The sequence below is a fragment of the Chryseomicrobium excrementi genome, assembly GCF_002798305.1.
Lineage (GTDB): Bacteria > Bacillota > Bacilli > Bacillales_A > Planococcaceae > Chryseomicrobium > Chryseomicrobium excrementi.
Genome location: NZ_PCGR01000001.1, coordinates 749731 through 865073 on the forward strand (window position 1 = coordinate 749731; position 115343 = coordinate 865073).

Genomic DNA, 115343 nt, shown 5'->3' on the forward strand with positions numbered 1-115343 from the left:
CAAGCCACTTTCGCTCTCTACATGAACTACAAGTTTGATTTCACTCCTGAACAAATTGCCATCGTGTTGACAGCTGGAGGTTTTGTTGGAGTGGTCATTCAAATGTTTTTGATCGAAAAACTGTTCAAACGGTTTGGCGAAATGGCGATTATATTGAGCAGCTTAGCATTCGCTGCAATTACGCTGTTCGGAATGTTATTTGTCAATCAGTTCTTTTCCATTTTACTTGTAGCGACTCTGTTCTCCATCGCTGTCACTTTGATTCGTCCTGCAGTAAATACAGTGGTATCGAAGCTAGCAGGTGCAGAACAAGGCTTTGCAGCAGGTATGAACAATGCTTATATGAGTTTAGGAAACATGGTTGGTCCGGCTCTCGCTGGTCTCCTATTTGATGTGGACTACAACCTTCCTTTCACGGTCGGGTCTGTAGTATTGTTAGGTACCTTCTTTTTAACGTATGCTTGGATGAAGAAAAAACAAATCAATCTGCAACAAACGCAAACAGAGCAGGGTACTCCTTAACGGAGTTCCTGCTCTGTCTCTGTTGTAGCCATTTTTACAAAACTTTGAACTTGTGGTAGTTCAAATGCAGCATCATAACCAATCAACCATGTATCTCGTGTCAACTCAAAAGCCGGATCTTCGTGATTGAGAGGTATTTTATTGATATGATCATAGTCCGATAATGTAATGGATGGCAAAATTGCATAGCCAAGACCATTCAATGCCATCTGTTTACACGTCTCAATCTGATCAACTACTATTTGCTGCTTCGGTGTCATGGAGAAATTCTTTTGCCACCACTGTTGAATTTCTTGGTAGTAACTCGAATCGCTTTTGAATTGAATAAATGGTTTGTTTGACTTTTGAATATCCTCGAGAGTCGTCATTTCCTGATCAACAAGATACAGAGTATCTTTGAACAAGTGGATTTTTTTTCCCTTCCACTCGGTCTGTCCCCTCACAATCCCAATCTGCGCCTCCCCTTCCACCAAAGAACGAACGATTTCAGAACTCCAGCCTGTATGAAGAGAAATCTTGGCTTCCGGATAGTGACTGACATATTTTTTCAATACAGTCGGCAGCCAATTTTGGCCTACAATGGATGCGCAGGCAATTTTGAGAGTCCCGTGTACTTTTGAAGATAGTACCTGCACTTTCTCTCGTGCCTGTTCTTGCTTCAAGAGCACCTCTTCACTAAAATCAATCACAATTTCTCCTGATGGAGTTGGCATCAGACCTTTTTGGGAACGTATAAACAGTTGTGTTCCCCAGTCCTTCTCAATATTTTGCAAACGTAGAGATAGCGCAGGCTGCGTCAAAAACAACTTTTCTGCTGCTCTCCGCATATTTTGTTCTTTTGACAAGATGGAGATGATCTCATAATCCGAATACATGATGTCGTTCCTCCTCTAGAAAAAAAACCCTTTTCACAAGGGTTTTTATGATTCAAGAGATAAATATAATTGTTTTTTCAGTTGTTTCATAACTACGCGTCTTGTAAGAATCCCCAAAAACATGTCATCGTAATCTACGACACAAATATAGGGATGATTGATGAGAAGGTCTAACGCTCGCTGGAATGTATCATTCTCATGAATCTTAACGAAATCTCGAGTCATTACATCATCCACTTTGATGGAATCTAGTCGTTCATATTCTATACGATCGAGTCCTAAGATCTCATCAGTAATTTGTTGTACACTAACCATTCCATGCATACGGAATTTCATATCAAGAACAGGTATTGATGAATAACCTGTCTTAGTTAAAACAAGAAGTGCATGCTCTGTATTATTACCAATTTGAACATGAGCTACTTTTTCAGAGGGTATAATGAAGTCTTTGATCGGCAGCTTCAAAAAATCTCTTGAGCTTACTGAAAGCATGTCTATCTACTCCTTTTTTCTGCTCTTCCATCATAGCACAGAAAAAATTGGAATACGAAAGATTCATCAGAAAGGGTGACTATTTAACCACTGACCCCCATCTAAAGTAACGATTTCTCCATTCATATAGGCTGCTTTATCAGATAGTATGAATGCAGCCAACTCTGCGATTTCCTCTGGTTTTCCTAAGCGGCCAAGTGGGACGGATTTCAGAGTGCGTTCAGCTGCTTGCTCCGACTCCCATAGCTTATCAGCACCACCGGTACGTTCAATAGGACCAGGAGCTATCCCATTAACACGAATCCCATATTTGGATCCCCATTCTACTGCCAGCGTTCGCGTTAGTGACATAACCCCTGCTTTGGCTGCCGCTGAGTGAACCACGCCCGCTCCAGCTCCCCAAGCATAAGTCGCGAGCATGTTTAAAATAGCACCTTGTTTTTTGTTTTCAATCCAGTAGTTCCCCGCAGCATGAGAGCAATAGAATGAGCCATTTAAAACAATATCAATCACTGCTTTCCAACCATTAGGGCTAAGTTTCTCAGAAGCAACTAAAAAGTTGCCCGCCGCATTGTTTACTAGCACATCAACTGAGCCAAATCGTTCAACTGTGAAAGCGACCATTGCTTTCGCATGTTCTGGCTCTCTGACATCCATTTGAAAAATATCGATGGAACCCATGGAACTAAATTCGTCTTTGACCGATTGCAATCGCTCTAAATCTCGGCCCGTGATCACTACTTGATCGCCGTCTTGCAAAAACTTTTTCGCCATGTACTTGCCCATTCCTGATGACCCGCCTGTAATGATGACTGTTTTCCCCATTTGAACCCCTCCAAATTGAATGAATATTCACTCATAATAGTACAGGAATAGAAGCTGCTTGACTAGTAGTTTCTGGTATACTACAAAGAGAGGTGAATTTATGAAATTGACAATGCACCAACAACAAAAGTTGGCCACCGCCCTTTACACTGTGAATCGGCATGTGAAAACAGCTTCTGACAAGAAGCCCTTATACGAGCTAAAGAGAGAAGCACTTGATCAGCTTATCCGATTTGGGTATGCCTCTAAAAAAGGCCTTCACTTCTCGGAAAATCCGAAACAAAGCAAACAACATTCTACAACCTTAGTGGAATTTGGGGAATATTTGTTTCATCTTCCTGTTGCACCTGAAGATAAAACGCTCCCTCATCTTGGAAAACTGGATTACACCTATGCGAATCCGCAAGCAAAAATGAGTTTACAAACTGCCAAAACAGAATTAGAAAATTTCTTACAGCGAAAAAAACCGATAGAACGTCCTAAACAATCGATCTCGAAATACAAACCACTCGCCTCCACACCTTCTCCTTCTGAGTACAGACGCTCTCAAAAAAATCCCTATAAATAAGAAAAACCGGCTTTATGCCGGTTTTTACCACTGTTTTTTGTAATGACGAATCAAAGCTTGAGTACCTTCCTCTTCGAACCCTTCTTCAATAAGCTCATCATATAATTTTTTCGCACGAGCAAGACCTGGAAGTTCAATAGACATCCGCTCTGCTTCATTTAATGCAATTCCCATATCTTTGACGAAATGTTTGATATAAAATCCTGGAGCATAGTCCCCATCTATCATCTTCGGACCTAGATTCGTTAATGACCATGAACCTGCCGCCCCTTGAGTGATGGACTCTAATACTTTGTTCAAATCCAGTCCTGCTTTTTTTCCATAAGTAAGAGCCTCGCAGACAGCAACCATTGTCGAAGCAATAGCGATTTGGTTACACATTTTCGTGTGCTGCCCAGCACCTGCCGGCCCCTGATAAACGATATTTTTCCCAAATACGTGGAAAAGAGGTAGCAACTCCGCAACTGTTCGTTCATCTCCACCAATCATAATGGAAAGAACACCTTGTTGTGCACCAATATCGCCTCCAGATACTGGGGCATCTACTACTCGCAAACCTTTTGAAAGACCGACCTCTGCTAAACGAGAAGCAAGCTCTGGAGTCGAAGTAGTAAGATCGACGAATGTTTTCGCACCTTGAGTGTCAAAAAGGCCATTACTCCCCAAATACACTTCTTCTACATCGTGAGGATAGCCTACCATAGTAAAGACAACCTCAGATTGATTAGCCACCTCTACTGGTGTTGCGTGCCAAGTTGCTCCACTTTCCACAAGACTCATTGCTTTTTCTTTTGTGCGAGTATAGATATGTAGTGTGTGACCTGCGGCTTGTAGATGTTTACAAATACTAAGTCCCATAACACCTGTTCCAATGAAACCAATATGCATCGTGTCATCTCCTTCGATAATCTAAATACAGTATATCATGGCAAAAAAAAGAGAACCATTCAACGAATTGAATGATTCTTAAAAAGGGGGAAATGAGAATGTTGCTGTGTTCTTTCTTAGTATTTCCAATCTGTCTACTAGTTAAACCTATTTTTATTTATTTTTTTTAAATTCTTTATAGTATTGGTTAATCAATTGATCCAACTCTTCGCTCAGACGAATGGTTGACTCATCGGTCAGGCCTTTCTCAGATGCACATTGAATCATATCTTGCCTTACTTGTTCTAATTGGTTTAGCAATGTATTTGTCATTGTGCACCTCCATCCACTTTTTAACAGTGTACACTAGAATTACCTAAAAATACAATTATGTTCTCGGATCTTCACTCCACCGATACGTGACCTTTCCACCTGGATGGGCCTTACCAATAAAATGCTTAAAGTCAGCTCGTTTCACGAGCTGTTCTCTTGCTTCTAAAAATTGTTCTTTCGTCAAAACCAATTCCTTCAATTCTCCTGATTTTAGTTGTTCAAATTGTTCCATTCTATACCTCTTGTCTTATTTTTATAGTTTTCCCTTTACGAAGTCTGCGGTTTAAGGCAAACTGTGAATATAGAGAAGGGGGAAATCTAGTTGAAAATTGCTGAAGTTGGAAATATTATCGAATTCAAAGATGGTCTACAAGGTATTGTTGAAAAAGTTAATGAGAACTCTGTCATTGTTGATCTGACGTTCATGGAAAACTTTGATGAGCTTGAAATGGAAGAAAAAACAGTGATCAACCACAAACGTTATAAAATCATCCATGGCTCTGAAGAACAATAACCGCTTGACCTTCATTGGTTTTGCGGTTTTCTTTCTATTAAGTTTCAGAAAGGAGATTGTTAGTGCAGTCACTACAATTTTATAAGGTTTCTACTATTCTTGCTATAGCTTATGCTTTATTTTTTTTCACCTTTCAAGATTCTGACACATTTTGGTACTTTTATTCCTTCACCATTCTCTTTTTAATGGGTGTGTCCTTACTATATGCGAAAGTAGAAGATGAAGTCCAAACTCTAGAATATTTACTATTGGGTGTAGGATACGGAACACTTACGTATTTTTTATTTGCAGCCAGTTATTGGCTGATAGATGTGATTCCATTTCTTTCCGTTGCACCGATCCACCGATTTTTAGAAACATTCGGTCCTACGACCATTTGGCATTTTATTTTGTTGTTCTTTATCATCGCCCCTGCTGAAGAATTTTTTTGGAGAGGATTTGTTCAACAGTACTTCAAAAAGTATCTTCCTACATTTTACGCAGTGCTCGCTGCATCTGTTCTCTTTTCCATATCTCTACTTGTTGGAGGATTTGTTTATGGAGCGTTAGCTGGCCTCTTTTCAGGTTTATTATGGGGTCTTTTATACGAATGGAAGAAGAGCATGCCTCTCCTAATTGTCACACACAGTACTGCGCTGATTTTATTGTTCTTAGTTTTACCAATTGAGTGAAACATTTAATGTACAGGACCGTCTACTAAACAAAAGGAGTGGTCACTATGAAAATTTGGAAAGTAGCATTCACATCAACTGCACTTATTTTGTTGTTATCCGCTTGTGGTACATCCGATGAGACAGACTCTGCAACACCAGAAGAAACAGAAGAAGTTGCAGGAGATCAAGAAGCGAGCGAAGACACCACAGATGAACAAACAGAGACTGGAGAAGATACTGGTGAAGCGGCTGAAGAACCAGAAGCAGCTGAACCTATTGGTGAACGGGTAGAAAGTGACAATCAACCTTTCTCATTAGAACTAGTCGAAGGGTATTCGTTGACTGCAGAAGAACCAAATCGGGATGTGGTCTATTTTAATGAGAACGATGCAACCTTCATGAGAATCGAAACGATTTCAAAAGAAGAAGGAGATCGCACACAACTTATTGACACGTTAAAGCAGACGATTCAAGCTTCTGATAGTGCTGGCTCTCTCATGGAAATTTCTTCTCCAACAAAGTTACCTATCGTTGATATGCCTGTTGGCTATGAAATGGACGTGGAAGGCGGCCAAGTCAGCGGATACGTATTTGAGACAGAACTGCACTATGTGCGTGCTACGATTTATGACGTGTCCGATGCAATGAAGACTGGTGAGTTCATTCAAATGCTTTCTACTCTGCAAACGAAGTAAAAAAACAGGGACTGCATCTAGCAGTTCCTGTTTTCTTATATAGATAAGTTTTTAATAGACAACCCTAGTTTTTTTAAGAGCTCCGTTAACGTCTGCTTCTCCGCTTCAGTTAAAACACTCATAAGTTCTACAAGTTGAAGTTCATGTTTCGGAAATAGCTCTTCCATAAAAGCCTTTCCTTCAGCTGTAATCTCTGCATAGGTGACCCGACGATCTTCATCGCTTGCAATCCGATTGATAAAACCGCGTCTTTCCAACTTATCTACCACATAAGTTATTGAGCCACTGGCTAGCAGTATCTTGCTTCCAATCTTTTGTAAGGCCTGTCTTCCTTTATGATATAAAAGCTCCAATACAGCAAATTCTGTTGGATTGAGTCCGTGGTCTTGAAAAAATTGATTTGTTGATTCATGTAGTACTTTATGAGAACGAGACAATACAATAAATAATTTGAGTGCCTCTAGTCGTTCTTGCTCGGTTGCCATTTGCAGTCCCACCCATCTCCATTGCGCTGACTACATTATAGTAGGAAAAATATAGTGTGTCAAAATTACACATAGATGGCAGTAGTGAAAAAGTAATAAAACCTTGCTCCACCTGCTAGGTTATTAGCAACTTCAATTCTTCCACGTAAATCCTCCATAACACGAGAGGCATGGGCTAAACCGAGTCCTGTTCCTGATTCTTTAGTAGTATAAAATGCCTCAAAATAGCGATTTAAATGGTTCAAATCGAGTCCAGTGCCTTCGTCATGAATACTGATTTCAATTTCCCCATCATGAGAATCAACTACAATGAGAATCGTCCCTCCATCTTGCATGGCCTCGATTGCATTTTTAATTGAATTAATTAAAATTTGTTTAATTACAATCGAATCGACATAAAGAAAATGAACTTTGGCGATCCATTTCTTGTTCAATCACTTGCAGATATTTACCCCCACGTTCAGATGCTTCTGTTTGCATCAGTTGTGTAAATCCCTTCAAAGAAGTCATCGGATTACGGATTTCATGGGCGATACTTGCTGCCAATTCCCCTAAATAGGTAAGCGATTCTGCTTGAGCTAGTTGCTTTTGCATATACACTGTCTCTGTACAATCCCCGAGCTGTACGAAAAACTTTTCTTCATCTTTCATGTAGTCAATCGTCACTTGTAGGTACACATTCTTCTCAAGGCTGGTGACTAAAGCTAAGTTTGGTTAGTGTTTATCTGTTGAACAACTGTAACTATATCGAAAATAACTCTTCTTTTAAATAATCAATCAAGAGTCTCCGCCCCCATAAGTTTTCAACTAATTCTGATTATTTCTTATTTCACTTTTAAAGTGCATAGGATTTTCAGCCTATATTGTCGACACATTTGGACTGTTAAAATAGAAAAGATGAAAGGAAGATAGCATGAAAACTTTACTTACAACATTAAACGCTAAATACATCCATACTAACCTTGCCATTCGGCATCTTCAGGCTTATAGTGCTGATGAATTCGATATCGCTATCAAAGAGTTTACAATCAAAGATCCCGTACTATCTATTGTCAGTGAAATCTATCAATCGAACCCCGCGATTCTCGGATTTAGCTGTTATATTTGGAATATCGAAGAAACTTTAAAAGTTGTCGAAATGTATAAGACGATTTCTCCAGAAACAATTATCGTATTAGGTGGGCCTGAAGTTTCTTACGATACCGATTATTGGCTCAAAACGCATTCGTCGATAGATTACATCATTATCGGTGAAGGAGAAGAGTCATTTCGGCAGTTCTTACAGTTCCAATCCGGTTTCCGAGAGAAATCTGATGTAGCCGGAATTGCTTATATGGAAAATGGCAACTATAAGATGACGATGCTTCCCCCAAAATTAGATTTGCGAAACTCTCCTTCTCCTTATAGAAATCCAGATGATATTTCATTTCTAGGAAAAAGAGTCACCTATGTAGAGACCAGTCGAGGCTGTCCCTTCTCTTGTCAATTTTGTTTATCTTCAATAGAAGTAGGAGTTCGCTATTTTGCAAGAGAAGCTGTGAAAGACGATATTCGTTATCTTATGGATAATGGAGCTAAGGTCATCAAATTTGTAGATCGTACCTTTAATATTTCACGCAGCTATGCGATGGAAATGTTTGAATTCTTGATATCGGAGCATCGCCCAGGTGTGGTATTCCAATTTGAGATTACAGCTGACATCATGAGACCTGAAGTGATTCAGTATTTAAATGACAATGCCCCTAAAGGATTATTTCGGTTTGAGATTGGCGTTCAATCTACGAACGATCATACAAACGACCTCGTGAAGAGAAGACAAAACTTTGAGAAGCTTACAAGGACTGTCACGATGGTGCGCGATGGTGGGAAAATCGATCAGCATCTCGACTTGATTGCGGGCCTTCCTGAAGAGGACTATCAATCCTTCCGTCAGACGTTTAATGATGTATTTGCTCTCCGTCCTGAAGAATTACAGCTTGGGTTTTTAAAGCTGTTACGTGGAACAGGGTTACGAATTGACGCAGCTAAATATGGCTACCAATTCGTTGATCAGGCTCCTTATGAGATTGTTGGAAATTCTGTTCTTTCATTCAGTGAGATTATCCGAATTAAAAATGTGGAAGACATTTTAGAAAAGTATTGGAACAGTCAAAAATTCCAGCGCACAATCGAATACTTAGTTACCCATGTATTCGACACACCGTTTGACTTCTTCCAACAATTCGGAGATTATTGGGCGAATCATAATTGGTCACGGATAGGTCACCAGTTTGAAGACTTATTTAAACGTCTTCACTCATTCCTAATTTCTAGTGATCGGATGACTCCTACTGTGCTCTCTGAAATGAAGCTTGATTATCTAGCTCATCAAAAATTCATTCCCCGTCATGTATGGTGGGAAGAAGCCATTCAATCGGAGCAGCGTTCCGCGATCCTCCATAAAGTACTCTCAGCTAGAGAAGACTATCCTTACCTTGTTGAACAGGCCATCTATGAGCGGGAGTTATTCAAACGAGCCTTTGTAACAGAAGTTGTCACTTCAAACGGCCTAACACCTATTCTTTATTTCTTTGATGCACCCCATGTCTGGTTTAAAGTTCAGACAGCAAAAGAAGAAGCATTTTCCTAATACAGGAAAATGCTTCTTTTTATTAGCCGATGATAACGCGCTCTTTTGGATAATGGAATTTGGTAGAGTTAGATTTACCACCTAATGTGAACAGGAATGAAATGAGTCCTACACGTCCAATGAACATCAAGAACATGATAGTCACTTTCCCTATATTGGAGAGATCATCCGTAACACCTAGTGACATTCCACAAGTTCCAAACGCGCTAGTAATTTCAAAAATTAGCGCTGTAATAGGAATTGTTGGATCCGTGACAGATAACAGAATAGCAGAGAATATTACAATTAGTGCAGCCAGTAAAATAACTGCATAGGATCGGAATACATCAATCAAATGTATTTCCCTACCAAATATTTGAATTTCATTCTTCCCTCTTGAGAAATTGATCAAAAATAGTAGGGCAATCGCAAATGTAGTGGTTCGAATCCCTCCACCTACTGAACTAGGTGAAGCACCAATAAACATCAAAAAAGACATAAAAAAGTTGGTGCCTTGATCGAAAAGTTCAATATTCATCGTCGTCAATCCCCCTGAACGAGAGGATACTGAATGGAACAAGGCTCCGAACAGAGCATCATGCCAACTTAAGAACCGAAACGTATTAAAATATTCTAGCACATAAATCCCGATTGCTCCGATCACTAGTAACGCTCCGTAAGTTACTGTAGTTATTTTAGTAAATAATGAAAATCGGAACGTCTTGTCTTTATTTGATAAAAATTCTTTTACTTCGATAAGCACCGGGAATCCAATAGCTCCCAATACAATAAGCAGCATATGGACGGATTGCACAAAATAATCACCACGGAATGAAAGGAGCGAGTCTCCGTTTATGTCGAATCCACCATTAGTAGTAGCTGAAATAGTTGAGAAAATCCCATTTAAAATAGCGAATTTAGGGTCCTCAAAAAATTGCATAAAATAAAGAGAGAGAATGATGGCACCTACTAATTGTATAAGTAAAAGGATTTTTACAATTTCACGAATCAACTTTACTACACCTGAAAGCGTGGGTTGGTTGTGGTCAATCATGATCAATTGTCTTTCTCGAAGACCGATTTTTTTACCGGCAATCAGCCAAACAAAAGTCCCGATTGACATGATTCCAATCCCTCCGAGCTGAAGGATCATCATAATAATGGCGTACCCAAAAACGGTAAATGTATCCGCAATATTAACCGGTGAAAGACCGGTGACACTGACGGCACTAACAGCAACAAATACCGTATCTATAAAGCTGAGTTCTGCATCTGCTTCAGTTACCCCAGGCAAGTAAAGAAGGGCTACAGAAATGGCAATCGCTATAAAATAATAGGAAACGATGATTTGAGCGGGTGTTAAACTTTTAGTAGAAGGTAGTGGAACTTGCTTCATAAGATGATGTCTCCTTCTTTGTAATACCCTTTAGTATAGAAAACTATATAAAAAAAAGATAGGATTTCTCCTATCTTTTTTTACATTTTTTCACCTGGTATTTCACGATTGCGTTTGACTCCAAGTAAATAACCACCAACAGCAATAACTAATAAGACAATCCAGAAAATCAGTTTCCATTCTGTTGAATGTGGGAAATGCTCGTCTAAAATTTGAATCTGTGGGTGAGACAACGTCAGAACAAGAAGTTTGACTCCTACCCATCCAACGATTAAGAATGCCGCTGTTTCCAAAGTTGGATACTTTGCAAGAAGTTGGACAAACTTGTGCGCCGCAAATCGCATAATGATCAGACCGACAACTCCACCAAAGAACATAACAGCAAACTGACCACCATTAATTCCTCCGATTTCAATATTTCCGACTTCTGGTAACGTTACAGCGATTGCCACAGCTGCCAGCATGGAGTCGATAGCAAAAGCGATATCAGCCAGTTCTACTTTCAATACTGTCATCCAGAAACCAGAACCTTTTGTCTCAGGGGAATGTGTTTCTGCAAGCTCTTCCCCCTTATGCTTTCTCTGATCCCATATATGTTTGGCCGAGATAAACAATAGATAGGCAGCTCCTAATGCTTGAACTTGCCAAATGTTCACTAAAAATGTAATCAAGAACAACGCTGCAAATCGGAAAACAAACGCTCCCATTAATCCATAGAATAAAGCCTTTTTCTGTTGTTCACGTGGTAAATGCTTCACCATTACTGCCATTACTACGGCATTGTCGGCTGCAAGTAAACCTTCTAATACAATCAGGACTAAAAGGACCCAACCGTATTCTAAAAGTATTGCTTCCATTTCTTCACTCCTCAAACCTAATTTGAAAACAAAAAAGACCTATGCCTAATAAAAGGCAAAGGTCTTGCTAAGTAGATTGTGTCTACCAATCATAACCGATGGCAAAGCCATGTAATGACGACTATGAAATAGGGAAATTCCCTAAAGCTACTCCCCTTTGACAACTGTCAAGGTCTTATTTTGTTATGAAAATAGTATACCACAATCTAGTTGGGTGTAAACGTCTTTTCATTAGCTCGTTTGCGTGTCTCTTTGTCTAACAGACTATAAATAATTGGAATGATGTATAAAGTGAAGAATGTACTTGAAGTCAATCCTCCTATTACAACAATCGCCATCGGCTGATTGATCTCTGTCCCTTCACCAATACCAAGAGCAAGAGGTACCAAACCTAAAATGGTGGTAAGAGCTGTCATCAAAATAGGACGAATCCGATCTTTTGATGAAGATACAATAGCATCAAAAGAAGGCATCCCTTCTTCTTTTCGAGAATTGATTGTATCTACTAATACAATTCCATTGTTTACCACTATTCCCACAAGGATCAATATTCCAATTACACCTGGGATACTTACTGGCGTTGCGGTCACAAACAGCCCGATCCCTACACCAATAATCAATAATGGGACGGTAAATAGGATGACAAATGGATATTTAAATGACTCAAATTGAGCTGCCATGACAAGATAGACAAGGACCACAGCTAAAATGACTGCTAATATCATATCAGCTGCAGCGTCTTCTAACAATTCACGGTCTCCCCCAAATGTCACTTCTACACTCTCAGGGACCTCCGCTTGCTCGATGAGCGCATCGATTCGCTCTGACATCTCTCCAAGTGTTTGACTAGATTCGTAAGTCAGATCTACGGTAACAGCCTGTTCTTGATCCACTTGGCGTATAGAAACAGGTGATGCCACTGTAGAAATAGCTGCTACTTCATCTAATGCTACAAAACTGCCCGAAGGAGCTCGTAAGTTGAAGTTCGATAAATCACCTGCAGATGCATACGTATCCTCTGGGTACTGAACAAACACGCTATAGACCTCGTCATCGTCTGTCACGACCTGTGTGGAAAAAACTCCCCTCGTAGCATCTGTTACAGTCTGTGCAATTTGTGCAGGTACAAATCCTAATTCTCGTGCCTTTTCCCGGTCAATGGTAATGACCACTTCTTCCACAGTATTGGACAGATCACTACTCACCTCTGTAACATATTGTTCGTCACGAATGAGTTCTTCCACTTTCGAAACCGATTGTTCGAGCGCTTGTCGATCTGACGAAGTCATGGTAAACGTAAGAGAATTTGGAGTTGAGCCTGCAGCTGTTTGAAGAGCGAACTCTACTTCTGCGCGGTCACCTAGCAACTCTTCCACTTCTGGTTTTACGTCATCAACAAACTGGAATACTGAGCGTTCACGAGAATCTAGATCCACCATCTTCACATAAATCTCTGCTTCATTCTGAGACCCTGACCCTTGAGACTGTTGTTCTTGATTGCTTCCAATTAACGAAGTATAGACTTCTACATCCTCTTGCTCTTTGAATACGGCTTCTATCTCTGACACGATTTCTTCTGTAGCATCGAGAGAAGCTCCGTTTGGCAGTTCTACTTGTACAGTTACAAACCCTTCATCAGTAGGAGGCAAGAATTCTGTCCCAACTCGGTAAAGACCAAATACGGAGACGGCAATTAATACGGTCGTCACCAGAAGCAACAATGCCCGATGACCAAGTGCCCATTTGATAGAGCGTTCATAATTATTGTATGCTTTGGATCGGCGTCGCTTGGCCTCGATATCTCCTTTTTGCTTTTTCAAGAATAGACTCGCAGCCATTGGAATAATAGTCAATGCAACAACTAATGAGGCAAAAAGACTGAACGAAATCGTCAGTGCGAATTCTTTAAATAATTGCCCGATTAAACCCGATAAAAAGATAACTGGGACGAATACGGCAATAGTGGTTAATGTTGAAGCCGTTATCGCTCCAGCCATCTCTTTTGTACCTACAAGAGCCGCTTCTTTTCGATCCTTGCCTAAGCCCATATGTCGCTCGATGTTTTCAATCACGACAATCGAGTTATCCACTAGCATCCCGATTCCAAGTGCCAAGGCACCAAGTGTCATGATGTTTAGCGAAAATCCTGTAAAATACATCAAGACAAACGTCACGACTACTGAATACGGAATGGCTGCTCCAACGATAATAGGACTGCGTATTCCTCGTAGAAAGACGAATAACACAAGCATCGCAAATATGGCTCCAAACAAGAGCGATTGACCGATATTGTTGATGGCTAATTTAACGTAATCTCCTTGATCAAATAGAATGGAAGCTTCCACTCGTTCATAAGCAGGCTGTGCAAGAAGTTCATCCACTGTCTCTTGAAAGTTCGTTGAAACACTGGCTGTATTGGCACTCGATTCTTGGAATACGGACACTAATATAGCAGGTTCATCATTCGCGCGAGTAATAGTACTTTGATTTCGTTCGCCAACACGAACATCTGCAACATCATCTATTGTCACGGACTCACCAGAAAGAGGGTTTACTGTGATGGCTAAGCCTGCTACATCTTCTGCTGACGTGACACTCGAAAGAACACGTGTCGTTAATTTTTGATTGTCTTCGGTTTCAATCGGATTTCCCGGTAACGAGACATTTGAGGACTGGATGGCTTGAACAACATCTGTCAATGTTAACCCCTGTTCTTTTAATAGAGAAGGGTCTGTGTCCACCAAGATATCTTCAACCATGGTTCCTGAGATACTGACACTTGCGACTCCTTCTGTGCGCAGGAGCTGCTGTTCAATGTCATCCGCTAATTCTGTAATATCTTGATCTCCTGTAGCATTAATCGCCATCTGGATGATCGGAAACTGAGCGGGATCAAATTTTAAGAAACGAGGTTGTTGCGCTCCTTCAGGCAGCGGTACTAGATCTATACGTTGAAGGATGTCTAGCTGAACATCATCAATGGAAGTCGACCAGTCAAATTGGAGCAAAATGAAGTTAGCCCCTTCTTGTGACGTACTGCTGACCGTCTCAATTCCAGGCAATGTACTGAACTGGGCCTCAAGTGGTTTGGTAAGTTTTTCATTTACCTCTACGGGTGAAGCCCCAGAATAATTGGTGACGACTACGCCAATAGGCGGATTTAAGTTTGGAATCAGTGTCACTGGAATTTTGGTGAGTGATACTCCACCAAGAATCAATATCACCAACATGGTAACAATTGTAAATACAGGTCTTTTTATAGAAAACCTACTTAAATTCATACTGTATTCTCCCTCCACGTGCATTACTTTAATCATAGGTGGACTCGCGCCTGATTACAAACTCCAGTGCTTCAGAATAGAAAAAAAACGAACAACCTTGTCAAAAGTTGTTCGCAATCGTTTTTATAAAAGATTATACAGACGAATATGTTCATATTTGTCTTGGAACCAGCGCATTGCAAAATCATTTTCAAACAAAAAGACATATCTGTCGAATCGGTCTCGGACCAACATACTACGAGGTCCAGTCATTGATTCTTTTACATCTTCTTCATTTTCAATCCATCGCGCAACTTTCGAGCCAATTGGTTCCATACGCACTTCTACATTGTATTCATTTTTCATGCGGTGCTCGAACACTTCAAACTGAAGCTGTCCGACTGCTCCAAGAATGACATCTTCTGTATGAAGGGTCTTATAATATTGAATGGCCCCTTCTTGGACAAGTTGCAAAATCCCTTTGTGGAAATGCTTCGATTTCATGACGTTTTTTGCAGTCACTTTCATGAACAATTCCGGAGTGAACTGAGGCAGCTTTTCAAACTCAAAGCCTTTCTTCCCGCCAACAACGGTATCTCCGATCTGATAATTCCCTACGTCATACAACCCGATGATGTCTCCAGCAACAGCAGTATCTACTGTTTCACGATCATCTGCAAGGAACTGAGTAGACGAGGATACTTTAAAAGACTTACCTGTTCGTGCCAAGGTGATGTTCATCCCACGAGTAAATTCACCAGAGACAATACGGACAAAAGCGATACGGTCGCGGTGAGCTGGGTTCATGTTTGCTTGAATTTTGAAAATGAACCCAGAGAACTCGTCATTTGTTGGATCCACAATAGTTCCTTCATTTGTTAAGCGTGGCTGTGGCTTCGGTGCAAAGTCTAAATAGGTCTCTAAAAATGTTTGCACACCAAAGTTCGTTAAAGCACTTCCGAAAAATACAGGTGTTAGTTCCCCTTTACGGACGCGTTCTTCATCAAAATCATTTCCTGCTTCTGCTAGGAGTTGAATATCTTCCATAGCTTGCTTGTAGTAAGAAGTTTCTTTCATAGAATGATCAGCTACTAGCTCGCCGTCTTCATCCACTTCTAAGAAGCGCTCGTCTTCATTTGTGCGGAACTGCTCGATACGGTTATTGTAGCGGTCATAGATTCCTAAGAATTCTTTACCCATCCCGATTGGCCAGTTCATTGCGTACGAATCAATTTCTAGAACTTCTTCAATTTCTTCCATCAGTTCCAGAGGCTCTTTCCCTTGTCGGTCTAATTTGTTGATAAATGTAAAAATTGGAATACCACGCATGCGACAGACTTTAAAAAGTTTCAGAGTTTGCGCTTCAATCCCTTTTGCCGCATCGACGATCATCACAGCACTATCTACTGCCATTAACGTCCGGTACGTATCTTCACTGAAGTCTTGGTGACCTGGTGTATCCAAGATGTTAATTCGATTCCCACGGTAGTCAAATTGCATAACGGAGGATGTTACAGAAATTCCCCGTTGTTTTTCAATTTCCATCCAGTCAGAAGTCGCAAATTTCCCTGTCTTCTTCCCTTTGACTGTTCCTGCATCGCGAATGGCTCCACCAAAATATAGTAACTTCTCCGTCATCGTCGTCTTTCCGGCATCCGGGTGAGAGATGATGGCAAAAGTTCGTCTTCTTTGAATTTCTTCTTTAGTATTCATTGTGTTCTTCTCCTTCATTTTTGCCTATCTAATCATACGTATTTTTGGCAGCGAAGGCAAGTTAAAGCAAGTCACTAGTTGCATAGGCTTCGAGTAACCGGTACGTTGCATCCAATGATTTCTCATGTGTCCGTTCATAAGCGTGAGAGGATTCGATGCCGGCACCACAAAGGGCATGCTTGACATCCGCACCAGCAGATACTGCTGCAGAAGCATCCGATGAATAAAATGGATAAATATCTACCTGATAAGGAATCTGTTGCTGTTTTGCAAGAGATATCAAGTGAGACGTCAATTCATAGTGATAAGGACCTGAACTGTCTTTGGCACAGATAGATACCGTGTATTCATCGGAAGCCTGACCATCACCAAGTGCTCCCATATCGACTGCGAGATACTCCACCACGTTCTCTGGAATAGAAGAGTTTCCTCCGTAACCGATTTCTTCATTATTAGAAATATAAAAATACGTATCTACTGGGAACTCCAAATTGTTGTGTTTCACATTTTGAAGCAAGGCTAGCAGTAATGCTACACTAGCTTTATCATCTAGATGACGAGAGCGAATGAACCCACTTGCCGTATGCTCAAAACGAGGATCGAAACTGACAAAGTCTCCCACTTCAATCCCTAACTTTAGGGTTTCTTCTTTATTTGTAACGACTTCATCAATCCGAACCTCGATTGTCTCATCAGACCTTTCAACTTGACCGGATTTAGCATAAACATGAACCGATGCCTGATGTATTAAAATCGTCCCTCTGTATGTAGCCCCACCTCTTGTATGAATCGTGCACGTCTCGTTTTCGACCGCATTCCAAGAGAAGCCTCCTACTTTTGTTAATTTTAATCGCCCATCGGACTTAATTTCACGAACCATTGCTCCTAAAGTGTCTACGTGTGCTGTTAACAAGCGTGCGTTATCTGAAGACTTCCCTGGGATTTTGACAATGATGGCCCCTTTATTTGTAACTTTAGGTGAAAAACCTAATTCTTCTATGTATGACTTCATCCACGTGTTGATTTCTTTTGTAAATCCCGTTGGACTTGGTATAGAGACAAGCTCTTTGAGTAGTTCTACTTTTGTTTTCATAATCTCCCATCCTTCCACGTTTCATGATACCAGAATCTATAGTCAACATGAATGTTTCCTGCTACACTTCTACTATAACAAATTACGGCAATCACTATTCGTTTGGCCGAAGGAGGTACAAATGGATAAAAAAGATCAATTAGCTATTCGAATCCGGTATTTCTCATTATTAATCGGACTCTATGTCATCATTCATATTTTATTTGCGATTACTCACCCGGAGATTCATGACGGATTCTTTTACATCTATTCTTCTATTTATCTCATCTTACTCAGTTACTTATTTTTTACAAAACGGCATCCAACATATACGTTGTATTTGTTTGTCCTTTCATTGAACGGGTACATCATGTTGGAATTTACAACGGAAATGACCTATTCTTATGTCATTTTCTTAGCTTACCCAATATTTTTAGCAGCATATTTTCAAAATTTTAGAGCGGTCTTTACGGTTATAGGTATTACATATGTAGAGTTATTCTTTATATTTTCTCGTCTTTCCGATACTTTTTCCAACCAAATCGCCCAACATGATATTGAGCTAGTTTTATTCTTTTTCTTTATGCTTCTTAGCACGACTATTTTATTCATGTGGGTAGAGAAAAAAATCATAGCTTCAATCAACTCCCAAAACACGTTAATGAAAAGTCAGTTGCTCAGTAAAGAAGGCTACTTAAGATTATTTTTCGAGACCGCTAAAGATGGAATTGCTGTATTCGATTTAAACAATCGATTAATTGACTTAAATCCAGCGTTTGAAGAGCTCTATGGCTATTCTCGAGAGGAATTAGTTGGAAAAGAGATTTATTTCGTTAGACCTGAGGATGAAGAGAATGCTCGAGATAGGACTAATAAAATCAGAGAAGGAAATGTGTTTCATTTTGAATCACAGGACATACGTAAAGACGGGTCACTGATTGACGTCCTTCTTACCCTGTCTCCTATTCATGATAAGCGTGGTAAGATCGTTGCGATGTCAGTCATCTCAAGGGATATTAGCTACCAAAAAGAAGCAGAGACGTTGAAGTTACAGACGGAACGATTGCAATTAGCTGGTGAGATCGCTGCAGGTGTCGCTCATGAAATCCGCAATCCTATGACCGTCATCTCTGGATTTATTCAAATGATGAATAAAAATTTAGACTCGCCCTCCTACCGCTATACGAAGTTGATTGAGAGCGAAATTAAGCGAATTGAATACATCGTCAGTGAGTTTCTTCAACTATCAAAACCGTCTCCTTCTATCAACGAAAAGTTCCATTTACGTGCTGTTTTGAATGATGTGATCAGTTTGTTTGAACCTCAATTGCAGCAATCCAAAATCAAAATTCATCATAAATGGAATGCCCACAATATGTGGCTTCAAGGAGCGGATTCCCATGTGAAACAAGTGTTTATCAATGTTTTGAAAAATGCAGTGGAGGCCATTACGGACTCAGGAGAAATCCATATATACAGTTATTCTAAAAATCATGAAGAGTATATCGTAGTGATTCGAGATACAGGAGCCGGTATGTCCCAAGGCATTCTCGATAATTTGTTTACCCCCTTCTTTACGACGAAGGCAGAAGGAACGGGACTTGGTATGTTGATTTCACAAAAAATCATGGCGGACGTCGGTGGAAAGATTCAAGTAGATTCTATCGAGGGTACTGGAACGACGTTCTACCTTCATTTTAAAAAAGTTCTTTTCCCTGAAGAAAGTTAAAAAATCCAGCCGTCGGCTGGATTTTTACTATTTCAAGACGCTGCGAACCAATTTTACTTTTGATTTGTATGGAGGGTATAAAAGATTTACTGGAAGCTTCGTACTCTTCTTGAAAATCGACTTCTGATGAGTGAATTGATCGAAGCTAGCTCGTCCATGATAGGATCCCATCCCTGATGATCCCACTCCACCAAATGGCAAGCTGACACTTCCTACATGGGAGATTGTATCATTGATACATCCACCACCAAATGGGAATGCTTCTACAAAGTACTCTTGTGCGCGTTCGTGTTCACTGAAGAAATATGCAGCAAGAGGTTTTGGCAACTTGCGGATGTCATAAAGAGCACGACTTAAGTCGCCGTAAGTCAAAATCGGAAGCAATGGTCCGAAGAGCTCGTCTTGCATGAGTGGATGGTCAAAACTAGCTACATCAAACAAAGTCGGCTCTATATACAAATCATCACGGTCTGTGTTTCCTCCAAAGATTAAATCTGCTCTAGATTTCTCAAGTAGATCTTGTAATCGATCATACTGTCTCTCATTTACAATACGACTGAAATCAGCACTTTTTTGAATTTCTTCACCATAAAAGTCTTGAATCGTCGATTTCAACTTTTCGATAAAGACCTCTTTAATACTTTCATGCACCATCAAATAATCAGGTGCCACACAAGTCTGGCCTGAGTTCATAAATTTTCCCCACACGATTCGTTTTGCAGCAACATCCAAGTTCGCCGTGTGATCAACTACTGCTGGGGATTTCCCACCGAGCTCTAATGTAACTGGTGTCAATCGTTCAGCAGCTGCTTTCATTACAATCTTTCCAACTGGAACACTTCCTGTAAAGAAGATGAAATCAAATGGCGCATGAATGAGTGCAGACGTCTCTTCTTTTTCTCCCTCTACAACACGAATATAATCTGGGCTGAACGATTCCTCTAAAATGTGACGCACGATGGCTGCCACATGCGGTGTAGACTCTGAAGGTTTTACGATAGCCGCGTTTCCTCCCACGATTGCTCCAAGGAGTGGTTCCATGACCAATTGGAATGGATAATTGAAAGGTGCGATAATCAAACAGCTTCCGTAAGGTTCTCTTACTATAAAGCTTTTTGCTGGTTGAAGAACTGCAGGTGTCTTGGCTGCCTCTGGTTCCATCCAGCCACTTAAGTTCTTTTTCATATAAGAAATAGATTCGTAGATGATTCCAATTTCCGTAGTGAACGCTTCGAACTCTCCTTTACGGAGATCCTGGTATAAGGCATCCAGTACTTGCGCTTCGTATTTTTTAATTCCTGCCTTTAATTTGTCTAATTGCTCTAAGCGAAATTCGAGTGAACGAGTCTCACCGGAATAAACGAAACGTTGCTGATTTTGGATCCAGCTTTCTACATCTTGTGCTGTAAAATTCATCGTATTCCTCCTCATCGTATCTATTAAATTTAGTATACGGGGAAATACACTTGCAAACAATGAATCAGCATTCACTATAAGCCTTTCGTCTTATTTTTAACTTTCGTGTGTTTATGGTGAAACTTTTAGGGGTAATTTTCAGACAACTACATATACCAATAAAAAGACTACTAAAAAGAGCGGAGGAAGCAGAATGAATCAAACAACTAACTGGTGGGAAGATCTATTTCAAGGACCAATATCTCTTGGATTGAACAAAGAGCGTCTTACAGAACTCGAAGAAGAACAATTTATCTATTTTGCTTCAACAGAAGAAGTGGAACCTATGAACTGACACTCGTAAGGGTGTCTTTTTTTTATCTAGATATGTTATTCTAAATCAGGTGATAGTATGAAGAAATTATGGATAAGCCTTTTGACTGTGACTGTTTTTCTAGTAGCAGGGTGTACAAATCAACAGTCCACTGCAAAAGAGGAAGTGGAACTTTTAGAAGTAATCGATGGAGATACAATTCGTATTGAATGGAACGGAGAAGAAGCAACCGTTCGCTATTTGTTAGTAGATACTCCTGAGACCAATCATCCTAGGCTTGGAAAACAGCCTTACGGGGAAGAAGCAAAAGAGCTGAACAAAGAATTACTTGAAGGAAAAACGATATCTATCGAACTGGATATCGGCGAACGTTATGATGATTACGGTCGTTTGTTAGCTTATGTATATGCGGATGGCGAACGTGTACAAGATCAACTAATCGCTGCTGGTGTTGCCCGTGTGGCGTATGCGTACCCACCGAACATTAAGTACTTAAATGAATTTGAACGGATTCAAGAAACTGCTAGAAACCAAGAAGTGGGCATCTGGCAATACGATTATTACGTGACTGATTACGGTTTTGATGCTTCTTCATTTGATCAACAAGACTCAGAATGTCTAATCAAAGGAAATATCAACCGTGAAGGGGACAAGATTTATCATGTACCAAGCGGGCGCTACTATTCTCAAACGAATCCTGAAGAATGGTTTTGTTCTGAGAAAGAAGCAAAGCAAGCAGGCTTTAGGAAGTCCATGGAATAGATAGACGTCTGATATAACAAAAAGAAGCATTTCTCGGAAAGGAGAGATGCTTCTTTTAGTGTCTTGTTACGTAGTGCCACCTTCCACTTTCGTTTCTGGTGCTGTTTCTTCAGGTGAGATATCGCGGAATGTTTCATTGTGCTCTTCTAAGTCGCGTGTTCTGTGCGCAATACGAGAAGCCGCACTAGCTGCAACACTTGCTGCCAAATCGTCTAAGAATGTATGCACCTGTTCTCCCGCTTTAGTATCTAATTGAGAGATGATACCGATCTTATTTTTATCTAAGTGACCAAATGTTGTCACCGCAATACTGCCATATGTGAATACAGAGCCGAGCGCAATCGTCTCATCTACGCCGAAAAGGCCCTCGTCACTTTCTACGATTTGTTGGAGCGGTTCGGACAACATACGCTTTTCAGCTAGTTCATCGAGCTCAATACCGACTAAGATAGCGTGTTGCATTTCACGTTTTTTGAGTACCGATTTCACCGACTCTTCACAGTGCTCAAGTGTCAGCCCGTCATTATAAGGTAGTTGCATTTCATAGACGATGCTTGCAATATCTTCGATTGTAACTCCGCGGCGAAGCAGTGCCGCTTTTGTCGCTTGATACACGGTATCAGAATGTACGCGTGTTCTAGATGTATTTGAATCCATAGCGTTACCTCCTATTTGTTCCTACATTATACTATTTGTTTAGGATTTGATACAATTTGATTACAATGCTTGATTGGAGTGACACGATGGATAAAGGAAAAATTGAAGAACGCACACTCTATAGTGAGGCTTTACAAGAAGACGTGAAGCTACTCATCTATCTCCCAGCCACCTATTCTCCACTTTATAAATATTCTTTATTAATTGCCTCTGACGGGAAAGATTACTTTCAATTAGGTCGCATTTCTCGTGTAGCAGACGACTTACTGACATCCGAACAAATCGAAAACTTGATTATAGTGGGTGTCCCTTATGAGAATGTAAAGGCCCGACGTTCCAAGTACCATCCAAATGGTGACAAAAACGCGGCTTACATGCGCTTCTTAGCTCAAGAACTTGTTCCTTATTTAGATGCACAGTTTCCAACGTATCAAATTGGAATGGGCCGTGGTTTGATTGGAGATTCACTTGCTGCCACTGTATCGTTGATGACAGCTTGTGCTTACCCGCACACTTTCGGCAAAGTGATGCTCCACTCACCCTATGTGAATGATGACGTATTAACTGCTGTTAAGAACGTATCGAACACTCAGTTCACAGTGGACCATATCATTGGACTTGACGAGACAGCTGTTCCGACAGGTGATGGAATCGAAAAAAATTTCCTCGAAGAAAACCGTCAACTGTCTGAGATTTTCAAAGAACGCGGTTTCGATTACAGATATGAAGAAGTCGAAGGCGGTCATACTTGGAAGACATGGCAAAAAGATATGTCACGAACTTTGCAGATGAATTATACGAAATGAACGAATTTTTGGTATACTAGAAAAAGAACATAGAAGACATGGAGGGATCGCTTATGAAATTTGGTATTGTCGCATTTCCATCTAAAGCTGTTCAAGATTTTGCAAACTCGTACCGGAAACGGTATGACCCACATTATGCATTGATTACACCACATATGACTTTAAAAGGTGTTTTTGAAGCAGATGACCAAGAAATCAAAACGATTGCCTCAAAAGTTGCAGATGTTGCAGCAAAACAAAAACCTTTTCATCTAAAAACAACAGGAATCAGTTCATTCGCTCCTGTTACAAATGCTATTTATTTTAAAGTAGAACCAACGGATGAATTAGTATCGTTGCATAAGAATTTAGCTGATGTCGATTATCAAGATTCTGAACAATATGCGTTTGTTCCTCATATTACAATCGCTCAAAAGATGACTTCAAGTGAACATGATGACATTTATCCACAATTAAAAATGATTGGTGCATCGTTTGAAGAAACGATTGACCGTATCCACCTTCTCTATCAATTAGAAGATGGTTCTTGGACAGTTCACGAAACGTTCCGTTTGTCAGGAGAATAAGTCATGATTCGTGCACACCAAGTACAGGATGACCAGCAGTATCAAGATGCTTTGGCTATTCGCCGCAAAGTATTCATCGAAGAGCAAGGAGTTCCGCTCCACTTGGAGATAGATGAGTTTGAACAAGAAGCCGTTCATTTTGTAGTATACGATCAGGAGCAACCAATTGGAGCAGGACGTTTCCGTCGCTTTGATGAAACCACTGCTAAAGTGGAACGCATCTGTATTCTTCCTGAGTATCGCGGAAAACATATAGGAAATACTCTAATGGATGAGATTGAAAAAGTGGCTGACTCTATGGGATTCCATAAACTGAAGCTGAATTCTCAAAGTACGGCTATTCCGTTCTACGAAAAACGTGGATACGAGATCAACTCACCTGAATTCATGGATGCTGGGATTCCACACCGTGCGATGATCAAACACGAAGTAAAATAAAAAAGGCACTTCACATCATGTGAAGTGTCCTTTTTATAGTCCTGATATAAAAGTTGTGGCAAGACCTAAATAGATCAAGATACTAATAATGTCATTGATAGTTGTGATAAACGGTCCAGAAGCAACCGCAGGGTCAATCTTCATCCGGTGAATCAAAAGTGGAATAAAGGAACCTGCGATGGTAGCCACTAGAATAGAAGACGAGATAGCTGCTCCAACAAGCAAGCCTATTAAAATATCGCCCTTCCAGAAGTACACGAGGAACACGACAACGACGCCACTGATGATTCCCGTGATCAGTCCAGTACCTGCCTCTCGAATCAACAACTTCATCTTGGACTGCTCCTCAATATCTCCTGTAGCAATACCACGAACCGCAACAGCTAGAGCTTGTGTTCCACTATTCCCTGCCATTCCGGCAATTAATGGGATAAATACGGCAAGCAACGCCACTTGATCCAGTGTTTCCTCGAAAACTCCGATAATATTGGCGGTAATCATTCCGAGGAATAACAGAATCAATAACCACGGCAGACGTTTCTTTGCAGCTTGTAATGGATTGCGGTCAAATGTATCCATATCCGATACGGCCGCAAGTTTAGAGTAATCATCCGACGCTTCTTCATCTAGAACATCGATGATATCATCGACTGTGATAATCCCAAGTAGATACCCGCGGTGATCGATAACCGGTAACGCTAGAAAGTCATAATCTTTCATCATTCTCGCGACTTCTTCCTGATCTTCTGAAACAGGGACGCTCACGACACGTTCATTCATGATGTCTCGAATCAGTGTATCTTCATCCGCAATTATCAAATCACGTAGTGAAATAACCCCTGTTAGGAAATGATCATCATTCACAACAAAAAGGTAGTAAATCGTTTCCGCACCCGGTGCTTCTTTGCGAAGAATGTTCATCGCAGAGCGCACGGTAGAAGATTCGGGAATAGCTACATACTCCGTCGTCATGATAGAACCTGCAGTGTATTCTTCGTAATGCAGTAGGTCTTTAATCTCTTGAGCGGACTCTGCATCCATCATGCTCAAATAACTGACGACTTGATCTTTGTCGAGCTCATTTAAAACATCCACCGCATTATCCGCGTACATATGAGAAAGCATGTCAGCTGCATAGGATGGTTCCATTTCTTCAAGTAATTCTTGGTATTCTTCATCATCGAAATTGTTGGCTTCAAAAATTTCGGCTACTTCTTCCGGTGACAAATAATGAAAGATGCGTTTTCTCGTATCTGTATCTACCTTATCAAAGAAAACAGATTGATCGTAAGGGTGTAACTCCATAAATTCGTCGCGGAACAGATCAATCTGATCTTCCTCAAGATACGAGAGCAATCGGATTTCTTGTTGAAGCAATTCATTTTTTTCTTCACTCATGGAGGTTACCTCCTTTCAAGTAACAAAAGAAAATCGTCAGGAAGACGACTCTCAAAAGTGAGGGGATGCTTTCCAAATGGATGTGTCAATTCAAGACGAGCCGCATGCAAAGCTTGTCTTCCCATATATTCCATGTGCCCGCCGTATAGATCATCTCCAGCGAGAGGACATCCTATTGACGCCATATGGACACGTATCTGATGTGTACGTCCTGTGTAGAGCGTCACATTTACTAAATGATGCACTCGCCCTTGAACCGCCCACTGTTCAATAGAACGATACCCTGTTTTAGCATATTTGCCGGAAGGATCAATACAACGCTCGATAATAGACGTATTTACCCGTCCAATTGGTGCTTCAATAATGCCTTCTATTGCAGGTAATTCTCCTTCTACAATTGCTCGATACGATTTTGTAATCTGGCCTTCCCTCATCTGCTCACTTAATAAATGATGCGCATGACGATGCTTTGCAAGTAGCACGAGTCCAGAAGTTTCCCTATCTAACCTCGTCACCATATGAACTGTCGTTTCTATGTTTTCTGCTTCAAAGTAGCCCGCTACACGATTGGCTAAAGAATCTAAAGGATGATCTCGAGATGGAATAGATGGCAAATCACTGGGTTTATTGATCACGAGTAGATGCTCATCTTCATAAACAATGTCTAGTTGTTTGTGGACAGGTATCAGACCTTCACTACGCACTTCAGCTGGGAAAATAATCTCCACAACATCTCCTCGTGTAAGCACTTTGCGAACGGTCTCCTCCTCACCATTTACAAGTAGCTGTCCGCCTTTAAATTTGATGTCAGTCAGTGCGCGTTTAGAGATGCCTTGCTCTTTGATTGCTTCGCGTAAAACGCCTTGTGCTTCTGAAAACACAAAACTGTGCTTAAATCTAGTCTTCACTGCCAGCATCAATAAACGAGTCATGGACTCGTTTCCAGAATGGGAATGGGCGGAATCTAGCAAAACGGACTTTTTCTTCAGCTACACGGTAACTGATTGAAGAAACATCTTTATGTAGCAGCTGAAGGTGATCGACAGTTACCATGAAGTCTACTGCTTTGACAGGTTTTAATGTACATGTGTGATGTTTCGGTAACACAAGAGGTGACCCAACTGTTCGGAAGACACGGTTATTGATAGAGGCAATCTCTGAGAGTTGGATGGCTTCAAGCGAAGGATGCACAATAGCGCCTCCTAGTGCCTTGTTGTATGCCGTGGAACCTGACGGTGTAGACATACAAAGACCATCCCCTCTAAACGTCTCAAAGTGCATCTCGTTTAAGAACACGTCCATCACTAATGTTACGTCGGGTGATTTCACAGTAGATTCATTCAATGCTAAATAAGTGGCAGGGTCTTCACTAGATTGGTAGTCCACAGTCACTTCTAGAAGAGGGTACTCTATAAATTTGAACTCTTCTTTTGCAATACTGATCACTAATTTTTCAATCTCATTAGGTTTCCAATCTGCATAGAACCCTAAGTGTCCCGTATGAAGACCGACAAACGCTACTTTGGAAGAACTCGAACGGTATTTGTGAAAGGCATGGAGAAGCGTTCCGTCTCCACCAATAGACAACACAATGTCCGGGTGCTGCTCATCGTATTCTAAATCAAAGCTTCGAAGATATCGCATGGCTGTATCTTTGAGTTCATTTGACACGGTATCGCCTCGTGATTGGATAGCAAATTTCATTCTGTCTCCTCCTTTTGGCGATCCTTCCAGCCGGGTGTGGATTGCTCTTTATACTCTGTAAAATACACTTGTGCTTCTTGAATTTCATTGCGAATTAAGGACATCTCTTCATCAAGTCGAAATGCCGCTTCTGCTGCAGACTGCAGACGCGTTTTGATATTTTCAGGGAAGTCGCCCTTGTATTTGTAATTTAATGAATGTTCTATAGAAGCCCAAAAGTTCATAGCTAGCGTGCGAATTTGAATTTCTGCTAAAATCTTTTGTTCGCCGTGTATAGTCTGCACAGGATACTCTACAATCAAATGATACGACCGGTAACCACTTTGCTTTTTATTCGAAATGTAATCACGCTCTTCTACAACTCGCATGTCGTGTCGTTTGCGAATCAACTCGACAACCGATTCAATATCATCTACAAACTGGCACATCAAGCGGACACCGGCAATATCCGGAATTTCCGCTGCTAGCTGTTCAGATGGTACGAAGGGGATGCGCTTTTCAAGTGTTTTATCATAAATACTCGCTAAGGGTTTTAATCTTCCTGTCACAAACTCAATTGGAGACGTCGCATTATGAACAGAATAGTGTGTACGAACACCCTTCAACTTCACCTTAAGTTCATTAACAGCTTGCTTGTAAGGATCTAAAAATTGCTCCCACTGTCCCATCACCGTCACCTACTTTCGTTACGTCAGAGTTTCGTAAAACTCTTTAAAAATCGTTTCTGTTTCTTCTACAAACCGATTCCCGTAATTGTCATTCCCTTCAATTGAATGAAGCAAAGAATGTAATTCTTCTGTAAAATTCACTAATTCTATTGTTAACTTACCGTCTGTCAAAAAAACCTGTGCGGGTTTCAAAGATATAGAGCTAAGTGCCTTCCAATCTTTATGATCAAAATGTAAATAGGTATAGTGATCCCCTGCTTCTATTAAATATACAAAACTCATTCGATCTGTATCGGTTATCATACGGCCTGAAGCTGTCATAGAAGGTTCTAATCCAGCTGTTGTCACCGTCCATTTAGACTCCTCATGAATAAAAGCTAATACATCTAGTGTTTGCAAAATCAACACCCTTTCTACTGACTATAGGCTTATTTTAGCACACTCTTTGAAACAAGCGGTATAATGGGAATAAGAGGTGATTGAATGGACATTCATACCGAAATTGAATTTAAATCCATGCTTACTAAAGAAGAATACGAGCGTATAGTCGCGACCTTTCCCTTTACCACATACCATCAAAAAAACGAATATTTGGATACGCTAGATAACCAATTTAGTAAACAAAAGAAAGGCTGTCGAATCCGGACAAAAGACGGCACCTTTGAACTGACTATCAAAACTCCACTTACACAAGACGAAACAGAAGAACAAAATTGGAGTTTAACGGAAGAACAGTATCAACAGTTCCAAAAGACCCGTGACTTGTCCTACATAGACTCTCTTTTCTCTCAGCCTTTATTTACGATTGGAACTGTAGAGACGACTCGGAGTGAAACAAGTTACAAGAGCGGGGTCCTCATGGTAGACCATTCAATTTATGAGTATCATGAGGATTATGAAGTAGAATTTGAAGTGACGGATTCGAAGCATGGGAAGGCAGACTTCGAACACTTTTTAAATGAATTTGAGCTACCTTATCGTCCCGCTGAGAAGAAATTGTTACGCATGAAGACATCCGGCAAGGGATAGGAAACAAGTCTCAGTTGTGTCTATCATTTGAGAAAAAACTAGTAGGTTGGTAGAATAGACAGACAGTATTAAAAAAGGAGTTTCAACTATGACGCACAAACCGATACTTCCCTATGACCAAATTGGGGCTGAAAAATTGTCTCAACTTATTGATGTTTTCTATGGATATGTCGGTCAACATCCGTTACTGAAACCCATATTCCCGGACGATTTAACTGAGACCGCCCGCAAACAAAAACAATTTATGACCCAGTATCTTGGCGGACCTGATCTTTATACTGAAGAACATGGACACCCTATGATGCGTATGCGTCATAATCCTTTCCCTATTACTCCAGAACGAGCCGAAGCTTGGCTTGCTTGTATGCACCAAGCTATGGATGATGTGGGCTTAGAGGGTCCGTTTCGTGACCAGTATTATAAACGTCTTGTGTTAACCGCACATCATATGGTCAATACACCAAGCGATAAGGAGGATGTGCTGTGACAAAATCTCAGCCAGATTTCGAGCAAGTGTCTACAAATTGTACGGCACGACCGCTTGAAATTTATGCATTTCTCGATCCTTTGTGCCCGGATTCTTGGCGTTTTCAAATGACATTAAAGCGTCTACAACTTGATTATGGACATTATTTTACTTTACGTGTCATTTTGAGCACAAATGTCTCCCAATTAAACAATGGCTCTGTCAGTCAGTGCTCCGCACCGGTCCAATCTGATCAACCTATTATGGAAATTGAACATCCAGTATTACCAAGCATTGCGGTGAAAGCAGCTGAATTTCAAGGAAAGCGAGTGGCCAATCGCTTCTTATCTAATCTGCAAGAAGCCTATTTCGTCTATCGGCAAAATGTCAATTCCTTAACTACTTTAAAAGGCATCGCTCAAGAGTCAGCAATTGATGTGAAAGAATTTCTTCAAGACATACGGTCAAAGGAATGTGCAAAGTCGTTCCAAAGTGACCTTTCTATCTCTTGTGAGATGGAAATTGATCAGTTCCCTTCTATCGTGTTTTTTAGCGGCAATATCGAAGACGAAGGTATTAAAATCTCCGGCACTTATTCTTATGAAATTTATGAGCATGTTCTATCTGAAATGCTGGGCGAGTCGCTAGAAAAACAAGCACCGCCAGATGTCGAGTACTTATTAGACCATTTTACATCCCTTTCTTCCAAAGAAATTGCGATGTATTACAATATGCATGAGAAACAAGTGGAATATGAGATGAAAAAGAAGTATTTGCAGCGAGAAGTAGACCGTGTGGTCGTTGGTGGTATTACAAAGTGGAAATCATTAAAGTGATTAAAAAAGAAAAAGACCTTGTTCAACCTACCGTTGACAAGGTCTTTTTCACTTACAAAGGGGATGGGAGAAATGTTCACGTTAAACAAAGGGGTGTATGTTTTATGTGAATTATTTCACATCCTTAATTTATCATGGTTGTCTGTACATTTCAATCGATGTGAATCTCTTTTCACAATATCGTCAAAATGAAAACCCTTTCTTTAAGAAAGGGTCTCCTTTTTACTGTTGTGCAAGTAAATTCTCTAATTCGGTTAGCTTTTCTTCAAATACTTGGCAAGCTTCTTCTATTGCTTTTGCACTTGTCATATCGACACCTGCAGCTTTTAAAACTTCAATCGGATAATCAGATGAACCTGCTTTTAAGAAGTTATTGATATACCGATCAACAGCAGGCTGCCCCTCTTCTAAAATCTGTTTGCTGAGTGCTGTTGCTGCACTTAATCCAGTAGCGTACTGGTACACGTAATAGTTGTAGTAGAAGTGTGGAATACGTGCCCATTCAAGGCCGATTTCTTCGTCCACTACCATATCCTCACCAAAATACTTTTTGTTAAGTGCAAAGTACTCTTCTGTTAATTTTTCAGCAGTCAATGGCACGCCTTGTTGATCAAGTTCATGAATCAGATGCTCAAACTCGGCAAACATGGTTTGACGGAAGATTGTTCCTCGGAATCCTTCTAGCCAGTGGTTTAATAGATAAATCTTTTTCTTCGGATCATCGATTGTTTTTAATAAGTAATCGTTTAACAGCGCTTCATTTGTTGTAGATGCTACTTCTGCAACAAAGATGGAGTAATCCCCGTATACAAACGGTTGCGTTGTACGTGAATAGTAACTGTGCATACTATGACCAAATTCATGAGCTAAAGTGAACAAATTATTGACGTTGTTCTGCCAGTTCATCAAAATATATGGGTTTGTTCCATAAGAGCCTGAAGAATAAGCACCTGAACGCTTCCCTTTAGTTTCTTCTACATCCACCCAGCGATCTTCCAAGCCCTTTTTCACTGTGTTCACGTAATCTTCCCCAAGAGGAGCGAAACTGTCTACCATCGTTTGGGCTGCTTCTTCATACCTATATTCCATATCCACTTCTTTTACTAACGGAGCAAACAAGTCATACATATGGAGTTCATCAAGACCCATCACTTGTTTGCGTAGTTTTACATAGCGATGCAATAAATGGACATTGTTGTTGATAGTAGATACTAAATTGTCATAGACTTCTTCAGGAATGTGATTGCTCGCCATGGCGGCAGCACGTGCATTTGGATAGTTACGGATAGCCGCTTGAACATTGTCGCCTTTAACATTTCCAGATAAGATGGCTGCAAATGTGTTTTTGAATTGCCCAAATGTACTATACATCGCTTTAAACGCATCTTCTCGTACACGGCGGTCTTTACTCTCTAAGAAGCGAATATAGCGACCGTGAGTCAGTTGAACTTCTTCCCCATTCTCATCTTTAATTTTTGGGAATTCCAGATCTGCATTATTCAAATTACCAAAAATAGTCGCTGGAGCACTTGATACTTCGGCGAATTTCGAGACAAGCTCTTCTTGCTCTTTAGAAAGGACGTGTGGACGTTGTTTAGCAATTTCATCTAATAATTGACGATACAGTTGTAATTCTTTATTTTCTTGTAAATAGCTCTCTACTTGCTCATCAGATAGCTCGAGTAGCTCTGGAATGAAGTAGGAAGATGCAGTGGAGGCTTTTACATAGAGTGTCTTAATACGACTTTCCATCGCTTGATACGTATTGTTAGCTGTGTCTTCATCGTGACGCATATGTGCATACGTATACAGAATCTGAAGACGTTTAGATAATTCATCACGGAACGAGAGCGCTTCAAACAAGTGATCGGCTCCTTGATTCAACGTACCTTGATAGTCTCCTGCACGCTCAGTTAAAGCAGTTACTTCAGCAAACTCCGCTTCCCATGCATCGTTCGACGCAAAGATGTCTTCTAGTTTCCAAGTCTTTTCTACAGGAACGTCCTGTCGCGTAAAAATTGTAGATTCTGCCATTTCATTTCCTCCTTTGGATACTTGTATATTTTCTCAATGTTTCGAAGGTTTTGCAAGTAACTGAAAGCGATACCATTGTTCCATATAGAGCTTTCTAGAATTCGATTTGTAAAAAGGCTTTTCAGGTAATCTATTTTCTACTAAAAAATTATAGTAGGTAGTGAGGATTTGAACAGATTCCTGATTTTGAATCTTTCTATTAGGTAGACTCAAGTAAAAGTTTTCTATTAACTGCTCTGTGGTTAAAGGTTCGCTTGATTGCGAGCAGGTCACCAAATAGTTGACTAGTTTGAACTGCCATAAAAACTCGCAACCTAAGTTATGGGATCCCACCACTGGAAGTCCAATATAAGGAGGTAATGTTAGCTCGGTCTTCTTCCACTTCTTCACTAAAAAGTGAAATGACCAGTCTTTAGATTGGAAATAAGTAAACAAATTTCTCTTTCTTCTATCGTAATGTTCCTGCATAACTTTAGTAACAGTTTGCGGATTTGGAAGACAAGGAATTGGTTGTTGAAGTATAAAATTACCGGAATCAAGCTTTAGTTCAATTGGCTCTATCACATAATAATCCTGATTGAGATGATGATGAAGAATCATCACTGTCATACTTTTTGTGTCTGGATTTAAAAAGGTGAGGGTCTGTACTAAATTTTTGTGAGTGTAAATACAAGACTGCAGGAACTGGGATAATTTCACTACAGCTACTTCCTGTCTTGTTACCGGTAAGAATTGAGGGTGAAGGAACCAACGAACGTCATAACCAAGCTGTCGGTATCCTCCTGTTCGATTTATCACTTCAGATGCAGAGATCGCTGAACATTGGAATTCGATGACTAAAGAAATCCCACCTTCTATGCACACATCTGCTCGTTGCTTGATGGAACAAAAATAATATTCTAAATGGACTTGTTGAAAATAGTCGGAGAGTAGATCGTAGAAAAGTCGTTTACCAGCCAAGTGATGCTGTGTTTCTTTTGGGGATAATGAAGTTGCAGGACATGAAGAGTGGTGAGCAAAATGGGGAAGCTTGTAATTCCCTCTTTTTAGAATTACAGGTGCCTTACAATCTGGACAGTAGTAATCCATTCGTGGCAATTGCTGAATTTCCTTCCAGTTCAGACCTGGTAAGTAAATAAAATCACCAGATGGCAATTGTGCTGTGAACATAAATCCTCTCCTTTACTTACGAATTGATTCAACTATATCATAAAGAAGATTTGAAATTGAAAAAACCCTCCTACTGGAGGGTTAGAAGTAACGAGTCAACTGTTTAAATACGGCTTTATCCATTACCACAGTGCCATATTCTTCGAGGACATGAATAGTCTTAGAAGATACTGTACCGTATTCTGCAATAATGCTCTCAAGATTGGTCTTGTACTCTTCTACATAGGCATCTTCATCAAAATCTAAAGATAAATAATAGTGATTTCCATAGTGGAATAACTTTGTAGCTATCAGTTCGTCCTGTAATCTTTTTGCAAGTGGAATCAAATGTTCAAAGTCATTAAATTCATACACGACTGTTCGGCTAGAAGCCAGATGTTCCATATCCTCTAGCAACTCATCTTGATCAAACAAGTTTTCGGATTCTCCCATTAATTTAGCTAATGGGGCCGGATAATCTGTTGGCTTTCCATCTTGAGACACTTCAGGTTTTGTGACGACTACTTCGATACCTTTTTCTACGGCATGTACTTGAATCCATAACGGTCCTTCAAAATCGAATGGATTGATTTCTTCAACTTCGTCCATCATTTCCCAGAAAAGCTGTTCACTTTTTTCTCTACTGAACCAAATTTCGTCTGGGTTGAATCCTCGTTCTTCAATGTCGATGTATGAAATGTAAATCTTCAAAGTAGTATCATTTATTCTCTCGTAATTCATTCTACACATCTCCTCTCTGATTCAACCACATGTCCCTTGTGTAATCTCTATTGTATGATGAACAGTCCATAATTGAAAGTGTTCGGACTCATAGGTGCAAAGAAGGAGTTCACCATACGCTGTGCTTCTAGTAATTGGTAAGCACGTACCTTACGAGGAAGGAAGCGACGGATCTCATCTTCGTTATAGCCAACTTGTAAACGTTTTTCATCAATGATAATCGGACGACGTAATAAGCCCGGATGATCTTTGATTAGCTCATACAGCCGTTGAAGTGGCAGACTGTCGAGGTCTACATTTAATTTTTGGAAAATTTTCGAACGAGTTGAGATAATCTCATCGGTACCATCTTCGGTCATTCGAAGAATTTCCTTAATCTCAGCTATAGTTAAAGGTTCGGAGAAAATATTGCGTTCTGTATATGGAATTTCATGTTCCTCCAACCATGCTTTCGCTTTACGGCAAGAAGTACAGCTTGGAGAAGTATAGAGGGTCACCATCATTCGATTACACGCCCTTTCAGAAAATTATAAGTGTGTTTCAATCATTAAATTAGAATAACTCTAAATTACAACTCTATAGCAACAGTATACATCAATTTTCTTTGATTTTAAACCCTAAATTTAAATTAATTTTATGTACTACAGGGGCCTAGCATCGTGTTGAGTTGTATTCTCACTTTACCCTTATGAAAGGATATTTAAACCCGATTCCCTATAGTTTTACTAAAACAAATTCTCATTTAAAAGGGTACTATTGAAAAAAACTGTTCTATATTTAGTAGTACGTATGATTAACACAAAAGGTTGCATAAATCTAAAAAAAAAAGAGAAAGAAAGTTCTTTCTCTTCAATAGTTAGGGCGTATAATCTACATTCTTGGTATATGAATTACCTGCATTCCAAAGCAAATATTCAGTGATTCCTGCTTCATTCAATGCTCGGATTTGATCTTCCACTTCTTGTTTGCCGTACACTTTATAATTACCTGCGCCAAGATAAGAAGCTGTGAAATCTTGAAGCCACGGTCTTGAAGTAGGTGCTTTATCACCTAGTTTTTTAAGTGTTGCATTCTCAACTTTTGCATATTCTTGTACTAAGCGATAAGGTTCCAAATCGGGTTTGGCAATTCCAAAATAGGATGTCCAATGACTTGGATAAATCATGGATGAAATGACATCCACGTTAGATGAAATTTTTGAGAAGTTCTGTCCGATTCCAGGAGCTTCTGGGAGTGTTGCAGAATAACCAAAAATATCGACTGAAACATCTACATCATAAGGTTCTAACTGTTCTCTTGCGTAAGCAACAAAATCGGTCACCGCAGAAACACGTTTTTGGACTCCATCAAGACTAGCATCCGCGTAGTCTCCTTGAGAATACTTTAAAGTTTCTGAGCGGTTCTCAAAGCCTTCGGGGAACCTCACATAATCAAATTGAATTTCTTTGAACCCTAGCTCAGCTGCTTCAATTGCAATCTGAACATTGTATTCCCAAACTTCTTTTACAAATGGATTTACAAATGCTTCTCCTCTTCGATTCTTCCAGACAGTGGAACCATCTTGAAATGACCACTCCGGCTTTCTTTCTGCAAGCTCTGTGTCTTTAAATACGACAACACGTGCTATCGGATAGATCTGTTTTTCTTCCATAGTTTCTAAAACACTGCGCATATCTTTCACAAAAGGTTTTCCAATGTCATATTGGGCGAGATCGCTCTCTTCAGTCGGTATGTAAGTTAAATTTCCAAAATCATCTTTTACATCGATTACCATAGCATTCAAATCTGTAGAATAAACTAACTCCACCAAATTAGAAAAACGGTCTCCACCAGCAGAATGCCCAGTGACGTAAATCCCTCTGACTGCGTCAGGGTATTCAAATGTAAGACCTGACGAGAAACGGAATAGTTTCGAAGCTGTTAACAGCTCTTCATCGATTGTGGAATATGTGAATTCTTTACTGGCAAACGATTGGATCTTCAGTTCTTCAGCAGAGGCCGGTGTCGTTTGCATTGAAAGTACCAAAGCCGTGGCCGTAGCAGCAATTAAAGCGCGTCTTAGTTGCATATGTACATCCCCTTTTCTATGTTAAGTGTACCAATTGTTGCCTGCTGTGAAAAGACTGAAAATATTGCTTGTTTGATTAAAATGAGCTATAATTTTCAAAAGTACATGCCGTGATGAAGAATAGTAACTAGGGATATGAAGTAAAGAGAGACTGTGGTTGGTGTGAACAGTTCTTCTACCTTAGTGAATGGACTTCTGAGCAGATCGTCGAACTTAGTAGATGTATCCGGGTGGCCCCGTTACTGGCTTCAAAGTGGCCGTACTGTAGTACGGTAATTTGGGTGGTACCGCGGATTTAAGCATCATTCGTCCCTTGTTTTAAGGGATAGATGATGCTTTTTTATTTGTATAAAGAGGAGAGAATGAAGATGAAGCGTATTTTTTCAGGAGTACAGCCGACAGGAACGGTAACATTAGGAAATTACATAGGGGCGTTCCGTCAGTTTGTAGAACTACAAAACACTTATGACTGTATTTTTTGTGTAGTCGATCAACATGCCATTACGGTACAACAAGATCCGAAAGAGCTGAGAGACAATATCCGTTCGCTTGCTGCACTCTATTTGGCGGTAGGTTTGGATCCAGACAAAGTGACATTGTTCATTCAATCGGAAGTTCCTGCACACGCCCAAGCAGGATGGATCATGCAGTGCATTTCTAGTATCGGAGAGCTCGAGCGCATGACCCAATTTAAAGATAAGTCTTCTGGGAAAGAAGCGGTTTCAGCTTCTTTACTGACTTACCCACCTCTTATGGCAGCGGATATCCTGTTGTATCAAACGGATATTGTGCCAGTAGGTGATGATCAGAAGCAACACATCGAACTTACTAGGGATCTCGCTGAACGGTTTAACAAGCGATATAAAAATGTGCTTAAAATTCCGGAGATTCAACTTCCAAAACACGGAGCTCGTATTAAATCTCTACAAGAGCCGACCAAAAAAATGAGCAAATCTGATGAAAATCAGAAAGCAACGATTCGTTTGCTCGATACACCGAAGCAGATTGAGAAAAAAATTAAGAGTGCGGTGACGGACTCTGAGGGCAAAGTTTATTTTGATCCGGAAAACAAACCAGGTGTGTCTAACCTTTTAGTTATAGAAGCATCCATTCGCGGTGTCTCAGTTGATGAAGTTGTCGAAAAGTATAAAGATAGCCAGTACGGTGCCTTTAAAGCCGGAGTAGCAGAAGTGGTGATTGACCATCTTCTCCCTATCCAACAACGTTATCAGGAGTTGATCAACTCGGAAGAACTAGATGCGATTTTAGATTTAGGAGCTAAAAAAGCCAACACCATAGCCAAAGTTACTCTGACGAAGATGGAGAGTGCGATGGGTTTAGGCAGAAAGAGATAAGAATCATTATAAGGATACAAAAACAAAGCAGCTTGAACTCGGTGGATGCCAAAATCATCGAGAAGACAAGCTGCTTTTCCCATCCAATGGTTACATAATTCGTAGCTTGTAACAGCTCAGTTATTAGAAAAATTGCTAAAAAACAGCTTCCTACAAATAATACAAACAAGATAGAGGTCCCTCCCCTACCTTCAGTTTATGAACAAAAAAACTCCTACAGACGAATCTGTAGGAGTTTTCACTGCATTATTTTACTGGAGCGTCAGCAGTTAATTCAACATCGATATAATCGAATTCTGTATCATAACCGTAATCCCAGTTCTTAACGCGATCGTTTACTGGCATTAACTCATAACGGAACTGCATTGGGATAACTGCAGATACTTCCGCCATGTATTCTTGCCACTCACGGAACTTCTTAGCGCGGAACTCAGCATCAAGTGCCTCTTCAGAGTCAATAGCTTGTAGTAAGCCTTCTAGCTCATCAGAAGAGTAACGGCTGAAGTTGTAAACAGCTGTTTTAGAGTATAGACCTGATGGAGATGGGTTTGTACCTGTACCCCATGCACCCATGAAGATGTCGATTTCTGGATCGTCAGCTTGTACTTTGTCGTAGAATGTGTTGAACTCGATTAAACGACCAGTTGCAAGTTGAACATCAAGACCAACTTCTTTCCAGTTTTGTAGGTAGTAGTTGATTACTTGTTCTTGAGTTTCGTCACCAGCCATAGCTGCTAACATGATTTGAAGCTTTTCACCATTTGGATCTTCACGTAGGCCGTCGCCATCTGTATCTTCGTATCCAGCGTCATCTAAGATTTGGTTAGCCATATCTGGATCATAGCTATATCCTTCTAGTGATGGATCGTGGAATGAAGCAAATACTGGTGGAATTAGAGAATTCGCACGCTCACGTAGACCGAAGTAGAATACTTCAGAAACTTGCTCGATATCTAATGCGTAACCCATAGCTTTACGAAGCTCAGCGTCACCCATTTTTGAACCTTCAACATCTGTTTCAACTAAGCTTGTGTCATAGTTGTATTTACCAAGTTTGAAGCCAAGGTAAGAGTAGTACAATTCTTGACGACCAAGAAGAGTAACGTTTTCTAGGTCTTTAACGTTTTCATAAGCACTTGTTGGGAATGATAAAGCGATATCGTATTCACCAGTTTCCATTGCTTTCGCAGCAGATGCTGATGGTACAGTCTCGATGACAACGCCATCTAGTTTCGCTTGACCTTTCCAGTAGTTTTCGTTGCGTACTAGTGATACAGACTCACCAGGTACGATTTTGTCGAATTTGAATGCACCAAGTGTAACTGGGTTCACACGAACTGCATCAGACTCTAAAAGCTCAGCAACTGGAATGTCTTTTAAGATGTGGCTTGGCTCAGCAGAAGTCCATAGACCGTCTCCACCTGAGTAGATTGCTGGTGATACTTTGTTGAATGTAATTTTAACTGTTTTGTCGTCTACTTTTTCGATACCAGAGATTGTATCAGCTTTTCCATCGTGGTACTCAACAGCACCTACGATGTTTTGGAAATCAGCATCGTAACGTACACCAGAGTAATCTGGGTGACCGATGATTAGGTATGGCTGGATGATGTCTTCAGCTTTTAAAGGCTCGCCATCAGACCACTTGTAATCGCCATTGATTGTGATTGTAGCAGTTTTAGCTTCGCCATCAACTTCTAGAGAAGCGATACCGTCGTTTGTTAATAGGAAGTCACCATCTGTATCGAAGATGATGTTGCTTGCAAATGCCATGATTTCTGCATCATAAGCATCTTCATAAAGAACGTAAGAGAAGATCCCTTGGAATGGAGAATCATTTACTAGTGCAGCTTGAAGAGTTCCGCCTTCGATAGCGTCACCTTCGTTTTCAAGTACTGTTGGGAAAAGTTCTTCCGAAGCAGGTTCTTCACCTTCTTCGCCTTCTTCTCCGCCTGTACCTGGTTCAGTTTCAGAACCGTTTTCGCCGTCATCTGGCGTAGCTGATTCTTCGTTGTTACATGCTGCTAAGAACAACATGAATGCCATCAGCAAAGCCAATAAAGCTAAAAGCTTCTTGTTCATTCGTTTTCCTCCTTTTTATACTCTCTTTTTATATCAAACGGTATCCGTTTAATATCACCCTAAGCGCTGACGCGCATCTGCCGAACGGCGAATTGCCTGTCCAACATAGTTGATTGCTAGCATCAATAACAAAATTAGTAGAGAAGCTGGCAACCAGTTCCACCATGCATTTTCAAGAATAAATGGATCATTTGCGTAAGCAACAAGCGTTCCAAGAGAAGGAGTTGATGGTGGCAACCCAAATCCGAGATACGACAATCCTGTTTCTAATCCAACGTTTCCAGCAAAGTTTAGCGTCATTTCTACAATTAGAATGGACGAGAGGTTTGGCATCATTTCTTTAAAGATGATGACTCCATCGCTTGTTCCCATTGTTTTAGAGGCGTTGATGTAATCGCGGCGACTCTCAGAAAGAGCTTTACTTCGTACTAGACGCGCTGTTCCCACCCATAAGAAGACACTCATGATGAGAACAAAAGTGACTACTGTATATTTTGGTACGATAGAGATAAATACGATGATGATCATCAAAGAAGGAATCGTGATAAAGAAATCAATGATTCGCATGAAGATGTTATCGATCCATCCACCGAAATACCCTGTAATTAATCCAATTGCGATACCGATAATCCCAGTAATTAAAGTTACAGAGATTGCAATTGTAATCGAGTTACGTGCTCCAATGATCAGCTGCCCGAGAATATCTCGGCCACCTTTATCTGCTCCTAACCAGTATTTTTCCCCTGGTGCAGCCATTTGGTCTCTTAAGCTAATTCGCATCAATTGTTCTTGGTCGATTAAGAACGACCAAACATAAATCACAGTAATTAAAACAATTAAGAATAGTAGTGAAGTCATTGCAAGTTTATCTTTCGCAAACTCACGCGCGATAACCTGAATCCCGGTTGGCGGCGAGGCTGCTGGAGTCTTTTTCTCTACATCAACAGTTTGCTTCTCAGCCATTTTCGAATCCTCCTTTTCCATTAAGTTTGTCAGTCAATCCGGATACGTGGGTCAACAATACTCATGATGATATCGGATAATAGACTTCCCAGTAATGTTAAGAATCCGAAAAGCATTACTAACGTTGTGATTACACTATAATCACGACCGTTGATTGCCTGAACAAACAATTGCCCCATACCTTGATAACCGAAAATCGTTTCGATAAAGATCGACCCACCAAGTAAGTTGGTGATAGTAAATCCAAGGAAAGCTGCAATTGGTAATAAAGAGTTACGGAAAATGTGTCTAGAATATACTTTGTTATTTGGAATCCCTTTGGCACGCGCCGTACGCACATAATCCATTGTTTTAGAGTCAATGATCTCTGTACGCAGGTATTGAATAACGCCTGTAGTACCTAGAACTGCAAATACCATTGCCGGCAATAACAGGTGATAGAACTTACTCCACACATAGCCAAATGTCCCGGCCTCTGCATTAATATCGACTGTTCCACTCGTTGGGAACCATCCTAATTCGTAACCGAAGAAGAATAAAGAAATCAAACCAAGTACAAATGTAGGAATCGCATATACGATAAAGCTGTAGAAGACGATTGATTTATCAAGAAGTGTATCTTGATAACGACCTGCAAGTACTCCTAGTGGAATTGCCAGTAAGTAAAGTAACACAACGCTCAGTAAGGATAACCAGAACGTATTCAATGCTCGTGTTCCAATCAAGTTAGCAACTGGTTGGTTAAATGTATAAGAACGACCGAAGTCTCCTTGGAACGCATTTCCCATCCAGTTAATGTACTGAATGTACCACGGATCATAAAAGCCAGCTTTTTGACGTAGTTCTTCGATACGAGCTGGATCTGTCTCAGGTGTAATCAAACCAGTGAACGGGTCACCTGGCATGAATTTTGCCATAATGAAAATCAATAAACTTAAAACAAACAACTGAGGAATCATGACGAGGAATCGTCTAACTACCGTTTTCCACATGATTAGTTGCCCCCCTGTTCTGATGCAGTCATTGCTACTTGATGTGTGTCAGAGATTGGGCGTAGATCAAATACTCGACCGTTTTCATCAAAGTATTTTTTATTTTCCACTTGGTAGTTCGCTTCAACACGTTGACGCTCGATTTTTCGTTCGTCACGTGTAGCTGGTTCAATATTTGGAATTGCAGACAACAATCGCTTTGTGTAGATATGCTCTGGGTTGCTGTAGATATCCTGCTTCGTTCCAGTTTCTACAAAACGACCTTTATACATAATATTGATTTCATCACACATGTGTTTTACAACTCCAAGGTCGTGAGAAATGAATAAGTATGTAAGACCTAATTCTTTCTGAATATCTTTCATGAAGTTCAGTACTTGTGCCTGTACAGACAAGTCAAGTGCTGATACTGGCTCATCGGCAATGATCAGTTTAGGATTTGTTGCAATCGCACGAGCGATCCCGATACGTTGCTTTTGTCCACCTGAGAATTCATGAGGGTATTTCAGTTTCACATCTTCTGGCATTCCTACAATAGCAAGAAGCTCGTTGATGCGACGACGCTCTTCATCTGGTGTTAACTTCATAAAGTTGCGTAATGGCTCAGCTAAAATCTCTGAAACTCGTTTACGAGGATTTAAACTAGAGTGAGCATCTTGGAAGATCATTTGAATGTCACGGTTGTAAGCTGAATTTCGTTGTCTGCGTGCATTCGTTACGTCTTTTCCTTCGTAGATGATTTTTCCTGAAGTGATTTTCTCTAGACCGATAATGGATTTACCAGTTGTCGATTTTCCACATCCAGACTCCCCAACTAAGCCGTAAGTTTTTCCTTCTTCAAACTCCATTGAAATCCCATCAACTGCTAGGACGTGATCTTGAATTGTATTAAAGAATCCTCCGCGAATCGGGTAGTGTACGCGAAGATCTTGGATTTGCATGAAACTCATTCGACAATACCTCCCATTTCATCTTCACTTTGGAAGTAAAAATGTTTCCAGCAGGTACATCGCACTAAATGACCTGGCGCCACTTCATGAAGTGCTGGTTGCGCTTCATGTGCTTCTGCAGGGATCCACGGAATACGCGGTGCAAAGCGGCAGCCCTCACGTGGAAGGTTGATTAGCGATGGCACGAGGCCTTGAATTACTTGTAGGCGTTCTGCATTGCTATTTGCTTGTGGAATAGAATTTAACAATGATCGTGTATATGGGTGCTTCGGATTGTTAAATAATTCATTCACAGGTGCCTCTTCGATTACTTGACCTGCATACATAACTGCAACACGATGTGCTACTTCAGCTACTACGCCTAAGTCATGGGTAATCAAGATAATCCCTGCACCTGTCTCTTTTTGTAACTCAATTAACAAATCTAGGATTTGTGCTTGAATCGTTACATCAAGTGCTGTAGTTGGCTCATCCGCAATGATAATTGCTGGTTTACACGCAATCGCAATAGCGATAATTACACGTTGACGCATTCCGCCTGAAAGTTGGTGCGGGAACTGACGAGCAGTACGAGTAGGATTTGGAATTCCTACTTGAGCTAGAAGTTCAAGAACACGTGCTTTACGTTGTTCTTGATTCAAATCCGTATGGTAGACCAGAGACTCTTCGATTTGATCCCCAATTCGCATTAATGGGTTTAACGCTGAAAGTGGATCTTGGAAGATCATGCCGATATCATTCCCTCGGACTTTGTTCATCTTATCTTCTGATAAGTTTGCAAGATTTAAATCTTTAAATTTAATTTCACCGATCACACGGGTTTTATTTGAGTTGTGTAGGCCAATGATTGAAGTAGCAAGTGTACTTTTCCCACATCCTGACTCTCCTACAATTGCAAGGATTTCATTTTTACGAAGTGTTAGAGACACTCCATCCACTGCGTTGTAGTATGTATCCTTGATACTGAAGCCCGTATGTAAATCTGAGATGGTTAATAATTCTGATGCGTTATTCAACCTACTGCTCCTCTCAAGTTTCACTAAGATGTTGTAACTAAGTTGATGTTTCAAAGTTTCTATTTTTCAGTTAATTGTTCACCTAGATGTAAATTCTATTACAGAATTATTACAGTGACAATAAGTTTTTTGGCTCATTTCATAATTTTAACCATTCTCTTAATTCCGAAAACTTCGTAACCCTTAGAGTCTCTAAGGTTCGGCTAAAAAACAATATTGGGAAAATTTTTTTAAGAAATGAAGAATGATTCAGTCGATATGTGTCAATAGACTCACAATAGCGATTTAGCGATACAACGCGCTAAAGTATTAATTCTAAAAAAAACTGCCGATAAAATTATCAGCAGTTTTTATTATTTCGCAATATGATTAATATTTTTTCAATACGAGACTTGCATTATGCCCACCAAATCCAAGTGAATTTGAGATAGCTGCGTGAAGCTCTTTCTGTCTCGATTGATTCGGTACATAGTCTAAATCACATTGTGGATCTGGAGTTTCATAATTGATAGTAGGAGGTAAAACAGATTCCTTGAGTGCTAGAGCCGTGAAGATTGCCTCCACTCCTCCTGCTGCTCCTAACAAGTGACCTGTCATAGACTTTGTAGAGCTGATAGCTAGTTCAGTTGCATGCTCCCCAAATACCGTTTTGATGGCTTGTGTCTCAAACAAGTCATTATAGGGTGTACTTGTTCCGTGAGCATTGATATATCCTACGTCTTCTTTGGCGATTCCTGCATCATCAATCGCTTGTTGCATGGCTCTTGCTGCACCTTCCCCTTCAGGAGCTGGAGCCGTAATGTGGTGCGCATCTCCTGTTGAACCGTACCCTGCAACTTCCGCATAAATTTTTGCGCCGCGAGCAAGTGCATGCTCTAGTTCTTCAAGTATGACGATGCCTGCTCCTTCTCCGATAACAAAGCCGTCTCTGTTTGCATCGAAAGGACGTGAAGCTGTTGCCGGATCAGGATTTGTTGTTAGCGCCGTATTCGCACAGAAACCTGCCACTGCCATGTTTGTAATTGGTGCTTCTGCTCCACCACTAATCATGATGTCGGCGTCACCACGCTGGATGACTTTAAATGCGTCTCCAATTGAATTGGTTCCTGAGGCACAAGCTGTAACGGAACATGAGTTGATGCCTTTTGCTCCGAAATAGATAGAAACTTGTCCAGAGGCCATATCTGGAATCATCATAGGAACGAAAAACGGACTTACTCGGCGTACTCCTTTATCTAAGAAGGTACGGAATTGAGCTTCATAGGTTTCCATTCCCCCAATCCCTGAACCAATCCAGACACCCGTGCGTGGTCCTGTCTGCTCATCAAGTTCAAGATTTGCATCCTTCATTGCTTCAATAGATGCCGCCAGTGCGTAATGAGTGAAGCGGTCCATTTTTCGAGCTTCTTTCTTTTCGATAAATGCTTCAATAGAAAAATCTTTGACTTCTGCTGCCACTTTTGCTGGAAACTGATCGGCATCTAATCGTGTTAGAGGTCCTACTCCCGATTTCCCTTCTTTAATACCTTGCCATGTCTCTGTTGCTGTGTTTCCCAACGGTGTCACTGCACCAATTCCTGTAATAACGACTCTTCTTGTCACGAGTTCTCCCTCATTTCTATTAAATTCCCCAACGCAGCGCAATTGCGCCCCATGTAAGTCCGCCACCAAATCCTACGAGTACCAGTACATCTCCATCTTTAATTTTCCCTTGTTTCAGTTCATAGTCAAGTGATAATGGAATAGATGCAGCAGAGGTATTTCCATAAAGATGAATCGTCTTAGACATCTTCTCTTCTGGTAGCTGCAATCGCTCTCGAGCCGCCTCCATAATCCGTATATTGGCTTGGTGTGGGATTAAGAAATCTACATCCTCTTTAGTTAGACCTGCTTTCTCTAACACATGCACGGCAGATTCACCCATTTGTCTCACTGCAAACTTGAATACTTCTCTTCCGTTCATCTGGATGTAATCACCTTGTTGAGACAAATGCTTTCCACCGCTCCCGTCTGAACCTAGTTCAAATGACAAGATCCCTTTGCCTCCAGACACAGGTCCAAGTACAGCCGCTCCTGCTCCATCACCAAACAACACGGCTGTTGAACGGTCTTCCCAATCGATAATTTTTGAAAGTTTTTCTACACCTACAATCAATACATGCTTATACGTATTTGTTTGAATAAACTGCGCTCCTGTAATCATCGCGTACATAAATCCAGAACATGCAGCTGACACATCCATTGAAGCAGCTTTATTTGCCCCTAGACGATACTGTAGTGCATTTGCAACCGTGGGGAATGGTTGATCTGGTGTGACAGTCGCCACTAAAATCAAGTCAATATCTTCCGCACTTACATTTGCTTCTTCTAATGCTCGTTTAGCCGCTTCATAAGCTAAATCAGATGTATTTTGAGTGTCATCAGCTAGATGACGTGCTTCAATCCCTGTGCGTGATTTAATCCATTCATCTGAAGTGTCCATGCGTTCAGCCAGATCATCATTTGTGACACGATTATCTGGAACGTAAGAGCCTAAGCCCCAAATCCCTACTCCCATAGTTCATCCTCATTTCTTTATAGCTATTATTAGCACCTGGTCATAATGATAGCGAAATCGTGAACATTTATCAACACTCTTCAATTTTGAAAGCGATTTTTTTCGTTTCCGGTACCTTATATAAACTTTATATGATATGATGCAGAGAGAATATTGACTGAGGTGACGATCATGCGTTATGTAATGACTCTAATTTGGTCACTAGTACTAGTGACAATGTTAAATTATGTAGTAAGTGCCGTAATCAATGTAGAATTCGTTCTAATGAACGGAATCATCATGGCTGTTGTAATGGCTGTTGCGATTGTAGTAATTGACGCACTTTTACCAAAAATGCCAAAAAACGCGCATCATTAAGAAAAACCGGTTTCTCCTATGAGAAACCGGCTTTTTTTATTCAACTACCACTTTTCCATCTTCTATTGTTAAATGCAATGTCTGTCCTGGCAAGACATCTCCTTTGATCAACTGTTTAGCTACTTGCGTCTCAATATGCCGCTGGATGTAGCGCTTCAAAGGACGCGCACCGAAAGCGGCATCTACTCCCTGATCCACAATCCATGTATAGACTTCCTCTTCAACAGCAAGTGAAATTTCTTGTGCGGCTAATTTTAGTTGAAGTTCCTTCATATATTTCATTGCAATTTGGATGAAGTGTTCGTCACCAAGTGCATGGAACATGACAATGTCATCCATACGGTTCAGAAGCTCCGGTTTAAAGTGCGCACGCAAAGCCCTCATCACTAAGTCTTCCGTCGTTTCAGTGATCACTCCATGGTTTTCTAGTAAATAGGATGATCCGATGTTAGAAGTCAAGATGACGATTGTATTGGCAAAGTTCACTACACGACCCTGACTATCCGTAATACGCCCGTCATCTAATATTTGCAATAAAATATTTGCAACATCTGGATGTGCTTTTTCAATCTCATCTAACAGCACTACTGAATACGGGTTCCGTCTTACTGCCTCTGTGAGCTGCCCGCCCTCTTCATATCCGATATATCCTGGAGGTGCTCCAACAAGTCGCGATACGCTATGCTTTTCCATATACTCGGACATATCGATTCGGATGAAGTGCTGCTCGGAGTCAAACAGTTGTGCAGCGAGCGTCTTCGCAAGCTCGGTTTTACCGACTCCAGTCGGCCCTAAAAATAAGAAAGAGCCTATTGGTTTGTGGGCATCCTTTATTCCTGCTCGTGCACGAATCACCGCTTCTGAGACTAATTGAATTGCTTGATCTTGGCCAACCACCCGTTCTGACAAAATGGACTCCAAGTTGAGGAGCTTTTCTCGCTCTCCTTCGACTAGCTTGGTGACCGGTATCCCTGTCCATCGAGCTACAATAGCAGCAATTTCTTCGTCAGTTACTTCTTCTCTTAAAATACGGTCTTCTGACTGTTCTACAAGTTCAATAGAAGCAAGTTCTTTTTCCGCTTGCGGAATCTTACCATGACGGAGTTCTGCAGCTTTTGTCAAATCGTAGTCTGCTTCTGCCTCTTCAAGTTCTCTGCGTAGTTTATCGAGTGCTTCACGCTTTCCTTGAACACTTTGAAGAGCTTGTTTCTCTGCTTCCCATTGTGTTCTCATAGCAGTGGACGAGCTCTCTAAAGACTCAAGTTCTTCACGCAATTGCTCCAATCGTTTTTGACTAGCAGCATCTTTTTCTTTCATTAAAGCCTGTTCTTCGATTTGGAGCTGCATGATCTTCCGTGTGACTTCATCTAGCTCTTGTGGCATCGAGTCGATCTCTGTACGAATCATAGCGCACGCTTCATCTACTAAATCGATTGCTTTGTCAGGCATAAAACGATCTGTAATGTAGCGGTTCGATAATTCTGCAGCAGCTACAATCGCACGGTCATGAATCCGAACACCGTGGTGCAGTTCAAAGCGCTCTTTCAATCCTCGTAAGATGGAGATGGCATCTTCAACAGAAGGCTCTTTGACGAGCACTTGCTGAAAGCGTCTCTCAAGAGCGGGATCTTTTTCAATATACATTCGGTATTCATCTAGTGTAGTAGCACCTATACAATGAAGCTCACCTCGAGCCAGCATCGGTTTCAACATGTTCCCTGCGTCCATAGCACCATCTGCTTTTCCAGCGCCGACAATTGTGTGCAGTTCGTCAATGAATAAGATAATGGACCCTTCACTGTCTTTCACTTGTTTTAAGACAGCCTTCAGTCTTTCTTCAAATTCCCCTCGGTACTTTGCACCGGCAATTAGAGCAGACATATCGAGTTCATAAATTTCTTTGTCTTTTAATCCTTCTGGAACATCTTTTTTGACAATACGCTGAGCAAGTCCTTCTACAATCGCTGTTTTACCGACCCCGGGCTCTCCGATTAATACGGGATTGTTCTTAGTCTTTCTAGATAAAATTCGAATGACATTTCGAATCTCTTGGTCGCGTCCAATCACAGGATCCATTTTTCCTTCTTTTGCGTAGGTGACAAGATTTCTTCCGAACTGTTCAAGAGGCGGTCGTGTATCTTCATTTGGCATTTGGTTCATCTGCATTTTGTGTTCCCCCCTGCATAGTTTGACCTTCTTTGACTAATTTGATTATACGAAGACCCTATACATTATGTAAAGTAAAGTGCATGAAAAAAACCCGACAAATGTCGGGTTTTGAAGTCGATTACCGAATGCCTAATGCAATTTTCGCATAACGAGACATGTGATCGCGTGACCAAGGTGGATTAAAGGTAATATTGACCTCTGTCTCCTTCACTTCAGGCAACTGCCCAAGAGCAGTTTTGACTTGATCTACAATCAGCGGCCCCATTGGGCACCCGATAGATGTCAACGTCATCGTGACTGTCGCTAATCCTTCGTCGCTAAGGTCTACATCGTACACAAGACCAAGGTTGACAATATCAATACCAAGCTCCGGGTCAATGACCTCTTCTAGCGCGCTCATCATGCTATCTTTCATATCTTGATCCATCGTGTTTCCCACCTTTCCGTTAGTTGTAGTGTACCAAATCATGCACCCAATTGCCACTATCCCTTCCCTTTGACGCTATACTACGATAGGAGTAAACTAGAGAGTATGGGAGAGGTGAAAGAATGGAAAAACATTTAATCGTATTAGACCTGGATGGAACACTTTTAACGGATGAGAAAGTAATTTCCCCTCGCACAAAAGAGACTTTGCTAAAAGCCAAACAAGCAGGTCATGAAGTGATGATTGCTACTGGTCGTCCTTACCGCGCTACGGGAATGTATTATAAAGAGCTCGGATTGACAACTCCTATTGTCAATTTTAACGGGGCCTTTGTTCACCATCCTTTTTCAAAAAGCTGGACTACCATTCATGAACCGATTCAACTTGGTGTTGTTAAAGAAGTCGTAGATGCAGTTGAAGAGTTTGAAATTAAGAATTTGTTAGCAGAAGTATTAGATGAAGTGTATTTGCATTACCATGATGAAAAAATCATGGATGCCTTTGGATTTGGAGATCCAAACTTCACGACGGGTGACTTACGAAAATATTTAAAACATGATCCAACGAGTATGTTGATTCATGCAGAGGAGCATCATGTAGAATCTATACGCAAACACTTAGCTGAGGTCCATGCAGAAGTCATCGACCACCGCCGCTGGGGTGCACCGTGGCATGTCATTGAAATCGTTAAGAGTGGTTTAAACAAGGCAGTTGGTATCCAGCCAGTCGCCAAGTATTTAAATATACCACGCGAGCGCATCATAGCGTTTGGTGACGAAGACAATGACTTAGAGATGATCGATTACGCTGGAACTGGAGTAGCGATGGGAAATGCTATCGCACCACTTAAATCGATTGCTAATGAAATCATTGGAACAAATAATGAAGATGGAATCGGCATCTATTTAGAAGAACGATTGAATTTAAAACTACATGTATAGGAGGAACCCAATGAAGATTTACGCAGATAGTGCAACAGATTTACCCCTGTCGTTCTTCTCGGAAGAGGATGTGGAGTTGTTTCCACTCCGTGTACATATTGAAGAGAAAGACTTCGAGGACATGCTAGGCATCAATGCCAAAGAAGTTTACGATAAAATTCGCGGAGGCCATCAACCTAAGACTTCTCAGGTCTCTCCAGAGACATTTTTAAATGAATTTGAGAAACTTGCTAAAAATGGAGAGAAAGGGGTCTACGTTGCTTTTTCTTCAGAACTTTCAGGCACGTACAACACTGCTGTCATGATGCGCGATCAAGTGCAAGAAACGTACCCTGACTTTGATTTTGCTGTTGTTGACTCAAAAGCTGCTTCTTTAGGATACGGCATGTTAGTGAAAAAAGCAGTTGAACTTCGAAGTAAGGGAGTGTCAGTCTCCGAGGTAGCTAAAGGGGTTCAACAAGCCATCTCTCAAGTAGAACACTTCTTTACAGTTGAAGACTTAGATTATATGGCACGTGGTGGACGTGTATCGAAGACAAGTGCATTTGTTGGGGGACTCTTGAACATCAAGCCTGTTCTTCATGTAGAACACGGGAAATTAATCCCTATCGAAAAAGTCCGCGGTCGGAAAAAAGTCATTAAGCGTCTTGTGGAGCTAGTAGGTGAACACGGTGTGAACCTAGATAAACAGACGGTCTATATTTCGCATGGTGATGATGAACAAGCGGCTGAGGAATTAAAAACGTTGCTCACAGAGGCATATGGTGTGCAGCAGTTTGAGGTTCAAATGATTGGATCTGCTATCGGTGCCCATGTGGGACCTGGCGCATTGTCAGTATTCTTTTATAACACAGCGCAATAAAAAAAGGGAGTTTCTCAATAACGAGAAATTCCCTTTTGTCTCTTCTAATTGTGTGTAGGGGAAGCGTTCCGCGGGCTGAGCCAAAATCGAGTTGCGAACGCCAGAAATCCCCATCAAAACCAGTCACCCCTACCGAGGCAAAGAGCGCCTCAATTGGGGTGACTGGTTTTGATGAAATTTCTAGAGTGGCGTTCTTCACATCTTAGAAAAGGTCTCAGCTTCCGCTCTTAATCCCGCTAGAGTCACCCCTACACACTTATATTTTGTTGCTTTAAATTCAATTGTGCATCTAAATAGGTTTTGAACAAAACTCATATCTTGTCTTTAATCAGTACCTTTATTGTTGTTCTTGCAATTTCTTTTGTTTCCCTTTTCTCCATACCAAGTAAATAAAACCTAAGAACAATACATAGGCTACAATCATCGCAGCAATATAAGCTACATTTAAACCTTGATCTTCTTTCACGTGATACAGTTCTACAAGTTCACGGTCTACAGTCAGCTTATACTCTCCGTTCTCGTCTTGACGAACAATATCTCTGCCGAACAAGCCTCGAAGCTCTTTTCCTTCTCCTACTAATTCTTCTTTAACGTTAAATGCCTTGGTCTCACTTGAATTGTTGATGACAACGATGAATGTCTCATCTTCTGAAGAACGCTTGAACACCATATAGCCATCTTCACTGGTCAGGAGTTCGAAGTCTCCTTGTTGAAGCGCTGAAGATTGGTTTCGAATTGTTTGCAAATCTTCCGCAAACACCATGATATCTTCATCTACTCGGAAGTTCATGATTTGGTGACTCGTCTCTTTTGATGTACCGTTCATTGCAATCTCTGTGCCGTAAGTGACCACAGGAACGCCTGGAAGTGTCAAAAGAGCTCCAAGTGCGACCTTCACCCGAGTTGGAGGAAACATGTTTTCTTCTGTGCTAAAGTACGTGAATCGTTCAGATAGTAATGTATCTAATGCGAGTATATCGTCATTTGAAAATTCTAATAGAGCATCCACCGGTTGATCCACAGTTTTGAAGGCGTTTTGGAATGCTTCTACAGTCTGTTGTGTAAAAGATGCATCTAATTGTAAATCGGTATCTTCTAAGGCAATGACATCTAATTCATCCGTATTGATTTCTTCAATAAAAGGTTGAATCAACGATTCATCAGCTTGTGCAAGACCAGTCAATTTCACACCATCCACAGCATAGGTGTCTAAAAAAGATTTCATGTCATCTAAATCCTCTTGTCCTACACCAGCTAGTGGAAGATCTATCATGAGTTTCATGTCACGACTATGTAGCTCTTCTAGTAGTTGATTGAACTCTTCTTCCGTTCCAAAACGAGATTCAATCACTTCATAATTCGTGATGTCACTACCATCATAACGATTCGTCTCAAAGATTGGTCCTGTAGAAATATAAGTGAAGCCCATTTTTTGGATATGCTCGAGACGATCACTGATTCCTAAAAAATCGCCGCCAGCAAAGGCTGTTGAATCTTGTGTATTCACATCTTCATCATTTTGAGATGTTTGATTAAAATAGCGGTCTACTAATAAGTCGTATACAGATTCACCCTGCATGGAAGCAAGAGCAGGTGCTGGAATACTCCACAGCATTGTAAGCAGGAGTAAAAGGCCTATAGATTTTCTCAATTCAATTCCTCCCTATCTCATTTATTGTACCAAAGAAGGAACCCCATTCCTCTCTTACAATCTGAAGATTATGTGACTAAAAAAGCCGCCTGACCGCAGTCAGGCAGCTTGATTTTATGCTAAGAAGTTAATACCCATCGGTAATTTGAACCCTAAGAATAGAGCTACAAACAAGAATACAAGCATTAAAACAACAAACATTGTTGATGGTTTGCCTTTGCTCTTTTTCACAAGCGCCATTTCCATCATCCCGATGACAAGAATACCTGCTAAGAATTTAAAGCCGTATAGCATACCTTGGCCAAAATCCATGCCTTTGATGAATAAAGCAACTCCTGTCAAGATAATCAATAAGTAATCTACACGTAAAATCATGTGTACAATCTTTGTATTCTTTGCAGCTGCTGGCATCAAGTATGCAATAAAGAAAAGTGCAATTCCTAATACCCAAGTTGTGATGTGTAAGTGTGTTGATGCTAAAAAGTCCATGACGCGCCCCCTAAATTAATCAATATGAGTTACTAGAGTGCCAATGCCCTCTATTGAAACTTTTACTGTGTCACCTGATGTCAAGAATTTTGGTGGAGTGAATCCTTTTCCTACCCCTGCAGGAGTTCCCGTTAAGATAACATCTCCTGGCTCTAACTCAACGACCGCGCTGAGTTTTGAGATAATTTGTTCAATTGAATACACCATGTCGGATGTCTTTCCGTTTTGACGAATCTCATCGTTGACTTTTGTCACAACAGTCAATTCGTGAGGATTTGCAAGCTCATCTTTCGTCACAACGTAAGGTCCGAGTGGGCAAGAGCCTTCAAGGCTTTTTCCTAAGAAATATTGCTGATGATTTTTCTGAAGATCTCGAGCCGTGATATCATTACCAATCGTATAACCAAAGACAGCATCAAAAGCCATTCGTTCTGGAATGTTTTTTCCGCCTTTGCCGATCACAATTGCCAGTTCCCCTTCGTAGTCCAGTTGTTCTGTAGTCTGGCTATGAACAGAAACTGTTGCTTCATCACCGACAATTGCTGTTGGTGATTTAGTGAACACTACAAAATCAACAGCTTCTCCGCCCATTTCTTTAGCATGATCTGCATAATTCTTCCCAATTGCAAAGACGTTTTTCGGTGTACGTGGAATCGGGGATAACCATTCAATCTCTTCAAAAGCATGTTTAAATGTAGCGGCTTCCGGATGTCCTTCTGCTTGTTTCACTAATTTACGAAGCTGCTCAACAAAATCCATTCCTTTTGCAGCACCTTGCGCTAGTGATGTTGGAAAATCTGAAACTACTTGGAACGTATCATTAATTTTTTGTACATCCCAAACAGCCTCTTCTTTCTTCACTTTTGGGCCAAACTTTTCTTGCTGCTGATAGCGATACGACAATAGTTTCATATGACAGCTCCTTTTCCCTTTACTAACAGTCTATTATATTCAGTGGACAATTTCATCTATTTGTTCGTCGGATACGTCAGCTTTCTCCAAAGCCACTCTGCAGGACCTTGTTTGGCCTTTGATAACCAGAGCTCTGCAAAGATAACGCTAATCGCATAAATACCTAATGCAATGCCATAGCTTGCTTGAATATCAATTTTCCCATAGAAACCTAGACCGTAATTATAGAAAAACGTCGTAGCGATGAGAGACATTAATAAATAGATAGTGAGCGACATGCGTCCAGCAGAAACAAAAGGACGCCAACCAATAAACCGGGTTGTTCTTGAGGCTAGAGTTAGCAGTAGGAATCCGTACCCGATAGCTTGCAGGGGTCCTCCAAATGTATCTTGGATCATGCCCGTAACTAGATTCCCTTGTGTAAAATAGGGAATCCATTTCACTGTTGTACCAAGGAGTACAAAAATCACTCCGATTCCTAAAGAACGCATCGGATTTTTCCGAATGGTAGCAATCAGATTCCCTTTAGCCGCAGCTGCTCCAAACATCAGTAGTGGCAAAATTGAAAAGAGCATCCAAACTAAGAACAAGCCGCCTTGATTCATAAAATTCCAATCAGCCAATCGCTGCATAAAGATATCTGAAAAACTTCCTTGCCCGTATGCTGCAATGGATTGTTCAATTCCTTGCACATCCGTATATGCTGCCGTACTCTCAGGATCCAGACGTTGCACGAGTAAAAGAAGTAGCGTTATAGCACCGTTAGGTATCAGATAGAACAAGATTCCAAGTGTTAGCAACCACTTTGCTGACAGCCGCAATAAAAACAACAAGACAAAACCCGCAGCTGCGTATGTGATTAAAATATCGCCTGCCCATAACAGCAAGACATGTGCGATGCCAAAAGCCAAGAGGACGGCCATCCGTTTGATTCCGAATTTTAAGAACGCCCCCTCAAAACGCTGAAATTGAGTCGCTAACCCAAATCCAAACAGCATGGCGAACAACGGATAAAAACTTGCTTGGATAAAAATATCGAGAATCTGATATCCCGCTTTGTCAGCAGGAGCTGTGTACCAGTTGAATGGGTCAAAATAAATATAAGGTGAGTGAAAGAACAGCATATTTACGACTAAAATTCCGAGTAGCGCAATTCCTCGTAAACTGTCAATTTCAGAATACCTTTCTTTCATACCCACGGGTTGCATCTGCATCTTGTTAATTCCTCCTATACTGTAACTACCCTAGCAAATGAGACACTATAGATTCGTTTTGACTTCAAACGAATCCGAACGATCTCTTCAAGAGCTTGTCCATACATAGTCATCTGTACAGCATACCTTTCACGAAGTTCTTGATCGGCACGTTCGGGGTCGTCCCTAAATTCAAACAAAGCGTCTGTCTTAAAATCAATCAAATGCCAGTCCCCTTTACTATCTTCAAAAAATAAATCGACTACCCCCTGGATGATCTGGTGATCTCCGTCTTGATCTTTTTTTGCAAATGTAAATGGTTGCTCCCGGTAAACCTGTTTAGCTGTTTGAAGTTCATCGACTAAAGAGCTCTGCAAGAAAGCATGAATCGAAGCTACACGAACTAATTGTTTTTCTTCAACAGTTAAAATTTCCTCTGCTATCAGCCTATCTAAAAAGGCACCGATATCCAGTTCTTTTGTAAAAGGAAGATGCTGAAATACTGTATGATATACCGTTCCTCTCGAGGTGGCGGAAGGTTCTTTAGTCTCTTCAGAAAAGCGTGGAGACTCCCATGTCTCCTCTGTTGGCTGCAGTTCTACAGTCGAAAAGAAATCATCGTCTTGCTGACGGAACTGTTCGATTCGTTTCAATTCTGTCACCGTCTGTTTAGCCGTTTTCTTTGTTGTGGCTAGATAGGGGTACGTATAATCAAATTCTCGTTTCAAGTCATTCGACGATTCGTTGATAGTCGAACTAGCTGATTCTTGCTCAGTAGAGCGCTCAGCTGATTGCAGTCCCTCGTCTAATGAATGAAGTTCAAAAGTCCAGTTCCCAGGTAAGGGCTTCTGTACAGATGAATGGACACCAGTCACTTGTTGAAACTCAGGTAAGCGCATCCAGGCAGGACCTAACCAATCAAAATAGCTCATCGCTCCACTTCGTATGAAAGGAGGAACTGGCAGTGACTCCTCGACATAACCTACCGCTCCCCATTTCTGAACCGATTGGTCAAGAGATTTTGGCGTTAACGTCATGAAGAGCTTTTCCCTTGCTCGTGTCATCGCTACATATAAAATGCGCATCTCTTCTGCTTTTGCTTGAAGTTGCTTGCGCTCTTTTAGAGCGATAAACGGGAGCGATTGATAAGCGATACGAAGGTCCGGATCAATCGCTTTGACGGCAATCCCGAAATGTTGATCAAATAAGTAGTTTTCTTTAAAATCCATCATATTGAAGCTTCTTGCCATTCCAGGCAAAAAGACGAATGGAAATTCCAATCCTTTTGATGCATGTATGGTCATGATGCGGACCACATTTTCCCGGTCGCTAATTGCTTTTGCTTCACCCAAATCATCTCCACGACTCCGAATCCGTTCAATAAAACGTAAGAAACGGAAGACGCCACGGAAAGAGGATTTTTCAAACTGTTCTGCTTGCTCTAAAAACATGCGAAGATTTGACTGACGTTGCTGTCCAGCGGGCATTGAAGAAACTTGCTCAAGCAGATACGTATCTTGATAGACTGACCAAATCAAGCTGGCAAGCGGACCGGTCTGAGCTTTTGCTTGCCACGATTTTAGTAACACTAGAAAGTGCTGTACCTTTTCTTTTGCTGAAGCATCGAGTGTTGCTTGAGCGTGCGGGTTTTGAATCAGTTCATAAAAGGCACATTTTTTATCAAACGCTCGAAGCTTTGCAAGCTCTTCATCTGTCATCCCAATCATTGGAGAGCGCAAGACGGCAGCTAACGGAATGTCTTGGTAGGGATTATCAATGACCTTCAATATGTCCATCATCCACAACACTTCTAATGCATCATAGAATCCCGTCTTAGTTTCCACATATAAAGGAATTTTTCTCTTTTTGAACACCTCTATAAACTCAGGAGTCCAAGTCATAGAGCGCATGAGAATAACGATGTCGCGGTATTCTGCTGCTCGCGATTGTTGACTCCACGGATCGTAGACTTCGGCACTCGTTGCGATGAGGTGCTCAATCTTGTTTGCGATCCACTCTGCTTCGGCTCTCGCTTTTGAAAGTTCTTCCTCATCCTCGTGTTGTTTTTCAAGAATGTGTACTTCAATAGGATAGGCATTTGCATTGTAAGGAGCACCTTGTTTCAGTGACGCGTCGTCATCATACGCAATCTCACCTACATCTTTGCCCATGATCTGTTCAAACAAGTAGTTGATTCCTTGAAGGACTTCTCCCCGGCTTCGGAAGTTGGCATTTAAATCAATAGCCGTACCACGTGAGGTTGCTTTAAACCGTTCATATTTTCCGAGGAACAGCATGGGCTCTGCAAGGCGGAACCGGTAAATCGATTGTTTGACATCGCCTACCATGAACAGGTTTCCGTCTTGCTCTCCACCGCTCTTTACGAGTTGAATAATGCTCTCTTGCAACAAGTTGATGTCTTGGTACTCATCAACCAGAACCTCTTTAAATTTTCTACGGTAGCTTTGCGCGATTTCCGATGGACTTTTGTGGTCAGGGCCAACTAAAATCGAGTGAGCTTTATGCTCGAGGTCAGAAAAATCAAGTAAGCTGCGTGCCGCTTTTTTCTCTTCATAACGCTCTGAGAATGCATGAACACATTCTATTAACGTCTCCACAATCGGCTGCATCATTCGAATTTCTTCTAATAGTCGCTCTGGTCTCCGTGTAAAGTAATCCTCTTTAATAGCCAATAAATCTTGTTTGTATTGGTTTCGAATTGACTGTGCTTGTTCTTTTATTTCTTCATCATGGTCTCCGCGAACTGCCTTAGCTGTCGGCCACTTGAATTGACTAAAGAACTGGTACAACTCCTCCCAAGAGGCTTCGGACGCTTTCTCTTCTGCTACTTGAAGTAAGGCGTTATCCATAATAGCCGTGTCAACAAGAGAACCGAGACCTTCTGCAGAGGAGGCGAGTTGGTTCAACAATTGATTTTGAGCACGAGCAGTCTGCACGCGGTACAAGATGGCTTGTTTAATTCCTTGCGTATAAGGCAAGTCATCAACTGTAGTTCCTTCAGGCACTATGTAATGCTCACATATTCCAGAAAGCCATTCTTCTGGATCTGGATGCACTCGGGCATAAAGATACAACTGACGAATCAAATGTTCAAGTGCACTGTCTGAGCGGTCTGAAGAGAAAGAATCAGCCAGACGGTACATCCTGTCTTGGTTCAGTTCGTAGCCTTCTTCGATAATTTCTTCTAATGCATCTTCTTGGAGGAGTGCGGCTTCGTTTTCATTTGCTAAACGGAATCCCGGGTCAATATCAATCAAATATCCATACTGCCGAATCACTTGGAGGCAGAAAGAGTGCAATGTAGAAATGGTCGCTTTATTCAGTAAATGCAGCTGTTCGCGAAGATGTTTAGAATCCGGATTCTCAAGCAGTGCTTTTTCGAGCGCTTCAGCGAGACGATGCCTCATCTCAGCTGCCGCTGCATTGGTAAAGGTCACAACGAGCAGCTCATCTACATGGATGGGATTCTCCCCAGCCGTAATTTTCTCAATTAAACGCCGAATCAAGACAGCCGTTTTACCAGATCCTGCAGCTGCAGATACTAAAATATCCGAACCGTCTTCCCAAATTGCTTGCCACTGGGCGTCTGTCCATGTTTCATGCGCAGGTTTGAGTGGAATCATGTAGGCTCCACCTCCTGTGTAATTTTTTCTAATATATCAACTGGTTTCTCAGTTTTTAATTTTCGCACAGGTTGTCGTGGATCTTGTGGGTCAAACTGACAGATACTTCGGTAACTGCAGTAGTCGCAGGGCATCTTATCACGGTAGTTATAAGGGAGTACCCTTGTATCACCAGCAAGCATACCTCCTCCAGCCTGTCGATGGCGTTTTCTCACAAAATCGCCAGTGCGTTTCAAGTTATCTGGGGACAAAACTTTCGATGTAGCTCCGAAGGAACCATCTCGTTTGACATGTACGGGTACAATATCCGAATGCCCCGATAGATCTTGATCCATCGCTTCTAAAACATCAAGTTCTGTTGTAACAAGTCCGTCCATCTTAAATGACTTCAGTTCCAATTCTTCAAACTTCTGCTGTGACAGTTCTTCTGTAGTCTGATGAGTCGGTTCATGTAAATGGACATACAACATCCCCCCAGGCTCTGCCTCACCTTCAACCCAATGGTCTGCAAAATGTGTAGCTACATCTAAGTAAGTCAGCAGTTGCAAGGAAAGCCCGTGATAGACTTCATTTAAATCCAGCCCTTTTTTCGAAGACTTGTAGTCGATGATGCGTAAATAGTTACGGTCTTCAATCTTTGCGGCGTCAATTCGGTCTATACGGCCTCTAAGCTCCATCTTTCCACCTCGATTAAGTGGAATGGTAAGAGGTGGCAATTGTTCTCCAAGTCCAAAGCCTACTTCTATGGCGACCGGCTTGAAAAGAGAGCGTCCTGCGTGTTGGCGCAGCGCATTCATCGTAGACGCCACAATTCGAGTTAGCTTCTTCGAGATGTACTGGTAACGACTCGTACTCATCAACAACTGATGGAAAAAGCGTGGCACAATATGATCTATAGCGTTGGCCGCCAATTCGTATGATTGTTTGCGCGTCAACGAAGCCCATTCAATCTGGTGTTCGGTAGTATAATCAGAGATCCATTTGAGTGCCGCATGAAACAAGTCTCCCATTGCCGGGGCCTCTAGTTTATAGACCTCTCTCCCTTGCAGTTGCAACCCATAAGAGGCAAATTGCTTGTAAGGACAGCTGTAATAGGTCTCCACTCGTGAGATACTTCCTGAAATGACAGACGTATAGAGTTGTTCTGCGGTTTCTCTCGAAATTTTTTCGATTCCTGGTTGTTTTTGTAAAGGACGTTCAATCCTTTCCAATACAAAATTCCAGTAAGGACTTGTTCGCAAGTAGGCATCCACCTGACCCCAAAATGGAGATAAGGGCTGATTTAATTCCTGACTTGCATATCTTTTAAGTGCATATCCAGATAAGGCGCTTCTCGGGTGATTCACAAATCGAGGGGAATCGCCTTCAAAGTCTGCCTGGGACACTTGCTGTACCTCTGGATTCGTAAAGAGTTGCTGGAGGCGTTTTAAATAAGTTGATGGTAGTAGCGGTTTTCCGTCTAAACTTGCGAGTGCATAGCTAAATGACACATGATGACTGGCGGTTGTCAGCACTTTATAAAGCACGTAATTCTCTTCGAGTAAACGTTCTCTCGTGGTGGGAGCTAATTCCATCCCCGCGTCCTGAAGGAACTGTCTGTCTTCATCTGTGAGCAGTCCTTCGTGGTCGATGCGCTTTGGATAGTTCCCATCATTCACACCTAATACGAAGACCGCTTTAATACCAAGATAGCGAGCCGTATCTGCCTGACCTATGACGACCTGGTCGATAGCTGGTGGGATTTTTGAGAAGCATAGCTGATCCAGCCCTTCTTCTAAAATAGCTCCTACATCTTCTATACAAAGCTCCTGCCCACGAAACATGAGCTCGAACTGCTCTAGAACATGAATCCATTCCTTCCAAACTTGACGGTGTTCAACAGCCTCTTCATGAAGAGACTCAAGCTCTGCTTGCTGTTGCCAGGATGCGAGTTTTGCAGGAATTGCAGCTCGGTCCATAAAGTCAATCAGTGCTTGTGCATAGTCTCGTGCAGTTGAAGCCTGTTCAAGTTGTTCTCGCCACGGGTTCACAAGAGATAAAATCCAGTCCCTGGTCTCTTTCAAGTCTCTTTCTTTAGCAAGTTCTTCATCTGTTTGTGGTACTGGAACTGTTTCCATACCTCGTATCCGTTTCACACGCCAATAGCTATCTGTTGACCAGCGTTGCCCACGAATACCTCGTTCAAGAACAAAGTTCTCCAATCTGTAAATTCGATTTCTCCATTCAAGTGGTGATGCATCTACAGGGTAGAGCAAGCCTGTCTTGACAAGTCGAAACATAGATTCGTAACCTAAATTACTACGATGACTATCAAATAAAGCTTTCGTCACTTCTAAAAGAGGGTGATCGAGCATCGGTCTCTTCTCGTTACTAAAATACGGAATCTCTTGCTGAGAAAACGTTGTAGCCAACAGCTGCTCGTAAGTCTCCGCGTCTCTGTGAACTACCGCTATTTCTTGATAGCGGTATCCTTGCTGAATGAGGTTACGAATTTGACTAGCCACAAAATTCACTTCTACTCGAGGGTTCGTTGCCTCAATGAACTCTAGTCCGAATTGATTGTCTGATTTCAAAGGTCGCAACTGGTCAAAATAGTGTTCTGCATGTCGTGGACCTGGAGATTGCAGTCGCTTTTGCTCAATTAAATGGACGTCAGGCTCTACCGCTACCTGGTGCTGCTGTGCTACCTCCACAAGTTGTTGACGCGTCTTTGCTGCACTATAAAACAGTGATTGTGAATCAAATGCTTCCTGAGGATTGTCCATAGGAAGTGCAATGTGAACACGTTTCGCATGGCAGAGCAGTTGTTCTATAATGGCACGTTCAATCGGGGTAAATGCAGTGAACGAGTCGATGTATACTTCACTTCTTGCAATCAAGGATGAATGAGGGATAGCTTCAATCAACAAACGAAGATGCCCTTCCCCGTCCACATACTGTGTGCCTAACCGCTTTTCTAGTTCCATTGCAATCGTGTATAAATCTTTCGTTTTTTGTTGTAGAGGCACTGGTGCATTCTTCTGAACCAAAGTCTCAAGACTTGTTTGAAAAGCGTCTGGATTCACATTATAGCGACTCATCTCTTTTAAAAGCGTCTCCATCTGATCGGTGAATCCTTTTTTAGTTGCTGCTCTGTGGAACAAAATGAATTCGTCCTTCTGTTGTCTCAAAAGACTCCGAATTAACATTCGGTACCCAATACCATTGACTTCTTCTCTTGTAATCCCACCAGCTTCTTGGAGAACACGCCACGCAAGACGCTTAAATGTAGTAACTTGAGCACGAATTAACCCTGTCTGTCCTTTGTGTCGTGAAAGATGCCATTCTGAAGTAAATGACATTTGATCGGGCACCAAATAAAACAACGGATCGCCTAAAGGCTCCGAAGCTGTTCTATCCGCAATCTCATTCATCATGGTGGTAGTCTTTCCCGTTCCCGTTCTTCCTGTGATAAAACGCAGGCTCATCTCAAGTCCTCCCATCAAAAAAACCTTTGTTTCTATTGTAACAAAGAAACAAAGGTTCTAATAATGAATCCATGATAAATGAGTAAATGGGAAGTAGACCAACTTCACTTCTCCAACAATTTCTTTTGAAGAAAACGTTCCTAACTCACGACTATCTAAACTTTGATCGCGGTTGTCTCCCATGACAAAATAGGCATCCTCTTGTAAAGTGATAGTCATCTGCTCGAAACTCCATTCACGGTCTTGCAAGTAGGTCTCGTTCACTTTTTCACCATTGCGGTAGACACCATCTTCTTGAAACTGAAGGGTATCCCCTGGAATACCGATCACGCGTTTGACAATATCTTTTTCATTGTCTCGCTCTACTATCACCACATCTCCTGCTTCTACAGAAGAAAGTAGGCTTACCACAACTTGATCTTGCGAATGCAGTGTAGGAAGCATGGAATCTCCGTGAATATGATACGTAGTAAAAAGAGTAGTACGTATCAAAGCAATCACAGCAACTCCAATGATGAGTGCAAGAAACCATTCTTTCACTTCAGTTTTCCAATTTGTCACGATTCGCCTCACTCGCCCTCTGTCTTGCAATTTCTCGAAAATCAGCTTCAACTTTTTTATCTAACCTTTTCTCGAAGTACTTCCCTATAGCCCATAGCAGCGCGATAACTGCAGCCACAAGCGCCGTGCGTAAAGGTTGTGAGATAAGTGCTCGTATATCTGCTCCAATAAAACTAATGACAAAAATCATAATGAGCTTCCCAAGAATCAAAGCGGTCAAATATGTAGATTTTCGAATATTGGAAAGACCTGCGACGATATTGACTATGGCAGAAGGCGTAAATGGAAAGCAGAGCAATAAAAATAATGGCCCAAATCCATTTCTCTCTACCCAGTGAATGAGCCGAGAGATTCTTTGATGTTTTGTTAAAAAGTTAAGTATTCGTGCTCTCCCGTATTTTCTTATGATCAAAAATACTAAGTAGGAACCCAGTACGGATCCTGCCCATGATAAGACAAAGCCATATAGGAGTCCGTAGGCCGTAACGTTCGCTACAATGAAAACAACTAATGGTAAAAAAGGTAAGAATGCTTCGAGCATTGGTAATAAAATCCCGATGAGGGGGCCAAGTGTTCTATAACTGTACATAATTTCTTCAAGTGTTTCCATAGTAAATAGCTCTGTCATAGTCCGTGTCACCTTCTTTATTTTAGTATTGCCGATTGTAGTACTAACAAAACGTTAGTTTGAAAAAACGACCCTGTCGTTCAGACAGAGTCGTTTGATTTCGATTTGCTTTTTTGTGTCATACGAGTGGCGTACCAAAATCCGACCGTCATAGATGCCGCATCTAAAATGTAGTGGATCCACTCTCTCGTGTAACCTGCAATAACAGAAGCTGTGAAGAGAGCAATCGTAATTGCGAGCGCCACCCATCTATTAAACGTAACGCGAGTGAACAAAATTACGAGCAATGCTGGAACAAAGATAGCTAAGATCACTTCTGTAGCTTGGCTCAGATTGTTCATTGGACGGACCTTGCAATCATCAAACCAAGACGGTGATGGTCATGTCGGAAAATGACTTGTTGCTTTAAGCGAAGCTCGTTGTTGTGATCTAACACTTCTAAGCGACAATGCGCTGCATTAATCTGAATCGCTTCATACAATTCTTGCTCGTTTGAAACTCGTTGTCCGTTTACTTTAACAATTTTTTCACCGATTTCTAGTCCCATCTTGTCTGCAGGTGATCCTTTTAGAACTCCAGCAATTTGAATCCCTTCAGATACAGGAGCCACTGCGTAGTGGCCTGTATTTTGCACTCGGTAACTCTGAATATCTAGCACCAGACGACCGATAAAAGCTGCGACAAGGGCTACTAAACCAAACCAATATGTAACAATTCCTAGTACTGCAAGTACCGCTACCGAGCTACCTAAAATCAAGATATGCTTGGCACGCTGTGGAATCGCAAGAAACGGATAGACACTTTTTGAAAGCTGTTGAAATCCTGTCACGTATGGGAACGCTAAAACAGCGAAAGAGGTTTCACCAAATTGAACAAGTGGCCACCATCCTGCTATACCTGAAAACCACTCTCCTGGTACCAACAGAACTAACGGAAGCAACCAAAGACGTTTTATTTTATATTGGACTGCAGAGCCACCTCGTATTGTTTTAACAAGTTGAGGAGACACAATTTGGAGCCCTTGCCACTTCAAAAGCAAGCCTTCTGCAATTAGGAGAAGTCCTGTGAGAGCAGCAACGGGCCACACGACATTCCAAGAGAACTGAACGGCAGAAAGCGTGAATGGGCCGACCAAAATGCTATAAGACCATTGATCCACTAGCATCCAGATGAGAACACTGATAGATAAAATATAGGCTGCTGAAAGCAGTTGAAATTGAAAAAGTACTAATGCAAGAATAGCGACTAGTGAAACAATCAACAAAAACTCTTCGTAAAAGAGAATGCCTACTAGAGCGAGCACAAGTGATATCACTAAGCCAAAAAGCCAGGAATCTTTGAGGACGCTTGTAAACTCCGTCCACCCGAGTACTAGACGGGTTCTAAAATCTTTGCGCTCTCGCTTCACTCGGAAATAGCCGGTTGCGATTGCAGCAGCGAGCGTTAAAAAGAACAACGGATGTACGAAAAATTGTCCGACGTTCCATAATATCTCTAATAAACGTTGCTGATCCATAGTATCCCTCCCAGCGGTTACTTTCTATTTTAGCAAAGCAACTCAGAGAAAAGTATACTTTTATTGAGAATGTGAAAAGTAATCTAGTGCCAACCGAATCGCTTCATCATTTTCGGGATTTTTGGTATAGGTTTCATAGGCATCTCGTACTAGCATCAAGAAAGAAGCATCCACTTGCCCGGTCTCTGATAAATGATTTACTTTTTTGGAAGTGTTCAAGTAAAGTCGGGTGTTCTTTTGTAGACGGTTGTTGGTTTGTAGGATCGCAAGCAGTTAGAAATAGACTGATTAGAAGTAATACAGAAATGAATGAACGCAAAAAAATCCCCCTTCGTCGAATTATACGAAAGGAGATAGTAAACTATTCGAATTATGGTGTAGATGAAATCAACTGCTCCATCATCGCTTCGTCCATTGGTCCAACAATCTTATGTTGTACAGTCCCTTCAGAGGTTATGATGTAGCTCGTTGGGATAGTCAATGCCTGATAGGCCGTCCCCACTTCCCCTTCTTTATCTAACGGAATAGGAAATGTCAGTTCATAGTCTTCAATGAACTGTTGGATAGTTTCTACCCCATTATCCTTATCAGTCAAATTTACTGCCAAGACTTCCACTTCTTCTTTATTTGCATCGTAGAAATTTTGCATATGAGGCATCTCTGCTTTACATGGTGGACACCAGGTTGCCCAAAAATTCAATATGACTTTCTTTCCTTTATAATCACTCAATCGCACTTCTTCCCCATCTAGAGTGGTCAATGTAAAATCTGGAGGAAGGTCGCCTTTCTTTAACTCTGATCCGGCACTAGAGAGAAGATCCGTTCCTAGCTGCTCATTATTTAACGTATCCACAGAATCTGCATTCTGCTCAGCAAACGAATAAGTTGCAATTCCAATTAAGACAGCTAGGCCAAGTAGCGCTACCCATTTCTTCATGATGTCATTCCCACTTTCTTATTTCTAAAGACCTGATAACTATATAGTACTAGGAGTACGCTAAACATCCAAACAATATACGTTTGAAATACCCCTAGGGGTTGAAAAAAAGCTATAAAAAAAAGCAATCCAACAGGGAGTATGCGAACAGTAACTTTCTTCCATAATAGAACGAAAACTATCACTAGTGTAATAAGTGTCACCAATTCTATAAGTATTGGATTTGAATTAAGTACAACCATAAAAAAGAGATAATAACTTACACTATAAACTGCCATCAACTGGATAATAGATACGGATACTTTCACTCGAATCAAGCTAATCAAGGCACCAAGTGTCCCTATCACAACTCCTACGTACCCTCCATTGAAATATAAAAGACTAAAAGGCTCGTGAACCACTGCATAAAAGTCAGTTACAATCACGCTAAATTTCCATAGTAGTATGAAGGCAATAGCAGCATCAACAAAGTGACTTGCCACTTGTTTATTGAATTGGAGCAAAAGTGTCAAAGATGTCAAAATGAGTGCTAGTAATACAGCAACCCATGTAGATGGCATAGTCAAGGATACAATGACATACCAGTCTGTAATTTTCATTTAGATGCCTCACTTTCTGCTTCTATGCTAAAGAAAAAAGCAGTCCACGTAAAGTGAACTGCTTGATCATCACATTGGGATATAGCGTAATGGATTAACAGAGTTTGCTGCCATTCCGTTCCAGCTACCTACGTGCACTTCAAAATGTAAGTGAGGACCGGTCGAGTTTCCTGTATTTCCTAAAGCCCCGATTTGTTGCCCTTTGCTCACAGTTTGTCCAACAGATGCATTGATAGCACTCAAGTGCGCATATAATGTTGTAAATGTTTGACCATCAATATTGTGTGTGACCATGACTGCATTACCATACGTACTAAATGGTGCTGCATAGCTTACTACTCCAGCCGCTGCAGATACAACTGGTGTTCCAATGCTGTTTGCAAAGTCTACACCATAGTGCATTTTACCAGTTCCATAGATTGGGTGAACACGGTACCCATATCCGGAAGTCAATGTTCCGTTTACTGGTTTTGTCCAAGCCCCTGAAGAGACTGCTGGAGCTGACACTGTAGAGCTAGAACCACCAGAGCTTCCTGATCCGCCAGAGTTTTGCTGAGCTTTACGTGCAGCTTCTTCTTTGCGGCGTTGCTCTTCTGCTTGTTTACGAGCGATTTCAGCAATTCGTTTTTGTTCTGCTACGATTTTAGATTTTGTTTCTTCACTTAAGTTCGCGATTTCTTCATAATCAGTTTCCATAGCTTGTTGTTCAGTTTTTAGTTTGTTCTGCTCTGCTTCTAACTCATCTAACAGAGTGTTCATTTGAGCGCGCTGACCGTCTAATGATTTCTTTAAATCAACAAGTTCCGCTTTCCGGTTTTCTTGCTGCTGAAGCTTTTGCTCGACTAGCGCCTTCTCATCTTCAAGTTGTTTCTTATCATTTGCTTGGTCGCGTAAAATTTGACGATCCGCTTCCATTAGCGTGGTAACAGCTGAAAAGCGATCAATTAAATCAATGAATGACTCAGCGCCTAAAAATACACTTATGTAGTCAACAGATGAACCGTTCACTTGCGTAGCTCGAAGACGCTCTTTTAGAAGTTCATCTCGCTCTTCAATTTTAAGCTTTAGTTCTTCAATTGATTCTTTTAAATCGGCAATTTCTTTTTCAGTCGTTGCAATCTGAGCAAGAACTTCATCAATTTTCTTCTCAGTTGACACGATTTCGTCGCTTAGTTTCTTAACCTTACCTTCAATCGTCTCAATTTCAGAAGCCTTTTGTTGAATCTCTCCTTTTTTCTCTTTAATAGAAGAGTTCAAATCATTTTTCTGTTGTTCTAATTGTTGTTGTTGTTCTTTCAACTCATCGAGTGATGCGGCGGAAACCGTCCCACTCGTAAATAGTAGGGTTGCTGCAGTTAACCATGTTGCAATTTTCACTTTCCGTGACGTTGTGGACATGTGTTCATTTTCCCCTTTCTTTCACCAGTACGTTTCCTCTATACTTTTAAGAATTTTCGAACGGACATAAAACTTCCCCAAACTCCGATTACAATTCCCATTGCAAGTAACAATGCATTGATTTGCAGTAAGAATGGCATTGGTGTAAGTAAAGAATAAATACCCGTGGATGCAAGTTCTACATTGAATAAGTTAAATAGATTGTAGTATGCGATGGATACAAGTGTAATGGGTAGAATAGCACCCATGATTCCTAGCCACATCCCTTCAAAAATGAATGGGATTCGAATAAACCAGTTCGTCGCTCCTACAAGTTTCATAATTTCAATATCTCGTCGACGCGCTACGATAGTGATGCGAATTGTATTTGAAATCAGGAACATCGCTGTAAATAACAAACCAAGAATTAGTACGAGTCCAATATTTCGACTTACGTCTAAAACGGAGAACAATTTTTGCACTTGTGCTCTACCATCTTCAACGCGCTCGACACTATCAAGCTTAGCAATACGAGCAGCCACAGCAAGTGTTTCTTTAGGCGTTGCCGCTTTCACGTAAAAGGTATTGAACAACGGATTATCTTGTTCATAAAGTTGGAATTCTTGTCCCATGGTCTCGGCAAGTTTTACCAGCTCTTGTTCTTTTGAAGAATAAACGACTTCTTGAACACCTAAGGTAGTACTAATTTCTTCTTCTAAAGTAGCAAGCTGTTCTTCATCAGCAATCAGTTCCGCATAAACTTTTACTTCCACATTGTTTTCTAAGTCATCTGCCAGTTTGTTTAAGTTCATCATAATCGCTACAAAAACTCCAACAAGGAGCAATGTTACAGTTACGGCACTAACTGAGGCAAAGGTCATCCAGCCATTCCGGCCAATACTCCGGAAACTTTCTTTGACGTGACGTCCCATAGTTCTAAATTTCATAACCGTAGTCTCCTTCTGCTTCATCTCGGGCAATCATTCCGCCTTCAACTGCAATGACACGGTGTTTTAATGTGTTTACAATTTCCTTATTGTGGGTAGCCATTATAATGGTTGTTCCCCGAGAGTTGATTTCTTGGAAAATATTCATGATTTCCCATGAAGTATCTGGATCTAAGTTTCCTGTAGGTTCATCTGCAATAACGAGCTTGGGTCTATTTACAATGGAACGCGCAATCGAAATGCGCTGCTGCTCTCCACCGGATAGCTCCGTTGGGAACATGCGAGCTTTGTGTTTTAATCCTACGAGGTCTAGGACTTCCATCACTCGTTTGCGAATCACTTTTGGACTTTCTTCTATTACTTCAAGTGCAAATGCAACATTTTCATACACATTCATCCTCGGAAGAAGTTTAAAGTCTTGGAAAACGACTCCGATTTGACGTCTTAGTAAAGGAACTTTCTTAGCTTTAATTTTTGCTAAGTTCATTCCATTAATAATGATATCACCGCTTGTTGGTTTTTCTTCTCGGTACATCATTTTAATAAATGTAGATTTTCCCGCGCCACTTGGTCCAACTACATATACAAATTCACCTTGTTTAATGTCCACTGTGATCCCGTTCGCTGCCACGATTCCATTCGGATACTTCTTGTAGACATCTTTCATTTGAATCATATATCTAACCACCTATTTTGTATACTTCGTTTTAGCGCAACAAATCCATTATAACACCTCTCGAAATTTTGTATGTTACAGGTATATTTCAATTTTAATAAGGAAAAAGAGCACACCCGTTTGGATGTGCTCTACTTCAAAGTACATATTTATTTCTTTTCTGCTAACCAGGCCGCTACCGCTTCAGCTTCTTCTCCTTGAAGAAGTCCTCCTGGCATTGCTCCACGACCTTCCAAGATAACTGTCAAAATTTCATCTTCGCTTAGTCGTGATCCAACATCATTTAGTGCTGGGAAGTTCCCCTGACCTTCTAAATTTGTGCCATGACAGCTAATGCATTTTTGATTTGCGATTGCCTCTGCATCAATACTTGCCGATTCTCCAGAGTCTGTTGGCGCCTCAGGTTCCGCACTATCTCCACCACAAGCAGCTAGGAATAACATAGATGTAATTGATAAACCGAATAGCAGTTTTTTCATTGGGCACACTCCTTTGTCTTCTATATCTTTAGTATACCAAACTTAGTACCGCTTAAAACCCTCACCTAATACTTCATAAGCATCTGAAACAATGACAAAAGCATGAGGATCCACTGCTTTGACTACCTGTTTCAATTTTGTGAACTCTGTCTGATACACAACTACCATTAAAATGGGACGCGGTTCTTCTGTATACCCACCGATCCCCGTCATCTTTGTCACGCCACGATTGACTTGTTGATAGATGGCTTCTTTCATAGCTTGTTCTTGAGAAGTGATGATATGCACCATTTTCGACTGACTAAAGCCAAGCTGGATGATATCGATCGTTTTTGTTGTAGTAAATAAACCAATTAAAGCGTAAAGTGCCTGCTCAATATTGAATACGAGAGCGGCTGACAAGACGATTAAACCATCTATCATCAAGACACTTGTTCCTAGAGAAAGTCCTGTAAACTTTGTGATGATCTGGGCTGCCAAGTCCGTGCCACCGGTTGAAGCATTTCCTCTGAACACCAATCCCAAGCCTGTCCCTACAGCAATCCCCCCAAATAAAGCTCCTAAAAGAGGATTGGAAGACCAAGGCTCCCAACTTGCTGTTGCCAATACAACAGCAGGCAATGTAATCGTTCCAACGAAAGATTTAATTCCAAAGTTTTTTCCTAATATCAAGACTCCGGCAATAAAAAGCGGAATATTAAATGCGTACTGTACAATCCCAGGTTGCCACCCTAACAATGAGTAAAGGATGGTACTGATTCCACTTACGCCACCAGAAGCTATCTCGTTTGGTAAAAGGAATACGTTGAATCCAATCGCTACAATTGCAGCTCCAATAATTATAAATGTATAGTCCCGAATTTCTCGGACTATAGGGGTCTCTTCTTTTCTTACTCGTCGTTTTTTCATGTTTCGTACCTCGTTATCAGTCTTTTGTTTCTGCGTCCCCTTAGGAAAATTGACCAAGATCTTACGCACGTTTCTAGTCGCAATGTATGCATAAAAAAATCCACTATGGTTGAGTATACCATAGTGGATTTGAATGCTGTTATTGGATTTTTGAGCGAAGATACGCATGAATGAAATTGTCGAGTTCTCCATCGACCACCGCATGCACATTTCCACTTTCTTCATTCGTACGGTGATCTTTCACCATAGAATACGGGTGGAACACATACGAACGGATCTGAGAGCCCCATCCGATTTCTTTTTGTTCTCCACGAATAGCTGCGAGCTCTGCCTCTTGCTCTTCAATACGTAGTTGATAGAGCTTAGATTTTAACATCTTCATGGCATGCTCACGGTTCTTGATCTGAGAGCGCTCTGTTTGACACGTCACTACGGTATTTGTAGGTAAGTGAGTAATTCGAACAGCGGAGTCAGTAGTATTGATATGCTGACCACCCGCACCACTAGCACGGTACGTATCAATTTTCAGGTCTTCTGTACGAATATCAATTTCAATCTCTTCATTGAATTCGGGCATTACGTCAACAGAAACGAACGACGTATGACGACGTCCTGATGAATCAAAAGGTGAGATCCGTACCAGACGGTGCACACCTTTCTCGGCTTTCAAGTAACCGTATGCATTATGCCCTTTAATAAGTAGAGTTACCGATTTGATACCGGCTTCATCTCCTGGAAGGTAATCCAGTGTCTCCACTTTAAATCCTCTTTTGTCTGCCCAGCGCTGATACATGCGAAGAAGCATAGAACCCCAGTCTTGAGACTCCGTGCCTCCCGCCCCTGGATGAAGTTCCAAGATGGCATTGTTTTTATCGTATTCTTCACTAAGAAGCATTTGAAGTTCAAAGTTTTCAAGTGCTCTGCGGTGGTCAGCTAAAGCACTTTCCAACTCGGCATGCAATTCTTCATCTGGCTCTTCCTTTAACAGTTCTACTGTCATCTCCAGATTCTCTTGTTCGTCTTCTAACTTTTTATATTGTTCGACGACAGCCTTTAAGCCATTCAATTCATTGATAGTCTTTTGTGCACCTTGTGCATCGTCCCAAAAATCAGGGAAGGTCATGAGCTCATCAAGTTCTTGAATTCGTGCCTCTTTGTTTTCTAAGTCAAAGAGACCCCCTAAAGTCTTGGATTTTCTGCGCAGAACGGTCTAGTTCTGCACGTGTTGCTGATAATTCGATCATGTGAGTTCCTCCACTAATTAGCTGACTGCCCCGTGACAGTTCTTGTATTTCTTGCCGCTGCCGCAAGGACAAGGTTCATTACGTCCTACTTCAGCGTCTTTTTTCATTGGTTGTTTTTTAACAGGCTTGCCATCTTCTTTCGGATTGACAGCTTGCCCTTTCGCCACTTCTTCACGCTCAAGGTTCTGCTGAATTTCAGCTTTCATCGCATATTTTGCCACATCTTCTGAAATAGAGGCTACCATCGCTTCAAACATCGCGAACCCTTCGTTTTGGTATTCGCGTAAAGGATCATTTTGACCATAAGCACGTAAGTGAATCCCTTGACGCAATTGGTCCATAGCGTCGATGTGGTCGATCCACTTAGTATCAATTGAACGAAGTAAGATAACTTTCTCAAACTCTCGCATACGCTCTGCAGTGAACCGTTCTTCTTTTGCATCGTATTCTGCAAGAACTGCTTGTTTCAGTTCCTCACGGATTTCTTCACGATCTTTGCCTTCAAAGTCCAGTGTTCTTTCAGTATCTTCAGGTAAAAGCGTGGCATTCACATAATCCGTCATAGCTTTTAAGTTCCACTCAGATTTTTGCTCAGAAGTAGTATGAACATCTACAGTGCGATCTACGACTTCTTGAATCATCGTCTCTACTAAGGCACGCATGTTGTCAGTATCTAACACTTCATTACGCTCTTTGTAGATGATTTCACGTTGTTGGCGAAGAACATCGTCGTATTGAAGCAAACGTTTCCGCGCGTCGAAGTTGTTTCCTTCTACACGTTTTTGAGCAGATTCTACAGCCCGAGATACCATTTTCGATTGAATCGGCTGTGTATCATCTAGACCTAAACGTGTCATCATAGATTTCATGTTGTCTGAACCGAAGCGTTTCATCAGTTCATCCTCTAAAGAAAGATAGAACTGAGTCACACCTGGATCTCCTTGACGACCGGAACGTCCACGTAACTGATTGTCAATACGGCGAGATTCATGGCGCTCTGTACCGATAACAGCTAAGCCACCTAATTCTAAAACACCTTCGCCCAACTTGATATCTGTACCACGACCAGCCATGTTAGTGGCAATGGTAACTGCTCCTTTTTTCCCAGCATCAGCAATGATTTCCGCTTCACTTTCGTGGTTTTTTGCATTCAATACATTGTGAGGGATTTTATGTTTTGTTAATAACGCTGAAATAATTTCAGATGTTTCAATAGCTACAGTACCAATTAAAACTGGCTGACCTTTGCGGTGTTTTTCTGCAATGTCAGCTGCCGCTGCTTCAAACTTCCCTTTCATCGATGCATAAATTAAGTCCGGACGATCATCTCGAGCAATCGGTTTGTTGGTCGGAATTACAATAACGTCCATATTGTAAATGTTACGGAATTCTTCTTCTTCCGTTTTAGCTGTACCCGTCATACCAGATAGCTTTTCATACATACGGAAGTAGTTCTGGAATGTAATTGTAGCCATTGTCATTGATTCGTTTTGTACTTCTAAACCTTCTTTAGCTTCAATCGCTTGGTGCAAGCCGTCAGAATAACGACGTCCTTTCATCAAACGACCTGTGAAAGAGTCAACGATGACGACTTCTTCATCTTGAACGACATAGTCTACATCTTTGTGCATGGAGACGTGCGCTTTTAGCGATTGGTTGACTGCATGATTTAATCGAACATGAGTCAAGTCAAACAAGTTGTCGATGTTGAAAGATTTCTCAATCTTCTCAACACCAGTATCCGTTAAGACTACCCCTTTAGTTGACTCATCATAGCTGTAGTCTTCTTCATCGCGAAGCAAACGAACTACGGCATTGGCTTGTTTGTATAGAAGCGCCGCTTTAGAAGCTTGCCCTGAGATAATCAGTGGAGTACGTGCTTCATCAATTAAGATAGAATCCACTTCATCGATAACTGCATAGTGAAGTGGTCTTTGAACTTTTTCTTCTTTATAAAGGACCATGTTGTCTCGTAAATAATCAAATCCTAGCTCATTGTTAGTCGAATAAGTAATGTCACAGAGGTAGGCTTCACGCTTTTCTGCTTTTGTTAGAGCATTCGTATTCAATCCGACAGTCAACCCTAAAAATGTATAAAGTTTACCCATTTGAGCCGCATCACGACTTGCCAAGTATTCATTGACTGTGACTACGTGAACGCCTTTACTTGTTAACGCGTTCAAGTACACGGACATCGTAGAGGTTAAGGTTTTCCCTTCCCCTGTCTTCATCTCGGATATATTTCCTTCGTGAAGTGCAGCTGCCCCCATGATCTGAACACGATATGGATACTCGCCAAGAACACGTTTAGCAGCTTCACGAACCACTGCAAAAGCTTCAGGTAGTAATTGATCTAAAGTTTCACCAGTTGTATAGCGTTCTTTGAATTCCGTTGTTTTTGCTGTCAGTTGGTCATCACTAAGTGATTCCATTTGAGAAGCAAGAGCTTCAACAGAATCTGCAATTTTCTCAAGTTTTTTGATTTCTCGTTTATTTGGATCAAACACTTTATTTAATACACCTAACATGAAGGTCACTTCCTATTTCAGACTTATCTTTCATTTTACCACTGAATCAAAACCGACTTCAAGCGAACGCGTTGAAAAGACCAAAAGAAAAGCCCCTGCAACAGCAGGAGCTTACATGTTAGTTCGTTTCAATTAAGCCGTATTTTCCATCTTTCCGTTTGTATACAATATTTGTTCCGTTCGATTCAGCATCTGTGAAGATGAAGAAGTTGTGACCAAGCATATCCATTTGCAGGATTGCTTCTTCTTGATCCATTGGTTTCAAATCAAATGTTTTAGTACGTACGATTGCGTATTCTTCTTCAGATACTTCCGGCTCTGTTGCCGCAGCTTCTGTAGTTGCAAAGTAAGTTCCAACGCCTTCACGCTCCCGGAATTTACGATTTACTTTTGTTTTATGTTTACGAATTTGACGTTCTAATTTATCTACGATCAAGTCGATAGCTGCATACATGTCAGTGTGACGCTCTTCTGCACGCAGTGTTAAGTTTTTCATTGGAATTGTTACTTCAACCTTTGTTTGCTTATCATTGTAAACCTTTAAGTTTACGTTAGCTGTTGAATTCAATTCTTCATTAAAGTAGCGATCAATTTTTTCGATTTTTGTTTCCACATATTCTCGAATTGCAGGAGTTACCTCGATATTTTCTCCACGGATGTTAAAGTTTAGCATGAAAACTCCTCCTTTATAATTGCTATACTACTTATTTCGACATCTTCTGCTTCCATTCCTCCTTCTCAGAGAAAGAATTTAAAAAGATGACTTGTGAAGATTGTACACGTTTCCAAAGGAATTATCCAATAATTCTGTAGGTTTTGTGAAAGATAAAAAAAGACCACTCAAGAAGCAGTCTTTGAATTCTGTGCATTTTCATACGCAGCAATATTTTCTTCATATAAAAATGTTAACGAAATTTCATCCCAGCCGTTGAGTAGCATTTTCTTTTGGTAGGAATCGATGTCAAAGGAATACAGCGAACCATCCTTCCCAAGAATTTGTTGATTTGGTAGGTCTACCGTCACATGAAGTTGCGGCTTTGCAAGCAGTTCCTCTACCTCATGAACCGGTAGACGAATTGGTAAAATCCCATTCTTCATGCAGTTGTTGTAGAAAATATCGGCAAATGAAGGGGCGATCACGACACGGAACCCATAATCTGCGATGGCCCATGGGGCATGTTCACGTGATGAACCGCAACCAAAATTTTCGTGAGCAACTAAAATTTTCGACTCTTTGTAATCCGGATGGTTAAGGACGAAATCCGGCTTTTCTTTTCCTGACTCATCAAAGCGCCAATGATAGAACAAATACTTTCCAAAACCTGTACGCTCAATTCGCTTTAAGAACTCTTTTGAGATAATTTGATCGGTATCCACATTTTTTTTGGCTAGTGGTGTCACGATGCTCGTGACAAGTTGAAGAGGTTCCATTTTAATTGCTCCTTTCTACACTCCGACTGCTCGGAAATTTCGAACATCTGTCAATTTCCCTTCAATGGCTGCAGCTGCCGCCATTGCCGGACTCATCAGATGTGTTCGTGCCCCGGTACCTTGGCGTCCTTCGAAGTTTCGGTTGCTAGTAGATGCACACCGTTCCCCTGCTGGAACGACATCTTCATTCATGGCTAGGCACATAGAACAGCCGGATTCTCGCCATTCAAAGCCAGCCTTTAGAAAGACTTGATCTAAGCCTAATTCTTCCGCTTGTTTTTTAGTCGTTTGAGAGCCCGGTACAACAAGCGCCCGCACACCGGGAGCGACATGTTTGCCACGAATCACTTCCGCCGCTTCCATCAAATCACTAAGTCTTGCATTCGTACAAGAACCGATGAACACATGTTGAATGGAGACGTCTTGTAGAGCTTCTCCTCCTTCAAATCCCATATAATCGAGTGCCTGTGCTACTGCAAGTTGGTCACTTTCATCCGCATAATCTGTTGGTTTTGGTACAGAATTTGAAATTCCAGACCCCATAGCAGGATTCGTTCCCCAGGTAACAAATGGCTCAATTTCAGCTGCATCAATCGTGCAGACGCTGTCATAAGTAGCTCCTTCATCTGTAGCGAGAGCAAGCCATTCTGCTTCTAACTCACTGAACTTCTCATTGTCGACATAACGTCGACCCTTTAAAAACTCAACAGTCGTAGCGTCAGGCGACACGAGTCCTGCCCGCGCCCCTGCTTCAATGGACATATTGCAGATCGTCATGCGTTCTTCCATAGAAAGATTTCGGATGACGTCTCCTGTATATTCGATTACGTGTCCTGTGCCCATATCAATTCCAAACTTGGCGATGATGGCGAGTATAATATCTTTTGCCGTCACTCCGTATCCAAGCTCTCCGGTCACTCGCACTTCCATCGTTTTTGGTCGTGCTTGCCAGAGCGTTTGAGTAGAAAGAACATGTTCTACTTCACTCGTTCCGATACCAAATGCAAGAGCGCCAAAAGCCCCGTGAGTCGACGTATGCGAATCCCCACAAACTATTGTCTTTCCTGGCTGGGTAAGTCCAAGCTCGGGACCAATGATATGCACAATGCCTTGATCCGGGTGATCCATACCTGCAAGTTCAATACCGAACTCCTTGCAGTTATCAGCTAGTGTATGGATTTGCTTCTTAGCAATTTGATCACGGATGACTGCACGATTGATAGTCGGCACATTATGATCCATAGTCGCAAAACAGAGATCCGGCCTTCTCACTTTTCTACCAGCCAAACGAAGACCTTCAAACGCTTGAGGTGATGTCACTTCATGTAGCAGATGTAAATCTATATAGAGGAGATCTGGCTTTCCCTGTTCTCTGACGACGACGTGCTGATCCCAAATTTTCTCGATGATAGTTTTAGCCATGTTACTTCTCCTCCATTACCCTGAAATATAAGAAAAACAAATACTATCTGAAACTGACTCGCTGTCGAGCTCTTCTACTACTTTTGCTGTCCACTCGTCGGTAGTTAACACACGTCCACCTTGAAGGTCCGCTGTCACATAACCGTCTTCTAAGACACGCTCTACAGCATCTTCGATTGCTTGTGCTTCCGCTTGCAAATCGAACGAATGGGACAACATCAATGCCGCTGACAAGATAGTTCCTGCTGGATTGGCTTTTCCTTGACCCGCGATATCTGGAGCGGAACCGTGAATTGGCTCATAAACACCAAACGAATCGTCTCGAACACTTGCTGAAGGCAACATACCGAGAGAGCCTGTAATCATAGAAGCCTCATCACTTAAAATATCTCCAAATAAATTTTCTGTTACCACTACATCAAATGAGGAGGGTTCTTTGATCAGTTGCATAGCTGCTGCATCCACTAAGACGTGTTCAACTTGTATATCCGGATAGCCTACACGCTTTTCCTCTACAATTTCACGCCACAATTTACTAGAAGCAAGAACATTTGCTTTGTCGACGGACGTTACTTTACCGTTTCGTTTACGAGCTAATTGGAATGCCGTGTCGACGATGCGCTCGATTTCTTTGCGTGTATAGACAAGAGTGTCTACTGCTGCATCCGCCGTCTTTTTGCGAGGCTCTGAGAAATAAAGTCCTCCCGTCAGCTCTCGGACAATGACAAAATCAGTCCCTGCAACTACTTGTTCCTTTAGTGGAGAGGCTGCTTGAAGTGCTTTATACGCTTTAACTGGTCGTAAGTTGGCATATAAATTAAACTGCTTCCGAAGTGCAAGCAGGCCTTTCTCAGGACGAATCGATGGATCAACAGAATCCCATTTGGGTCCCCCAACAGAACCTAATAAGACGGCATCCGCCTTTTCACAGCTCTCTATTGTAGCATCAGGTAGGGGCTCGCCTGTCGCATCAATAGCTGCTCCTCCGATCAATGCATAGTGGAAGTCAAATTCATGATGAAATCGTTTGGCTACCGCTTGTAGTACACGGACAGCAGCTTGTGTCACTTCTGGTCCAATCCCATCTCCAGGTAATACGGTAATCTGTTTCTTCATCTAATCTCCTCCTCTAATGGACCGCGCTTAACGTACGTTCCTTTTGTAATTGACGGTTAATTGCATTCAAGTAGGCTTTTGCACTCGCTTCAAGAACATCTTGTGAAGCATTTCTGCCAATCGATTCTTGGTCTTGGAATCGGACTTTCACTACGGCTTCTCCAAGAGCATCGCGTCCTTTGGATACGGAACTCACTCGGTAATCAAGGATTCGCACGGTCCCTTGTACAACTCGCTCAAGAGTATTGAAAATGGCTTCTACAGAGCCTGCACCTGTATCGGATACAGTGACTACGTCTCCACTTGGTGCCGTCACGCGAACAGTAGCGGTTGGAATGTTAGAAGTCCCGTACTGTACTTGGACACTTTCCAGTTCATAAACCGGTGTGTCTGTGACCGTCACTTGTTGATCCGTCAGCAAAACAAACAAGTCTTCTTCTGTGATTTCTTTTTTGCGATCTGCCAGATCTTTAAATGCGCTAAATGCAGTAGCATATTTATCATCGGATAATTGGAAGCCCATAGACTTTGCTTTGTTGATAAAAGCATGTCGACCAGAGTGTTTTCCAAGAACCAGTTCAGTTGTTGCCTCTCCAATCAGAGCAGGAGTAATGATTTCATAGGTCTCCGGATTCTTCAACATACCGTCTTGATGGATTCCCGATTCATGCGCAAATGCATTTCTACCAACGACAGCTTTATTTGGTTGAATCATCACGCCGGTCAATTGGCTAACGAGCTGACTTGTCCGTTTCGTCTCTTTCAAGACGATTCCTGACTGCGTTTGGTAATAATCCTCTCGAATATGAAGAGCAACCGCAATTTCTTCAAGAGCGGCATTTCCTGCTCGTTCCCCGATTCCATTGATTGTGCCTTCAATCTGAGTAGCACCATTTTCTATAGCTGCTAGGGAGTTGGCTACCGCCATGCCCAGGTCATCGTGGCAATGAGCAGACAATTTCACTTTTTCAATGCCTGGGACCGTTTCTTGTAGATAGCGGAAAAGAGCGCCGTATTCAGCTGGAGTTGCATAACCGACCGTGTCTGGAATGTTAATAGTCGTGGCACCAGCTTTGATTACTTCTGTAATGATACGAGCGAGAAATTCTTTGTTTGATCTTGTAGCATCTTCAGCTGACCACTGGACAAGCGGGAAATACTTGCGAGCGAGTTTGACGGACTCTACTGCGATTTCGACTACTTGATCCGGAGTCTTCTTTAATTTGTACTCCATATGAATGGGTGAAGTAGCAATAAACGTGTGAAGATGCGGCTGTGCTCCGTATTTTAGCGCTTCATAAGAAGTGAGAATATCAGAGGGAATAGCTCGAGCGAGACCCGTCACTTTCGCATCTTTCACGATTTGAGCGATCTGTTTTACGGCTTCAAAATCACCCGGTGACGAAGCAGGAAAACCTGCTTCAATCACAGCAACTCCGTAGCGCTCCAGTTGCTTGGCAATTTCAATTTTCTCTGCTGTATTTAAATTGATTCCCGCGGACTGTTCCCCGTCTCGTAAAGTTGTGTCAAAAATATCAATGTTGGCCACTCGTCACCACTTCCTTCTCTGGTTGTTTTGTAGCTTGGACAAATGGCATCATCTCACGAAGCTTGGCACCTACTTCTTCGATCTGGTGCGTCGTTTCGGCTTGTTTGATTCGTGTATAATTTGGTCGGTCCTGTTCATTTTCTTGAATCCACTCTTTCGCAAATTTCCCTTGCTGGATATCTGTTAAGATGTCCTTCATGCGCGCTTTCGTATCTGCATCAACGACACGTGGTCCAGATACAAAGTCTCCCCACTCTGCTGTATCAGAGATTGAATAGCGCATGCCTGTCATTCCGCCTTCATACATCAAATCAACAATCAACTTTAGTTCGTGCATCGTTTCAAAATACGCAAGTTCTGGCTGATAGCCCGCTTCGACTAATGTTTCAAATCCAGCTTTCACAAGAGCTGTGAGTCCTCCACATAAAACAGCTTGTTCTCCGAAAAGATCAGTTTCTGTCTCTTCTTTAAATGTGGTTTCCAAAACGCCAGCTCGTGCACTACCGATTCCTTTTGCATAAGCAAGGGCTACTTCACTAGCATTGCCTGTTGCATCTTGATATACCGCATACAGTGCAGGAACTCCGGCACCGGATTCATACGTTCTGCGTACCAAGTGACCGGGACCTTTAGGGGCTACTAAGAAGACGTCGACATCTTCAGGTGGCACGATCTGACCGAAATGAATGTTGAAGCCATGTGCAAATACTAATGCTTTTCCCGCAGTTAAGGCTGGTTTGATTTCTGATTCATACACCGCTTTTTGACGCTCATCCGGTAGTAGCACCATCACGACATCTGCTCCAGCTGCAGCTTCTGCGACTGTTGTCACTTCTAGTCCATCTTGTTTTGCTTGATCGAAGGATTTTCCTGGACGAACACCTACTACTACGTCAAACCCACTGTCTTTCAGGTTGCGCGCATGAGCATGTCCTTGTGAACCGTACCCAATAATTGCTACTTTCTTCCCCGCTAGTGCTTGTTCTGAAATATCTCCGTTATAGTACATGTTTGTCATTTTCCATTCCTCCTAATAAGCTAATAGTTTTGTTTGTGTAGGGTATTTCTGTTGTTCTCTAGTAAATGCTGTGACGCCAGTACGGGTAAGCTCTTTCACTCCGTAAGGCCGGACTAGTTCAATGAAGGCATCGATTTTTTCAGGATGACCTGTAATCTGATAAGTGACCACCTGTCTCCCGGCATCAATAATTTGAACTCGAAACGGTTCGATCAAGTTTGAAAGCTCGAGTCGTTTTGTTGCAGGTGCTTGTACTTTAACAAGAGCCAACTCCCGAACCACGATGGCTTGATCGGTCAGATCCTGCACTTTCAACACGTCAATTTGTTTTTGAAGTTGTTTTAACAACTGCTCGAGTTTCTGGGCATCTTCTACATGAACGATAAACGTCATTTTAGAGACATTGTCCTGTTCCGTATGCCCCACTGTCATGCTCTCGATATTGAATTGTCGCTTCATCAGTAAACCTGTCACTCGGTTTAACACGCCACTTTGATTCAGTACAGTTACGGTGATGATACGTCTCACGAAGGCTTCACTCCAATCATTTCATGTAACGCTCTTCCTGGTGCCACCATTGGCGTCACAGGCTCATGCTGTTCAATTCGACAATCAATGAGGACCGGCTCGTCCGAAAGAAGAAGCTCTGGTAATTGCTGCTGCGCTTGCTCCAATGTATCGATTTTGACTCCTTGAATCGAGTAAGCTGCTGCAAGTTTTTCAAAGTCTGGTTGAACTGGAATCAGCGATTGCGAGTAACGCTCTTCGTAAAATGCTGTCTGCCACTGCCTCACCATTCCCAAGCTTTGATTGTTCAAAATCACTACCTTTACAGGAAGGCGATATTCTTGAAGTAACGACAGCTCTTGTAACGTCATTTGGAACCCTGCATCCCCCACGACTGCGATGACACGTTCTTCAGGAAAAGCAAGCTGGGCACCAATTGCTGCTGGGAAGCCAAATCCCATCGTTCCTAGTCCCCCTGATGTGATCCACTGGTGAGGTTTTTGAAAACCGTAATACTGTGCTGTCCACATCTGATGTTGGCCTACATCTGTTGCTACAATAGCTTCTCCTTTAGTGACCTGATGAATGATTTCAAGTACTTGTTGTGCTTTTAATCCGTCTCTCTTGTAATGGAGAGGATGAAGAGCTGCATTTTGTTTTAAAGCGACTACCCAGTCAGACTTCTCGTGGTTAACGAGTTGCTGTTTTAGAAGCTGCTGTAAAGCTGCTTTCGCATCAGCGACAATCGGAATCGCTGTTGGAACGTTCTTCCCGATTTCTGCTGGGTCGATGTCAATATGCGCTACTTTGGCATGAGGGGCAAAACCATTCAAGTTGCCTGTTAGACGATCATCAAATCTAGCTCCGATATTGATCAGCAAGTCGCATTCTTGTATAGCCATATTCGCCGCGTACGTTCCATGCATCCCTGCCATCCCGAGATAGCGAGGGTGATCATCTCGGACTGCTCCAAGACCGAGCAGTGTAGAGACTGCAGGAACACCTGACTGTTCAAGTAACGTTGCTAGCTCGTCGGTACCTTTTGCAGCCAGCACCCCTGCTCCGATAAGAAACAAAGGTTTTACTGACTGATTCATAGCCTCAGCAAGCTTCTGTATCTGCAAGAAGTTGGGTTCTGTTGTTGGCTGATAACCTGGTAAATTAACGGGTTGCATGGTCCAATCTACTTGCTGTATCGTCTCAGCTGCCATATTTTTGGGAACATCTATTAGAACAGGGCCGGGTCTGCCAGTTGTTGCAATATGAAAAGCCTCTCTTACTATGCGTGGTAAGTCACGCGCATCCTTCACTTGGTAGTTGTGCTTTGTGATGGGCTGCGTGATGCCGAGTACATCTGCTTCTTGGAAGGCATCTGTGCCGATAACTGTGCTTGCCACCTGTCCAGTGAAAATGACAAGGGGTAGGGAATCCATCATCGCATCCGCGATTCCTGTCACAAGATTGGTAGCGCCAGGTCCAGAAGTGGCGATGACCACACCAGGCTTTCCTGAAACACGTGCATATCCTTCAGCTGCATGGATGGCTCCTTGTTCGTGCCGAGCTAAAATATGCGGAATTGGATTTCTATAAAGAGCATCATAAATCGGAAGAACAGCACCTCCTGGATAGCCAAATATCAATTCCACTTGCTGTTCATGGAGCAACTCAATGAGTAAATCCGCACCTGAAAGTTGCACCGTTTTTTCTACCTGCATGACCATTCGTTTCACTCCTTTTTGGGTATAAAAATATCCCTATGCAAAAGAACACAAAGATTCCTTGCATAGGGATGAAAGTTTTTCATGGTACCACCCTACTTCACAGTCTAAACTGCCTCGCATTGATTGGTAACGGGATCAACCGAAAGGACTTACTGGTCAAATGACGTTCATCCTTCACTCAGAGGGGATGTCGATTCAAGGCGTCTTACCGGTTCACACCACCCACCGGCTCTCTGAAATCGACGACACTTGTTCTTTTACCTCTTCAACGTTTTAAATTTTCATCACGCCACCCGTACTTGCGGATGTAACGAGTTTTGAATAGCGGGCCAAGTAACCCTTTTTGATTTTTGGTTCAAACTCCGGAAGCTGACTTGCTCGAGAGGCAAGTGTTGCCTCGTCTACATTCAATTCAATAGAACGATTTGGCAAGTCGATGACGATTTCATCACCATCATGTACTAATGCAATCGGACCGCCTTCAGCCGCTTCAGGCGAAATATGCCCGATCGAGATTCCTCGAGAGGCTCCAGAGAACCTTCCGTCTGTAATGAGCGCGACTTTAGTGCCTAAGCCCCTCCCTTGAATTGCAGAAGTGGGAGCAAGCATTTCTGGCATGCCCGGTCCACCTTTCGGACCCTCATAACGAATGACGACGACGTGCCCTTCTTTTACGAGCCCTTCATCGATTGCTTGCTGAGCGTCCTCTTGAGAATCAAAGACGATTGCTTTGCCCTTGAATGTTTGAATCGAAGGATCAACCGCTCCAACTTTGATGACACCACCGTCAGGAGCCAAGTTCCCAAAGAGGACGGATAATCCGCCAACTGGACTATATGGATTGTCTTTCGTCCGAATGACTTCTGAGTTTAGGATTTTTGCACTCTGGACATTTTCGTATACAGTTTTTCCTGTAATCGTTTGGCGTTGTCCATGTATGCCTCCAGGAATCTCACATAACTCTTTAATAATGGCTGACAAGCCACCAGCTAAATGAACATCGTGCATGGAATAGTCGCTTGCTGGCATGATTTTCGCGAGATACGGGATTCGCTTTGCCACCTCGTTAATTTTTTGCATGTTATATGGAATCTCAGCTTCGTGTGCAATGGCCAGCGTATGTAGAACTGTATTGGTAGAACCACCCATAGCCATATCTAGAGCAAATGCATCGTCGATTGCTTCTTTAGTGATCAAGTCACGTGGCTTTACGTCTTCTTCTATCATCCGTAGGAGATGTCCGACCGCTTCTTTTATCAAACGATGGCGCTCTGTCGAAGTGGCTACGATGGTAGCATTTCCTGGCGGTGTGATACCTAGGATTTCCATCAAGGAGTTCATGGAGTTCGCTGTGAACATTCCAGAACACGAACCACAGGTCGGACACGCATTTTGTTCAATATCGAGGAGTTCTTGTTCTGTCATGTTTCCTGATTTATAAGCACCGACTCCTTCGAAGACAGACGTCAATGAGAGCGGCTTCCCATCTGATGAAGTTCCAGCCTCCATAGGACCACCTGTCACAAAAACGGAAGGGACGTTCGTTCGAACAGCTGCCATCAACATGCCTGGTGTGATTTTGTCACAGTTAGGAATATAGAAAACCCCGTCAAACCAATGGGCATTGATGACCGTTTCTGCTGAGTCTGCAATTAGTTCTCGACTTGGCAAGGAATATCGCATTCCAATGTGTCCCATGGCAATTCCGTCATCGACACCAATCGTGTTAAATTCGAATGGGACACCTCCAGCTTCCCAAATGGCTTCTTTTACGATTTCTGCAAAGTGATTTAAATGTTTATGACCCGGAATGATGTCGATATATGAATTACATACTCCAATAAATGGTTTTTGTAGATCTTTCGTTTTCACGCCCGTAGCATACAACAAACTACGATGCGGTGCTCGGTCAATTCCCTTTTTTATCATGTCACTGCGCACTTACATCACCAACTTTGTGTAATTTTCTGCAATATGAAATATATTGCAACAATCATACAATCCACAAAACTGTGTGTCAATGCTGTTTTTTCAAATTTTCTATCTTTTTAGAAAGTTGAAAATCCATGCAATCGCTTACAACTTGATGCCCTTGCGAGTTTCCGTTTCATCGTTTTTTTCTAAAGTCTCTACTAAACAAATTCCATGAACTTGTTTTGCACCGTGTTTTTTTAAAATTGCTGCCGCTTGATTCATCGTCACTCCTGTTGTAAAGATGTCATCGATTAAAACTATCTTTTCAGGAACCTGTGCTCCAGGAAGTAACTCGAACGGGTTTGATGATTGGATACGTTGTGCTAGATTACGTGATGATTGCTTTATGGAAGTGGTCTTTTTAAGAAGATGAAGTAAGTTGTTGCCACAAAACAACTCGTCAACATGACAAAACGAACGCTTGAATGAGGAATCTTGGTAGGAGGGAATTGGAACACAAGGCTCCCTTAAGCGAAGCTCTTTTGAAAAAACCAGGTGAAGTATGTGGTCTCCTTCACCTTTATAGCGTTGAAAATAATTTTGCATTGAAGAATTATAGCTATAGAAACAGAATATGGAATCAAGGGCCCCCTCTAACTCTGTACCTTTCACATACCTCCGTTCAGGTGATGAAGCAATTTTATTAAAGCTCGCTCGACAAGATTTACAAACACAATCTTGCTTACCTGTAAAAAGTGAACTCCATGTATCCCTCATTAACTGCCTATCACATAGAAGACATTTCATTGCATGTTCAACCTCTCAATGGCACTCTTGGCCCTTCTCATATCTTCTGTAACTCCATTATGAAAAAACACTACATCTCCAGTTGGAAATTCAGCAGATCTACCTGCTCTCCCAGCAATCTGAATTAGAGCTTGCTCGGTAAAAATCGGTTGCTCGGTACCAACAACAGCAATCTGTAAATTTGAAATAGTAATACCTCGTTCTAAAATCGTCGTAGTACACAACCCTTTGATTTTCCCATCTCGCAATTGCTGGACAAGTTCTTTTCTAAATGGATGCTCTGCATGAACTCGCTCCATATTTCCAGGGAAATCTTCGAGCATTCGAACAGTAGGGAAAAAAATCAAAAAAGGGCGTTCCATCTCAAGCTGATAAGCTATCCACTTGTCGAGTACTGGAGGAACCTTTTGTCGAGTTAAGTGTTTTTTGTAAGAAAGTGCTTTTTGAAATCGAGGAACAGGAAGTGGATGACCGTGAAAGCGTTTAGCGAGCAATGATTTACGGTCTGTGTGTAAATGCTTTGAAGGTGTCGCGGAAACGTAATGAATGAATCCCCCTGATACTAGGGATTTCTCGACAGCTGCAACAAGAGTGGCGTCTGCCGAGTACGGGAAGGCATCAGCCTCATCAATGATGACATGATTGAAAGCTTTATGAAATCTGAATAATTGGTGCGTGGTAGCTAGAGTCAGATCTGCTAAACCAATAGGTTTTTCGGAGCCTCCATAAAGAACATCAATACGTAAAGACTTAAAAGCTTGTTGTAAGCGAGGCGCGAGCTCGAGTATGACATCCGTTCGAGGACACGCTATAGCGACACGTTCACCGCGAGACCTCATCAGTTGTAGAGCTCCAAACATGATTTCCGTCTTCCCTGCCCCGCATACTGCATGGATCATATGACTTTTCCCAGTAGCTATAGATCCTTTCCATTCCTCCAGCGCTTGTTGTTGCAAGTCGGAAAGTGTCCCTTTCCATGTCAGAGAACTTTCAGGTTGAACTTCGGAGCGTGGGCCCTTCCAGATGATGAGCTGCGTACAGCTGCTTATCTTGCCCATTCGAATGCAATTTCTACAATAAGTACAGTAGCCACTGCAACGAAGGCAGTAATGAGTCGCAAAATGATAGGGATTTTTAGAGAGACAGCGGTTACACTTAAAAGTTACTTGAAATGGGGATTTTCGGGAACTTTCAATTCCCTTAAGTTGTTCGAGGCATCCCTCTTGAAGATAGAGGGCAATGGTATCTTGAGACAGGGGTATATCTTCAAACGGTTGAATTTTACCTTCAAAATAGTGGCGATTTTTCATGAGAACTCTCCTTTTGCCAAAAGGTCTCATCTCGTAGCTCTATCATAGTGTTTCCCATAATAAAAATCCAGCCACTAGTGGGGCTGGATTTCATTGTTAGTCACGAATAAAGTAAACACTTGTTACAAGCCACTTGCCGTCTTCTTTTGCAAATACCGTCACTTGTCGGCCTGAGCTAGTTGCTTTCCCCCCAGTAGAGTGCTGTTCCAAATCTATGGAAATTGTGGAGTAAAGCTGGGCTTCTTGTTCATTATATTTAATAATCGTAATATCTTCAGCACTACGTTTCGTATCGTACTGTTCAAAAGTATCCGTTACAAACTGTTTCTCTGTCTCGTAGCTAAAGCCCTGTGGCTGTTTAGAAATGACAGATAGATAACTGTCTAAATCTTCGTTATTAAATGCTTCTATATATGTCCGAAACGCGTTTACAATAGCTTCTTTTTCTTCAGCTGGTACATTGGCCGCTTCTTCAATTACGCCACCGGCAAGTTCAAAACCTACCTCATCGTCTTGTTCGGATGAAGCTGTACTTTCATCTGCAGAATGGGTCTCTATGTTCTGAGAGCCCTGTGGTACAAGATCTGTTGCTGAATCTGTGTTAACTACTTCATCTGATGATGAACATGCCGTTAAGAAAAGAAGAAGTACTGCCAGTATAGTTGTCAATTTGACTAATCGATTCACAATTCATTCCTCCTGCTAGACGTATTTTGGCATATTTGAAGCACAGATTCAAACAGATTTACTTATTGTCATGAAACTTTTGCTTTTAGCCAGTACATCTATCTAAGGAAAGGACGTATCGGCCCTTAAGAAGTTCCATAAAAATAGACACCTCACTAATGAGGTGCCTTAAAACTCTATAATTCAGCGCACTTCTACCCAACCGTTTTTGATAGCTGTTACAACTGCTTGCGTCCGATCGTTCACGTTCATTTTTTGTAGGATGCTGGAGACGTGATTTTTTACCGTTTTTTTCAGAAATGAACAGCGTTTCACCAATCGTTCGGTTGCTTTGACCATCCGTTAACAATTGCAGCACTTCACACTCTCGTTTCGTCAATAAGTGGAACGGTCGACGGATATCCGTCTGGTGGAAGTTGCCTTTGTTCTCACGTTCGCTTAAACGTTTAAATTCATTGACTAAGTTCTTCGTTACTTTTGGATGTAAGTAGTTTCCACCTTTATCTACCACTTTGATCCCTTGCACGATTGCATTGGCATCCATCTCTTTTAGCATGTAACCAGACGCTCCCGTTTTAAGTGCTGTTGAAACAAATGATTCGTCATCATGAATAGAGAGCATGATCACTTTTGCTTCTGGATGTTCAGCAATCAGTTCAGCTGTCGCATCGATACCGCTTTTATTTGGCATATTGATATCCATTAAAATAATATCTGGCTGGTAATTCTCGTACAAGCGCATTGCGTCTGTACCGTCATCTCCTTCAGCCACTACTTCAAATGTCTCTTCAAAATCTAAAATGCGCTTAACTCCTTCACGGAATAATTGGTGATCATCTATAATTACAATTTTCGTCATATGAATATCCTCCTATAGCAACACATCAATTATCATTCTTATTCCTCATTTAGCTAAGAAATAAACGTACTTCCTTGTATTGCGGGTTCTTTTACAAAAACAGATGTTTCCACGTATAATAGGACGGTCTAAACGCCTTGAAAGTTCCGTATATCGACTCCTGCACGAGTGATCTACTGATTCGCGATTTAGTGCCCAGAATAAATAGCTTGATGATAAGTAGTGTTCAACTCCTAGACAGAAGGTGCATTTCTATATCTCAAGTTACTCAATTTTAAGACCTGACAGAAACCATTATAGCACTAATTTCCCAAAAGCATATTAAAATTACATTACAGAACCATTTCATTTTTCGGAAGGAGTAGGCAATGAATTCAAATTATTATACAATCAAAAAGTCGTGCCAACACGAAATTCTCATTCAGCGTTCAAGATTTATCTGCCATCTAAAACGCACAGATAATGAACAAGAAGCACAAGAATTTATTAATTCGATCCGTTCACAACATAAGTCTGCAAATCACAATTGTTTCGCATATGTCATAGGTGAAAATAATGCTATTCAAAAAGCGAGCGATGATGGGGAACCTAGTGGGACTGCAGGCGTCCCTATGTTAGAGGTTTTGAAAAAACAAGACCTCCGAAATGTAACAGCTGTAGTCACGCGCTACTTTGGCGGAATAAAACTTGGCGGTGGTGGACTAATTCGTGCATATGGCAGTTCTGTCTCAGAGGGACTTGTTGCTGCAGGTATTGTGGAGCGAGTTCGCCACGTCCTTTATACGGTAAGTGTTGATTATACACTTCTCGGAAAACTTGAGAATGAGTTGCGTCAAAATGTTTATCAGTTGCATGAAATTAGGTATACAGATAAAGTAGAGCTTTTGGTTTATGTTAATGAAAAGTCTACAGAAGAGTTTGAGGAATGGATCACCTCTTTGACGAATGCGAATGCAGAAATTACTAGAGGAGCCATCTCTTTTTTAGAACTCGACAACTGAGCAAAAAAATACTACTAGCACCTAGATTGTGAAATTAATGAAGGGCCTGTCCCTTCAGGAGGCGTTAACAAATGAATAGATTATCGAAAAAACAAAAGACTCGTTCGCGGAAAAAGACCATTTTATACTCCATTCTTATTGCACTAGGAGCTTTTGCAATCCTATCTGCAACTTACGGAGTCTATCTAGCCAAACGAGCGGAGGTCGCCGCTTATAGAAGTTATCAGGCAATTGCAGATCGTGAAAACGGATCTGACCTTCGTGATGAAAAAGTGGAACCGCTGACGGACAATGTATCCATATTATTTGTCGGTATTGACGACAGTGAGGAACGTGGTTTTGGAGATGAAACGAGTCGTTCAGATGCTCTAATGGTTGCCACTTTAAACAATGAAGATAAGACAATTAAACTTGTAAGCATCCCACGTGATTCATATGTCTATATTCCTGAAGTTGGCTACAATGATAAAATTACTCACGCGCACGCACATGGAGGCACTCGAGTCTCTATTGAAACAGTAGAAGAACTACTTGATATTCCCATTGATTATTATGTAAAAATGAACTTTAATGCATTTATTGATACGGTTGATGCTCTCGGCGGTGTGACTGTAGATGTTCCTTACGATCACTTAGAACTTGATGAAAACGATGAATATACAGTCGAATTAAAAGAAGGTACTCAGTTACTGGATGGCCGCGAAACACTTGCACTCGCTCGTACACGTAAATTAGATAACGATATCGAACGCGGTAAACGTCAACAGATGATTCTAGAAGCCATTATTAAAAAAGCTGCTTCTGCTTCTTCATTTACCAAGTACGGCGATGTTATCGACGCTGTTGGAAGCAATATGAAAACGGACTTAACGTTCGATCAAATGAAATCTTTCTTTGATTACGTTTCTAAAGGAAAACCTCAGGTGGAGACTCTCACTCTCACTGGCTACGATGATATGTCTACAGGAACGTATTATTGGCAGTTAGATGAAGAAAGCCTTGAAGCAACTAAGACAGAATTACAAACGCACCTCGAGTTAAAGCCAGGTAGCTCAGAGTATGCAGGAGATGCGACTACAAATGATAATGACTAACAGTAAAGCCTTTATCCTTAATGGATAAGGGCTTTTTTTGACGAGTGACAGCGATTTTTGAAAATGGTACGCTAAAGTGGTGGAGGGATGGAAATGGAAACTTTATTGTTTGAACAGAAAGAACATGTTGCGGTCGTTACATTAAATCGACCAGAAGCTATGAACGCATTCAACTACGATATGCTTGCAGAGCTTGGTCAAGTGGTAGATGCCATCCGCATCAATCCGGATATTCGTCTTGTCATTTTTAGAGGAGCTGGGGGACGGGCATTTAGTGTCGGGGCCGATCTTAAAGAGCGCAAGACGTTGACGACGGAACAAGTAAAACGAAATCTCTATAAAATTGGTGAAGTCTTTACAACAATTGAAAATTTGCCTCAGCCTACAGTAGCCATGCTAGATGGATTTGCTTTTGGGGGAGGTATGGAATTAGCACTTGCTTGTGACTTCCGAATCGCTTCTAAAAAAAGTGTCATGGGGCTAACGGAAACGAGCCTTGCTATTATCCCGGGTGCAGGAGGAACACAACGACTCCCTCGCTTGATTGGAGAATCCAAAGCACTTGAACTCATTCTGACGGCACGAAAGTTATCCGCTCAAGAAGCGCTTGACTACGGACTGGTCACAAAAGTCAGCTCGGATTCTACGATTGTAGAAGAAACGGAAGCGTTCGTGATGTCGATACTAGCTAATGGGCCAATCGCCTTGCAGCAAGCAAAATTTGCAGTGAAAAATGGCATGAATGCAGATTTACAGACGGGTCTTCATATTGAACGGAAAGCTTACGAGCTTACGATTCCAACAGAAGACCGGGTGGAAGCCTTAATTGCTTTCGGTGAAAAGCGCAAACCACAATTTAAAGGAAAATGAAAAAACGTCCAGCCGATTTTGAGCTGGACGTTTCTTTATTTTATAAATAGTCGTTAAACCAACCAACAATCTCTTCCAAACGTTCTTTACGCAGGTTAGGAAGCCCTGTTCGAGACAAGTTATGATCAGCTTGAGGGAAACGGACGAACTCAACCTCTTTCCCCATTCGCTTTAGCGTAATATACAATTGCTGTGCCTGTTCAATCGGGCAACGTAAATCGTTCTCTCCATGTAAAATAAGGAGTGGCGTCTGCACTTGTGATGCATATTTGAGAGGTGAGTGATCCCATAGCTTGTCGATATCATTCATGTCACTTTGAATTTGCCATTCCGTGAAGTAATAGCCGATATCCGATACTCCGTAGAAGCTGATCCAGTTTGAAATGGAACGTTGTGTCACTGCCGCTTTAAAACGGTCAGTGTGCCCTACGATCCAGTTCGTCATGAACCCACCATAGGAACCTCCCGTCACGCCTAAACGTTCTGGATCAATCCAATCATACTGCTCTAGTGCATAATCCACCGCTGCCATGATATCTAAATAATCATTGCCGCCGTAGTCTCCACGGACTGCGTCAACGAACTCTTGACTGTAGCTATGACTCCCTCGTGGATTTACGTAGAGAACACCTACGCCTTGAGCAGCAAGGAGCTGCATCTCATGGAAGAACGTATTTGCATAAAACGCGTGTGGTCCGCCATGGATATTGGTGACTAAAGGAACTTTCCCTCCTTCCGCTTCCACCGGTTTGATGATCCATCCATGAACGTCCCAACCTTTTGGCCCTTTGAATACTATGGCTTCTGGGGCTAGCAAGTTTCGTGAAGCCACATACTGTTCATTATGATGCGACAATAGCGTACGCTCGCCAGTTGTTACGCTTTGAACAAATAGCTCCCCTGGGAATGTTGGATCGCTAACTGTGATAGCCAGTTTCGAACCGTCACGCGTCACATCGTACCCGTAGACATGCTCTCCTTCTTGTGTCACTGGATACAGTTCTCCTTCGAGGCTTGCGAAGTATACTCGGACGTCTCCGTATGTCGACACTTGGAAGTATAAATGATCGTGCTCCGTCCAAACGACTGCAGGTGCACTTGCCCCTTGTTGGATATCTGCTGCAACGTAATCTCCTACTGGAGCATCAAGGCCCTCTGTTAAAGACTGGACTTGATCCGTTTTTAAATTGTAGACATATAACTGACTGTGAGTAGCATTCTCAAAAGTACGAGTGGCACCGACAAACGCTAAATGTTCTCCAGATGGACAGAAAGCAGCCCCTCCGTAATAACCTGGCTCGAGTGAGAGAGTTTTGGATGACTTGGACTCGATGTCGACCAACGTTAAATCAGATTCAAAAACGTCATCATTATCTAATGGCGATGTAGAAGTAACGATTTGGTTTCCGTCAGGAGATACCGCATGGATTTGCTGATGGTCGTTTTCTGATGACCATCTTTCATATGTGCCTGTCTCCACTTCTACGATTCCGATTTGAGAAAAACGGTCTTGTTTGACTAATCCGCTGCCATCTTGAATGTATTTCATCTTCCCTGCTTTGTATGGCTTTGGAAACTCTTCTTTTTTGTCCTCTTGTTTGTCCCAGCCTGTTTCATTGTGAAAACTAGCTGTAAACCAGATCTTTTCTTCTGTTGGATGCCAGACGTAAGAAGACACTCCAAAGGGAAGGTCCAGAACTTGTTTTGCCTCTCCCCCGTTTACCGGAAGGATATATAATTGATTGCCTTCATCACGAGTCGACAAGAAAGATAAATAATTTCCTTCAGGTGACCATTTGATAGAAGAGATGCGTTCTTTACGTGTCGTCCATTTATTTTCTTTCTTTGTTTCTTCGTCTACCACATAAATACTGCTCTCGTATGTATTCTTTTTAGAATCAATTGATGTTTTTACATACGCGACCCGGACACCATTCGGGTGCCAGATTGGAGTTGTAACGGAATGAATCTGTTCAATATCGGCTACAGTTACTTTTTCTTTTTGCATGGTGATTCCTCCCAACTATTTCGACTATCAAAATACCTTTTCAGTATACTGGAATTTATGCAAATAGCCAAACTATTCACAATAAAACCCTTTTCTCAAAGCGAGAAAAGGGCTACTGGTTATACAGATTGTTCTTTTAAAGTTCTTCTCAGGATCTTGCCTGTAGTATTTTTCGGTAATTCTTCTAATACCTCAATACGAGAAGGTACTTTATATTTAGCTAACTTCTCACGACAGAAGGATTGAATCTCTTCAGTAGATAAAGTTGCATCTTTTAACACAACGAAAGCTAACACTTGCTCTCCAAAGTTCGGATCTGGAACGCCAACTACAGCTGCTTCTAATATACCTGGATGCGCAAATAGCACTTCTTCTACTTCTCGTGGATACACGTTATAGCCACCCACGATGATCATGTCTTTTTTACGATCGACAATATAGAAATAGCCTTCTTCGTCCTTTCTAGCTAAGTCCCCCGTGTATAGCCAGCCATCGCGAATCGCATTTGTCGTCTCTTCAGGCATCTTATAGTAGCCCTTCATCACGTTCGGGCCACGTACAATCAGTTCCCCAACTTCACCAATAGGAAGTTCCTCACCGAGTTCATTGACGATTTTATTTTCTACGTTGATGATGGATGTTCCAATAGAACCTGCTTTTCGTTCACGGTCCAGTGGGTTAAAACAAGTTACAGGAGATGCTTCTGAAAGCCCGTACCCTTCTGAGATCCGCACGTTGAACTTGTCCTCGAAATTATGAAGAAGAGCAACTGGTAACGAGGCACCTCCAGAAATGGCGAGGCGAACAGTTGAAAAATCCTCTGGATTTGCATCTGGATACTGGTATAAGAAGTTGTACATAGTTGGTACACCTGCAAATACAGTAGCTTTCTGCTCTTTTGCCACACTGAACACATCTCCTGGAGAAAACTTAGGTACCAAAAGAATGGTTGCACCTGTCACTAAAGGAGCGTTCACGACTACTGTCAGCGCGAATACATGAAAGACAGGAAGCGTAGCAAGAACACGATCATCTGGTGAGAATCCTAAATACTCTGCCACATCGCGTGCGTTCGAAAAGATGTTCTCAAACGTCAACATAGCCCCTTTTGGATGCCCTGTTGTTCCTGAAGTATACAAGATGACTGCTGTATCGTGATCTTCTACCTCGACTGGCTCTACAGCTTGTCCTTGATGAACCAAAACTGAAAACGGTTTCACTTTTGACTGCAAATCACTTGGAAGAGCACGCAGTTTATCGGCCGTCTCAGCAGCAGTTTCACAAATAACATACTGTTCTACTTTAGGGAATGCACCTGCTGCACGTTCAACTAGTGGCAATAGGAGATCCAGTGCCACGACTACTTTGGCATCACTATTTTTGATGATATAGGAAATCTCATCAGGTGTATAAATAGGATTGATCGGAACCGCTGTTGCCCCGATTCGCATTGTAGCATAAAGCGAAATTAAAAAATGTGGTGTGTTGCCTAACAAAAAGGCAACATTGTCTCCTTTTGTTACACCAAGCGACTGAAGAGCCCCAGCAAACTTTGCAACGGTTCCTTCAAATTCTGCGTAACTAGTGTCTTTCCCCATGAAACTATAAGCAGCTTTTGTTGGATTTTGAGCAGCCTGTTGCTGCACGCGCTGAACTAAACTCATACGATACCCCTTTCAAAATTGAATGAATAGTCATTCATTTCATACAACTTATTTTACTAAATATTCTGCGGAAGTGCAATGCTTCAATTAGATGTGGAAGGCGTTCGCCCAGAAATGCTTCAAAAACCAGGCGCACCAATTGAGGCGCTCTTTGCCTCGGTTGGGGTGAATGGTTTTTGAATGTATTTCTAACGCCTGCAACTCGATTCCAATTAGATGTGGAAGGCGTTCGCCCTTACTAGTAAGGTCTTCCTCATAAAAAACCCATCTTCACCGAAGCGAAAATGGGTTTGAACGAAGTAGGGAAATACTTTAGTTGAGTGATTATTACATGAAGTGCTTTTATTATGACATTAAATCTTTCCACTGTGACATTATGCTGCTGCACTAGGACATAGCGACTCCCACTCTTACATTCCTCGTTTTATGGAAATCAATTTATCCCGTATGAAGCTGAAGATGCGCGAAATAACGCCAGCGGATCAGTAAATAATAGACTGCTTGAATACAAGTAAAAGCACCTAGAACAATCAGCATCTCCATCGCAATAGACATCGCTGCAATATCTACCCATACCGCTTGTAAAAATAAGAAAGAGAATGTGGCATGGAGCATTGCAAGTCCCCATGGTAAGAAGAATTGAGGATATAACTGTCTATTCGCAATACGACGTAGTTCTTGGTTTGTCAGTCCCATGTGACGTAGCACTTCAAATTGACGCCGGTCTTTTTCAAGATTGGTATAAAACTTAAAGTAAATAAAGCTACCTGCTGCTAAAATCAATACGGCCGCCACAAGTAGGCCCGTTACTAACAAAAGCGAGAAAGTAGAACTGATGTAGCTGTAATTCAGTCCCGGATTATCAAAATAAAACGGGAGCTCCTGATTTCCTTCATAAGAGGCAATCATTTCTCGGTCCAAAGTCAATCCGACTTTATCCGTGCGTAACCAGTCGGGAACATGGAAAGCAAAAACGGTCGTCACGCTAGAAGCCCAGTCTCCATACAAGTAAGGATTTACGATACGTTCAAAGTCTTCATCAGACAAAATATATGCCGGGCCGTCAAAAGCGGCCTCAGGTAAGGGGAAATATTGATACCCTTCATCCACATGAAAATAAATCGTGTTTTCTCTCAGATGGATGAGTTGCTCTTGACCGTCCCTTACTTCTTGACCAAACCGCATACCTTCTCCCGGTTCTAAATCAATCAACGGCTCTTTTAAAACGGCTGCGATCGTATTGATATCCGTTTCTCGCAAAAGCTGTACCGGTCGATTTGTAGCAGCGGAAGTCTGTTTGGTGACTGGTGCAGTCAGTAATGTATACGTTAAGTTTTCTTTGTAGAAATCACTAGTAAGTTGGTCGATATGACTAGCTTCATAGGGATTTCCAGACTCACTGACATACAGGACACTGATTGGATTGCTTTCCCTATATTGATTGGCAAAACTAGTTAACGATGCGACCACTCCTACCGAAATGATAGCTAGAGTCGACACCATAGTGACGATGAAATACATCCGCGCATTTTCTCGAATTTTCTCTATGGCATCTGAAAATGTCACGATTCGTAATGAACGCCAATAGAGCTGTTTATTTCGCTGCAGTTTATGAATCAAGTAGAGTATTCCGTCTTTAAAGAAGTAATAGCTGCCTGCAATCGCACAAAGGATTATGACGGGTGACCACCAAACGTTCATCTCATAGAGACAGTAAAGGACCAGACCATACGCAACTGCAAGTAATCCAAAGGACAAAAAAGCACCAACCTTAGAAAAGTGGGCCGTCTCTCTGGATTGTGTTGACCCTGACAACAACTGAATGATGGCACTTTGACGGATGAAGATGGAACCTGCAATCGAGATGACGATAAATAATGTGGTAAACACAACAGCAGTCAACAAAAATGGTTCTGGACTAAAATACAAAGGAAGCGTGTCTAAAACAAGCATCGCTCGGATGACCATAAAGAACAGCTTCGTAAAGATATAGCCGAAAAATATCCCTGTCGCTAATGCCACGACCCCTAAAATCATCGTCTCGATAAAAACTAATCGCTGTAATTGACTGCGGTCCATCCCAAGCTGTTGAAGAATGCCAAACTCTTTTGAGCGGGCCTGTAAGAACGCGCTCAAAGAGTACAACAAGAAGAACAAAGTGAAAATCACTAACACTACGTCTGCAACAGCCATTCCCATGAAAGCGATCTCTTGAATAAATTGATTTTCAATAGACGGGTGAAACAGCAGCATCGAATAGATAAAAAATACCATGACCGAGAAACTGCTCGCCATAAAGTATGCAGCATACACTCGGCGGTTACGAATCACATTACGATAAGCGAACTGTAGAAAGGTCATTTACATTCCCTCCAAGCAACGACAGCAAATTCAGGATCCGCTGGAAGAACGTTTGACGCAAATCTTCTTTGTAGATCTCATTAAAATATTCTCCGTCTTTAATAAACAACACCCGGTCACAATAACTCGCAGCAATCGGATCATGTGTCACCATGACAATAGTCGTCATTCGTTCACGATTAATCTTGGTTAAAAGTTCCAGAACGTCTTTAGATGCTTTAGAATCTAAGTTTCCTGTCGGTTCATCAGCGAGAACTATTTGCGGTTGATGGATTAAAGCACGACCTATTGCCGTTCTTTGAGCTTGTCCACCTGACAGTTCATGAGGAAAGTGATTCCGCACCTGCTCTAAATGAAGATCTTGAATTAAACGGTCCACTCGCTCTTTCATTTCCTCAACTGGCTGATTGGCAAGAGTCAGCGGAAGAACCATATTTTCTTCGACCGTCAATGCAGGCAACAGATTGAAGTCTTGAAAGACAAAGCCAAGCTGCTCTCTTCTGAAAATGGCAGCCTGCTTTGCTGATAGTGTCTGAGGATTTTGGTCATTGATTGTAAGAGAACCTGAAGTAGGCTGGTCGATAGTCGACAAGAGATTTAAGAGCGTTGTCTTTCCAGAGCCCGACGGACCCATAATAGCTAAAAACTCTCCCTGTTCCACTTCAAATGACAATTGATTGATTGCAGAATGAGCCACTTTCCCATCATAGATTTTTGTGATGTGATCTGCTGTAACGATGGCCATAACTCACTCGCCTACCTTTTCAAATTCTATAAATGACAAGGACACCGTTGTCCCTTCTCCAACTTCAGACTGTATCGCTAAAGTGTGTCCTAGTTTCTGAGAGACTTCTTGAGCAATATACAGTCCCATGCCTGTTGATTCCCCGGTCTTCCTTCCGTTTTCCCCTGTAAAGAAAGCGCGAGTAACTCGTTTGATATCGCTTTTTGGAATTCCAATTCCTTCATCTCGCACAGAGAGTGTACACCCGTTCTCGCCACAATCTGATGTAATCCAGATTTTTGATTGCGGTGTAAACGAGTATTTCACAGCATTCGTGATAAATTGGGACACAATAAATTGAACCCATTTCCGGTCAGTCGATACCACCAAGCTTGGATCCACTTCTACAACAGGGAACACTTGTCGTTTAATAAACAAGCGTTTGTTTTCATTGACGATAGTGCTAACAAGCTCTTTTAAATTTACTTTTTCAATACGCAGATCTTCTTCAAACGTGTCTAGTCTTGCATTCATGAGTACTGCTTCTAGAGCCCTCTTGATACGTTCAATCTCTTCAGAGACCGATTGACTGTCGAGTTTTTCATCTTGTTGGACCATCAGATCAATTACTGCGATAGGGGTTTTCATTTGATGCACCCAGCCGTTCATAAACTGGAGATGGCGTTTTTGTGCAGCATACAGACGCTGCACTTCTTGCTGATAAACTTTATATAATTGTTGTAAATATAGATGCTCTTGTTGCTGCTCCGGTGAAGGATACATTTTCTCAAGTAAATCTTCCATCGCTTTTGGTGGTGTCAAAATTCGTTTGTAGTATTTATACTTCCGAAGATACAAGTAAAAATGGATGACTCCCGTGAGAATAGTCGACAAGACAATCACATAGACCACAGTATTTACAGATTGAAATCCATCTAAAACAAAAATCAAAGAGCAGAGCAACGAAATGAAGACAGGGAACAGTAGCGAGATGGTGTGTTCGCGAATAAATAACCGAATCACTAAGCTTCCTCCGGATGCAGAAGAAAACGATACCCCGCCCCACGAACGGTTTCAATCGAAGAAAGGATTTCGTAATCTTGTAGTTTTTTTCGAACACGTGTCATATTGACATTCAACGTATTTTCGTCGACAAAAGATTGATCGTCCCATAATTCTTCAAGAAGCTGTTCGCGTGAGACCACTTTAGGATGCTGACTAAACAACAGTTCCAAAATGACACACTCTTTTTTCTGAAGTGGAATCAGAGTTCCCCGACTCTCAAGTTCTAAGCGTTCCATATACAAGGTGTGTTTTCCAAGCTTTACTGTCCGCTCTTCTTGCTTCAGAGCGTATTCTCCAAAGCTTCTTCGGATGTGGCTCTTTATTTTAGCTAAGACGATTTCATAATGAAATGGTTTCGTGATGTAATCGTCGCCTCCGTTTTCAATGGCAAAGACTTGATCCATCTCTGATGTTCTAGCAGATACAAAAATGATAGGGCAAGTCGTCACTTGACGAAGCTCCCGACACCAAAAATAGCCGTCGTATGTAGGTAGATTGATATCGAGTAAAATCAAGTGAGGATCCCATTCTTGTGCCTCATTAGAAATCGCATCAAAATCTTCTACAATTTTGGTATCGTATTGATACTTTGCTAGCATTCCTGCGAGCATTTCTGCAATTTTGCGGTCATCCTCCACTATATAAATCCGGTGCTTGTCCATCCAACCCCTCCTTGTATAAAAAAAGCTCCCTCTTAAGGAGAGAGCGTACTATCGATGTCCGGCCTATTAATAAATAAGAGATAAAAAGTCTTCGCGTGTTACGCCGCCAAAATAAGTTGGAATGTCAATGTCTGCTAAAGCCTCGTCGATTGCTGAGCGCGAATAGTCGACACCAATCAAACGCTGTTCTACATCTGCCATGTCCCCGACACCAAAGAAATCTCCAAAAATAGCTGCTTCCTCAATCTTCCCTTTGCTCACTTGCAGCTTTAGGTCGATAGATCCCGCAGGGAAACGGTGCGAGTGATCCAAGTTGAACTTAGGTGATTTCCCAAAGTTCCAGTCCCACGATTGGTAGCGTTTTTCAGAGAGGATGTGGATGTTTTCCCAGTCCTTCTCTGTCAGTTCGTAATACTCGATGTTGTCCGCCCCTCCAAAAATAGAAACTAAGAGCGCTTGTTTAAATTCTTCAATGCTCATCGGTTCGTCAAGAAACTCTGAGATATTGGCCACACGGCTACGAATCGATTTGATTCCTTTTGATTCGATTTTATCTTTGCGCACTTTTAATGCAGAAACGACAGCATCCATCTCTGAATTAAAAAGTAAAGTGCCGTGGCTGAACATGCGGCCTTTTGTCGAGAACTGAGCGTTCCCTGAAATTTTTCTGCCTTCAGCTAGAATATCGTTTCGGCCGCTTAGTTCCGCGTCGATTCCCATCTCTTTTAACGCATCGACGATTGGCTGAGTAAACTTTTTAAAGTTACGGAAGCTTTCCCCGTCATCTTTTGTAATAAAGCTGAAGTTTAGGTTTCCGAGATCATGGTACACAGCGCCTCCGCCTGAAAGACGACGAACTGGAATAATTCCATTTGCCTCTACAAAATCGGTGTTGATTTCTTCAATTGTATTTTGATTCCGCCCAATGATGATGGAAGGTTGATTGATATAGAACAGGAAGAATGAATCTTTTTCCACATCCATAGTGGTCAGAGCATATTCCTCTATTGCTAAGTTAATTCGTGGGTCTGTAATTCCTTTATTATCGATAAATAACATCTTCATAACTCCCTTCACGACTATTTTACATGATTCTTAAAGTTTTGGGTTGACAAAGTATTCTGTGTTATATTACACTTCATACAAGTTAAACAGTTATATAACAGATGGAGGTGGACTAGATGATTGAAAACGTTGTAGAATATTTCCGTAACTTACCTGCAAAGCAATGTGCAACTTGTGGCGAAAAAATGGAAGAGATGCACGAATGCTATCAAGACCAGTGTGATACATGTAGCTCACAAGCCTAAAGGAGATTTATAAAAATGAATAGAAAAAAGTAACCGGGTTCCCTATTTGACTAATGGAAACCCGGTTTTTATTTTATTTATGGTCCATTCCATGATCCATAGAGTCTGATGAATCATCTTCAAGCACTTTTGATAAGTCCGGATCTCCCACTACAAACTTCGTCTTCGGCATGACATGCATCCCTCTTGCTGTTGTGTGAGCAAACATATAATAGACGCCCTCCTTACCAAATGTATGAGTGGCCTCGTAGACTCCATCTTCCGTAAGTTCTGTTTCAAGCATCGCCCCTTCTTCTCGAAGTCCTGATTCCCATACTTCAAATTTCACTTCATCCGCATCTTCAACTGCTTCGCCTTCTTGTGTCACTCTTACAGAGAGTTCTACTTCCTCGCCTGGCTGAAGAGTCTCTTCTGTTAGAACTTCCACTTCTACAGGCTCTAAAGAAGGATCTTCCTGATGCATATCATGTTGTGAAGATGCTTCATTTGTACAACCTGCCAATAATGTAACTACTGCCAAAGCAGCGAACCATTTTTTCATTGTCTATTCTTCCTTCCATAATGGGAGTGCAATTTGGATGCGTGTCCCTCCACCAACTGCACTATCTATTGTTAATGTTCCGTTTAATGCTTCCACAAAATGTTGCACGATGGTCAGTCCAAGCCCCGAGCCACCGTCATCACGTGATCGTGCTTTATTCACACGGTAAAAACGTTCCGTCACATGCGGGAGGTGTTCCGCAGGAATGCCTGGTCCTTCGTCTTCAATTTCAAAAATAGCCAATTTCCCCTGCTCTCGCAGACGAATGTGAATCGCTCTCATAGGAGGGCTATAATTGACCGCATTTTCTAGTACGTTCAGAAGTATTTGAAGCACTGCTGCTTCATCTGCCGAAATGATCAGTGAATCATCTGCATCGATTGAGGTAGTCATCTGCTTTTCTTGAAGACGAGGCTGCATGATTTTAAGAGCCTGTTGAATGAGATCACTTGCCACTAATGGCTGTGGATGGAGTTGAACTGCCTCATCACGAGCAACGAATAACAAGTCTTCCGTCAATTTTTTCATGCGTTCTGCTTCCGAAGCGAGCAAACTGAAAACTTCTGGATAACTGCTTTCCGGTAATGTGCCACGCTCTAATGAATGGCTATAGCCAACTAAAGAACTTAGGGGTGTACGAAGTTCATGAGACACGATGGCCAAGAACTCTTTTTTCTTCGTGTCTTCCAGCTCAACAGCTTCTGCCATTCGGTTAAACGCTTGGCTGAGCTGACCGATCTCATCGATCTGTCCTGTTCGAACCCGCGCAGTGTAGTCTCCTTTTTCAAAGCTTTCCGTTGCCTGTTGCAAGTCTTTTAAAGGCCTAAGCACGGAATGTAAAATCACGCGACTGAGTAGCGCAAAGAAAATAAACAGAAATCCCCCACTGACGCCAACTAGCAACAAATGCCCTTGCAAAAAGTTCAGGATAGGAGAAAGTGGGACGTAACTGTAAAGAATCCCATTTAATCTGTCGTCTTTTACAATAGGCGTGATGACGCTCAACACATCTCGATCAAATCGAGATTCATAGCCTCGCTTCACCAAGACTTCCCCATTCACTAATCGTTGTCTGTCCTCACCACTAATTAAAGCATTGTAGTTAATCTCAAAAGGTAGACAAGCGCTAAGTTCTCGCGGATTTTGGACCGCAAAGATTTCACTAGTAGAATATACATTATACGCGTCTACTGCTTCAATCAATTCAACGGAGACTTCGCCGTCAGCTTGCCTGACAAAGTTCTCCGCCTGCTGCTCAAGTGTCGCTTGCACTTCCTGCACGTAAATCGACTCATAAAAATAATAGGATAATAGCGTTATGATGGTGATGATCAGTGCAATCGCAGCTACAAAAATCAACCATACTTTTGTGGTAATGCGATTCATGACACAACCTCAAACTTATAGCCGATCCCCCACACAGTATGGATATACTGATCCGCAGGTGGTCCGAGCTTAATACGTAGGGTCTTGATATGTGTATCGACTGTACGCGTCGTTCCTTCATAATGCTCTCCCCAGATATGGGCAAGTAGTTCTTCTCGGCTGAACGCACGGCCTTCGCTTCGCATTAATAATGCAAGTAACTCCAGTTCCTTCATTGTTACTTGCACTCTTTTCCCTGCTACGACGACACTTCGTGCAGTAAGATTTAAAGTCAACTCACCACGTGTCATTTCAGATACAGGGCTCTGTATTTTTTGAGCCCGTTTTAATATAGCTTGTATTCTTGCATGCAATTCTTCACTATCAAAGGGTTTCGTCACATAATCATCGACGCCTACCTCAAATCCTTTTAACTTGGAATCCCGGTCATCTAGTGCTGTTACAAAAAGGATAGGCACTTCAGAACCATTACGAATCGCCTCACTTAATGCAAATCCATCCATTTCAGGCATCATACCGTCCACTAAAATCAAGTCTACAACTACTGTCTGTAGCGTATGCAGTGCTTCTTTACCTGAAGCAACCGTCACCACATGGTAGCCTTTTTGACTCAACTGAAGGTCGAGTAAACGACGCATTGAATACTCATCATCCACTACTAATATGGTGGTCATTTTGTCGCCTCCCGAATGAGTAGTTGCAGTGGACCATCTCCGGTCTTCACTTCATCCACTACTTGCATATCCACTATCTTGTATAGTGTGTCGTCATCATACCCAGCAACATAAAGCGCTTGATCGGTAGCCCCAACAGTAAACGGATTAGAGGCCACTGTTAAAACATCGGTAACCATATCTTCACTTAGTTGATACAGCTGATTGCTACCATGGCTGAGCGCATAGAGCGATTCGCCTTGCTCCGCAAATGCAATCGGCATCATCGGCATATCTAGTGTCTTGGTAGTTTCACCTGTAGATCTATCCAACAGTTGTGTTTTGGAGTTAACCGTTGCCCCACTTCCGTGCCCTCCGATGTATAACGAATCGGAGGTGGCATAGATTCCTTGAGATGCCCTATCGACTTTGAACTGCTCGATTTCTTCAAACGTGGATTGCTCGATTACAGAAACATGGGAATCTTGATAGTTGACAACATACAACAGCTCGTCAAAAGAAGTCATCGACATCGGATAGTCTCCAGTTTGTATAGAACCAGCTTCTTGTAAATCAAGCGTAAACCGTTTTACTGTATTTGTCACACTGTTCGCCAAATAAATGCCTGTAGCATCGCTATAAGCAGAGACGGTGCCCTCTTCGACAGATAAATCTCCAATCGGTCGCCCTGAAGTTAAATCATAAACGGTTGCTTGCTCCAGCCCATAGCCATAAAACAAGATTTTATCATCCTCTAGTAGTGTCATTCCCGAATAAGGTTCCTCAAACTTCCACTGACCTTGCTGCTTAAAATCTTCTGTGTAAAAAGAGAGCGTGGCATCGAGCTGACTATATACGAGCAATTGAGGGGTATCTCCTTGCTCTATGGCATCAAATTGTGGGGTGCATCCGGCCAGCAAGAGAACACCTATCCCTATCATCCAGCGTTTCATTGTGTCACCTCTTCTCTTCAAGTGTACGAGCAATCTGTGAAAAATGTTTGAAATCCTCTTGAACAATTAGGAACAAAAAAACCACATCCTAGGACAGATGTGGTTTTAGATAATCAACAACTTGATCTTTAGCACGAATGGCTTGATCGATACAATCTGGAAGACCTGACCCTTCAAATGAAGCACCAGCGAGCTGTACCATCGGGAACTGTTGTGCAAGTTCTTGGCGTGCCTTTTGCAGTCGTTCTTTATGACCTACTAAATATTGGGGCATCGCTTTTTGATAGCGTGTCACGACAGTGAATTCAGGATCTCCTGTGATTTGAATCACTTTTCTAAGATCATTCAACACAATTTTTTCAATCTCATGGTCTGGAAGCTCGACAATAGATTCATCGCCGGACTTTCCAACAAAGCTTCGAAGTAAGACTTTTCCTTCAGGAGACGTAGTCGGCCACTTTTTATTGACCCACGTACATGCCGAAATCGCATAATCACTTTTGCGAGAGACCAAAAACCCTGTACCCTCTTTTTCTTGATTCACTTGAGATTTCGAGAATGCCATTGCTACTGTAGCAACAGAAGATAAAGGTACTTCCTCAAAGTGTTGTAAAATACCGTGTTCTTCAAAAATTTCAGCAGTCTGATGATGCAGTGTGGTAAATATGGCACTGTCTACATCCAAAGATTCCCCAGAAGTGAAAACCAAGCGAAGTCGGTTACCCACTAACTTTTGTACCGTCTCTACTTTAGTGCCTTTAGATACCGTCACATCCGGAATGGCCCCTTCTAGTGCCTCTACAATGGTCTGCAGACCACTTGAAAACGTTTGGAAAATCCCTTGCGGTTTCCGATTTGCTGCTTGAGGAGTCGAGCTTGCAGGACGTGTCTTTTTCATTCCGAGCATCAGACTGCGGTGCTTTTTCTCCACTTCATAGAACTGTGGAAACGTCGCATGCAGACTTAGTTTGTCGATATCTCCCGAATAAATTCCGGCAAGTAGCGGTTCTACTAAGTTCTCTACAACTTCTGCTCCAAAACGGCGACGGAAAAATGTACCCAGAGGTTGATCCTCGTCAATACCCGAACGAGCCATGACAAGGTCTCCTGCAGCACGTAATTTGCCGCTCCATGAAAACAGGCCAGTTGTGACAAACGGTTTCCATTCTGTAGGAATCCCCATGATAGAACCACCAGGGATCGGATGCAGCTGGTCATTGACCAACACGAACGATTGCCCTGTTGCGTTATGGACCAGTTGGTCATCGATTCCAAGTTCTTTTGCGAGGACACCCATACTCTTCTTCCGTTCTAAGAAAGAGTCTGGACCTCGCTCTATAATAAAGCCATCTTTTCGAAGAGTTTGGATCTTTCCACCTAAACGTGAGCTGGCTTCAATCAGATATATATCGATTGGTAAGTTGTCTTCACGGCACTGCTTTTGCAGGTAATAGGCTGCTGATAGACCCGTAATTCCTCCACCAATGATGGCTACTTGTTTTCTGTTCTCCGCCATTACGTTCATCTCTTCCTATTTCAGTTTTACTTTTACAGTACTTTATTGATGGCATCCACAGCCGCTTGAATAAATAAGGGATCTGTGTTCGGCATCGCTGGTCGGTAATAGTTCGCATTCAGACGATCACAGACAATTTTACATTCGTAATCGTTATCATATAGGACCTCTAAGTGATCTGCTACAAATCCAACTGGAGTGTAGACAAAGCTACGATAGCCTTTTTCTTCATAAAGTTCTTCAGTTAAATCTTGAACATCTGGACCAATCCAAGGCTCTGGAGTCTGTCCAGCACTTTGCCAGCCCACTTCAACGTTTTCAACACCTGTTGCTTGTTGGATCAAGTGTGCTGTTTCTTTTAACTGCTCTGCATACGGATCCCCGTTTGCAAGAATTTTTTCTGGTAAGGAGTGCGCAGATACGACAAGTACCGCTTTTGCACGTTCTTCCTCTGACATCGCATTAAATGTATTCGAAATTTCACGGTTCCAGTACTCGATGAATTTCGGTTCATTGTACCAGCTTTCTACAGATTTGATTTCAATCCCGTATTTAGCCGCTTCTTCTTTGGCACGTCCGTTGTATGACTTGATAGAGAATGTTGAGAAGTGTGGAGCTAGCACGATAGAGACAGCTTCTTTGATTCCATCTTTCGCCATCGCTTCTACAGCATCTTCAACAAATGGTTCAATGTGTTTTAAACCGATATATAACACATACTCTACTTCGTCTTGAGAGCTGTTCATTTTTTCATGAATCGCTTTTGCTTGATCTTCTGTAATTTTAGCTAGTGGTGAGATTCCACCAATAGCACGGTACCGATCTGTTAAATCTTGAAGCGCTTCTTCGCTTGGCTTACGGCCATGACGAATATGCGTATAATAACGCTCAATATCTGCTTCTGTATAAGGCGTACCATACGCCATTACAAGTAATCCAACTTTTTTCTTCATCAAAAGACACCTCAATTCGATTTTTGGGAAATCAGTTCACGACTATATGTGTGCACAAGGTCTGTCAATCGTTTCAATACATCTGGATCCACTTCTGGGAATACACCATGTCCCAAGTTGAAAATGTGACCTGGATGAGCAACCCCTTGCTCGACAATCCGTTTTGCTCGTTTTTCAATCTCATCCCAAGAGCCGATCAAGTACGATGGGTCTAGGTTACCTTGTACAGTTTTTGTGATGCCACGCTGACGCGCTTCTTCAATAGACAGCCTCCAGTCAAGCCCTACAACATCAACTGGTAGGTCGTGCCATTCATTAGCCAAGTGACTTGCGCCAACTCCGAAGGTAATCAGTGGAACACCTGTTTCACGTAGTTCAGAGAAGATGCGTGTCATAATTGGTTTAATATAAATACGGTAGTCTTCTACATTCAATGCTCCGACCCAAGAGTCGAAGATTTGAATAGCACTAGCACCCGCTTGGACCTGAGCTTTGATATCTGTGATGATCATATCCGCTAGTTTGTCCATTAAAGCAAACCAAGCTTGCGGTTCACTGACCATGAAAGCTTTTGTTCTGTTATAGCTCTTTGAAGGACCGCCTTCGATCATGTAACTTGCCAATGTGAACGGTGCACCCGCAAAACCGATCAGTGGCACAGTCAATTGTTCCTTCGTCAAAATCTTGATTGTCTCTAATACGAACGGAACATGTTCTTCTGGATGAAACTCTTGGAGCTTCTCTACATCCGCTACAGAGCGGATTGGGTTCGAAATAACAGGACCGATTCCTGCTTTGATCTTCACATCCACACCCATACCAGGTAGAGGCGTTACGATATCTTTGTAAAGAATGGCCGCATCCACATCGTAGTTATCTACAGGAAGCTTCGTTACGTATGCACAAAGCTCTGGCTGATGCGTAATTTCTTCTAAAGAATACTTCTTCTTAATCTCACGATATTCTGGCTGAGAACGTCCAGCCTGCCGCATAAACCACACAGGAGTATGTTCCACTTGCTGTCCTCGTGCTGCACGTAACAGCGTATCATTCGTTATTTTCATGGTAGTCTACCCTTCCCTACACAATTAGTCTATCTCTTACTTTAGAACTTCTCTCACCTATTGTATAGATTTCAAGGCAAATTGTCATAGAATTGCCTTTCTATAAGAGGGAAAGTGTTTTCAAATTGTGAACAATGGGAAATACTTAGAGTAACAAGCAGAGGAGGCCATATTTATGAGCTATTTATATACCACATCCGGTACACCGGAATTTATGAAACAGTTACAAGAAAAATACAGCACAGAAAACATGCACGTTCTCTATGGATCTAATGGAACCATTCTGTTACACGAGAGTTCCGGTAAAACAAAGTTTCAAACACCAAGATCCTATGAGGTACTTGCCTCACATGGACACTTCCAAGATGAAGGCTATTTTTACTTCTATCACATCCCAATTACAGACGAGGGGCGTCCAGTATTTGAACATGAAGCACAGTCAATGATGGCGAACCTATCGGGTGAACCAGGGCTATTCGCACTCCGTATTTTACGACCAGTCAAAGCAGATACGTACTTGATTCTTTCCCAATGGTCCGGCCCCTCTAGTTACCAGCAATGGGCAGACCGTCATCTCACAAAACTTGAAACATTTGCTTCTAAACAAAATATTTTTACAAGCTCTCCTTATACACATACTTATCGCACAAAAAACGAAGAAGCAGCCGATTAATCTTAAGTAGTTCAGTTTTGGAGTACAAAAAGTGAAAATGTAAACCTAAATGAGTATCAAATTGCAACTGAATTTGATACTCGTTTTTTATTGTTAAATCAACGTTTGTTGTTAATTTACACCACAAAATGTAAGTTAAAATGTATATAAAAATGCGAACGTGAAATAATTATTGTAGGAATGCAAATTGGTGTGTTAAAATGGTTACAATTTACTAAGCAAAAAGGGGTGCATTTTCCTATGCAATTTCTTGAGCCAAAAAATAAGAACGCTAAGTCTGTGGATTGGGAAATATCAGAGCAAGTAAGGGTGATAGTTAAGCAATACGCTGAATATGCAGAGCGTACTGAAAGCGAAGCAGTGGATGAATTCTTATTGAACATTTTAGACGATAAGAAGTTTATTGAATGGATTGCCAACAAGCGAAGTAATAAGCGGATTGTTGAAAAAATGGGTATCAAAGATAGAGTGGGTTGATAGACAATGACCAAGCTTAAAAGATTAGCCACGAAGGAAGATGAAATTGTAGATGTTAAAATTCCGATTTCAAACGAAGAATTAAAAGATAGGGCTAAACAATATGATTTATTAACTCCAAAACGATTTGCAACAAGGTATAACAAAATGTTGTTCTTGCCAACGTCTTTTAAATGGAACGGTTCTGAATATCCCATTCAATATAATTACTGCATCAATCCGTTTTGTTGTAATTTTGGGAAAGAACAGCACAAATTCAAAGATGTAAAAGGGAAACCAAGTCGATATAAAATGACTGGTAGGTCCAAAGATAAAGGTCATAAAGGTATGTACTGCAATGACAATCCTATTGGCAGAGGTGTATCGCAAAACTGTACAGTAACCCCTTTATCTAATTGGTCTGTTGTTGAAGAAATTAAACGCCTTATAGAAATCAATAGCATCCAAGATGTTGAGCCAGATTATCAATTTCATAAAGAAGGCTGCTCGGAAGAAGAATCAACCCCATTCAATGAGCCGAAGCAATTTTACAAAAGGGGGAAAAGTAGGGGCAAATCTCAACGCTATCAATGTAAGGCGTGTAAGAAGTTCACTAATGTTCTACCAAAAAGAGAAGAAACCACTACTTATCACCAACAAAAGAACACCATTCTTCCAATGTTCGCTAAGATGGTTGTTGGAAGGGTTTCAGTCAGTCGTACTTGTGATATTTTAGGAATTGGAGTTGGAACCTACTATCATAAGCTGGAGTGGCTGTATAGGCGTTGTTTGGAGTTTTTAGAACGATATGAGACACAACCCCTTCAAACAAAGAAATTTAACGAGATGTGGCTTAATACGGACAAGATGCACTACTACCTAAATAACGTCCGTAAGAAAGGACAAGGTTCAAAGAAATATACGGGGTTTGAAGACCTTAATATGCAAACGTATATAGTTGTATCTGCTGAGGTCTTATCAAGATATGTGTTCCGTTCTGATGTTGCCTATGATTGGAATATTTCAATGGATGAATTAAATGAAGATACAAGAAAATTCAAAGAAGACCATCTCAATACTTTTAGTCGTAAAAATGATAGGTTAGATTGGTCTTATTATCCACAAGAACCATCCGCTAACGATAGCGAAAATAGGAATGCTTATCTTCACGAATTAGGGAAAATTACTAATAGGAGTAGATTTGTCGATGGTTTAAATGTTGATGCTCCTTATACTACAACTGCTCACTATTGGTTAATTAAACAAATGGTTAATGCCGACGAATGGCGAATGATTAGTGATGATGACTTCTCTATTAGAAACGCCTTTTATAGAGTATTCACGAAAGAATTAAGGTTGAGCGATGCACATCATTTTATTTGCCAAGTTAACAAGACGAAAAGCAGAAAACAATGCTTAAAAGAATTCGGACAAGCAAAAGCAGAACTGCTCGATTGGGGAGATATCAGAGGATTCAAAACAAAGTTTCTACGGACTTTGGCATCTCATTATCTAACTGAATTACTAACAAGTCATCAATTCCACGAAGAGGCTATTAGTAAAGATGGAGAAAGATATCGCAAATATGCCGATAACCCTATCAAACATCCATTAGCCACTAAGGATAAAGGATTTTATTCAGTTGATTGTAGAACGGATTTATCTGCTCTGGAACCAAACGAAATCGCAAAGATGCTATTAAATGTTAATGACCATTCGACCAATAGCTTTATTCAACAGATAAGACGTTATATATCATCTCTTGAAAGACCATTAACAACAGCTCGTGGTGATAAGAAGAGCTATATTTACGCTAACTTCAATCCGAAGTATGCTCAATTTGCGATTACAATTCTAAGAACTTACTACAACTTTTGTCGCCCTTTTAAATCAGCGGATAAAAAGGTTTTGACACCTGCTCAAAGATTAGGGATTACAGATAAACAATTTGATTGGAAAGATATAATTTATTTCAAATGACAAAAAGAGCTTGGAGTAATCCCAAGCTCTTGTGCTTTATCTTTACTGTTCTTCTTCAATTAACGCACCCGTTAACTCAATAAGTTTTTTCTTTCATATACATGAAAATAGTAGTTATACGGATTTTTATCATTCTTTATCCCTTTTTGGGCAAATACCTCATTCCATTCCTCATAATTCACTTCTGGAAAAAAAGTATCTCCTTCGAATTCATGATGTATTTTTGTGATGTACATTTTCTCAACATAAGGGAAAAACAAATTATAAATCTGTTCTCCTCCGAAAATAAAAATTTCTTCTTCGTTTTTACATAACTCAAAAACATCTTCTATTGAATGAACAATTTCACAACCATTAAAGGTAAACCCCTTATCTCTCGTCAGAATAATATTTCTTCTGTCAGGTAAGGCTCTTCCGATTGATTCAAGGTTCTTCCTACCTAATATTATCGGATGTCCCTTTGTAGTATTTTTAACATATTCCCAGTCCTTGGGAATCCTCCAAGGAATGTCATTCTCTTTGCCAATCACTCTATTCTTATCCATCGCAGCAATCAAAGAAACTTTCATTTATAACACAGCCTTTTTAACTAATTTACCATCTAATTTCTTATTTCTATCAAAAAACCTTTTCTCATTATCCTGCCCGTTAGTTGAATAAGCAATTTTTTCTATAAGTTATATTATCATAATACCACAAAATCACAAATTTTCATTCAATTATCATTTTCAATTGCATTTTATAAATCATTTTGTATGTAATTTGGTATGTAAGTTAAAATGAAAAAAGTAGTCCATTTTGAAGTACATTTTGTCATTTTGTACTCCAAAACTGAACTACTTAGATTAATCTGGCTGCTTCTTTTTTCGTACAAAATACCATTCAATTGAGGCCACCGCTGCTACCACGGCAACTAAAATCAGAACCGGTTGATGGAAGAGACTAGCAACTACAGCACCTAATCCAAGGGGTGCATAACTTACCAGTCGTGCTAACTTCATCACCACTTGTTGTTTTGAGACCTCAGGCCGCGGATATAGCATATCCATCCTAAAAATCTGATTAAACAGCAGTCCTTGATGCGTCTGAATCGCTATAGCAAAAGAAAAGACAACCAGTAGGCCGGCGACCACATAAGAAAATGATAGAAAAGGTACCAGCACTAACAGGATTGCTAATCGAAGCCACATGTAGAACAATTCGTCTTTTCTAACGAAACTTCTGACGATCAAGAATTGATGCATATTCCCCTTTGATAACAGTCCATTTAGCCACGCTCGTCTAGAAACCTTACTTCTGACATGAGGGACTTCTGTAAAATAATTTGCGAATTGATAGAACCGTTGCATCCGCTGCTGCTCCATATCGATCATTCGGTCGAACGGGAACGGAGCAAGGGATTTGGTGAGCATGAAAAAGTAATAGACGCCCGCTATCACACCCAATAGTCCGGTCACAATCCAATTGGATGACAAGAAGAAATAGAACGTTCCAAAAAGTATTCCAAGTCGAATCACAAAGTCGAAGACACTCACTTGATCATGAGCCCAGAACGCATAGAACTTACTTCTCACATTCCAAATCGCTAAGATAGTTACTACCACTGCAAGTCCAATCACCATGGAAGAGGAGAGCCCTCCCACTCGAGTAAGCAATGGAATAGTGACAACCATGACAACAAGTGAACGGACGACGACGATAAGTTCAGACCAGCGGAGTGCTGGCCGAAGATACGTTTGCATTTGTTGTTCCATCGGTAAAAAGAAATAGTGATCTGCCTGTTTTAGTAACAGCGCGGGTCTATTTGGAACCACAACAAGAGTCAAAGCCACGGCCGCCACTAGAAATGCAGGAAAGTCCTCAGGCGGATTTTGTAACCACTGACTGTATGAGTACCCTGCCGCTCCAATGACAAAGAGCAGCACCACAGCGATGTGCCCTGAGATGATAAACTGCATATAGCGTTGGAGTTCTATAAAATAACTTTGAAACCTCTTGCCGTAGATAAAAGCTAGATTAGGCATAGTCAACTTCCTCTGTCATCGCAATATAAAGATCATCAAGTGAAGCCCCTGGCATCTGTAAGGCTTGGCGCAAGTCTTCCATCGTTCCCGCAGCTCGCACCCTACCGTTATGAAGAAGGATCAGCTTGTCACAGTATTTTTCTGCTGTCGTCAAGACGTGTGTCGTCATTAAAATACCCGCGCCTTTTGATTTTCGTTCTTCCAACTGAGCAAGTAACGCTCGAATAGCGAGAGGATCCAGCCCAACAAAAGGTTCATCAATAATGTAAAGCGCAGGATTTGCCATGAACGCAGACATGATCATCACCTTCTGCTTCATCCCTTTTGAAAAATGGGTCGGAAACCATTTCATTCGCTTTTCCATACGAAACTCTTGGAGCAATTTATCTACTCGCTCTTTGGCAGTCTGCTCATCAATATCATAAGCAAGAGCCATCAAATCTAGATGTTCTTGTAGAGTCAATTCTTCATATAATACAGGTGTCTCTGGAATGTACGTAAACGACTTTCGATACACATCCGGAGCACTCGCCAATGTTTGATTAGTAATGGAAATAGTTCCTTCATGGGGTGTCAGTAACCCGATAATATGCTTGATCGTGGTACTCTTCCCAGCTCCGTTCAACCCAATCAAGCCAACAAGCTCACCAGGCTCGACCGAGAAAGACAAATCATGGATTACAGCTTTTTTAGAATACCCACCGGTAACGTGCTCTAACTTTAGTAACGACATAGTAGTAGCCCCTTTCAACAATTAGTGTAGCACCTAAAAGGAAAAAAATCTCGAACCAGTAAGTCGTATGGTAAACTACTCATAATGAATCCAAAAGGAGTGACACCAGATGATAGAATGTATCTTTTGCAAATTGATTTCAGGCGAAATTCCAAGCACCAAACTTTATGAAGACGAGCATGTTTTTGTATTTATGGATATCATGCCGTTAACTAAAGGCCATATCCTCGTGATTCCTAAATCACATAAAGAATCTGTCTATGATCTTTCTGAAGATGAAGCTGCAAATCTCTTCCGTGTTGTACCAAAACTTGCGACTGCTTTGAAAGAGACATTCCACCCTGCGGGTATGAACTTATTGAATAACA

The 115343-nt window shown here is 41.6% G+C and carries 111 protein-coding genes, 1 pseudogene and 2 other annotated features (2 of these 114 only partly in view); of the genes and pseudogenes, 27 read left to right on the forward strand and 85 right to left on the reverse strand.

The genetic code is table 11. From position 1 onward, the window contains the following. Positions 1–522, forward strand: the 3' portion of a protein-coding gene (locus CQS04_RS03780; protein ID WP_100352840.1) for an MFS transporter. Its footprint begins 684 nt before the window's first position; only the last 522 of its 1206 coding nucleotides appear in the window; the start codon falls outside the window, past its left edge; it ends in the stop codon at positions 520–522. Here the strand turns inward: CQS04_RS03780 and CQS04_RS03785 are convergent. The 3 genes from CQS04_RS03785 to fadH all read right to left on the reverse strand — a co-directional run bounded on the left by CQS04_RS03785 (position 519) and on the right by fadH (position 2714). After that, a complete protein-coding gene (locus CQS04_RS03785) occupies positions 519–1397 on the reverse strand; it encodes a transcriptional regulator CcpC (protein ID WP_100352841.1) in 879 nt (292 codons plus the stop codon). The genes CQS04_RS03780 and CQS04_RS03785 overlap by 4 nt on opposite strands. A gap of 45 nt (positions 1398–1442) precedes the next feature. Next, on the reverse strand, positions 1443–1889 hold the full coding sequence (gene cbpB, locus CQS04_RS03790) for a cyclic-di-AMP-binding protein CbpB (protein ID WP_100352842.1): 447 nt from the start codon (positions 1887–1889) through the stop codon (positions 1443–1445). Between the two features lie 66 nt (positions 1890–1955). Further along, entirely contained in the window at positions 1956–2714 is a 759-nt protein-coding gene (gene fadH / locus CQS04_RS03795; protein ID WP_100352843.1) for a 2,4-dienoyl-CoA reductase, read from the reverse strand. A gap of 100 nt (positions 2715–2814) precedes the next feature. Between fadH and CQS04_RS03800 the strand changes: the two genes are divergently transcribed. Further along, complete coding sequence (locus tag CQS04_RS03800; protein WP_100352844.1) at positions 2815–3282, forward strand: YkyB family protein; 468 nt, start codon at positions 2815–2817, stop codon at positions 3280–3282. Between the two features lie 24 nt (positions 3283–3306). On the opposite strand, the gene CQS04_RS03805 is transcribed toward CQS04_RS03800, so the two are convergent. The 3 genes from CQS04_RS03805 to CQS04_RS03815 all read right to left on the reverse strand — a co-directional run bounded on the left by CQS04_RS03805 (position 3307) and on the right by CQS04_RS03815 (position 4714). Next, positions 3307–4170 carry an NAD(P)-dependent oxidoreductase gene (locus CQS04_RS03805; protein WP_100352845.1) on the reverse strand — a complete coding sequence of 288 codons (864 nt, stop codon included), beginning with the start codon at positions 4168–4170 and terminating at the stop codon, positions 3307–3309. 153 nt (positions 4171–4323) lie between these two features. Then, entirely contained in the window at positions 4324–4482 is a 159-nt protein-coding gene (locus tag CQS04_RS03810) for an aspartyl-phosphate phosphatase Spo0E family protein (RefSeq protein ID WP_100352846.1), read from the reverse strand. Between the two features lie 55 nt (positions 4483–4537). Next, positions 4538–4714 (reverse strand): abortive phage infection protein, encoded by a 177-nt coding sequence (locus CQS04_RS03815; protein ID WP_100352847.1) that lies wholly within the window; start codon positions 4712–4714, stop codon positions 4538–4540. Between the two features lie 90 nt (positions 4715–4804). Between CQS04_RS03815 and CQS04_RS03820 the strand changes: the two genes are divergently transcribed. The 3 genes from CQS04_RS03820 (at position 4805) to CQS04_RS03830 (ending at position 6344) form a co-directional block, all read left to right on the forward strand. Beyond that, complete coding sequence (locus CQS04_RS03820; RefSeq protein ID WP_094941517.1) at positions 4805–4996, forward strand: YkvS family protein; 192 nt, start codon at positions 4805–4807, stop codon at positions 4994–4996. Positions 4997–5058: 62 nt separating this feature from the next. Continuing rightward, positions 5059–5667 carry a CPBP family intramembrane glutamic endopeptidase gene (locus CQS04_RS03825; protein ID WP_245858741.1) on the forward strand — a complete coding sequence of 203 codons (609 nt, stop codon included), beginning with the start codon at positions 5059–5061 and terminating at the stop codon, positions 5665–5667. A gap of 47 nt (positions 5668–5714) precedes the next feature. Beyond that, positions 5715–6344 (forward strand): hypothetical protein, encoded by a 630-nt coding sequence (locus CQS04_RS03830; protein WP_100352849.1) that lies wholly within the window; start codon positions 5715–5717, stop codon positions 6342–6344. A gap of 35 nt (positions 6345–6379) precedes the next feature. Here CQS04_RS03830 and CQS04_RS03835 read toward each other — a convergent pair whose 3' ends face one another. The 3 genes from CQS04_RS03835 to CQS04_RS03845 form a co-directional block, all read right to left on the reverse strand. Beyond that, positions 6380–6829, reverse strand: coding sequence for a MarR family winged helix-turn-helix transcriptional regulator (locus CQS04_RS03835; RefSeq protein WP_100352850.1), 450 nt, complete (start codon positions 6827–6829; stop codon positions 6380–6382). 65 nt (positions 6830–6894) lie between these two features. Further along, entirely contained in the window at positions 6895–7263 is a 369-nt protein-coding gene (locus tag CQS04_RS03840; RefSeq protein ID WP_100352851.1) for an ATP-binding protein, read from the reverse strand. Beyond that, positions 7205–7495 carry a histidine kinase dimerization/phospho-acceptor domain-containing protein gene (locus tag CQS04_RS03845; RefSeq protein ID WP_133118805.1) on the reverse strand — a complete coding sequence of 97 codons (291 nt, stop codon included), beginning with the start codon at positions 7493–7495 and terminating at the stop codon, positions 7205–7207. The genes CQS04_RS03840 and CQS04_RS03845 overlap by 59 nt, the downstream gene beginning before the upstream one ends. A gap of 247 nt (positions 7496–7742) precedes the next feature. Here CQS04_RS03845 and CQS04_RS03850 point away from each other — a divergent pair, with 247 nt between their 5' ends. After that, positions 7743–9458 (forward strand): B12-binding domain-containing radical SAM protein, encoded by a 1716-nt coding sequence (locus tag CQS04_RS03850; RefSeq protein ID WP_100352853.1) that lies wholly within the window; start codon positions 7743–7745, stop codon positions 9456–9458. 22 nt (positions 9459–9480) lie between these two features. Here the strand turns inward: CQS04_RS03850 and CQS04_RS03855 are convergent, their stop codons facing one another. The 5 genes from CQS04_RS03855 to CQS04_RS03875 all read right to left on the reverse strand — a co-directional run bounded on the left by CQS04_RS03855 (position 9481) and on the right by CQS04_RS03875 (position 17756). Next, entirely contained in the window at positions 9481–10833 is a 1353-nt protein-coding gene (locus tag CQS04_RS03855) for a TrkH family potassium uptake protein (RefSeq protein ID WP_100352854.1), read from the reverse strand. Positions 10834–10913: 80 nt separating this feature from the next. Further along, the gene (locus CQS04_RS03860; protein ID WP_100352855.1) at positions 10914–11690 is read right to left on the reverse strand and encodes a TerC family protein; all 777 of its coding nucleotides are present in this window, start codon (positions 11688–11690) and stop codon (positions 10914–10916) included. A gap of 206 nt (positions 11691–11896) precedes the next feature. Then, positions 11897–14971 (reverse strand): efflux RND transporter permease subunit, encoded by a 3075-nt coding sequence (locus tag CQS04_RS03865; protein WP_100352856.1) that lies wholly within the window; start codon positions 14969–14971, stop codon positions 11897–11899. A 123-nt stretch (positions 14972–15094) separates the two neighbouring features. Continuing rightward, complete coding sequence (locus CQS04_RS03870; RefSeq protein ID WP_100352857.1) at positions 15095–16663, reverse strand: peptide chain release factor 3; 1569 nt, start codon at positions 16661–16663, stop codon at positions 15095–15097. 61 nt (positions 16664–16724) lie between these two features. Further along, positions 16725–17756, reverse strand: coding sequence for a M42 family metallopeptidase (locus tag CQS04_RS03875; protein WP_100352858.1), 1032 nt, complete (start codon positions 17754–17756; stop codon positions 16725–16727). Positions 17757–17877: 121 nt separating this feature from the next. On the opposite strand from CQS04_RS03875, the gene CQS04_RS03880 reads away from it, so the two are divergent. Then, the gene (locus CQS04_RS03880) at positions 17878–19464 is read left to right on the forward strand and encodes a PAS domain S-box protein (protein WP_165775447.1); all 1587 of its coding nucleotides are present in this window, start codon (positions 17878–17880) and stop codon (positions 19462–19464) included. A 27-nt stretch (positions 19465–19491) separates the two neighbouring features. On the opposite strand, the gene CQS04_RS03885 is transcribed toward CQS04_RS03880, so the two are convergent. After that, positions 19492–20880, reverse strand: a complete 1389-nt coding sequence (locus CQS04_RS03885; protein ID WP_100352860.1) for an aldehyde dehydrogenase — start codon at positions 20878–20880, stop codon at positions 19492–19494. Positions 20881–21073: 193 nt separating this feature from the next. On the opposite strand from CQS04_RS03885, the gene CQS04_RS13710 reads away from it, so the two are divergent. Together CQS04_RS13710 and CQS04_RS03890 are read left to right on the forward strand one after the other, a co-directional pair. Next, positions 21074–21214: a hypothetical protein gene (locus tag CQS04_RS13710; RefSeq protein ID WP_165775448.1), complete on the forward strand. Its 141-nt coding sequence runs from the start codon at positions 21074–21076 to the stop codon at positions 21212–21214. Between the two features lie 57 nt (positions 21215–21271). Beyond that, on the forward strand, positions 21272–21955 hold the full coding sequence (locus CQS04_RS03890) for a thermonuclease family protein (RefSeq protein WP_100352861.1): 684 nt from the start codon (positions 21272–21274) through the stop codon (positions 21953–21955). Positions 21956–22021: 66 nt separating this feature from the next. Here the strand turns inward: CQS04_RS03890 and CQS04_RS03895 are convergent, their stop codons facing one another. Next, positions 22022–22612, reverse strand: coding sequence for a phosphatidylglycerophosphatase A family protein (locus tag CQS04_RS03895; protein ID WP_100352862.1), 591 nt, complete (start codon positions 22610–22612; stop codon positions 22022–22024). Positions 22613–22698: 86 nt separating this feature from the next. On the opposite strand from CQS04_RS03895, the gene CQS04_RS03900 reads away from it, so the two are divergent. Genes CQS04_RS03900 through CQS04_RS03910 form a run of 3 tightly spaced genes read left to right on the forward strand, consistent with a single transcriptional unit; the run spans position 22699 to position 24422 of the window. Continuing rightward, entirely contained in the window at positions 22699–23418 is a 720-nt protein-coding gene (locus tag CQS04_RS03900) for an alpha/beta hydrolase (protein WP_100352863.1), read from the forward strand. A gap of 53 nt (positions 23419–23471) precedes the next feature. Continuing rightward, on the forward strand, positions 23472–23984 hold the full coding sequence (locus tag CQS04_RS03905; RefSeq protein WP_100352864.1) for a YjcG family protein: 513 nt from the start codon (positions 23472–23474) through the stop codon (positions 23982–23984). Positions 23985–23987: 3 nt separating this feature from the next. After that, on the forward strand, positions 23988–24422 hold the full coding sequence (locus tag CQS04_RS03910; RefSeq protein ID WP_100352865.1) for a GNAT family N-acetyltransferase: 435 nt from the start codon (positions 23988–23990) through the stop codon (positions 24420–24422). A gap of 33 nt (positions 24423–24455) precedes the next feature. Here CQS04_RS03910 and mgtE read toward each other — a convergent pair whose 3' ends face one another. Genes mgtE through CQS04_RS03935 form a run of 5 tightly spaced genes read right to left on the reverse strand, consistent with a single transcriptional unit; the run spans position 24456 to position 28591 of the window. Continuing rightward, positions 24456–25820, reverse strand: coding sequence for a magnesium transporter (mgtE, locus tag CQS04_RS03915; RefSeq protein ID WP_100352866.1), 1365 nt, complete (start codon positions 25818–25820; stop codon positions 24456–24458). Between the two features lie 5 nt (positions 25821–25825). Continuing rightward, positions 25826–26752 (reverse strand): RluA family pseudouridine synthase, encoded by a 927-nt coding sequence (locus CQS04_RS03920; RefSeq protein ID WP_245858742.1) that lies wholly within the window; start codon positions 26750–26752, stop codon positions 25826–25828. Then, entirely contained in the window at positions 26718–27524 is an 807-nt protein-coding gene (locus CQS04_RS03925; RefSeq protein WP_100352867.1) for an NAD kinase, read from the reverse strand. The genes CQS04_RS03920 and CQS04_RS03925 overlap by 35 nt, the downstream gene beginning before the upstream one ends. Next, complete coding sequence (gene yjbM, locus CQS04_RS03930; protein ID WP_100352868.1) at positions 27521–28192, reverse strand: GTP diphosphokinase; 672 nt, start codon at positions 28190–28192, stop codon at positions 27521–27523. Before yjbM ends, CQS04_RS03925 begins: the two co-directional genes overlap by 4 nt. Before the next feature lie 18 nt (positions 28193–28210). After that, complete coding sequence (locus tag CQS04_RS03935; protein WP_100352869.1) at positions 28211–28591, reverse strand: UPF0738 family protein; 381 nt, start codon at positions 28589–28591, stop codon at positions 28211–28213. An 84-nt stretch (positions 28592–28675) separates the two neighbouring features. On the opposite strand from CQS04_RS03935, the gene CQS04_RS03940 reads away from it, so the two are divergent. The 3 genes from CQS04_RS03940 (at position 28676) to CQS04_RS03950 (ending at position 30523) form a co-directional block, all read left to right on the forward strand. Further along, on the forward strand, positions 28676–29221 hold the full coding sequence (locus tag CQS04_RS03940; RefSeq protein ID WP_100352870.1) for a CYTH domain-containing protein: 546 nt from the start codon (positions 28676–28678) through the stop codon (positions 29219–29221). Between the two features lie 88 nt (positions 29222–29309). Then, positions 29310–29708, forward strand: coding sequence for a globin domain-containing protein (locus tag CQS04_RS03945; protein WP_094941495.1), 399 nt, complete (start codon positions 29310–29312; stop codon positions 29706–29708). After that, a complete protein-coding gene (locus tag CQS04_RS03950) occupies positions 29705–30523 on the forward strand; it encodes a DsbA family protein (protein WP_245858743.1) in 819 nt (272 codons plus the stop codon). The genes CQS04_RS03945 and CQS04_RS03950 overlap by 4 nt, the downstream gene beginning before the upstream one ends. Positions 30524–30745: 222 nt before the next feature. Here CQS04_RS03950 and pepF read toward each other — a convergent pair whose 3' ends face one another. The 5 genes from pepF to CQS04_RS03975 form a co-directional block, all read right to left on the reverse strand. After that, on the reverse strand, positions 30746–32557 hold the full coding sequence (gene pepF / locus CQS04_RS03955) for an oligoendopeptidase F (protein ID WP_100352871.1): 1812 nt from the start codon (positions 32555–32557) through the stop codon (positions 30746–30748). Positions 32558–32590: 33 nt separating this feature from the next. Beyond that, positions 32591–33727 (reverse strand): competence protein CoiA, encoded by a 1137-nt coding sequence (locus CQS04_RS03960; RefSeq protein WP_100352872.1) that lies wholly within the window; start codon positions 33725–33727, stop codon positions 32591–32593. A gap of 81 nt (positions 33728–33808) precedes the next feature. Then, positions 33809–34447, reverse strand: a complete 639-nt coding sequence (gene mecA, locus CQS04_RS03965) for an adaptor protein MecA (RefSeq protein ID WP_100352873.1) — start codon at positions 34445–34447, stop codon at positions 33809–33811. Positions 34448–34494: 47 nt separating this feature from the next. Further along, positions 34495–34947, reverse strand: coding sequence for a transcriptional regulator SpxA (spxA, locus tag CQS04_RS03970; protein ID WP_133118806.1), 453 nt, complete (start codon positions 34945–34947; stop codon positions 34495–34497). A gap of 356 nt (positions 34948–35303) precedes the next feature. After that, entirely contained in the window at positions 35304–36515 is a 1212-nt protein-coding gene (locus tag CQS04_RS03975) for a putative glycoside hydrolase (protein WP_100352875.1), read from the reverse strand. A gap of 101 nt (positions 36516–36616) precedes the next feature. After that, positions 36617–36832: a binding site (T-box leader), on the forward strand. A gap of 51 nt (positions 36833–36883) precedes the next feature. On the opposite strand from CQS04_RS03975, the gene trpS reads away from it, so the two are divergent. Then, positions 36884–37870, forward strand: a complete 987-nt coding sequence (trpS, locus tag CQS04_RS03980; protein WP_100352876.1) for a tryptophan--tRNA ligase — start codon at positions 36884–36886, stop codon at positions 37868–37870. A gap of 246 nt (positions 37871–38116) precedes the next feature. Here the strand turns inward: trpS and CQS04_RS03985 are convergent, their stop codons facing one another. The 7 genes from CQS04_RS03985 to CQS04_RS04015 form a co-directional block, all read right to left on the reverse strand. Beyond that, a complete protein-coding gene (locus CQS04_RS03985) occupies positions 38117–39952 on the reverse strand; it encodes an oligopeptide ABC transporter substrate-binding protein (RefSeq protein WP_100352877.1) in 1836 nt (611 codons plus the stop codon). A 54-nt stretch (positions 39953–40006) separates the two neighbouring features. Beyond that, positions 40007–40915, reverse strand: a complete 909-nt coding sequence (locus tag CQS04_RS03990; protein WP_100352878.1) for an ABC transporter permease — start codon at positions 40913–40915, stop codon at positions 40007–40009. A gap of 29 nt (positions 40916–40944) precedes the next feature. Continuing rightward, entirely contained in the window at positions 40945–41907 is a 963-nt protein-coding gene (gene opp4B, locus CQS04_RS03995) for an oligopeptide ABC transporter permease (protein ID WP_100352879.1), read from the reverse strand. 2 nt (positions 41908–41909) lie between these two features. Then, positions 41910–42857, reverse strand: coding sequence for an ABC transporter ATP-binding protein (locus tag CQS04_RS04000; RefSeq protein ID WP_100352880.1), 948 nt, complete (start codon positions 42855–42857; stop codon positions 41910–41912). Next, positions 42854–43873: an ABC transporter ATP-binding protein gene (locus CQS04_RS04005; RefSeq protein ID WP_100352881.1), complete on the reverse strand. Its 1020-nt coding sequence runs from the start codon at positions 43871–43873 to the stop codon at positions 42854–42856. The genes CQS04_RS04000 and CQS04_RS04005 overlap by 4 nt, the downstream gene beginning before the upstream one ends. A gap of 369 nt (positions 43874–44242) precedes the next feature. After that, entirely contained in the window at positions 44243–45475 is a 1233-nt protein-coding gene (gene fabF / locus CQS04_RS04010) for a beta-ketoacyl-ACP synthase II (protein ID WP_174688381.1), read from the reverse strand. Between the two features lie 19 nt (positions 45476–45494). Beyond that, positions 45495–46430, reverse strand: a complete 936-nt coding sequence (locus CQS04_RS04015) for a beta-ketoacyl-ACP synthase III (protein WP_100352883.1) — start codon at positions 46428–46430, stop codon at positions 45495–45497. A gap of 171 nt (positions 46431–46601) precedes the next feature. On the opposite strand from CQS04_RS04015, the gene CQS04_RS04020 reads away from it, so the two are divergent. Continuing rightward, entirely contained in the window at positions 46602–46787 is a 186-nt protein-coding gene (locus CQS04_RS04020; protein WP_094941481.1) for a DUF2929 family protein, read from the forward strand. Between the two features lie 36 nt (positions 46788–46823). Here CQS04_RS04020 and CQS04_RS04025 read toward each other — a convergent pair whose 3' ends face one another. Together CQS04_RS04025 and CQS04_RS04030 are read right to left on the reverse strand one after the other, a co-directional pair. Continuing rightward, a complete protein-coding gene (locus CQS04_RS04025; protein ID WP_100352884.1) occupies positions 46824–48953 on the reverse strand; it encodes an ATP-dependent Clp protease ATP-binding subunit in 2130 nt (709 codons plus the stop codon). A gap of 121 nt (positions 48954–49074) precedes the next feature. Next, positions 49075–49383 carry a metal-sulfur cluster assembly factor gene (locus CQS04_RS04030; RefSeq protein ID WP_094941480.1) on the reverse strand — a complete coding sequence of 103 codons (309 nt, stop codon included), beginning with the start codon at positions 49381–49383 and terminating at the stop codon, positions 49075–49077. Positions 49384–49505: 122 nt separating this feature from the next. Between CQS04_RS04030 and CQS04_RS04035 the strand changes: the two genes are divergently transcribed. Together CQS04_RS04035 and CQS04_RS04040 are read left to right on the forward strand one after the other, a co-directional pair. Next, positions 49506–50324 carry a Cof-type HAD-IIB family hydrolase gene (locus CQS04_RS04035; protein WP_100352885.1) on the forward strand — a complete coding sequence of 273 codons (819 nt, stop codon included), beginning with the start codon at positions 49506–49508 and terminating at the stop codon, positions 50322–50324. A gap of 10 nt (positions 50325–50334) precedes the next feature. Further along, on the forward strand, positions 50335–51186 hold the full coding sequence (locus CQS04_RS04040) for a DegV family protein (protein WP_100352886.1): 852 nt from the start codon (positions 50335–50337) through the stop codon (positions 51184–51186). A gap of 337 nt (positions 51187–51523) precedes the next feature. Here the strand turns inward: CQS04_RS04040 and CQS04_RS04045 are convergent, their stop codons facing one another. The 33 genes and pseudogenes from CQS04_RS04045 to CQS04_RS04200 form a co-directional block, all read right to left on the reverse strand. Then, positions 51524–52837, reverse strand: a complete 1314-nt coding sequence (locus CQS04_RS04045; RefSeq protein ID WP_100352887.1) for an alpha-amylase family glycosyl hydrolase — start codon at positions 52835–52837, stop codon at positions 51524–51526. 114 nt (positions 52838–52951) lie between these two features. Further along, a complete protein-coding gene (locus tag CQS04_RS04050; RefSeq protein WP_100352888.1) occupies positions 52952–53326 on the reverse strand; it encodes a YisL family protein in 375 nt (124 codons plus the stop codon). A gap of 15 nt (positions 53327–53341) precedes the next feature. Continuing rightward, positions 53342–54238, reverse strand: coding sequence for a fumarylacetoacetate hydrolase family protein (locus CQS04_RS04055; RefSeq protein WP_100352889.1), 897 nt, complete (start codon positions 54236–54238; stop codon positions 53342–53344). A gap of 56 nt (positions 54239–54294) precedes the next feature. After that, a complete protein-coding gene (locus CQS04_RS04060; RefSeq protein ID WP_100352890.1) occupies positions 54295–55452 on the reverse strand; it encodes a DUF418 domain-containing protein in 1158 nt (385 codons plus the stop codon). A 14-nt stretch (positions 55453–55466) separates the two neighbouring features. Further along, positions 55467–59075 carry a helicase-exonuclease AddAB subunit AddA gene (addA, locus tag CQS04_RS04065; protein WP_100352891.1) on the reverse strand — a complete coding sequence of 1203 codons (3609 nt, stop codon included), beginning with the start codon at positions 59073–59075 and terminating at the stop codon, positions 55467–55469. Next, a complete protein-coding gene (gene addB / locus CQS04_RS04070; RefSeq protein ID WP_165775449.1) occupies positions 59072–62542 on the reverse strand; it encodes a helicase-exonuclease AddAB subunit AddB in 3471 nt (1156 codons plus the stop codon). The genes addA and addB overlap by 4 nt, the downstream gene beginning before the upstream one ends. Positions 62543–62599: 57 nt before the next feature. After that, entirely contained in the window at positions 62600–63103 is a 504-nt protein-coding gene (gene lepB, locus CQS04_RS04075; protein WP_165775450.1) for a signal peptidase I, read from the reverse strand. Then, positions 63084–63731 carry a TVP38/TMEM64 family protein gene (locus CQS04_RS04080; protein WP_245858744.1) on the reverse strand — a complete coding sequence of 216 codons (648 nt, stop codon included), beginning with the start codon at positions 63729–63731 and terminating at the stop codon, positions 63084–63086. The genes lepB and CQS04_RS04080 overlap by 20 nt, the downstream gene beginning before the upstream one ends. 80 nt (positions 63732–63811) lie before the next feature. Beyond that, complete coding sequence (locus CQS04_RS04085) at positions 63812–64072, reverse strand: CsbA family protein (RefSeq protein ID WP_100352894.1); 261 nt, start codon at positions 64070–64072, stop codon at positions 63812–63814. Beyond that, positions 64069–65247: a PDZ domain-containing protein gene (locus CQS04_RS04090; protein WP_100352895.1), complete on the reverse strand. Its 1179-nt coding sequence runs from the start codon at positions 65245–65247 to the stop codon at positions 64069–64071. Before CQS04_RS04090 ends, CQS04_RS04085 begins: the two co-directional genes overlap by 4 nt. 60 nt (positions 65248–65307) lie before the next feature. Then, positions 65308–65466, reverse strand: a complete 159-nt coding sequence (locus CQS04_RS13715; RefSeq protein WP_165775451.1) for a hypothetical protein — start codon at positions 65464–65466, stop codon at positions 65308–65310. A gap of 151 nt (positions 65467–65617) precedes the next feature. After that, the gene (locus tag CQS04_RS04095) at positions 65618–66184 is read right to left on the reverse strand and encodes a redoxin domain-containing protein (RefSeq protein ID WP_341476717.1); all 567 of its coding nucleotides are present in this window, start codon (positions 66182–66184) and stop codon (positions 65618–65620) included. Next, the gene (locus CQS04_RS04100) at positions 66181–66783 is read right to left on the reverse strand and encodes a hypothetical protein (protein WP_100352896.1); all 603 of its coding nucleotides are present in this window, start codon (positions 66781–66783) and stop codon (positions 66181–66183) included. The genes CQS04_RS04095 and CQS04_RS04100 overlap by 4 nt, the downstream gene beginning before the upstream one ends. Positions 66784–66852: 69 nt before the next feature. Then, positions 66853–68181 (reverse strand): murein hydrolase activator EnvC family protein, encoded by a 1329-nt coding sequence (locus CQS04_RS04105; RefSeq protein ID WP_094941466.1) that lies wholly within the window; start codon positions 68179–68181, stop codon positions 66853–66855. Positions 68182–68219: 38 nt separating this feature from the next. Then, positions 68220–69107 (reverse strand): permease-like cell division protein FtsX, encoded by an 888-nt coding sequence (gene ftsX / locus CQS04_RS04110; RefSeq protein WP_100352897.1) that lies wholly within the window; start codon positions 69105–69107, stop codon positions 68220–68222. Further along, positions 69097–69783: a cell division ATP-binding protein FtsE gene (gene ftsE / locus CQS04_RS04115; RefSeq protein ID WP_100352898.1), complete on the reverse strand. Its 687-nt coding sequence runs from the start codon at positions 69781–69783 to the stop codon at positions 69097–69099. Before ftsE ends, ftsX begins: the two co-directional genes overlap by 11 nt. Before the next feature lie 149 nt (positions 69784–69932). Continuing rightward, positions 69933–70262 carry a cytochrome c551 gene (gene cccB / locus CQS04_RS04120; RefSeq protein WP_100352899.1) on the reverse strand — a complete coding sequence of 110 codons (330 nt, stop codon included), beginning with the start codon at positions 70260–70262 and terminating at the stop codon, positions 69933–69935. A gap of 42 nt (positions 70263–70304) precedes the next feature. Next, entirely contained in the window at positions 70305–71171 is an 867-nt protein-coding gene (locus CQS04_RS04125; protein WP_100352900.1) for a YitT family protein, read from the reverse strand. 139 nt (positions 71172–71310) lie between these two features. Beyond that, positions 71311–72412, reverse strand: a protein-coding gene (prfB, locus tag CQS04_RS04130) for a peptide chain release factor 2 (RefSeq protein ID WP_100353004.1) whose coding sequence is annotated in 2 segments (ribosomal slippage) — positions 71311–72339 and positions 72341–72412 — 1101 coding nt in all. Because the reading frame shifts where the segments join, the coding sequence is not laid out codon by codon here. Between the two features lie 20 nt (positions 72413–72432). Continuing rightward, complete coding sequence (gene secA, locus CQS04_RS04135; protein WP_100352901.1) at positions 72433–74943, reverse strand: preprotein translocase subunit SecA; 2511 nt, start codon at positions 74941–74943, stop codon at positions 72433–72435. A 118-nt stretch (positions 74944–75061) separates the two neighbouring features. Then, entirely contained in the window at positions 75062–75616 is a 555-nt protein-coding gene (gene hpf / locus CQS04_RS04140; protein ID WP_100352902.1) for a ribosome hibernation-promoting factor, HPF/YfiA family, read from the reverse strand. Between the two features lie 167 nt (positions 75617–75783). Next, positions 75784–76374, reverse strand: coding sequence for a 3-isopropylmalate dehydratase small subunit (gene leuD / locus CQS04_RS04145; RefSeq protein ID WP_100352903.1), 591 nt, complete (start codon positions 76372–76374; stop codon positions 75784–75786). 15 nt (positions 76375–76389) lie between these two features. Continuing rightward, the gene (gene leuC, locus CQS04_RS04150) at positions 76390–77796 is read right to left on the reverse strand and encodes a 3-isopropylmalate dehydratase large subunit (protein WP_100352904.1); all 1407 of its coding nucleotides are present in this window, start codon (positions 77794–77796) and stop codon (positions 76390–76392) included. 15 nt (positions 77797–77811) lie between these two features. Beyond that, positions 77812–78912: a 3-isopropylmalate dehydrogenase gene (leuB, locus tag CQS04_RS04155; protein WP_100352905.1), complete on the reverse strand. Its 1101-nt coding sequence runs from the start codon at positions 78910–78912 to the stop codon at positions 77812–77814. 13 nt (positions 78913–78925) lie between these two features. Beyond that, on the reverse strand, positions 78926–80461 hold the full coding sequence (locus tag CQS04_RS04160) for a 2-isopropylmalate synthase (protein ID WP_100352906.1): 1536 nt from the start codon (positions 80459–80461) through the stop codon (positions 78926–78928). Continuing rightward, positions 80448–81479 carry a ketol-acid reductoisomerase gene (gene ilvC, locus CQS04_RS04165; RefSeq protein WP_100352907.1) on the reverse strand — a complete coding sequence of 344 codons (1032 nt, stop codon included), beginning with the start codon at positions 81477–81479 and terminating at the stop codon, positions 80448–80450. The genes CQS04_RS04160 and ilvC overlap by 14 nt, the downstream gene beginning before the upstream one ends. Before the next feature lie 12 nt (positions 81480–81491). Further along, entirely contained in the window at positions 81492–82007 is a 516-nt protein-coding gene (gene ilvN / locus CQS04_RS04170; protein ID WP_094941454.1) for an acetolactate synthase small subunit, read from the reverse strand. After that, positions 82004–83707, reverse strand: coding sequence for a biosynthetic-type acetolactate synthase large subunit (gene ilvB, locus CQS04_RS04175; protein ID WP_100352908.1), 1704 nt, complete (start codon positions 83705–83707; stop codon positions 82004–82006). The genes ilvN and ilvB overlap by 4 nt, the downstream gene beginning before the upstream one ends. 61 nt (positions 83708–83768) lie before the next feature. After that, positions 83769–83985 (reverse strand) — a binding site (T-box leader). Continuing rightward, positions 83981–85648 (reverse strand): dihydroxy-acid dehydratase, encoded by a 1668-nt coding sequence (gene ilvD / locus CQS04_RS04180; protein WP_100352909.1) that lies wholly within the window; start codon positions 85646–85648, stop codon positions 83981–83983. (Overlaps the previous feature by 5 nt.) A 135-nt stretch (positions 85649–85783) precedes the next feature. Continuing rightward, positions 85784–86398 carry a ComF family protein gene (locus CQS04_RS04185; protein WP_165775452.1) on the reverse strand — a complete coding sequence of 205 codons (615 nt, stop codon included), beginning with the start codon at positions 86396–86398 and terminating at the stop codon, positions 85784–85786. Positions 86399–86424: 26 nt separating this feature from the next. Beyond that, a complete protein-coding gene (locus CQS04_RS04190) occupies positions 86425–87486 on the reverse strand; it encodes a helicase-related protein (RefSeq protein ID WP_165775453.1) in 1062 nt (353 codons plus the stop codon). Between the two features lie 348 nt (positions 87487–87834). Continuing rightward, positions 87835–88425, reverse strand: a complete 591-nt coding sequence (locus tag CQS04_RS04195) for a nuclear transport factor 2 family protein (RefSeq protein ID WP_245858745.1) — start codon at positions 88423–88425, stop codon at positions 87835–87837. 183 nt (positions 88426–88608) lie between these two features. Then, positions 88609–89284 (reverse strand): annotated as a pseudogene (locus tag CQS04_RS04200) (response regulator). A gap of 368 nt (positions 89285–89652) precedes the next feature. On the opposite strand from CQS04_RS04200, the gene CQS04_RS04205 reads away from it, so the two are divergent. From CQS04_RS04205 to CQS04_RS04215, 3 genes are all read left to right on the forward strand, one after another. Continuing rightward, entirely contained in the window at positions 89653–90285 is a 633-nt protein-coding gene (locus tag CQS04_RS04205; protein ID WP_100352912.1) for a YigZ family protein, read from the forward strand. A gap of 71 nt (positions 90286–90356) precedes the next feature. Then, positions 90357–91379: an LCP family protein gene (locus CQS04_RS04210; RefSeq protein WP_100352913.1), complete on the forward strand. Its 1023-nt coding sequence runs from the start codon at positions 90357–90359 to the stop codon at positions 91377–91379. Between the two features lie 93 nt (positions 91380–91472). Beyond that, positions 91473–92249 carry an enoyl-CoA hydratase-related protein gene (locus tag CQS04_RS04215; protein ID WP_100352914.1) on the forward strand — a complete coding sequence of 259 codons (777 nt, stop codon included), beginning with the start codon at positions 91473–91475 and terminating at the stop codon, positions 92247–92249. 40 nt (positions 92250–92289) lie between these two features. Here the strand turns inward: CQS04_RS04215 and CQS04_RS04220 are convergent, their stop codons facing one another. The 7 genes from CQS04_RS04220 to lplA all read right to left on the reverse strand — a co-directional run bounded on the left by CQS04_RS04220 (position 92290) and on the right by lplA (position 101792). Further along, on the reverse strand, positions 92290–94257 hold the full coding sequence (locus CQS04_RS04220; protein WP_100352915.1) for a S9 family peptidase: 1968 nt from the start codon (positions 94255–94257) through the stop codon (positions 92290–92292). A 119-nt stretch (positions 94258–94376) separates the two neighbouring features. Then, the gene (locus tag CQS04_RS04225) at positions 94377–95921 is read right to left on the reverse strand and encodes a fatty acid--CoA ligase family protein (RefSeq protein ID WP_100352916.1); all 1545 of its coding nucleotides are present in this window, start codon (positions 95919–95921) and stop codon (positions 94377–94379) included. A 438-nt stretch (positions 95922–96359) separates the two neighbouring features. Continuing rightward, positions 96360–98282, reverse strand: a complete 1923-nt coding sequence (locus CQS04_RS04230) for an FtsX-like permease family protein (protein ID WP_100352917.1) — start codon at positions 98280–98282, stop codon at positions 96360–96362. After that, on the reverse strand, positions 98254–99027 hold the full coding sequence (locus CQS04_RS04235; protein ID WP_100352918.1) for an ABC transporter ATP-binding protein: 774 nt from the start codon (positions 99025–99027) through the stop codon (positions 98254–98256). The genes CQS04_RS04230 and CQS04_RS04235 overlap by 29 nt, the downstream gene beginning before the upstream one ends. 3 nt (positions 99028–99030) lie before the next feature. Further along, positions 99031–100029: a sensor histidine kinase gene (locus CQS04_RS04240; RefSeq protein WP_100352919.1), complete on the reverse strand. Its 999-nt coding sequence runs from the start codon at positions 100027–100029 to the stop codon at positions 99031–99033. Beyond that, the gene (locus CQS04_RS04245) at positions 100029–100733 is read right to left on the reverse strand and encodes a response regulator transcription factor (RefSeq protein WP_100352920.1); all 705 of its coding nucleotides are present in this window, start codon (positions 100731–100733) and stop codon (positions 100029–100031) included. The genes CQS04_RS04240 and CQS04_RS04245 overlap by 1 nt, the downstream gene beginning before the upstream one ends. 66 nt (positions 100734–100799) lie before the next feature. After that, positions 100800–101792: a lipoate--protein ligase gene (gene lplA, locus CQS04_RS04250; protein WP_100352921.1), complete on the reverse strand. Its 993-nt coding sequence runs from the start codon at positions 101790–101792 to the stop codon at positions 100800–100802. Positions 101793–101914: 122 nt separating this feature from the next. On the opposite strand from lplA, the gene yhfH reads away from it, so the two are divergent. Beyond that, positions 101915–102043, forward strand: coding sequence for a protein YhfH (gene yhfH / locus CQS04_RS04255; RefSeq protein ID WP_094941438.1), 129 nt, complete (start codon positions 101915–101917; stop codon positions 102041–102043). A 73-nt stretch (positions 102044–102116) separates the two neighbouring features. On the opposite strand, the gene CQS04_RS04260 is transcribed toward yhfH, so the two are convergent. The 7 genes from CQS04_RS04260 to hemE form a co-directional block, all read right to left on the reverse strand. Beyond that, the gene (locus CQS04_RS04260; RefSeq protein ID WP_100352922.1) at positions 102117–102584 is read right to left on the reverse strand and encodes a FixH family protein; all 468 of its coding nucleotides are present in this window, start codon (positions 102582–102584) and stop codon (positions 102117–102119) included. A gap of 3 nt (positions 102585–102587) precedes the next feature. After that, positions 102588–103970, reverse strand: coding sequence for a sensor histidine kinase (locus CQS04_RS04265; RefSeq protein ID WP_100352923.1), 1383 nt, complete (start codon positions 103968–103970; stop codon positions 102588–102590). Continuing rightward, positions 103967–104644, reverse strand: coding sequence for a response regulator transcription factor (locus CQS04_RS04270; RefSeq protein ID WP_100352924.1), 678 nt, complete (start codon positions 104642–104644; stop codon positions 103967–103969). The genes CQS04_RS04265 and CQS04_RS04270 overlap by 4 nt, the downstream gene beginning before the upstream one ends. Next, positions 104641–105576: a YncE family protein gene (locus tag CQS04_RS04275; protein WP_100352925.1), complete on the reverse strand. Its 936-nt coding sequence runs from the start codon at positions 105574–105576 to the stop codon at positions 104641–104643. The genes CQS04_RS04270 and CQS04_RS04275 overlap by 4 nt, the downstream gene beginning before the upstream one ends. 88 nt (positions 105577–105664) lie before the next feature. Beyond that, positions 105665–107092, reverse strand: a complete 1428-nt coding sequence (gene hemY / locus CQS04_RS04280; RefSeq protein WP_100352926.1) for a protoporphyrinogen oxidase — start codon at positions 107090–107092, stop codon at positions 105665–105667. A 32-nt stretch (positions 107093–107124) separates the two neighbouring features. Next, positions 107125–108045, reverse strand: a complete 921-nt coding sequence (gene hemH, locus CQS04_RS04285) for a ferrochelatase (protein ID WP_100352927.1) — start codon at positions 108043–108045, stop codon at positions 107125–107127. A gap of 11 nt (positions 108046–108056) precedes the next feature. Further along, entirely contained in the window at positions 108057–109109 is a 1053-nt protein-coding gene (gene hemE, locus CQS04_RS04290; RefSeq protein ID WP_100352928.1) for a uroporphyrinogen decarboxylase, read from the reverse strand. 175 nt (positions 109110–109284) lie between these two features. On the opposite strand from hemE, the gene CQS04_RS04295 reads away from it, so the two are divergent. The 3 genes from CQS04_RS04295 to CQS04_RS04305 all read left to right on the forward strand — a co-directional run bounded on the left by CQS04_RS04295 (position 109285) and on the right by CQS04_RS04305 (position 112218). Next, positions 109285–109782: an antibiotic biosynthesis monooxygenase family protein gene (locus CQS04_RS04295; protein ID WP_100352929.1), complete on the forward strand. Its 498-nt coding sequence runs from the start codon at positions 109285–109287 to the stop codon at positions 109780–109782. A 192-nt stretch (positions 109783–109974) separates the two neighbouring features. Continuing rightward, complete coding sequence (locus CQS04_RS04300; protein ID WP_000922261.1) at positions 109975–110259, forward strand: hypothetical protein; 285 nt, start codon at positions 109975–109977, stop codon at positions 110257–110259. A 6-nt stretch (positions 110260–110265) separates the two neighbouring features. Further along, positions 110266–112218: an insertion element protein gene (locus CQS04_RS04305; RefSeq protein ID WP_100352930.1), complete on the forward strand. Its 1953-nt coding sequence runs from the start codon at positions 110266–110268 to the stop codon at positions 112216–112218. Between the two features lie 71 nt (positions 112219–112289). Here the strand turns inward: CQS04_RS04305 and dfrG are convergent, their stop codons facing one another. From dfrG to CQS04_RS04320, 3 genes are all read right to left on the reverse strand, one after another. Next, complete coding sequence (dfrG, locus tag CQS04_RS04310) at positions 112290–112787, reverse strand: trimethoprim-resistant dihydrofolate reductase DfrG (protein WP_000868795.1); 498 nt, start codon at positions 112785–112787, stop codon at positions 112290–112292. Between the two features lie 276 nt (positions 112788–113063). Then, entirely contained in the window at positions 113064–114242 is a 1179-nt protein-coding gene (locus CQS04_RS04315) for an ABC transporter permease (protein ID WP_100352931.1), read from the reverse strand. Next, positions 114235–114975, reverse strand: coding sequence for an ABC transporter ATP-binding protein (locus CQS04_RS04320; protein ID WP_100352932.1), 741 nt, complete (start codon positions 114973–114975; stop codon positions 114235–114237). The genes CQS04_RS04315 and CQS04_RS04320 overlap by 8 nt, the downstream gene beginning before the upstream one ends. 109 nt (positions 114976–115084) lie before the next feature. Here CQS04_RS04320 and CQS04_RS04325 point away from each other — a divergent pair, with 109 nt between their 5' ends. Then, on the forward strand, positions 115085–115343 hold the 5' portion of the coding sequence (locus CQS04_RS04325; RefSeq protein WP_100352933.1) for an HIT family protein. 161 nt of this gene lie beyond the right edge of the window; the window shows 259 of its 420 coding nt (coding positions 1–259); the start codon lies at positions 115085–115087; its stop codon lies off the right edge, out of view.

What these genes read in the sequence shown, in the direction of transcription:
- CQS04_RS03785 (WP_100352841.1), bottom strand. Translation starts at nt 1,397, where the DNA reads ATGTATTCGGATTATGAGATCATCTCCATCTTGTCAAAAGAACAAAAT.
- cbpB (WP_100352842.1), bottom strand. Translation starts at nt 1,889, where the DNA reads ATGCTTTCAGTAAGCTCAAGAGATTTTTTGAAGCTGCCGATCAAAGAC.
- fadH (WP_100352843.1), bottom strand. Translation starts at nt 2,714, where the DNA reads ATGGGGAAAACAGTCATCATTACAGGCGGGTCATCAGGAATGGGCAAG.
- CQS04_RS03800 (WP_100352844.1), top strand. Translation starts at nt 2,815, where the DNA reads ATGAAATTGACAATGCACCAACAACAAAAGTTGGCCACCGCCCTTTAC.
- CQS04_RS03805 (WP_100352845.1), bottom strand. Translation starts at nt 4,170, where the DNA reads ATGCATATTGGTTTCATTGGAACAGGTGTTATGGGACTTAGTATTTGT.
- CQS04_RS03810 (WP_100352846.1), bottom strand. Translation starts at nt 4,482, where the DNA reads ATGACAAATACATTGCTAAACCAATTAGAACAAGTAAGGCAAGATATG.
- CQS04_RS03815 (WP_100352847.1), bottom strand. Translation starts at nt 4,714, where the DNA reads ATGGAACAATTTGAACAACTAAAATCAGGAGAATTGAAGGAATTGGTT.
- CQS04_RS03830 (WP_100352849.1), top strand. Translation starts at nt 5,715, where the DNA reads ATGAAAATTTGGAAAGTAGCATTCACATCAACTGCACTTATTTTGTTG.
- CQS04_RS03835 (WP_100352850.1), bottom strand. Translation starts at nt 6,829, where the DNA reads ATGGCAACCGAGCAAGAACGACTAGAGGCACTCAAATTATTTATTGTA.
- CQS04_RS03850 (WP_100352853.1), top strand. Translation starts at nt 7,743, where the DNA reads ATGAAAACTTTACTTACAACATTAAACGCTAAATACATCCATACTAAC.
- CQS04_RS03855 (WP_100352854.1), bottom strand. Translation starts at nt 10,833, where the DNA reads ATGAAGCAAGTTCCACTACCTTCTACTAAAAGTTTAACACCCGCTCAA.
- CQS04_RS03860 (WP_100352855.1), bottom strand. Translation starts at nt 11,690, where the DNA reads ATGGAAGCAATACTTTTAGAATACGGTTGGGTCCTTTTAGTCCTGATT.
- CQS04_RS03865 (WP_100352856.1), bottom strand. Translation starts at nt 14,971, where the DNA reads ATGAATTTAAGTAGGTTTTCTATAAAAAGACCTGTATTTACAATTGTT.
- CQS04_RS03870 (WP_100352857.1), bottom strand. Translation starts at nt 16,663, where the DNA reads ATGAATACTAAAGAAGAAATTCAAAGAAGACGAACTTTTGCCATCATC.
- CQS04_RS03875 (WP_100352858.1), bottom strand. Translation starts at nt 17,756, where the DNA reads ATGAAAACAAAAGTAGAACTACTCAAAGAGCTTGTCTCTATACCAAGT.
- CQS04_RS03880 (WP_165775447.1), top strand. Translation starts at nt 17,878, where the DNA reads ATGGATAAAAAAGATCAATTAGCTATTCGAATCCGGTATTTCTCATTA.
- CQS04_RS03885 (WP_100352860.1), bottom strand. Translation starts at nt 20,880, where the DNA reads ATGAATTTTACAGCACAAGATGTAGAAAGCTGGATCCAAAATCAGCAA.
- CQS04_RS13710 (WP_165775448.1), top strand. Translation starts at nt 21,074, where the DNA reads ATGAATCAAACAACTAACTGGTGGGAAGATCTATTTCAAGGACCAATA.
- CQS04_RS03890 (WP_100352861.1), top strand. Translation starts at nt 21,272, where the DNA reads ATGAAGAAATTATGGATAAGCCTTTTGACTGTGACTGTTTTTCTAGTA.
- CQS04_RS03895 (WP_100352862.1), bottom strand. Translation starts at nt 22,612, where the DNA reads ATGGATTCAAATACATCTAGAACACGCGTACATTCTGATACCGTGTAT.
- CQS04_RS03900 (WP_100352863.1), top strand. Translation starts at nt 22,699, where the DNA reads ATGGATAAAGGAAAAATTGAAGAACGCACACTCTATAGTGAGGCTTTA.
- CQS04_RS03905 (WP_100352864.1), top strand. Translation starts at nt 23,472, where the DNA reads ATGAAATTTGGTATTGTCGCATTTCCATCTAAAGCTGTTCAAGATTTT.
- CQS04_RS03910 (WP_100352865.1), top strand. Translation starts at nt 23,988, where the DNA reads ATGATTCGTGCACACCAAGTACAGGATGACCAGCAGTATCAAGATGCT.
- mgtE (WP_100352866.1), bottom strand. Translation starts at nt 25,820, where the DNA reads ATGAGTGAAGAAAAAAATGAATTGCTTCAACAAGAAATCCGATTGCTC.
- CQS04_RS03920 (WP_245858742.1), bottom strand. Translation starts at nt 26,752, where the DNA reads ATGACTCGTTTATTGATGCTGGCAGTGAAGACTAGATTTAAGCACAGT.
- CQS04_RS03925 (WP_100352867.1), bottom strand. Translation starts at nt 27,524, where the DNA reads ATGAAATTTGCTATCCAATCACGAGGCGATACCGTGTCAAATGAACTC.
- yjbM (WP_100352868.1), bottom strand. Translation starts at nt 28,192, where the DNA reads ATGGGACAGTGGGAGCAATTTTTAGATCCTTACAAGCAAGCTGTTAAT.
- CQS04_RS03940 (WP_100352870.1), top strand. Translation starts at nt 28,676, where the DNA reads ATGGACATTCATACCGAAATTGAATTTAAATCCATGCTTACTAAAGAA.
- CQS04_RS03945 (WP_094941495.1), top strand. Translation starts at nt 29,310, where the DNA reads ATGACGCACAAACCGATACTTCCCTATGACCAAATTGGGGCTGAAAAA.
- pepF (WP_100352871.1), bottom strand. Translation starts at nt 32,557, where the DNA reads ATGGCAGAATCTACAATTTTTACGCGACAGGACGTTCCTGTAGAAAAG.
- CQS04_RS03960 (WP_100352872.1), bottom strand. Translation starts at nt 33,727, where the DNA reads ATGTTCACAGCACAATTGCCATCTGGTGATTTTATTTACTTACCAGGT.
- mecA (WP_100352873.1), bottom strand. Translation starts at nt 34,447, where the DNA reads ATGAATTACGAGAGAATAAATGATACTACTTTGAAGATTTACATTTCA.
- spxA (WP_133118806.1), bottom strand. Translation starts at nt 34,947, where the DNA reads ATGGTGACCCTCTATACTTCTCCAAGCTGTACTTCTTGCCGTAAAGCG.
- CQS04_RS03975 (WP_100352875.1), bottom strand. Translation starts at nt 36,515, where the DNA reads ATGCAACTAAGACGCGCTTTAATTGCTGCTACGGCCACGGCTTTGGTA.
- trpS (WP_100352876.1), top strand. Translation starts at nt 36,884, where the DNA reads ATGAAGCGTATTTTTTCAGGAGTACAGCCGACAGGAACGGTAACATTA.
- CQS04_RS03985 (WP_100352877.1), bottom strand. Translation starts at nt 39,952, where the DNA reads ATGAACAAGAAGCTTTTAGCTTTATTGGCTTTGCTGATGGCATTCATG.
- CQS04_RS03990 (WP_100352878.1), bottom strand. Translation starts at nt 40,915, where the DNA reads ATGGCTGAGAAGCAAACTGTTGATGTAGAGAAAAAGACTCCAGCAGCC.
- opp4B (WP_100352879.1), bottom strand. Translation starts at nt 41,907, where the DNA reads ATGTGGAAAACGGTAGTTAGACGATTCCTCGTCATGATTCCTCAGTTG.
- CQS04_RS04000 (WP_100352880.1), bottom strand. Translation starts at nt 42,857, where the DNA reads ATGAGTTTCATGCAAATCCAAGATCTTCGCGTACACTACCCGATTCGC.
- CQS04_RS04015 (WP_100352883.1), bottom strand. Translation starts at nt 46,430, where the DNA reads ATGGGAGTAGGGATTTGGGGCTTAGGCTCTTACGTTCCAGATAATCGT.
- CQS04_RS04020 (WP_094941481.1), top strand. Translation starts at nt 46,602, where the DNA reads ATGCGTTATGTAATGACTCTAATTTGGTCACTAGTACTAGTGACAATG.
- CQS04_RS04025 (WP_100352884.1), bottom strand. Translation starts at nt 48,953, where the DNA reads ATGCAGATGAACCAAATGCCAAATGAAGATACACGACCGCCTCTTGAA.
- CQS04_RS04030 (WP_094941480.1), bottom strand. Translation starts at nt 49,383, where the DNA reads ATGGATCAAGATATGAAAGATAGCATGATGAGCGCGCTAGAAGAGGTC.
- CQS04_RS04035 (WP_100352885.1), top strand. Translation starts at nt 49,506, where the DNA reads ATGGAAAAACATTTAATCGTATTAGACCTGGATGGAACACTTTTAACG.
- CQS04_RS04040 (WP_100352886.1), top strand. Translation starts at nt 50,335, where the DNA reads ATGAAGATTTACGCAGATAGTGCAACAGATTTACCCCTGTCGTTCTTC.
- CQS04_RS04050 (WP_100352888.1), bottom strand. Translation starts at nt 53,326, where the DNA reads ATGGACTTTTTAGCATCAACACACTTACACATCACAACTTGGGTATTA.
- CQS04_RS04055 (WP_100352889.1), bottom strand. Translation starts at nt 54,238, where the DNA reads ATGAAACTATTGTCGTATCGCTATCAGCAGCAAGAAAAGTTTGGCCCA.
- CQS04_RS04060 (WP_100352890.1), bottom strand. Translation starts at nt 55,452, where the DNA reads ATGCAGATGCAACCCGTGGGTATGAAAGAAAGGTATTCTGAAATTGAC.
- addA (WP_100352891.1), bottom strand. Translation starts at nt 59,075, where the DNA reads ATGATTCCACTCAAACCTGCGCATGAAACATGGACAGACGCCCAGTGG.
- addB (WP_165775449.1), bottom strand. Translation starts at nt 62,542, where the DNA reads ATGAGCCTGCGTTTTATCACAGGAAGAACGGGAACGGGAAAGACTACC.
- CQS04_RS04080 (WP_245858744.1), bottom strand. Translation starts at nt 63,731, where the DNA reads ATGACAGAGCTATTTACTATGGAAACACTTGAAGAAATTATGTACAGT.
- CQS04_RS04085 (WP_100352894.1), bottom strand. Translation starts at nt 64,072, where the DNA reads ATGAACAATCTGAGCCAAGCTACAGAAGTGATCTTAGCTATCTTTGTT.
- CQS04_RS04090 (WP_100352895.1), bottom strand. Translation starts at nt 65,247, where the DNA reads ATGGATCAGCAACGTTTATTAGAGATATTATGGAACGTCGGACAATTT.
- CQS04_RS04095 (WP_341476717.1), bottom strand. Translation starts at nt 66,184, where the DNA reads ATGAAGAAATGGGTAGCGCTACTTGGCCTAGCTGTCTTAATTGGAATT.
- CQS04_RS04100 (WP_100352896.1), bottom strand. Translation starts at nt 66,783, where the DNA reads ATGAAAATTACAGACTGGTATGTCATTGTATCCTTGACTATGCCATCT.
- CQS04_RS04105 (WP_094941466.1), bottom strand. Translation starts at nt 68,181, where the DNA reads ATGTCCACAACGTCACGGAAAGTGAAAATTGCAACATGGTTAACTGCA.
- ftsX (WP_100352897.1), bottom strand. Translation starts at nt 69,107, where the DNA reads ATGAAATTTAGAACTATGGGACGTCACGTCAAAGAAAGTTTCCGGAGT.
- ftsE (WP_100352898.1), bottom strand. Translation starts at nt 69,783, where the DNA reads ATGATTCAAATGAAAGATGTCTACAAGAAGTATCCGAATGGAATCGTG.
- cccB (WP_100352899.1), bottom strand. Translation starts at nt 70,262, where the DNA reads ATGAAAAAACTGCTATTCGGTTTATCAATTACATCTATGTTATTCCTA.
- CQS04_RS04125 (WP_100352900.1), bottom strand. Translation starts at nt 71,171, where the DNA reads ATGAAAAAACGACGAGTAAGAAAAGAAGAGACCCCTATAGTCCGAGAA.
- secA (WP_100352901.1), bottom strand. Translation starts at nt 74,943, where the DNA reads ATGTTAGGTGTATTAAATAAAGTGTTTGATCCAAATAAACGAGAAATC.
- hpf (WP_100352902.1), bottom strand. Translation starts at nt 75,616, where the DNA reads ATGCTAAACTTTAACATCCGTGGAGAAAATATCGAGGTAACTCCTGCA.
- leuD (WP_100352903.1), bottom strand. Translation starts at nt 76,374, where the DNA reads ATGGAACCTCTTCAACTTGTCACGAGCATCGTGACACCACTAGCCAAA.
- leuC (WP_100352904.1), bottom strand. Translation starts at nt 77,796, where the DNA reads ATGGCTAAAACTATCATCGAGAAAATTTGGGATCAGCACGTCGTCGTC.
- leuB (WP_100352905.1), bottom strand. Translation starts at nt 78,912, where the DNA reads ATGAAGAAACAGATTACCGTATTACCTGGAGATGGGATTGGACCAGAA.
- ilvC (WP_100352907.1), bottom strand. Translation starts at nt 81,479, where the DNA reads ATGACAAACATGTACTATAACGGAGATATTTCAGAACAAGCACTAGCG.
- ilvB (WP_100352908.1), bottom strand. Translation starts at nt 83,707, where the DNA reads ATGGTCATGCAGGTAGAAAAAACGGTGCAACTTTCAGGTGCGGATTTA.
- CQS04_RS04185 (WP_165775452.1), bottom strand. Translation starts at nt 86,398, where the DNA reads ATGAGGGATACATGGAGTTCACTTTTTACAGGTAAGCAAGATTGTGTT.
- CQS04_RS04190 (WP_165775453.1), bottom strand. Translation starts at nt 87,486, where the DNA reads ATGGGCAAGATAAGCAGCTGTACGCAGCTCATCATCTGGAAGGGCCCA.
- CQS04_RS04205 (WP_100352912.1), top strand. Translation starts at nt 89,653, where the DNA reads ATGAATTCAAATTATTATACAATCAAAAAGTCGTGCCAACACGAAATT.
- CQS04_RS04210 (WP_100352913.1), top strand. Translation starts at nt 90,357, where the DNA reads ATGAATAGATTATCGAAAAAACAAAAGACTCGTTCGCGGAAAAAGACC.
- CQS04_RS04215 (WP_100352914.1), top strand. Translation starts at nt 91,473, where the DNA reads ATGGAAACTTTATTGTTTGAACAGAAAGAACATGTTGCGGTCGTTACA.
- CQS04_RS04220 (WP_100352915.1), bottom strand. Translation starts at nt 94,257, where the DNA reads ATGCAAAAAGAAAAAGTAACTGTAGCCGATATTGAACAGATTCATTCC.
- CQS04_RS04225 (WP_100352916.1), bottom strand. Translation starts at nt 95,921, where the DNA reads ATGAGTTTAGTTCAGCGCGTGCAGCAACAGGCTGCTCAAAATCCAACA.
- CQS04_RS04230 (WP_100352917.1), bottom strand. Translation starts at nt 98,282, where the DNA reads ATGACCTTTCTACAGTTCGCTTATCGTAATGTGATTCGTAACCGCCGA.
- CQS04_RS04235 (WP_100352918.1), bottom strand. Translation starts at nt 99,027, where the DNA reads ATGGCCATCGTTACAGCAGATCACATCACAAAAATCTATGATGGGAAA.
- CQS04_RS04245 (WP_100352920.1), bottom strand. Translation starts at nt 100,733, where the DNA reads ATGGACAAGCACCGGATTTATATAGTGGAGGATGACCGCAAAATTGCA.
- lplA (WP_100352921.1), bottom strand. Translation starts at nt 101,792, where the DNA reads ATGTTATTTATCGATAATAAAGGAATTACAGACCCACGAATTAACTTA.
- yhfH (WP_094941438.1), top strand. Translation starts at nt 101,915, where the DNA reads ATGATTGAAAACGTTGTAGAATATTTCCGTAACTTACCTGCAAAGCAA.
- CQS04_RS04260 (WP_100352922.1), bottom strand. Translation starts at nt 102,584, where the DNA reads ATGAAAAAATGGTTCGCTGCTTTGGCAGTAGTTACATTATTGGCAGGT.
- CQS04_RS04265 (WP_100352923.1), bottom strand. Translation starts at nt 103,970, where the DNA reads ATGAATCGCATTACCACAAAAGTATGGTTGATTTTTGTAGCTGCGATT.
- CQS04_RS04270 (WP_100352924.1), bottom strand. Translation starts at nt 104,644, where the DNA reads ATGACCACCATATTAGTAGTGGATGATGAGTATTCAATGCGTCGTTTA.
- CQS04_RS04275 (WP_100352925.1), bottom strand. Translation starts at nt 105,576, where the DNA reads ATGAAACGCTGGATGATAGGGATAGGTGTTCTCTTGCTGGCCGGATGC.
- hemY (WP_100352926.1), bottom strand. Translation starts at nt 107,092, where the DNA reads ATGGCGGAGAACAGAAAACAAGTAGCCATCATTGGTGGAGGAATTACG.
- hemH (WP_100352927.1), bottom strand. Translation starts at nt 108,045, where the DNA reads ATGAAGAAAAAAGTTGGATTACTTGTAATGGCGTATGGTACGCCTTAT.
- hemE (WP_100352928.1), bottom strand. Translation starts at nt 109,109, where the DNA reads ATGAAAATAACGAATGATACGCTGTTACGTGCAGCACGAGGACAGCAA.
- CQS04_RS04295 (WP_100352929.1), top strand. Translation starts at nt 109,285, where the DNA reads ATGAGCTATTTATATACCACATCCGGTACACCGGAATTTATGAAACAG.
- CQS04_RS04305 (WP_100352930.1), top strand. Translation starts at nt 110,266, where the DNA reads ATGACCAAGCTTAAAAGATTAGCCACGAAGGAAGATGAAATTGTAGAT.
- dfrG (WP_000868795.1), bottom strand. Translation starts at nt 112,787, where the DNA reads ATGAAAGTTTCTTTGATTGCTGCGATGGATAAGAATAGAGTGATTGGC.
- CQS04_RS04315 (WP_100352931.1), bottom strand. Translation starts at nt 114,242, where the DNA reads ATGCCTAATCTAGCTTTTATCTACGGCAAGAGGTTTCAAAGTTATTTT.
- CQS04_RS04320 (WP_100352932.1), bottom strand. Translation starts at nt 114,975, where the DNA reads ATGTCGTTACTAAAGTTAGAGCACGTTACCGGTGGGTATTCTAAAAAA.